The sequence below is a fragment of the Pseudomonas sp. LS2P72 genome (genome assembly GCF_054897865.1).
This window is the reverse complement of record NZ_CM142708.1, coordinates 2619561-2734903: the sequence shown is the minus strand read 5'-3', so window position 1 is coordinate 2734903 and position 115343 is coordinate 2619561. Positions and strand designations below refer to the sequence as shown.

The following is a 115343-nucleotide window of genomic DNA, read 5'->3' as shown; positions in this document are numbered from 1 at the left end:
GACTGGTTGGGCATAGGTCTTACCGATACCGCTGACCGAGAGGACAGCGTTCGGGGCAGAAACTGACATAAAAACTCTCCATGCGCTGGCCCCGAAGGGCAAGCACCATTGTGTCGCCAGAAGGACTACTTGGTGACCAGCTCTACCGGAGTTTCGATCACGCCATTGGTGCCGCTGTCGACTTTCTCACCCTTGATGATCTTCAGCGCAGTCTCGATGCCAAACACGGCTTGCCTGGCTGCAAACTGGTCAGCGGTGGCCAGAACGCGACCATCCTTGAGCATTGGCTTGATGGCGTTGATGTTGTCGTAACCGACCACTTGCACCTTGCCGGCCTTGCCCGCTGCGCGCACGGCGGATACTGCGCCGACGGCCATGCTGTCGTTACCGGCCAACAGGGCTTTGACTTGCGGGTATTCGCTGAGGATCGAGGCAGCAACCTTGTTGCCTTTGTCGATTTCCCAGTCACCGGACTGCAAAGAGACGACCTTGATCTGCGCCGCTTCCATCGCATCCTTGAAGCCTGCGGTTCTTTGCTGTGCGTTGGTGGTGGTTGAAACGCCTTCGATGATGCCGACTTCATCGCCGGCCTTCAGTTGCCTGGCCAGGTACTCGCCCACCAGACGCGCGCCTTTGCGGTTGTCCGGGCCTACGAACGGTACGGTGATGTTTTTGCTTTTGACCACTGCCGGGTCCAGCTGGTTGTCGATGTTGATCACGGTGATACCGGCATCGATGGCTTTCTTGATCACAGGAACCATGGCCTTGGAGTCAGCCGGTGCGATGACCAGCGCATTGACCTTGGCCAGAATCATTTGCTCGACGATGCGTGTCTGGCCAGCCGTGTCGGTTTCGTCTTTGATGCCGTTGGAGATCAGCTCGAAATCGCCGGAGTGGTCTTTCTGATAGGCCTTGGCGCCGTCTTCCATGGTCAGGAAGAATTCATTGGCCAGGGATTTCATGACCAGCGCGACTTTGGGTTTTTCAGTCTCGGCGAAGGCCGAAGAGACGGGTAACGCTACGGATGCGGCAGCCAGCATAGCGACAGCGAGAAGACGTCCAGCGAATGGCAGCTTCATGGGTTCACTCCGATCTTATGATTATTGTGAGCAACGCTTGCGCTGGCGTAGGCTTCATTGCACTCGACGATGGAAACCACCGGGAGCACCGCGCAAACGTTTGCGAGACCGAACTATGCGAACCCTGCCGACATTTGTCAACGACCAGAAAAGCCGTTTTGGGGAAAACCGCAAATGCCGGCATTCATGTTCATGCCGTCGTGTTGACCACCGATCCGGTGATGGAGCCCTTGGCCATTTCCTTGTAAAGGCTGTTGGCCGTTTCCAGTATTGCGGCGGTGGTATCGGCCATTCGCCCCTGAATCGTCATCACCACGGTGGCCTTGGCTTCAGGTGTTGGATAAGACGCCGATTGGGCCGCCGCCAATTGTTGCTGTTGCTCACGCAACTGCTCTTGCAGCTCTTTCAGGCGCTGGAGCAAAATCTTTTGCGCCACCGAGGCGTTGCCGGCGCCACCCGCTTCAGTCGACGCCTCCGCACTTTTATCCAGGCCCACGGCGCCGGTGCTGACTTGCTTGTTGTCGCTTTCCTTCGTACCCAACGCTTGATTCGCGGCATCGACCGTCTGATCGCTCGACGCTTGAATCGTAGCGGCGGACTTGCCGTCGATGGTGACGCCTGCGGCGGTTGGGATACCAATGGATAACGACATGTGAACTCCTGAATAGAAAGATCCTTTAAAGGAACATCGACCGAAGCGCGGGTTTCTTTAGCAGTGATTCGCAATCTCGCAAGGCGGTTTGTTCTACATAGGTCGTAGTACTTTTCGGAGAGCCGAACACAAACACTCAACGCGTTCGGAAATCCGGACAACAGACTGTGTCTCCATTCTGGTCAGTCAAATAAATACTGATATAAATCATAAAGTTAAAAGTTTTTCTCATTCAAAGTACGGCTGGTACAGATCCTGCTCATCTCATTCACCCCAAGCGTTCAGATCCGCCTGGGGCGCATCTAGATGAACCTGCATCAGCACCGTCTCACTACTAGAGAGAAAAATAATGACATCTGCTTTCAAGACCTTCGTTCCGGGCGCTTTGGCCCTCTTGCTGCTCCTGCCTACTGCCCTTCAGGCAAAAGAAGTCGAAACCCAACAGAAACTGGCGAACGTGGTGATCCTGGCCACCGGCGGCACCATTGCCGGCGCGGGTGCCAGCGCTGCTAACAGCGCTACCTATCAAGCGGCAAAAGTCGGCATCGAACAATTGATCGCCGGGGTTCCAGAACTCAGCCAACTGGCTAACGTTCGTGGCGAACAGGTCATGCAAATCGCGTCCGAAAGCATCACCAACGACAACCTGTTGCAACTGGGTCGTCGCGTGGCTGAACTGGCCGACAGCAAAGACGTCGACGGCATCGTCATCACCCACGGCACCGACACCCTGGAAGAAACTGCCTACTTCCTGAACCTGGTGGAAAAAACCGACAAGCCAATCATCGTTGTCGGCTCGATGCGCCCAGGCACCGCGATGTCGGCCGATGGCATGCTGAACCTGTACAACGCAGTGGCCGTGGCCAGCAGCAAAGAGGCACGCGGTAAAGGCGTACTGGTGACCATGAACGATGAAATTCAGTCGGGTCGCGACGTCAGCAAAATGATCAACATCAAGACCGAGGCGTTCAAAAGTGCCTGGGGCCCACTCGGTATGGTGGTCGAAGGCAAATCCTACTGGTTCCGTCTGCCGGCCAAGCGTCACACCATGGACTCGGAATTCGACATCAAAACCATCAAGAGCCTGCCTGACGTCGAAATCGCCTATTCCTACGGCAATGTCAGCGATACCGCGTACAAAGCGTTGGCTCAGTCTGGCGCCAAAGCCATCATTCACGCCGGTACCGGCAATGGCTCAGTCTCGTCCCGCGTAGTCCCATCGCTGCAAGCCCTGCGCAAGGACGGCGTGCAAATCATTCGTTCGTCCCACGTCAACGCCGGCGGTTTCGTACTGCGTAACGCCGAACAGCCAGACGACAAGTACGACTGGGTTGTGGCGAATGACCTGAACCCGCAAAAAGCCCGCATCCTGGCCATGGTCGCACTGACCAAGACCAACGACAGCAAAGAGCTGCAACGGATGTTCTGGGAATACTGATTCGCCCTCGCCCGACCGGTTCCGGTCGGGCACTGCTTTCACCACTCGCCAACCCTGGCGAGTGGCTCACACCCCCTTCCGATATTTCGATAAAAATTTTCCCTTCGTCCTACACCAAACGGAAAAAATTGCTGTCAGAGGATTTTCTTGAATTTTAAGCAGTTGCGAAAATGCTTACAGTTAAATACTGTATGCACGTACAGCTTAATAAGGATAATTCCGTGGCCAACACCTCTGCCTCTCCTGACTCCTATGCACGCATGGGTATGCGCGTTCAAAAAATCATCAATTCCCCCTCCGCCCAAAAAGCCAAAGCAGCCTTGATCTTCCGTCTACCGGACGAACCCGTGGATGAGTGGGAACAATTGCTCGAAGAAATCGACGAGAACGACAACGTCACCCTCGCCTATCGCGACGATGGCGGTGTGCAGATTTTTTGGGTTGTGCCGAAGGAAGATTGAGTCAATGAGTGTCCGCTGGTTTGCTTTGCTGTTTTTGTTTATCACCGTCGGCGCCCAGGCTGGCGCCCCACGCACCTTCAACGAAGCCAAAAAAGTTGCCTGGAAGCTCTACGCACCGCAATCCACAGAGTTCTATTGCGGGTGCAAATACACCGGCAACAAGGTCAACCTCGCAGCCTGCGGTTATGTACCGCGTAAAAATGCCAAGCGCGCTTCCCGCATCGAGTGGGAGCACATTGTTCCGGCCTGGCAGATCGGCCATCAGCGTCAGTGCTGGCAAGAAGGTGGGCGCAAGAACTGCACACGTTACGATCCGGCCTACCAGAAGGCCGAAGCCGACCTGCACAACCTGGTGCCGAGCATTGGTGAAGTGAATGGCGATCGCAGCAACTTCAGTTTCGGCTGGTTGCCGGTGCAATCGGGCCAATATGGCTCGTGCCTGACCCAGGTCGATTTCAAGGCGAAGAAGGTCATGCCCCGCCCGTCCATTCGCGGCATGATCGCCCGAACGTATTTCTATATGAGCAAGCAATATGGTTTGCGACTGTCGAAACAGGATCGACAGCTCTACGAAGCCTGGAACAAAACCTATCCGGTAGAGGCCTGGGAACGACAGCGTAACCAGAGCGTGGGGTGCGTCATGGGACGCGGCAACGAGTTTGTCGGCCCGGTCGACATGAAAGCCTGCGGTTAGGCGCTCGCTGAAAAAACAAAGGCCTCAGGTTAAACACCCGAGGCCTTTGTTCGTTTCTAACCGCGCCAATAGCCCATCAGGTTGAGTCGGTTTCGCCGTGCAACACAGGAGGCCATGGGGGGAACTCCTACTGGGAATCGACAGTGACTAGAAACGAGTCAATGTGGATCCCCTTCAAGGCGCTCCGTCGAAATCCCCCTGGAAAAGAGTGTTAACGGGTCACGGGATGGTCGACAACCAGCAATTCGATATTCTGTTTCTTCGCACGGGTGAGCGCCGCGCGCACTTCTGTCTGTTTGGCCTCGGCCTCGGCTTTCGAACTGAATGGCCCGAGCAGAATCCGGGTCTTTCCATTTTCCTTGACGATATTGGAAACGAAACTGTGCTCAATCAACCAGCCGCTCAAATCGCTGACCGCCTGAGGTGTTTCGCCTCGAACTTCGAGATCCCATTGTGGCGCTGATGCCATCGAAGGTGCAGTCGCAGCTGCCGGTTGCGGCTTTTGCGCGTCGACACTCTTGCCCTCGCCGCATCCTGCCAGCGCCAATACCGCGATTACCAAGACCATTTTGCGCACAACGCTTCCCTCAGAATGCTTAAAGCGGCGATTTTAGCATCCATGAATACTTCCCGAGTGCCGCAAAATGGGCTCAAAACAACGAGAATGATGGTTGCGGCCTCTGTATAGTTACGCCTTGGGAATTAATGCAGCATCTGCGCGTCAGAAAGAGGCACCCAAACCGCGAGACTTCGCACTAATCTATACATACCACCGACCTCTGCACTGTCCGAATCAGGTGCCCTACAAAGCAATCAAGGAGAAGACCATGCTGATACTCACCCGCAAAGTCGGTGAAAGCATAAATATTGGTGATGACATTACGATCACCATTCTGGGCGTTAGCGGCCAGCAAGTCAGAATTGGCATCAATGCCCCGAAAGACGTTGCGGTTCATCGCGAAGAAATCTATCAGCGCATTCAGGCCGGCCTCACCGCTCCAGACAAACCGCAGACTCCCTGAATCCTGTTGCAGTCAGTAGCCAGCCCGTTCGTTACAGCGCAATGGCTGGCTAAAGATTCATGCTCGGCATTTTGCTGAGCGCTCGCCTCCTCCCCCCATTACGTGAAGCCGATGCTACCGGCTTCGGCCACACTGTGGCTGTCAGATTATTCGCTTTAACCCCGACGAATCACGCCGTTATTAGCCGAAGGTCACACCGCGCGCCATGCCGGTGGCCGCAATCACCATCAACATCAACAACAGCGCTTCGATATGGCTGATGCGTGCAAACAGCCTGGCTCGGCCCTGGTCAATCGAAGCCCCCCTGCCCAAGGCGATCCGCCACTTGATCAAGGTGATCATGGGTGCCACTTCAAGCAGCAGAATGATCACGAACAGCGTCATCTTCAGATGGAACAACGGCTGATGAAGGTAATAGTCGGTGCCTTTTTCGTACCCACCGAAAGCCCGCATCAAACCTGTGATCAGCAAAATACCCGCACAGATGCCCCATACGTTATCGGCTACCAGCACGCTGCGAACCTGCGCCGTCCCGGCGACCAGTCGGCTTAACGCCGTCCCTCGGGTGAGCACCGCCCAGAGGCCCAAGGCAACAGCCAAGAGGTGGATCACCGCAAGAAACCAGTTAAACAGCATAGGGATGCTCCTGATAGAGAGAAGGAAATGGGCTTGTCAGTAGTAGTCCAAAACCTGGAAATCTGCCTGCCAGGCACCCACAGGCCGAGAGCCATTTTTTCCAAGCATGGCTGCTCAAGTCGACATGACTGGCGAACAGCCAGCTATCTCCCTATCATGCCGCCCACTGGCCCTTGCGTAAGGAGCCAGAGGATAATCATTTAAAAGGGAATAGACGTGAAAGAGTTCGTAATTGGTGTAAACAACGTAGTTCTGTACGTCGCACTGGCCGTTATCTGGATCGCCGCAGTGGTCATGATCTTCGTTCAGGGCTTCTGGTCCGGGGCAGGCGTTTTCATTACCGGCACCCTGACGTGGTGCATCATTTCCGGCTTCTGGTTTGTACAGTCAGCGACTTATGAAGAACTGAAGAAGTTGAACGCCAGGTAAGATTGGTTTTAGTTGGTTGGACCTGCCACGCAGGTCCAACGTTGTTGAAATGAACCACCCCCGTTGTGATTCATGCTCTTCATGCAACATTTGTAACGAGGGAGCAATCCCCTCGTTACAGTGCCTGGCGACTACCCCGGCTTGTGGTTATCCAGTAGGTGATTGATCGCTCACCCAGGACGGAACACATGAATCGACCAACTCCCACGCTGGTCCTGCTTCCTGGAATGGATGGAACAGGTGAGTTGTTCGCAGCCATTGCATCCATCATGGAGCGCGAATTCGATACGCTAATCATCACCTAGCCCCCCAATATTCCGCTGAGCTACACAGCGCTGGAGTCGCTGGTCCGAGAGTCGCTGCCGACCGACCGCCCAGTCGATCTGCTGAGTGAATCCTTCTCGGGACCGATCGCTATTTCCCTGAGCGCCAGACAACTCCCCCAACAGATGGAACTCGTGCTATGCAGCACATTCGCACGCAATCCAAGACCGATACTCAGTCACTTGAGTTTTTTGCCAAGCGCACTGCCGCTCAGCCTTGCACCAGTCGGATGGATCAGCAAAGTATTGCTCGGCCGGTTTTCCACGAGCGCCTTGCGCACAGCTCTACGCCAGGCCATCACTCAAGTGAGCCCTTCGGTAATGCGTTCACGACTACGTTCGGTTCTTGCCGTTGACGTATCCGCCAAGCTTGCCCAGGTCAGCGTGCCGACTATTTACCTTTGCGCTACGCATGATTCGGTGGCTCCAGGGACTGATGCCGAGATCCAGATGTGAAGAGCCCAGCGCGATGGCTGGGCTCTGATTATTTTCTGTTTTCCATCATCTTGTCGGCGAGAGCTTTGGCCCTTTCAATCAACAGGTTCTGCCTGTCTTCATGAGTAGCCCCTCCTACAACCGGTGCCGTCAAATTGCTTTCCGCAATCAACGCAGCGCAGAAGTATTGATCCCAAACAGCTCTGTCCTCAGATACCTGATTGTTCGTTTGGTCGGCGATCATATGCGGCTCCTTTTGATGAGGTAGCACCGCAATCTTACGCCTGAATCACTGACTCCCGTGACGCTGAAGCTAATCGGCAAACCGATGGCTAGTGCCTTCAGTCGTCTCTATCGTCTCTATCGTCACGATCGTGATAGCGCTCATACCCCTGATCATTGTCACGACGATCGTATCTGCGGTCATACCTTCGATCGCCGTCATAACCTCGGTCGTATCCACGACGGTAATCATGACCTCGATCACGATCTCGACCGTACCTTTCTCCGTCGTCCCAATGAGGCCCGCAGCCTCCCAGTAGGAGAGAGCCAGAAATGGCCATGAACATTAATACTGCACGCTTCATTTGAACGTCCTGAATGCAAAGGTCAGCGATAGGACCGTGAGGCCGCTCAATGATTCATTGGTCAGATGCAGCAGGCGGGGTTTTGCAAAAGTTTTTCAAATCGCAGACAACAAAAAAGGGCCCACCTTTCGGTGAGCCCTTCTAGACCGCCCAGCAGAGCGGATTTTGTTTGGTAGGCGCGATTGGACTCGAACCAACGACCCCCACCATGTCAAGGTGGTGCTCTAACCAACTGAGCTACGTGCCTGCTGTGAGGCGGCATTCTACGGAATTACGGAGGGGTGTCAACACCTTTTTTCGAGCTAAGCCTATGAATATGCAAAATATTTAATTTTGCGGCTGCAAAGAAGATTTGGCGGTGGCTGGCGGGCGTTTTTTATCTCGGGTAGGATCGATGCACTCGTAAAATATATTAAACAGAGGCTGCAGGATGGCGAACACCCCTTACCCGGAATCCTATTACGCCGCATCGGCCAATGCGGTTCCGCCGCGCCCGGCCTTGCAGGACGACGTGGAGACTGATGTCTGTGTGATCGGTGCCGGTTACACCGGCCTGTCCTCTGCCCTGTTTCTGCTGGAAAACGGTTTCCGGGTCACAGTGCTTGAGGCGGCGAAGGTAGGTTTTGGTGCGTCGGGGCGGAACGGTGGCCAGATCGTTAACAGTTATAGCCGCGACATCGATGTGATCGAGCGCAGTGTTGGTCCCAAGCAGGCTCAGTTGCTAGGACAGATGGCGTTCGAAGGCGGGCGGATCATTCGTGAGCGGGTTGCCAAATATAATATCCAGTGCGACTTGAAGGACGGTGGTGTATTCGCCGCCATTACCGCCAAGCAGATGGGCCATCTGGAATCCCAGAAGCGTCTGTGGGAACGTTTCGGTCACACACAGCTTGAACTGATGGATCAACGTCGCATCCGTGAAGTGGTCGCTTGCGATCAGTACATCGGCGGCATGCTCGACATGAGCGGCGGGCACATTCATCCGCTGAACCTGGTGTTGGGCGAAGCGGCAGCTGTCGAGTCGCTGGGCGGCACCATTTATGAGCAATCGCCGGCGGTGCGCATCGAGCGCGGCACGAATCCGGTGGTGCATACGCCACAGGGTAAGGTCAGGACCAAGTTCATCATCGTGGCGGGCAATGCGTATCTCGGTAATCTGGTGCCGGAACTGGCCGCCAAGTCGATGCCCTGCGGGACTCAGGTGATCACCACTGAACCTTTGGGCGAAGCGTTGGCCAAGAGCCTGTTGCCGCAGGATTACTGCGTCGAGGACTGCAACTACCTGCTCGACTATTACCGTTTGACCGGCGACAAGCGCCTGGTTTTCGGCGGTGGCGTGGTGTACGGCGCACGGGATCCGGCGAACATCGAGGCGATTATTCGGCCGAAGATGCTCAAGGCTTTCCCGCAGCTCAAGGACGTGAAGATCGATTACGCCTGGACCGGCAATTTCCTGCTGACCTTGTCGCGACTTCCTCAAGTCGGACGCCTGGGCGACAACATCTACTATTCCCAGGGTTGCAGCGGCCATGGCGTGACGTATACGCACCTGGCGGGCAAGGTGTTGGCCGAAGCGTTGCGTGGCCAAGCCGAGCGTTTCGACGCGTTTGCCGACCTGCCCCACTACCCGTTCCCCGGCGGACAACTATTGCGTACGCCGTTCGCTGCGTTGGGCGCCTGGTATTACGGACTGCGAGACAAATTCGGATTCTGACCGATAGATGCAAAAAAAAGGGGCAACTGCAAAGTTGCCCCTGTTCATTTCAGCTCGGGAAGCCAGCACTTTCACTGATTGTGGGCGCATGACACGGATGAATCAGAAGTCGACGGTCGCCGAAAGGAGGTAAGTGCGTGGGGTCGACAGCGTCAAGCCAGGCTCGCTGTCATCCGAGGCCCCGGCCGAACTCCAGTAGCGCTTGTCCGCCACGTTCTCGACATTGGCTCGCACAGTGACGTTCGTTTCGTCGACCTTGAACGCGTAGCGTGCGCCCACGTCGAAACGCTCCCAAGAGTCGATTTCCTTGTTGTTGGACTGGTCAAGGTACTGCGAGCTGGAATAAATGCCGCGGCTGGTCAGGGTCAGGCCCTGTACGGTCGGCACGTCCCACTCGGCGCCCAGGTTGACGTTGTATTTCGGCGTGGCCGGTGCCCGGTTGCCGTCGAAGGTGCCATTGGTGGTTTTGGTCAATTCGCTGTCGATGTACATGACACCGCCGAGCAGGCGGAAACCATCGAGCGGTTCACCGAACACACTCAGTTCAACACCGGTGTTCTCACGCTTGCCGTTCGGGCCGAAGACGCGTGTCGTGGCGTTGGTCTCGTAGGCTGGCTGCTTGATCCGGAACACGGCGGCGGTGACGGCGAACGCACCGGCGTCATACTTGGCGCCGACCTCGACCTGGCGGCTGATGAACGGCGGGAAGATCTCGTCCTCGTTCACCGAGGTCGACGGTGCGATCTTGCCCTGGCTCAGGCCTTCCATGTAGTTGGCATACAGCGACAGCTTATCGGTAGCCTTGAACAGGATGCCGCCCGACGGCGAAACCTTTTCCTCGTCGTAGCCGGTGTCGCCTCTGACGTTATCGGTCCAGTCGTCAACCTTTACGCGCTGCCAGCGGGCGCCGAGGGTCAGCAGCAACCGATCATCGAAGAAACCCAGGGTGTCGGACAACGCCACACCGGTGGAACGGTTTTCGGTATAGACCTCCGAATCCTGTCGCGTAGGCCTGACCGGCGTTGGTGTTATAACGGGGTTATAAATGTTGCTGTTGGCCGAGGCATAACGGGCGCCGCCATTTTCAAAGTCCATGTAGTAATAGCTGGCGGCCAGGTTGACTTCATGGCTTACCGGGCCGGTATGGAACCAGTTGCGCACACCCGCCGTGGCCGTCCGGACATTTTCGTCACGGGTGAAGTCACGCGGTTGAACGCTGAAATTGCCAGCGTTGTTGATGACCGAAACGGCATGACGGAGGAAGTCATGGTTACTTTTGCGCGCGCCCACGCCGCCGTACAACATGACGGAATCGTTGACATCGAATTCAGCGTTCACCGTGCCGAACGTGTCGTTGGTACTCGCCTTGCTCCAGGGCTGCGCATAGTTGCGGCGCACATCGCTGGCATGCGGAACCTGCGCGTTAGGGCCAACCTGTACGCGCTCCTGCGGTGAGTCGGTATCACGTTCGGTGCGCCCGATGTCCGTCGAGAGTCGCAGGCGTTCACCGCGAAAATCCAAGCCCAGCACGGCCATCTCGCGGTCGACATTCTGGTGATCCCATTCGGTATCGCCGGACTGCTTCACGCCGTTGAAACGAAGACCAAACTTGTTGTCTTCACCAAAGCGCCGGCCGACATCCACGGCACCGCCGACCTGGCTGTCGGAAGCGTAACTGCCGGTGAATGAAGTGATGGGCTTGTCGGTCGCGCGCTTGGGTACCACGTTGATCCCGCCACCCACGCTGCCCCGCGGCGAGATGCCGTTGATGAGCTGGCTCGGGCCTTTGAGGACGTCGACGCGGTCGGCCATCTCCATGTCGATCGTATAGGTCGGCAGGACGCCGTAGAGGCCGTTGTAGGAAACATCACTGTTGAACAGGCTCAACCCGCGAATGGTGAATTGCTCATAGCGCCCGCCCGCCGGGTTGGTGGCGCGAACCGAAGGATCGTTGGCGATCAGATCGCCCAAGGTACGTGCCTGCTGGTTTTTAACCACCTCACTGGTGTAGGTGGTCATGCTGAATGGCGTCTCCATAAAGTCTTTCGAGCCCAGCAGGCCTTGCGACCCGCGGCGCGCGACCTGGCCGCCGACATACGGATCGCCGTGCTCCGAGTCAGTGGCACCGACAATCGAGGTGGCGCCCAGTTGCAGGCTGCTGCCTTCTGGCGCCGGCGTCAGGATGTACGCCTCTTCGCCCACCGGCTGCAGTTGCAGACCGGAACCCTGCAACAGTCGGGCAAAGCCCTCCTCGACCGCGTATTCGCCGGAAAGTCCAGGGCTGGTGCGACTGCCCACCAGTGCCGGGTCCACTGACAGATTGACCCCGGCCAGCCCGGCAAAACGGGTCAGCGCTGCGCTGAGGCTTCCTGCCGGCACCTGATAACTGCGTCGAGGCGCGTCTTCGGCCCAACCGGCAGTGATGAACAACGGACAGGCACTCAGACTCAACATCAGACTCAAGTGCAACAACGGGCGCAGCCTGGAAGAACCCAGACGCGTACTGCAGGGCATCACTACGAGCATTGAGAATCTCTCTGATTTCGCTTCACTTGCCTTGAATGACAAGCGACGCGAAAAAAGGGGACACACCTCAAACACTATTTTTGCGCGGCAGCAACATGACCCAGTAGCGGGTTCGCCTATGCACCTCCAGCGGCAGGCTGGCCGCCAGTAACGTCAGGATGCGATCGGTGTCTTCCAGACGGAAACTGCCGGTGACGCGCAGGGATTCGAGCTCCGGCTCCCAGCGCAACAATCCCGGACGATAGGTGCTGAGTTCGCGCAGAAAATCGCCCAGGGGTTGGTTCTGTGCCACCAACACGCCGTCGCGCCAGCCTGGCGCAAGCACATCGAAAGGTTCGACGCGTCCGGCACCCATCGCCTGAAGTCTGACTTGCTGGGCTGCGCGCAATGAAAAGACCGGCCCGCGCAAAGGCTGCAACTGCACCGCGCCTTTAAGCACTGACACCTTGCAACCCGTCTGCCCCTGACGAATGCACACTTCGCTCTGACTGACGACCACTTGCCCGAAGTGCGTCTGGATCGTCAGTGGCGATGTACCGGGCACATTCAGCGCTATTTCGCCTTCCACGAGTGTCAGTCGCCGATTCTTCAGGTCGATGTCGACGGCACTCGCGGTGTTCAATTGCAGCGAGCTGCCATCCGCCAACTGGACTTTTTTGCCCTCCCCGATCGCGGTTCGCAGGTCAGCGCGCCAGACATCCAGCGGTAGCTGCCGACTGATCAGCCAGCCGGTTGGCACCAGCGCCACCGCCCCGACAGCGCGTTTGAGCACCGTGCGCCGGCTCGTTTGCGGCCGATCCAGGCTGGCCATGGCCAGCGCGGACGGCAGGTCGGCAAAGCGTTGGCGCAAGAGTTGGGCTTTCTGCCAGGCCTGTTCGTGACTGGGATGGCTGTCACGCCAGTGCTGCAGATTGGCACGATCGCACTCATTGGCGGCGCCTGATTCCATGAGTGACAGCCATTGAGCGGCAGCCCGCACGACTTGCCGGTCTTGCGCAGAAGGCGCCGAACCGATCACAAATCCACCAGCAAGCAATGTTCATAGGCTTGCGCCATGTAGCGTTTGATCGTGCGCTCGGAGACTTGCAGGCGTTCAGCAATCTCGTGATAACCCAAACCCTCCAACTGACTCCAGAGAAACGCCCGTCGCACCATGGTCGGCAATCCATCGAGCAATTCATCCAGGGCTTGCAGGGTTTCCAGCAACAACCAACGTTGCTCGGGCGACGGAACGCAGTCCTCAGACAGCAGCGCCAGCGCACTGAGGTAGGCCTGCTCCAGGCTGCGGCGTTTATAGAAATTGGCAAGCAGTCGCTTGCCGACCGTCGCCAGATAGGCGCGGGGTTCTTGCAGGTCAGCGATGCGCTGGGAGCTGGCGAGTAAACGCACGAACGTATCCTGGCTCAAGTCCGCCGCGTCATGGCCATTGCTCATGCGTCGCCTCAACCAGCTTTCGAGCCAGCCACGATGGTCGCGGTACAGGTCGTGGAAGGTTTGCGCCGCCGGCATCGCTGCATCACTCATCTAAAGGAACCCTGCGCGAAGAAATATTTTAAATGCGACTCATTCTAATTAGTGTTGATACTTCAACCCAAGCGCTTTTATGTGTTTCGCTCCCAGGAGAACTTGAATGCGCAAATGAAAGACAGGTGTTTCTGCCACGCAGCCACCGGTTAATCAGAGCTGAGCGTTATTGAGGGAAATCGTCGAGAGAAGTAAGAATTCGATACACGGCCGCATTTGGCTGGCAGATGCGAAACCCATGGTTGCGGGGAGCAGGAGAGAAAAGCCAAATCGCAGACACAAAAAACCCCGGTCTTTCGACCAGGGTCTTTGCTATCGACTCGAAGTAGACACTGGCTTTACCAGTAGCTTTCTTCGTAGCTTCAAGGCGTTCAGTGGGCCTTGAGGCAGATATGGCGCAGCGGACGGGACTCGAACCCGCGACCCCCGGCGTGACAGGCCGGTATTCTAACCGACTGAACTACCGCTGCGTATCGCTTTGGACTTGCGTCCAAGTAACTCGTCTGACTGAAAGCTTCGAGGCTTTCAATCTCGAACCAGAATAAATTCTGACTCGGTAAATATGGCGCAGCGGACGGGACTCGAACCCGCGACCCCCGGCGTGACAGGCCGGTATTCTAACCGACTGAACTACCGCTGCGCGTCGGTGGAGGCTTTTAAAAGCTTCCATCTTGCTTTCGCAAGACTCTCGGAAGTGGTGGGTGATGACGGGATCGAACCGCCGACATTCTGCTTGTAAGGCAGACGCTCTCCCAGCTGAGCTAATCACCCGTTTGCATCTCCGAGGCCGCGAAATTTACGCAGGTACCGATGCTAAGTCAATACCCCGCTTGAAGTTTTTCTGAAAAAGACAAAATCGTGTCAATCCCAACGAGGCCGGCAACCGCCAGACCGCTTTCGCGAGCAGGCTCGCTCCCACAGTGGACCGCGCTTCTTCGGGCAACATGGTTTCTAATGTGGGAGCGAGCCTGCTCGCGATGATGGCGGTACATTCAACATCAATGCCGGCAACCGCGCCCCGTCCTGTCACTCGCTGTAAATCATCTTCTTGGTCATGCCGCCATCGACCACGAACTCCTGGCCCGTGACAAATCCGGCGTTCTTCGACAACAGCCAGGCGACCATCGCCGCCACGTCCTCGACCGTCCCTACCCTGCCCGCCGGATGCTGGGCATGATCAGCATCGGTCAGAGGTTCGGCACGACGCGCGGAGGGATCCCGCGCATCGATCCAACCCGGACTGACCGCATTGACGCGGATTTCCGGCCCGAGGCTGATCGCCAAGGCATGAGTCAGGGCCAACAGGCCACCCTTGCTCGCCGCATAAGCCTCGGTGTCGGGTTCCGACTGCCCGGCGCGGGTCGAGGCCAGGTTGACGATTGCGCCGCTGTGAGCGCGAAGGTACGGCGCACAGTGCTTGGCCAACAGCATCGGCCCACTGAGATTCACTGCCAGCACCCGATTCCAGTACGCCAGATCAAGGCTTTCAAGGGTGATGTTGTGCGGATCGGCAACCGCCGCGTTGCACACCAGCGCATCCAGACGCCCGAACTGCCCCAGCACCTCGGCGACACCCAACGCCACCTGGCCTTCGTTCGAGACGTCCATGGCGATGAACCAGGCATTGTCGCCGAGCACCTTCGCCACTTTCGAACCGCGTACCCAATCAAGATCAGTCAGCACCACCTGCCAGCCTTCGCTGATCAGCCAGGCCGAGATCCCCAGACCAATGCCCCGCGCAGCACCCGTGACCAGCGCAACGCGGCCGTTGGTGCCAGTGCCTGGCGTGGACAACTCGATCACAAGGCAGCCAACCCGCGCGCCAGATCGGCTTGGAGGTCTGCCACGTCTTCCAGACCGACCGCGATGCGGATCAGGCTGTCACGAATGCCCGCTGCTTCACGCTCTTGCGGCGCCAAACGGCCGTGAGAGGTGGTGCTTGGATGCGTAATGGTGGTTTTGCTGTCACCGAGGTTGGCGGTAATGGAAATCAGGCGGGTCGCATCGATAAAGCGCCAGGCGCCCTCTTTGCCGCCCTTGACCTCGAAACTCACGACCGCACCAAAGCCTTTCTGCTGACGCAGGGCCAACTCGTGCTGCGGATGGCTTTTGAGACCGGCGTAATGGACTTTTTCGATACCTTCCTGCTGCTCCAGCCATTCGGCCAGTTGCTGGGCATTGGCACAGTGAGCCTTCATACGCAGGCTCAGGGTTTCCAGGCCCTTGAGGAAGATCCAAGCGTTGAACGGGCTCAGGGTCGGCCCGGCAGTGCGCAGGAAACCGACGACTTCTTTCATCTGCTCGCTACGACCCGCCACAACGCCGCCCATGCAGCGGCCCTGGCCGTCGATGAACTTGGTCGCCGAGTGCACGACGATGTCCGCACCCATCTTCAGCGGCTGCTGCAACGCCGGGGTGCAGAAGCAGTTGTCGACCACCAGCATCGCGCCTTTGGCGTGAGCGATTTTCGACAACTCGGCGATATCCACCAGCTCCGCCAGCGGGTTGGATGGCGATTCGACGAACAGCAATTTAGTGTTGGCCTTGATCGCCGCATCCCAACCGGACAAGTCCGCCAGGGGCACGTAGTCGACTTCGATGCCGAAGCGCTTGAAGTATTTCTCGAACAGGCTGATGGTCGAACCGAACACACTGCGCGACACCAGCACGTGATCGCCGGCGCTGCACAAGCTCATCACCACCGCCATGATCGCGGCCATGCCGGTCGCCGTAGCCACGGCTTGTTCGGCGCTTTCCAGCGCGGCAATGCGCTCTTCGAACGCGCGCACGGTCGGATTGGTGTAGCGCGAGTAAACGTTGCCCGGCACTTCACCGGCAAAGCGTGCCGCCGCATCGGCAGCGGTCCGGAATACGTAGCTGGAAGTGAAGAACATCGGATCACCGTGTTCGCCTTCCGGCGTGCGGTGCTGACCGGCGCGTACGGCCAGGGTGTCGAACGCTACGCCTTCGAGGTCGCTGTCCAGCCGACCGGCATCCCAATCCTGACTCATGCTGTCACTCCTTGCCCTACTCGGTAATGGATACAAAACCGGCCTGTAGGAGCATGGCTTGCCCGCGAAGAGGCCTTTGGGAACGCCAAAAGCTTCGCGGGCAAGCCTCGCTCCTACAGGCCGTTCGTTTACTCAGTTGTTATACAGATCAATGATCGCACTGACTGCCTGCGTCTTGACCTTGGAGGCATCATTACGAGCCTGCTCGATCTTGTTCAGGTAAGCCTCGTCGACGTCGCCGGTGACGTACTGGCCGTCGAACACCGCGCAATCGAACTTCTCGATCTTGATCTTGCCGCCACCGACCGCTTCGATCAAGTCAGGCAAATCCTGATAGATCAACCAGTCGGCGCCGATCAGATCAGCCACGTCCTGGGTCGAACGGTTGTGGGCGATCAACTCGTGAGCGCTCGGCATGTCGATGCCGTAGACGTTCGGGTAGCGAACGGCCGGGGCCGCGGAGCAGAAGTAGACGTTTTTGGCGCCGGCTTCGCGGGCCATCTGGATGATCTGCTTGCAGGTGGTGCCGCGAACGATGGAGTCGTCCACCAGCATCACGTTCTTGCCGCGGAATTCCAGCTCGATGGCGTTGAGCTTCTGGCGTACGGATTTTTTCCGTGCAGCCTGGCCCGGCATGATGAAGGTCCGGCCGATGTAGCGGTTCTTCACGAAGCCTTCGCGAAACTTGACGCCCAAGTGGTTCGCCAACTCCAGGGCCGCGGTGCGGCTGGTGTCCGGAATCGGGATGACCACGTCGATGTCGTGATCCGGACGCTCGCGCAGAATCTTCTCGGCGAGTTTCTCGCCCATGCGCAGGCGTGCTTTATAGACCGAAACGCCGTCGATGATCGAGTCCGGACGCGCCAGGTACACGTGCTCGAAGATGCACGGGGTCAGGGACGGGTTGGTCGCGCACTGACGGGTGTGCAGCTTGCCGTCTTCAGTAATGTAGACCGCTTCGCCCGGTGCCAGATCGCGAATCAGGGTGAAACCGAGTACGTCCAGAGAAACGCTTTCGGAGGCGATCATGTACTCGACGCCTTCGTCGGTGTGACGCTGACCGAAGACGATCGGGCGTATGCCGTGCGGGTCGCGGAAACCGACGATGCCGTAACCGGTCACCATCGCCACGACCGCGTAACCACCAACGCAACGGTTGTGTACGTCAGTAACAGCGGCGAACACGTCTTCTTCGGTTGGCTGCAACTTGCCGCGCTGGGCCAGTTCGTGTGCGAACACGTTAAGCAGCACTTCCGAATCGGAGTTGGTGTTGACGTGGCGCAGGTCAGATTCGTAAATCTCCTTGGCCAGCTGTTCAACGTTGGTCAGGTTACCGTTGTGCGCCAGGGTGATGCCGTAAGGCGAGTTGACGTAAAACGGTTGGGCTTCGGCCGAAGTCGAGCTGCCCGCGGTCGGGTAACGCACATGGCCAATACCCATGTGGCCGACCAGGCGCTGCATGTGACGTTGATGGAACACGTCACGCACCAGGCCATTGTCCTTGCGCAGGAATAACCGGCCATCATGGCTGGTCACGATACCGGCAGCGTCCTGGCCGCGGTGCTGGAGGACGGTTAGCGCGTCATACAGCGCCTGATTGACGTTCGACTTACCGACGATACCGACGATGCCACACATGCGACGCAACCCCTACTTAATGGATCTGAACTGAACACAACTTACTGAGGCGTTTTGGCCATCGGCAAGAGGTGCTCCTTGAACGGTATCTCAGCGGGTACGCTGATACCGCTGGCAAGCCACTGACTGCTCCACCCGAGAATCAGGTTTTTGGACCAATCTGCAACCAATAGAAATTTTGGCACGAGCTGTGACTCTTGCCACCACCCGTCCTGCTGTACCGGCCCCAGGCTCAACAGCCCGACCGCCACGACCACCAGCAACACGCCACGCGCGGCGCCGAAGGCCATGCCGAGGAATCGATCGGTCCCGGACAGCCCGGTGACGCGAACCAACTCGCCGATAAGATAATTGATCATCGCGCCTACGATTAACGTGGCGACAAACATGATGGCACAGCCCGTGATCACACGGGCTGACGGCGTTTGGATGTATCCGGCGAGGTACTCGGACAATGAACCACCGAACATCCAGGCGACGACTCCTGCGATGATCCAGGTCACCAGCGACAATGCTTCTTTGACGAAGCCGCGGCTCAGACTGATCAATGCGGAGATGGCGACGATTGCAACGATCGCCCAGTCAACCCAGGTAAATGGCACAGTGCAGCCTACAGACGGATAAGGCGGCGCATTTTAGCAGAGCGCATGGCTATCGGTAAGCTGCGATTGTCAGTGCATTTCAAATCGGGGCGATAGTTTTAACCCCTATCGAAACTGCGCTCGCCCTTGTAGCAGCTGGCGAAGCCTGCGTCCGGCTGCGCAGCAGCCGTAAAATCAGGCAATTTGGTCTATCCGGTACACGGTAAGCAGGGTTTACGGCCGCTTCGCAGCCGGACGCAGCCTCGCAGGGTCGGCAGCTGCTGGAGCCGGGTATTGGCGCTTCGTTAACCGCGCTCAGGCTGGAAACGCACCACAAAACCCTTGAGGTTCTGCTGGCGACTCAGCAAGTCACGCAGACGATCGGCTTCTGCCCGCTCGATCAGCGGTCCGACAAACACCCGATTCTTGCCATCGGCAGTCCGAATGTAGGCATTGTAGCCTTGGCTACGCAGGGATTTCTGCAGGCTTTCTGCACTTGCACGGCTCGACAGGCTGGCCAGTTGCACCGACCAGCTGACAGACAGGCCATTGGCATCGACGCGGCTTTGAGTCGTGTCCGGCTTGCCCGGTGCAGCCGTGATGGGCTGGCCAGGTGCAACCGTCGGTTTGTTGACCGGCGCAGGCGCTGGCGCCGGAGGTGGCGCGACCGGTTTGGCGGCAGGCGCAGGCGCCACCGGTACACTCGGGGCAATCGCTGTCGACGGTGCTTCTTGCTGAGCGATTTCGTCATCACTCGGCACAGGTTCCTGGGGCAGCGCTTGCGGCTCAGGCACCACCACCGGTTCAACCTGAACTTGCGGCACCGCAGGCGCTTGCGGCGCAGCCGGGGCTTCAACCGTCACTTGACGCTGTTCATCCTGACGGGAAAACAGCATCGGCAGGAAAATCACCGCCAGCGCCACCAGAACCAGGGCGCCAACCATGCGCTGTTTGTATGCCTTATCCAGCAATGCCATTTGCCGCTTCCTCCGTGGAGCGCCGGGCCAGCCATTCGAGGGCCTCGGCGACACAATAAAATGATCCGAACAACAGAATCTCGTCGTCGCTCGTCGCCAGCGCGCACTGCCCATCCAGGGCGGCGGCCACGCTGTCATAGGATGTTACCGAGGCGCCAAGGTTCTGCAATGCTGTGTGCAAATCGGCAACCGGGCGCGCTCGCGGTGAATCCAGCGGCGCGACAGCCCATTGCTGGACACTAGCATTCAATTCACCGACAACACCATCCAGATCCTTGTCTGCCAGCAATCCGAACACCGCCAGACGCTTGCCGGCCGGTGGACGGCTGGCCAGACGGCGAGCCAGATACTCTGCCGCATGCGGGTTATGCCCCACGTCCAGCAACAGGTTCAGGTGCTTGCCCTGCCAGTCAAACTGACGGCGATCGAGGCGACCGACCACCCGAGTGGCTTTCAGCGCAGCAATAATTTGTGCATCCACCCAAGGCAACCCGAGCAACAGGTAAGCCTGCAATGCCAATGCGGCGTTTTCCATCGGCAGATCGAGCAACGGCAAATCGTGCAGCTCGACCACTTGCCCTTGAGCGTCAAGACCGCGCCATTGCCAGTTGTTATCGGTGATGCCGAGGTCGAAATCGCGCCCACGCAGGAAAAACGGGCAATTGAGCTCGCGCGCTTTATCCAGCAGAGGCTGTGGAGGATTCAGATCGCCACACAGCGCAGGCGCGCCCTGGCGGAAGATGCCGGCCTTTTCGAACGCTACGGATTCACGGGTATCGCCCAGATAGTCCGCGTGATCGACGCCGATACTGGTGACCAACGCCATATCGGCATCGACCACATTGACCGTGTCCAGACGCCCGCCCAGCCCGACTTCCAGCACCACAGCATCGAGACTGGCGTGTTGAAACAGCCAGAACGCCGCCAGGGTGCCCATTTCGAAGTACGTCAGCGAAGTGTCGCCACGGCCCGCCTCGACCGCTGCAAAGGCTTCGCACAGCTCGGCATCAGTGGCTTCGACGCCATTGACCTGCACCCGCTCGTTGTAACGCAGCAGGTGCGGAGAATTGTAGACACCGACGCTCAGGCCCTGCGCCCGCAGCAATGAAGCCACGAATGCGCAGGTAGAACCTTTGCCGTTGGTGCCGGTGACCGTGATCACCCGAGGCGCCGGCTTGCCCAGTCCCATGCGGGACGCTACCTGCTGCGAGCGCTCCAGGCCCATGTCGATGGCCGAAGGGTGCAACTGCTCAAGGTAGGCGAGCCACTCGCCAAGGGTACGTTCGATCATATGTTGGCGGGTACCGGTGGAACCACGATTGGCTCGATTGGCGCGGCGACGAATGTCGGCGTCGGCAGGCCCATCATTTGTGCCAGCAGATTGCCCAGACGCGGACGCAGCTCCTGACGATGAATGATCATGTCGATCGCACCGTGTTCCAGCAGGAATTCGCTGCGCTGGAAGCCTTCCGGCAGTTTTTCACGCACGGTTTGCTCGATCACGCGTGGACCGGCGAAGCCGATCAGGGCTTTCGGCTCACCGACAATCACGTCGCCAAGCATCGCCAGACTAGCGGAAACACCGCCGTAGACCGGGTCGGTCAGTACGGAGATGAACGGAATGCCTTCTTCACGCAGACGCGCCAGCACCGCAGAGGTCTTGGCCATTTGCATCAGGGAGATCAGGGCTTCCTGCATCCGCGCACCACCGGAGGCGGCGAAGCAGATCATCGGGCATTTGTTTTCCAGGGCGTAGTTGGCGGCGCGAACAAAGCGCTCACCAACGATGGCGCCCATCGAACCACCCATGAAGGAGAATTCGAACGCCGACACCACCACCGGCATGCCCAGCAGGGTGCCACTCATGGAAATCAGTGCGTCTTTTTCGCCGGTCTGCTTCTGCGCAGCGGTCAGGCGATCCTTGTACTTCTTGCCGTCGCGGAACTTCAGACGGTCAACTGGCTCCAGGTCCGCGCCCAGTTCGGCACGGCCTTCAGCGTCGAGGAAGATGTCGATACGGGCGCGTGCGCCGATACGCATGTGGTGGTTGCACTTGGGGCAAACGTCCAGGGTCTTTTCCAGCTCCGGACGATACAGCACAGCCTCGCAAGACGGGCATTTGTGCCACAGACCTTCAGGCACCGAGCTCTTCTTGACCTCGGAACGCATGATCGAAGGGATCAGTTTGTCTACTAACCAGTTGCTCATGCTTTCTTTCTCCAGTACCGGCGGCCCGAACGCTCTGGTTCGCAGCCCCGCGTATGCCCTTGAGCTAAATTCATGTGTGTGGCGATGATCGATGGGTTGCCGGATCAGCGAAACGTGACCTGCGTACACCCCAAAAACCCTCAGCCATGCCTGTGGACGGCGGCAGTGTGCCAGCCGTCACATCAAGCGCCTACAACCGCTTTAATGAATGCCTGAATCTTTGCGTGATCCTTGATGCCCTTGCTCGCCTCTACCCCACCGCTGACGTCCACGGCATAAGGCCGAACCCTTGCAATCGCCTCGGCGACGTTGTCCGGCGTCAAGCCACCCGCCAGGATGATCGGCTTGCTCAAGCCTTGCGGTATCAGAGACCAGTCAAACGCTTCACCGGTTCCGCCGGGTACGCCTTCAACGTAAGCGTCGAGCAGGATACCGCTGGCACTTGGAAACGCATCGCAAGCGGCCGCGATATCGTCACCGGCCTTGACCCGCAGCGCCTTGATGTACGGACGATTCCATTCTTCGCAGTCGGCTGCGGTCTCGTCGCCATGGAACTGCAACAGGTCCAGCGGCACGGCGTCGAGGATTTCCCCCAACTCGCAGCGGCTGGCGTTGACGAACAACCCTACGGTGGTCACGAACGGCGGCAATGCCTTGATGATCGAGCGCGCCTGCTGAAACGTCACGGCCCGGGGGCTTTTGGCGTAGAACACAAATCCGATCGCATCAGCCCCGGCCTCGACCGCTGCCAACGCGTCTTCTATGCGGGTAATCCCACAAATCTTGCTGCGAACGGCTGACATGTCGATAGAACCTCAGGGCAAATCCGAGAAAGTCCCGGATGGTAACAAAAGCGTTCGAGGGCGTCAGCCGTCAAGTTCCGAGAAACCGGTCAGGAAGTGCGGCCCGATGTAACGCTCGGGCAATTCGAACTCGTCGCGGTACTCGACCTGCACCAGGTACAAGCCGTACGGATGCGCCGTCACCCCGCCGGAACGGCGAATTCGGCTCTCAAGCACCTCTTTCATCCACTCCACCGGGCGCTCGCCGGCACCGATGGTCATCAGCACGCCAGCAATGTTGCGCACCATGTGGTGCAGGAAGGCGCTGGCGCGTATGTCCAGCACAATCATCTTGCCGTGGCGCGTGACGCGCAGGTGATGCAGCTCCTTGATCGGCGACTTGGCCTGACACTGGCCGGCACGGAAAGCGCTGAAATCGTGAGTGCCGACCAGGTACTGCGCCGCCTCGGCCATGCGCTCGACGTCCAGCGGACGGTGGTTCCAGGTGATTTCTTCGTTCAGGTGCGCCGGGCGGATCTGATCGTTGTAGATCACGTAGCGATAGCGCCGGGCAATCGCCTTGAACCGCGCATGAAAATGCGCCGGCATGACTTTGGCCCAGCTGACACTGACGTCGTGGGGCAAATTGATATTGGCGCCCATGACCCAGGCTTTCATCGAACGCTCGACCTGGGTATCGAAATGCACCACCTGACCGCACGCATGAACGCCGGCATCCGTACGCCCGGCGCAGAGCAGCGACACCGGTGAATTGGCGACTTTGGACAAAGCCTTTTCGAGGGTTTCCTGCACCGTCAGTACGCCGGAAGCCTGGCGCTGCCAGCCGCGATAGCGCGAGCCTTTGTATTCAACGCCCAACGCGATCCGGAAAAAGCCGTCGGCCACCATTTCGGCGGCCGGATTATCTATATTTGCCAAGGAGTGACAGCCTGCTGATGTACGCAAAGGCGGGCATTATAAGGCCGCCGGACGGGGATGCCAGTGCAACAGGCGGTACTGCGTTGAATGTGATGCCCTCATCGCGAGCAGGCTCGCTCCCACAGGGATTTGCGCCGCTCACAAAACCTGTGGGAGCGAGCCTGCTCGCGAAGACGGCCCGACAGACACCAACGCACTATCGACAGAAACAAAAACGGCAGCCTCAATGGGCTGCCGTTTTGTTTACGCCTTACCGATCAATCAAGCCAGACGCGAAAGCATTTCCTTGGCTTCGCTCTTCTGACCTGCATCACCTTCGGTCACCACCTCGCTGAGGATGTCCCGGGCGCCGTCGGCGTCGCCCATGTCGATGTAGGCCTGGGCCAGATCGAGTTTGGTCGCGACTTCATCAGTGCCGGAAAGGAAATCAAATTCCGGCTCGTCAGCTGCGGAGGCCATGGCGTCTTCCGCCGTGAAGCTCGGCTCGCCAAGACTCTGGGACAGACGATCCAGTTCGGCGTTGACGTCATCCAGTTCGGCTGCAAACGCGTCCGGAGCGTCTGGCGCGTCCATTTCGTCAGCCAGCGACAGATCGAAATCGGCTGGCAGCTCCAGATTGTCCGGCGCAACCTCAGGAACAGCCGGCGTTTCAGCGGCAGGTAAATCCAGGTCCTTGACGCCGTCATCCAGGCTCAGCAGGAAGTCGTCTTCGGCCAGGATCGCCGGCGAGGCATCCCCACCGAGATCCATGTCCAGGTCGAAGGCCGACAGATCATCGAGGTTTTCCTTGATGTCGGTCTGCTGCTGCAACACCGACTCGAAGCTCAAGTCGTCGTCCAGCGGGAACTCGTCCAGCTCAGCCGCAGACACTGCCTTTGGTGCTGGCTCTGGCGCAACCACTGCCGGAGAGGCAGTCTCCAGATCATCCAGGCTCAAATCGAAGGCACTGTCGAGGTCATCGGACTCCGCCTCTGGCTCTGGTTCTGGTGCAACCACCGCCGGAGAGGCAGCTTCCAGTTCATCCAGGCTCAAATCGAAGGCACTGTCGAAATCATCAGGCGCTGCTTCTGGTTCTGGTGCAACTACCGGAGTGGCAGCTTCCAGATCATCCAGGCTCAAATCGAAGGCACTGTCGAGGTCATCGGGCTCTGCCTCTGCTTCTGGTTCTGGTTCTGGTGCAACCACTGCCGGAGTGGCAGATTCCAGATCTTCCAGGCTCAAATCGAAGGCACTTTCGAAGTCATCGGGCACTGCCAGTGCTGGCTCTTCAGGCTCGTCCAGCAGCAAATCCTTGACGTATTGCGCGTCCAGTTCGGCAGCGATCGCAGCGGCTGCGATTCCACCAGCGGCCGCAATAGCCATGGCCGGGAAGCGGCTCTTGAGTTTTTCGACCTGAGCAAAGTTGTCACCGTTGGCCACCAGTTGGCGTTCCTGGGCAACGAATGCATCGCGGTCGCCTTGCTGACCATAGACTTCCATCAGCTTGAGGCGCAGGTCACTGCGTTGCGGCTCTTGCTTGATCCCGTCTTCCAGCAAGGCAGCCGCCTGATTCAGACGACCGGCAGCGATATGCGACTGTGCCTTGCTCAGTACATCGCCATCACGCTCGCCAGCAGGCGAAACCAATGGCGCAGCGATCGGCGGCGTTACCACAACCGGCACAATTACCGGGGCTGGTGCAGGCGGTGGCGTTGGAGTTGGGGTTGGGGTTGGGGTTGGCGCGGTAGCGAGCTTCACGCTCGGCGGCGGCACTTCCAGGTCGTCGAAGATGCCTTTTGGCAGGTCGAGCTCAGTGGAGAACGCCTGCTCCTCGGCCAAGTCACGGGCCATGCGCAAATGCTTCTCGGCTTCTTGCTGGGCTTTGCGACGACGTGCCAGCAACAGCAGCAGGAACAGCGCCACCACGGCACCACCACCTGCCAGACCCAGTAGCCACGGATTGGTCAGCAGTTCTTTGAATTGCTGATCGTCGGACGCTACCGGCGTCGGCTCGACAGGCTGCTCGACCGGAACCGGAGTGGCCCCAGGCGCAGCAGCCTCAGGTGCAGCCGGAGTCGCGTCCGCAGGCGTTGTTGCCGCTGGGTTGGCCGCCAGTTCGGCCGACATCGCCGGAGCGGTCGCACCTGGTGCCGGCGCACCCGCCGCGCCTTCAGCCTGCAACTTGGCCAGTTGATTGTTCTTCAGTTCGATCAGGCGTTGCAGCTTGTCCAGCTGACTTTGCAGATCGGTCATGCGGTTTTTCAGTTCGGCATTGTCACGACGGGTCGTGTCGAGGCTTTCCTGGGTCACAGCCAGCTTGTTGCTCAAATTCTTGGCATCACCCGCGGCGCCTTTACCACCGGCCTTGCCCGACTCAGCGGAGACCAGGCTCAGCTTGTCTGTCGCCGTTTGCGACGAAGGGCCTTCGCCGCGAGCGCGCTTGGTGGCATCGAGCTGCTGCTGTCCGGTCCCGGGCTTCGCCACGTAACGACGACCCTGACGCCACGCGGTGTTCTGCGCGGAGACTTCGGCAATGGCTTTCGGTTGCGGCAGGCCGGTGCTCTGCGCTTGATCCGGCAGGCGCAGCACCTGACCGGCTTTCAACCGGTTGATGTTGCCGTCGATAAAGGCATCCGGATTCAACGCTTGGATGGCCAGCATGGTTTGCTGGACCGAGCCGCCAGTGCGCGACTTCTCAGCGATTTCCCAAAGGGTATCGCGCGGCGCGGTAGTGTATTGGGTTGGTTGGGTGCCACCGGTCACCGGTGCGGTGACGGTTTGCGTCGGTGCAGGCTGCGCAGCCGCATCAGCGGTTTGCGGCGAGAATTTGGACGGATCGAGCAGCACGCTGTAATCGCGCAGCAGGCGACCGTTGGGCCACATCACCTGAACCAGGAATTTCACCATGGGTTCGGAGAGAGGTTTGCTGGACGTCACACGCAGGATGCTTTTGCCGCTGGCGTTGAGCACCGGGGTAAAGGTCAGGTCATTGAGAAACGCCTGGCGGTCGACACCGGCCTTGGCGAAATCTTCGGGCGAAGCCAGGCTCGGCACCACTTCGGCAGCGGTGAGGTCCTTGACGTCGAGCAACTCGATTTCTGCCACCAGGGGCTGGTTCAGCGTCGACTTCAGGGTCAATTCCCCGAGCCCGAGGGCATGCGCCATACCGGAGGACAGCGCCGAGGCGGCCGCTATTGCTAACACCAGTTTGCGAACTTGAACCATAGCCTCATCCTTTGTTTGAACATTCCTCGGCCAGCGAGAAGGTATTGATAGTCGCTGCCGCAAGGCATTGCGCGCGGCGGCGAAGGTCGTCGCGCGCGATCATTTCATTCATGCCACGCGAAGCCCCGGAGGGAGCCCGCCTTCAGCAGTCCGGCCAAGCATAGCGCCCGGCTGGATTCATTCGCCAAAATTGTTGCCAAGTATCTTTTACAGCAGGTCTTTTATCAACAATTCAGCCACCTGCACAGCATTGAGCGCGGCACCTTTGCGTACGTTATCTGACGTCAGCCACAAATTAAGTTCCGACAGGTCGTCGATCCCGCTGCGAACCCGACCAACGTAGACCACGTCCTGCCCGACTGCATCGCCTACCGGTGTCGGGTAATCGCCGGCTTCCACCAGCTCTATACCGGGCGCGTCTTCCAGGGCGGCGTTGACTTTTGCCAGGTCGATGTCGCTCGATGACTGCAAGGTCACGTTAAAGCTATCGCCAAAAAACACCGGGGCTTGAATGCAAGTGACGGAAATCTTTAATAAAGGCAGCGCCATGACCTGGCGCAACTCGCGTACCAGACGTTTTTCCAGCAGCGTGTGACCCTGCTCATCAGGCTTGCCCACTTGCGCCAGCAGGTTGAAGGCCATCTGCCGATCGAAGAAAGTCGGCTCCAGCGGACGCACATTGAGCAACTCGGCCGTTTGCCGTGCCAACTCGGTGACGGCTTCGCGGCCCTGGGCAGACACGGCCAGGCTGGCGGTCAAATTGATGCGTTGCAGGTCGAGCAAACCGAGCAACGGCGCCAGCACGACCGCCAGTGTGGTGGCCGAAGGGCTTGGGCTGCTGACCTGGAACGGCTTTTTCAAACCGGCCAGCACCTGCGCATTGGCTTCAGGCACGACTTGGGGCGCCTGATCAGCCGGCAAGGCGCCGGACAAATCGATCAGCGAGCAACCGGCGGCCGTGGCACGCGAAGCGAAACTCAGGGTTACCGCAGGGCCAGCAGCGAAGAACACCAGCTGGACTTTACTGAAGTCGAACTCATCGACTTCCCGCACCCGCACGTTTTTGCCGCGAAACGGCACCGAATGCCCGGCCGATTCGCTGCTGGCGAGCAGGTGCAGATTGCCCACCGGGAAGTCGCGCTCTTCGAGAATCTGCACGAGCGTTTCGCCGACAGTACCGGTGGCGCCGATCACGGCGATATCAAAGGACTGGCTCATGGTTCTACCTCTGGCGAAACGGGGGGAGCGGCACTTTACCGGGTGGTTGGCATGCAGGCAATTCTGCCAAGGATTTGTGGTGCCTGCGCCGGCCTCTTCGCGGGCAAGCCTCGCTCCTACAAGGGCAACGAGATTCCATGTAGGAGCGAGGCTTGCCCGCGAAGAGGACCTCACTGGCGACACCCCACCCATAAAAAAACCCGCACCTCTTTCAAGGCACGGGTTCGTTCATTACTTCAATCGATCAACGCTCAAGCAGGATCCGCAGCATGCGACGCAGCGGTTCGGCCGCGCCCCACAGCAGTTGGTCGCCGACGGTGAACGCGCCGACGTACTGCGTACCCATGTTCAGCTTGCGCAGACGGCCGACCGGTACGTTCAGGGTGCCGGTGACTTTCGTCGGGCTCAGTTCCTGAATGCTGGCTTCGCGGCTGTTCGGCACCAGTTTGACCCAAGGGTTGTGCTGGCTGATCAGCCCTTCGATGTCGGCGATCGGCACGTCTTTGTTCAGTTTGATGGTCAGCGCCTGGCTGTGGCAGCGCATGGCGCCGATGCGCACGCAGATGCCATCGACCGGGATCGGGCTCTTGAAGCGACCGAGGATCTTGTTGGTCTCGGCCTGGGCCTTCCACTCTTCGCGGCTCTGACCGTTCGGCAGTTCCTTGTCGATCCACGGGATCAGGCTGCCGGCCAGCGGAACGCCGAAGTTTTCGGTCGGGTACGCGTCGCTGCGCATGGCTTCGGCCACACGACGGTCGATGTCGAGGATCGCGCTGGCCGGGTCAGCCAGTTGATCGGCGACAGCGGCGTGGGTCGCGCCCATTTGCTTGATCAGTTCACGCATGTTCTGCGCGCCGGCACCGGAGGCCGCCTGATAAGTCATGGCGCTCATCCACTCGACCAGACCGGCTTCGAACAGACCGCCCAGGCCCATCAGCATCAGGCTGACGGTGCAGTTGCCGCCGATGTAGTTCTTGGTGCCCGCGTCGAGCTGCTGGTCGATGACCTTGCGGTTCACCGGGTCCAGCACGATCACTGCGTCATCCTGCATGCGCAGGCTGGAAGCGGCGTCGATCCAGTAACCCTGCCAGCCGGCTTCGCGCAGTTTCGGGAAAACTTCGCTGGTGTAGTCGCCACCCTGGCAGGTCAGAATCACGTCGAGGGTTTTCAGCTCATCAATGCTGTAAGCGTCCTTGAGCGGAGCGATGTCCTTGCCCACGGACGGGCCTTGGCCACCGACATTGGAAGTGGTGAAAAACACCGGCTCAATAAGATCGAAATCCTGCTCTTCCAGCATCCGCTGCATGAGCACGGAACCGACCATACCGCGCCAACCGATCAGACCTACACGTTTCATCGCAACTACACCTTCTTTAAAAAGTGGGCCGCTGCTTTCAAGAGTGAAAGTTGCAGCGGGCCCGAGAGATTACAGATTCCGCAGCGCGGCGACTACTGCGTCGCCCATTTCCTGCGTACCGACTTTAGTGCAACCGGCCGACCAGATGTCGCCAGTACGCAGGCCTTGGTCCAATACCAGACTGACGGCCTTCTCGATCGCATCGGCCGCATCCTGCAGATTGAAGCTGTAACGCAGCATCATCGACACCGACAAAATGGTCGCCAACGGGTTGGCAATGCCTTTGCCAGCGATGTCCGGTGCCGAACCGTGGCACGGCTCGTACATGCCTTTGTTATTGGTATCCAGCGACGCCGACGGCAGCATGCCGATGGAACCGGTGAGCATCGACGCTTGGTCGGAAAGAATGTCGCCGAACAGGTTGTCGGTAACGATCACGTCGAATTGCTTCGGTGCACGCACCAACTGCATGGCGGCGTTGTCGACGTACATGTGGCTCAGTTCGACTTCAGGGTAATCCTTGGCCACTTGCTCGACGATTTCACGCCACAGTTGGCTGGAGGCCAGTACGTTGGCCTTGTCCACCGAGCAGAGCTTCTTGCCGCGCACCATGGCCATGTCGAAACCGACACGGGCGATACGGCGGATTTCGCTTTCGCTGTACGGCAGGGTGTCGTAAGCCTGACGCTCGCCGTTTTCCAGGGTACGAGTACCGCGCGGCGTGCCGAAGTAGATGCCGCCGGTCAGTTCGCGGACGATCAGGATGTCCAGGCCCGCCACGATTTCAGGCTTCAGGCTCGAAGCCTCGGCCAGTTGCGGGTACAGGATCGCCGGACGCAGGTTGCCGAACAGGCCCAGTTGCGCACGAATCTTCAGCAGGCCGCGCTCAGGGCGGATGTCACGCTCGATGGTGTCCCATTTCGGGCCGCCCACGGCGCCCAGCAGTACGGCGTCGGCCGCGCGTGCACGGTCCAGCGTTTCGTCAGCCAGCGGCACGCCGTGCTTGTCGATGGCAGCGCCACCGATCACGTCATGGCTCAGCTCGAAGCCCAGGCTGTACTTGGCGTTGGCCAGCTCCAGCACCTTGACCGCTTCGGCCATGATTTCCGGGCCAATACCGTCGCCTGGGAGAATCAGAATCTGCTTGCTCATGCTTTCCTCATGTCATCAGTCGGTGCGCCCGTGGGCGCGCCCGGAAAAATTCTATCGTTCAGCCATCAGCACCAGCACATCGGTACTGAATGAACCATCGGCCTCAATCTCAAAATATTCGCGTACTTCATTGCCCATCGATTGCTGCAACTCGAGGATTGCCGCGCGCATCACCTCTGGCGTGCGCATGCGCTCGACCCAGGAGGTGTATTCCAATCGCAGCCGTTGACGGGTGGTGCTGCGGGTATGCAACCCCGCTTCGCTGACCTGACGCAACCACTCGCCGGCGGAATAATCGCGCACATGGCTGGTGTCGCGCAGCACTTCGACGCTTTGCAGGTAAGTGTCGAACAACGGAATGCCCGGTGACAACACGTCGATGAACACCGCCACGCCGCCCGGTTTCAGCACCCGGCGAACCTCTCGCAGGGCCAGGCCGAGATCGCTCCAATGGTGCGCCGAATAACGACTGAAGACGAAATCGAACTCACCGTCGGCAAACGGCAGACGCTCGGCGGCGCCCAGCACGGTAGACACGTTGTTCAGACCACGATCAACGGCGGCATCGGCCACCACGTCGAGCATCTGCTGCGACAGGTCATAAGCCACCACTTCTTTCACCAGCGAGGCCACGTGAAAACTCACGTGGCCGGCGCCGCAGCCCAGATCCAGCACTCGAGCATCGCCCTGCCCTGTCAGTTCAGCCTGTAGCAGCGCGAACTCGGTGCCCTGAGCGTGTACGGCGCTGCTCAGATAGGCCGAGGCCTGTTCACCGAATTGCTTTTTTACGACTTCGCTGTGCTGGGCGGTGCTGATCATGGGGACGTCCTTTTTCAGGGTTTGGTCATGTGGTGCTTATGCGGGCCTCATCGCGAGCAGGCTCCCACAGGGATGTTGTTTACGCCGCAAATCCACTGTGGGAGCGAGCCTGCTCGCGATGGCGTCATTACGCCTTGTCGCGAAACAACCACGGCTGGCTCGCACGGTGCTTGGCTTCAAACGCCGCAATCGCCTCGTGATCCTGCAAGGTCAGGCCGATGTCGTCCAGGCCGTTGACCAGGCAATGCTTGCGGAACTCGTCAAGTTCGAAGCTGTAGACCTTGCCGTCAGGCCGGGTCACGGTCTGGGCTTGCAGATCAACCGTCAACTCATAGCCAGGATTCGCCTCGACCTGCTGGAACAACTCATCAACCTCAGCGTCGGTCAAGATGATCGGCAGCAAGCCGTTCTTGAAGCTGTTGTTGTAGAAGATGTCGGCGTAGCTCGGCGCAATGATGCTGCGAAAACCGTACTCTTCCAGCGCCCACGGCGCGTGTTCACGGCTGGAACCGCAACCGAAGTTCTCGCGGGCCAGCAACACGCTGGCGCCTTGATAACGTTCGGCGTTGAGCACGAAATCCTTGTTCAGCGGACGTTTGGAGTTGTCCTGGTAGGCGTAACCCACGTCCAGGTAACGCCATTCGTCAAACAGGTTCGGACCAAAACCGGTGCGCTTGATCGACTTCAAGAACTGCTTCGGAATGATCTGGTCGGTGTCGACGTTGGCACGGTCCAATGGCGCGACCAAACCGGTGTGTTGGGTAAAAGCTCTCATGTACGGTTCCTCAGATCAGTTCGCGAACGTCGATGAAACGACCGTGGACGGCAGCCGCCGCGGCCATGGCCGGGCTGACCAGGTGCGTACGGCCACCGGCGCCCTGACGCCCTTCGAAGTTGCGGTTGGAAGTCGAAGCGCAATGCTCGCCCGACTCCAAGCGGTCCGGGTTCATCGCCAGGCACATCGAGCAACCCGGTTCACGCCACTCGAAACCGGCTTCGAGGAAAATCTTGTCCAGGCCTTCGGCCTCGGCTTGCGCCTTCACCAGGCCCGAGCCCGGCACCACGATGGCTTGCTTGATGGTCGAGGCGACTTTACGGCCCTTGGCGATCACCGCCGCAGCGCGCAAGTCTTCGATCCGCGAGTTGGTGCAAGAACCTATGAACACGCGGTCCAGTTGAATGTCGGTGATCGCCTGGTTGGCGCTCAAACCCATGTATTTCAAGGCGCGTTCGATGGAACCGCGTTTGACCAGGTCCATTTCCTTCGCCGGGTCCGGCACGTTCTGATCAACCGCCAGGACCATCTCTGGCGAAGTGCCCCAGCTGACTTGCGGCTTGATCTGAGTGGCGTCGAGTTCGACGACGGTGTCGAACACCGCATCGGCGTCGGACACCAGGTCTTTCCAGGCTTCGACCGCCATGTCCCATTCCGCGCCTTTCGGGGCAAATGGACGACCCTTGACGTAAGCCACGGTTTTTTCGTCGGCAGCCACCAGGCCAACACGCGCGCCGGCTTCAATAGACATGTTGCAGATGGTCATGCGGCCTTCGACGGACAAATCGCGAATGGCGCTGCCGGCGAACTCGATGGCGTGGCCGTTACCGCCGGCGGTGCCGATCTTGCCGATCACCGCGAGCACGATGTCCTTGGCGGTCACGCCGAACGGCAATTTGCCCTCGACCGACACCAGCATGTTTTTCATTTTCTTCGCCACCAGGCACTGCGTGGCGAACACGTGCTCGACCTCGGAAGTCCCGATGCCGTGGGCCAATGCGCCAAACGCGCCGTGAGTCGAGGTGTGCGAGTCGCCGCAGACCACGGTCATGCCCGGCAAGGTGGCACCCTGCTCCGGACCGATCACGTGGACAATGCCCTGGCGCACGTCATTCATTTTGAATTCGGTGATGCCATATTCGTCGCAGTAGTCATCGAGGGTCTGAACCTGCAAACGCGAGACCTGGTCAGTAATCGCTTCGATGCCGCCCTTGCGATCCGGAGTGGTCGGTACGTTGTGGTCTGGGGTGGCAATGATCGAGTCGACGCGCCAAGGCTTGCGCCCGGCCAGACGCAGGCCTTCGAAAGCTTGGGGCGAAGTCACTTCATGGATGATGTGGCGATCTATATAGATCAGCGACGACCCATCGTCGCGCCGTTTCACTTCATGGGAATCCCAAAGCTTGTCGTAAAGCGTTTTGCCGGCCATCAGACGGTCCTCATCAGCGTGTTTCTATGCCGTGGATTTTGAAAAACTCAATAACCCCTTGGCTTGTGAGGTCGATCCTAGGGGGTTACATTAAATAACTCAAATTCATATTTTTCATGCTTTGGATAACCAACTGGAATACCGCAAATGGACCTCGCAAACCTCAATGCTTTTATCGCGATTGCCGAGACTGGAAGCTTCTCCGGCGCTGGCGAACGGCTGCACCTGACACAACCGGCCATCAGCAAGCGTATCGCCGGGCTTGAACAGCAATTGAAGGTGCGCCTGTTCGATCGCCTGGGCCGTGAAGTCAGCCTGACCGAGGCCGGACGCGCCTTGCTGCCGCGGGCCTATCAGATCCTGAATGTGCTGGACGACACTCGCCGCGCCCTGACTAACCTGACCGGTGAAGTGAGCGGTCGCCTGACCCTGGCCACCAGCCACCACATTGGCCTGCACCGCTTACCCCCCTTATTAAGGGAGTTCACCCGACGTTACCCGCAAGTGGCGCTGGATATTCAGTTCCTCGATTCGGAAGTGGCCTACGAAGAAATCCTCCATGGCCGCGCCGAACTGGCGGTCATTACCCTGGCGCCGGAGCCCCACGCACTGGTCAAGGCCACGCCGGTGTGGGACGACCCGCTGGACTTCGTGGTCGCCCCGGAGCACTCGCTGATCAGCCACGGCCCGGTCAGCCTGGCGGACATCGCCCTGCACCCGGCGGTATTCCCCGGCGGCAACACCTTTACTCATCACATCGTCCGGCGCCTGTTCGAAGCTCAAGGCCTGACGCCGAACATCGCCATGAGTACCAATTACCTGGAAACCATCAAGATGATGGTCTCGATTGGCCTGGCCTGGAGCGTGTTGCCGCGCACCATGCTTGATGATCAGGTTGCGAGAATACCTTTACCGGGCATACAACTGACTCGCCAGCTAGGCTATATCCTGCACACAGAGCGGACGCTGTCGAATGCGGCACGGGCCTTCATGGCCTTGCTGGATGCGCAAATCGATCTGCCAGGGACTCTCGGCTAAGTTGTGCTACTCCTATATGAGCCTCGAGTCACTGAACCTGATACCCCACTCAGCCAAGGCTTGCCAATGCCGAAATCTGTTGACCGTATTCCGCCAATGCCGCGTATACAGGCGCTTGACCCAAAACGGTCCGAGCAGAGCTGGGAAAGCGCCCCACAATTGCTGGCCGCCCTCAACGGTGCACGGTTGGGCGCCTGGTACTGGGACATCGAGCGCGGGCAGATCAGTTGGTCGCGGGGTACCCAGGCATTGTTCGGCTTCGATCCCCGGCAACCGCTGCCGGAGGATCTGGAATACCTCGACTTGCTGCCGCCAGAGGATCGGGCGAAAACCATTCGCGCCTTCGACGCCGTGATCGCCGGCGCCCCGCTGGAACAGGCGATGCATCACCGCATCCGCTGGCCCGACGGCAGCCTGCACTGGCTGGAGATCAACGGCAGCCTGCTGCCGGACAAACACGGTCGACCACGGATGATTGGCGTCATCCGTGAAATCACCCACCAGCGCCAGCGCGAACAGGCGTTGAGCAGCTCGGAAAAACGCTTCGCCACGCTGTTTCACCTGTGTCCGAACATGGTGCTGCTGACTCGTCAGGAAGACGGCCTGATCAGCGAAGCCAACCAGTATTTCGAAAGCCTGTTTGGCTGGCCAGTACAGAACGCTATTGGCCGCACCACGCTGGAACTGGGCCTCTGGGTGCATCCGGAGCAACGGGCGCAACTCGTCAAAGCCACCAAGGCCAAGGGCGAACTGATCAACATGGAGGTGCAATTTCGCGCCAGCAACGGCCAGATCCACGACGGCATCCTCAGCGCGCAAAAGGTCGAGCTCGAAGGCCAGCCTTATCTGCTGAGTACGTTCCTTGACACCACCGAACGCAAAGCCGCCGAACATGCCCTGAAAGATAGCCAGGAGCGCCTCGACCTGGCGCTGGATTCCGCGCAACTTGGCACCTGGGACTGGCACATTCCCAGCGGCATGCTGTACGGCTCGGCACGCGCCGCCCAGTTGCACGGACTGGACCCCATACCTTTCCATGAATCCTTCGACGATTTTTTTGAAGGCGTGCCCGGCGAAGAGCGCGATACCATGCGCGACGCCTATCGCAGCCTGCGAGAAGGTCCTGCCGGCAATTATCAACTGACCTACCGCGTGCAAATGCCGGACGGTAGCTCGCGCTTTCTGGAAAGCCGCGCCCGACTCTATCGCGATGAAAACGGTGTCCCGCTGCGCATGGCAGGCACCCTGCTCGACATCACCGATCAGGTGGAGCGTGAGCAGCTGCTGGTAGCGTCCGAAGAGAAGTTCGCCACCCTGTTCCAGGTAAGTCCGGACCCGATTTGCGTGACCCGTCAGGACACCGGCCAATTTATCGAGATCAACTCCAGCTTCACCCAGACCTTTGGCTGGAGCGCCGCCGACGTGATTGGCCGCAGCGCCGACGAAATCGGTCTATGGGACGCATCGGCGCAAAGCCTGCGACGCATTGAGCAGGTCATCCGCGAACAGGGTCTGAACAATGTGGCGATCCTCGTTCAGCACAAAGACGGGCAAGCTCTGACCTGCGTGCTTTCCAGCCGCCAGATCAGCGTCGGCGACCAGCCGTGCATTGTCACCACCCTGCGCGATATCACTCAGCAGCAACGCTCGGAAGCCGCACTCAAGGCCAGCGAAGAGAAGTTCGCCAAGGCCTTCCACTCCAGCCCCGACGCCATCACCATCACCGAGCGCGACACCGGGCGTTATCTGGAGGTTAACGATGGCTTTTGCCGCCTGACCGGTTACCGCGCCGATGAAGTGGTCGGTCGCACGGTGTATCAGGTCGGCATCTGGGCCGAGGAAAAACAACGTTCGGCGCTGCTCGCCGAACTCCAGATCAAGGGTCGGGTACTTCATCAGGAAATGCTCGGACGCAATAAACGTGGCGAGTTGCTGACCGTCGAAGTCTCGGTAGAACCGATCATCCTCAACGAAACCGCCTGCCTGCTGCTGACCGCGCGGGACGTCAGCCTGCTGAAAAACGCCGAAGCGCAGATCCGTCACCTGGCCTACCACGACCCGCTGACCAACCTGCCCAACCGCGCCCTGCTGATGGATCGCCTGAGTCAGCAGATTGCCCTGCTCAAGCGCCACAACCTGCGCGGCGCCCTGATGTTTCTCGACCTTGATCACTTCAAGCACATCAATGATTCGCTCGGTCATCCGGTGGGCGATACCGTGCTGAAAATCATCACTGCGCGCCTCGAAGCCAGCGTGCGCATGGAAGACACTGTCGCGCGCTTGGGCGGTGATGAATTTGTGGTGCTACTCAGCGGGCTCGAAGGCTCGCGCAACGACGTCAGCGAGCAAGTCCTGCAACTGGCGGACACCTTGCGTGAACTGCTGTCGGAGCCGATGTTCCTCGACGGACAACGCCTGCAAGTAACCCCGAGCATCGGCATCGCGCTGATTCCCGATCACGGTTCGACTCCGACCGACCTGCTCAAGCGCGCCGACATCGCCCTCTACCGGGCCAAGGATTCGGGTCGCAACACCACGCAGATGTACCACAACTCCATGCAGAAGGCGGCGAGCGAACGCTTGCGCATGGAAACCGACCTGCGCCTGGCCCTTTCCCGGGGTGAGTTCCGCGTGCATTACCAGCCTCAGGTCGACGCCCGGAACGACCGCATCGTCGGCGCCGAGGCGCTGGTGCGCTGGAACCATCCAGAACTCGGCGCACAATCGCCCACCGAGTTCATCAAGGTGCTGGAAGACAGCGGGCTGATTCTGGAAGTTGGCACATGGATCATCGATGAAGCCTGCGCCGCCTTCAAACAACTGATCGCCAAGGGCCTGGTCGATCCGCTGGACTTTAGCCTGTGCGTCAACATCAGCCCGCGGCAATTTCGCCAAAACGACTTCGTCGAACGCATTGAACACAATCTCGTCAGCCACGGCCTGCCCAGCTCGCTGCTGAAACTGGAAATCACCGAAGGCATCGTGATCCAGAACCTGGAAGACACCATCAACAAAATGCGCAGCCTGAAAAAACTCGGCGTGAGTTTTGCCATGGACGATTTCGGCACCGGTTATTCCTCGCTGACCTATCTCAAGCGTCTGCCTGTCGACACCTTGAAAATCGACCAATCGTTCATCCGCGACGCCACCACTGATCCCAACGACGCCGAGATCATCCGCGCCATCGTTGCCATGGCCCGCAGCCTGGAATTGAAAGTGATTGCCGAAGGGGTAGAGACGCCGGAGCAGCTGGAATTCTTGCAGGGGCTGGGCTGCCATTTTTATCAAGGGTATTTACACAGCCCGCCACTGCCGGTGGAGGACTTTCAAAAGCTCCTCAAGTGACACGGACCTTGTAGCAGCTGCCGAGCAGCGCGAGGCTGCGTTCGGCTGCGAAGCAGTCGTGAAAATCAGGCGATGCGGTGTGTCAGTAGGACCAAGTGCATAGGTTCTACGACTGCTACGCAGCCGAACGCAGCCTCGCAGGCTCGACAGCTGCTACAAACCGGCCCAAAAAAGGGCGCCAGTGGCGCCCTTTTCATTGCTCTGCCTTAGTGCTGCAGCGCTGGCTTTTGCGTCCCGTTGATCGGGATGCGTTTGGCTTTAGCCTCTTCCGGTATCACTCGCAACAGGTCGATGCTCAACAAACCGTTGCTCAGGCCGGCGGCCTTGATTTCGATATGGTCCGCCAGACGGAAGGACAGTTTGAAGGCACGCTGTGCGATGCCTTGGTACAGATAAGTGACGGCTTCGGTCGCGTCGCGCTTGCCGCCGCCACTGATGGTCAGCACACCTTTTTCCACTTGCAGCTCCAGGTCTTCTTCCTGGAAGCCGGCAGCCGCTACGACGATGCGGTATTGGTCGTCGCCGTGTTTTTCCACGTTGTAAGGTGGGTAGGTGCTGCCTGGTTCGTTGCGCAGGGCGGTTTCGAACAGGTCATTGAAACGATCGAAACCCACCGAGGAACGGAACAGTGGTGCCATGGAAAATGCAGTACTCATGATTCAAATCTCCTGAAAACAATCAGCAAGTTTTTTTGTCTCCGCGACCCGATTTCGGCATCGCGTAATCCTTAAATAAGGACCGCTGATTGCTTTTCAAGAGATTGCTTACAGATTTTTTTCAGGCGGCTTCGCACACCTGAAGCCCCAGTAAACGCGAGACCTGATCCAGTTCGGTCTCGCGACGCAGGACGGTGAACAGCTCGATCGCTTCGGGATAATTGCGGGTCAGCATCGCCAGCCACTGCTTCAAGCGACCCGGCGATTGGCGTGGCGTCATCTGCGCCTTGGCTTGCAGCCAGAAGTCCTGAATCAATGGCAGCAGCTCGGCCCAGGTCATCTCGACGACGTCCTCACCGGCCCGCGCCGCCGCGATTTGGCGTGCCAGGTCCGGACGCGACACCAGGCCGCGACCGAGCATGATGTCCTCGACGCCGCTGATTTCGCGGCAACGACGCCAGTCTTCGACGCTCCAGATGTCGCCATTGGCGAACACTGGAACCTTGACCACATCCTGCACCCGGGGGATCCATTCCCAATGGGCTGGCGGCTTGTAGCCGTCAGTTTTGGTCCGCGCGTGAACCACGATGTGCGCCGCGCCACCTTCGGCCAGGGCCGTGGCACACACCAGCGCACCGTCCGGGCTGTCGAAACCGAGGCGCATCTTGGCAGTCACCGGAATGTGCGCCGGAACGGCGCGACGCACGTGTTCGACGATCTGGTTCAGCAGCTCAGGTTCCTTGAGCAACACCGCTCCGCCACGGGACTTGTTCACGGTCTTGGCCGGGCAGCCGAAGTTGAGGTCAATGACCTCCGAACCCAGTTCACAGGCCAGCGCAGCGTTTTCCGCCAGGCATACCGGATCGGAACCGAGCAACTGCACCCGCAGCGGCACGCCGGACGCGGTGCGGGCGCCGTTCAACAGTTCCGGGCCAAACTTGTGGTAATAGGCAGGCGTGAGCAGTTGATCGTTGATCCGAATGAACTCGGTCACGCACCAATCGATACCGCCCACACGGGTCAGCACGTCCCGCAGGATGTTGTCGACCAACCCCTCCATGGGCGCCAAAGCAATTTGCATGAAAAACACACTCAACGAAAAACGTGCGGCAGTTTACTGGATTGCGCGGAAAATCTGCAGAACATCGCAGATTCCCCTGTGGGAGTGAGCCTGCTCGCGATAGCGGTGCATCAGCAGCATCACTGTTGGCTGACACAACGCTATCGCGAGCAGGTCGAATCGTCGCACCGTCGCTCCCACATTAGATTTTGGATGCTTCGAGATTTTTCGACAACAACGCCGGGCCGTAGCCCTCGATGAATTCCGCCGGCATGCGCTTGGGCTTGCCGGTCGACAGTTCGATGCAGACGAAGGTGGTTTGCGCGCGCAGTAACGTGGTGTTGTCGCTGGGGCGCTTCAACTGGAAGTGTCGGGTCATTTTCAGGCGCTGGTCCCAATCGACGATCCACGTCGCCAATTGCAACTCATCGCCTTCATAGGCTGCGGCCAGGTAATCGATCTCGTGCCGCACCACCGCCATCGCCCGATCCAGCCGACGATACTCGACCAAGTCCAGGCCAAGCCGCTGGGAGTGGCGCCAGGCACAGCGTTCGAGCCAGGTCACGTACACCGCGTTGTTCGCGTGCCCCAACCCGTCGATGTCCTCTGCGCCGACTTCCAGATCAATGATAAATGGCGTTGCCCGATCCCAGCCCATGCCCCACTCCCGGTCAGAAAATTTTCACCGGGGCAGTGTAACGGATGCTCAGGCCGATTGGCGCGATTGCAGACTACGACCTGCGAGCAACGAGAGAACGCCTTCGATCACCCGAGGGTCAGCCAGCACCCGTTGATGACCACCCGCTTCCAGGCGCAGTAAACGGCTGTCGAACCAGGCTTCGCTGATCAGCTGCGATTCCTTGACCGGAACGTAGTTATCATCTTCGGCGTGAACGATCAGGCCGGGCATGTCGAGCTGATAGTGCGCGACATCCAGCGCCGCAGCGCGCATGCCGACGTCTCTTTCAACCTGACGAATGAACGCCGAACGGGCTTTCGGTGGCAGACGCACATAGCGCGCGAAACCGCGCAACACGGCGAGAATCCGCGCCGGGGCAGCGATAGTGACCAGGGTTTCGGTACGCAACCCCAACTGAACAGCGAGCATGGCACTGGCGCCGCCCATGGAGTGACCGATGACGGCTTGCAGCGGCGGCAACTCGGCAGCGGCTTCAAGCATGGCCCGGGCGAACAGCACCACATTGGCTTCGCGACCTGGCGAGCGACCGTGGGCCGGACCGTCCAGCGCAACCACGGTGTAACCGGCATCGACCAACGCGGTGATGAGGCTGGCAAACTGCGTCGGCCGGCCTTCCCAACCGTGCATCAGCAACACCGCGGGGCCTTGCCCCCAACGCAGCGCCGAGAGGCCGAAACGCAAGGTGATTCGCTCGGATTTCGCCAGCAACGGCAATTCCCAATCACGCGGCGGCAGTTCCCGCGGTGTCATGAATGCCAGTCGCATTTTGCTCGCAACCAGTTTCGGTGCGAACCAGCCCAAGGTGCCATTAACGCCACGAACCCACTTCAACGTGCTCATCGCTCTCACTCCTCAGGCTAATACCTTTAGGTCACAGCACCGCAGACTTGGCGGCGCGCAGCAATCGATCGGACAATTCTCCTGGCCCCAGCGCGCGAGCCAAAGCCAAACCACCGACCATCAGGGCCATATCGGCCAAGGCTTTGTCGGTGTCTTCCGGGCTGGCCGCCAACTGCGCGACCATCATTTCCACATGCTCATTCAATGCCACGCGAAACGCATCCGGCAGGCGCCCCAGCTCACCGACAGAAGCCGGAATCGGGCAGGCTGACTCAGAGGAATCACGGTGTTTGCGTGACAGATAAAACGCAGCCACCAACGCGCGACGTTCTTCGCCGGTCAATTCGGCATCCATGTCGGCAATCAAGCCACGGCGATGGCCGAGCAGCTGCTTGAACGCTTCCAGCATCATCGCGTCCTTGCTTTCGAAGTGCGCGTAGAAGCCGCCGACGGTCAGGCCGGCCGCGCCCATCACTTCGCCCACGCTCGGTTCGGCCGGGCCGCGCTGAATCAACGCTGTGCTGGCAGCCTTGAGGATGCGTTCGCGGGTTTGAGCTTTTTTATCGTTCATCGTTGCCTCCGAATATTACGACTAGAATATTATTCTCATAATAATTTTACGCAAGTCGTGGATGTGACCGCTGGTCTGAAGAACAGTTTGAAAGAAATAGGGGATTTGGCCAAACGCCAGACAAACAAAAGGGCCATTCAATAATTGAATGACCCTTATAAAATCCCGCAGAGCGGGTAATCGTGGCGTCCCCTAGGGGACTCGAACCCCTGTTACCGCCGTGAAAGGGCGGTGTCCTAGGCCACTAGACGAAGGGGACGCAAAACCTTCTATACAACTGATCAGTGCTGAGAGCTGATCGATTCAAGGCCGGTGTGGCCAGACCTTGAATTGTAAAATTGGTGGAGCTTAGCGGGATCGAACCGCTGACCTCCTGCATGCCATGCAGGCGCTCTCCCAGCTGAGCTAAAGCCCCGGATTTTTCGCCTCGCGGCGGAGCGACATCTTGCAACATCGCTTCTGTAAAACTGGCGTCCCCTAGGGGACTCGAACCCCTGTTACCGCCGTGAAAGGGCGGTGTCCTAGGCCACTAGACGAAGGGGACGCAAACCCTTCTATACAACAGATCAACGCTGAGTGTTGATCGCTTCAAGGCCGGTGTGGCCAGACCTTGAAGTGTAAATTGGTGGAGCTAGACGGGATCGAACCGTCGACCTCTTGCATGCCATGCAAGCGCTCTCCCAGCTGAGCTATAGCCCCTCATCGCTGAGGACGGGGCGAATCTTAATGGCGCATCGGAAGGCTGTCAAACTTATTTTTAAAATATTTCAAAGTTTTTTGCCGACATAACAATCACTTACCGCCCTCCCCCGTAAATCCGGGGGTGTATCCGTTCTTGTAGCAGCTGCCGCAGGCTGCGTTCGAGTGCGTAGCGCTCGCGATTCAGCCACCCTACCCTTTCAGACAGATTGTGCTGCTGCCATAAGGGGCTGCTGCGCAGCCCAACGCAGCCTTCGGCAGCTGCTACAGAGAACAGTGGGAATCAGGCGATGTTGCCCAAGAGTTTTTCCCACTCCTTGTTTTCCTTCTTCGACACGCCGCCCAGCAGGTCGATCGCCTGGCGCAGACGGAAACGGGTCAGGTCCGGGCCAAGGATTTCCATCGCATCGAGCACCGACACCGAACTGGCCTGGCCAGTGATCGCGGCAAACATCAGTGGCATGGCGTCACGCAGCTTCAGCTCCAGGGATTCGACCACTGCCTGAATCGTTGCAGTGATGCTGTCTTTCTCCCACTGACGCAGGCTTTCCAGCTTCCACAGGATTAACTGCATCAACTGACGCACCTGATCGCCCGACAGCTTCTTGGATTCAAACAGCTTGGCGTCCGGGTTCACGCCACCGGCGAAGAAGAAACCGGCCAGCGGCGCAACCTGGCTGAAGGTTTCGACGCGGCCCTGTACGTGCGGCGCGATCTTCATCATGTATTCCGGGTTCAGCGCCCATGTTTGCAGGCGCGAAGCGAACTCTTCCACCGGCAGGTCACGCAGCCATTGGCCGTTGAGCCACGACAGCTTCTCGACGTCGAAAATCGGCCCGCCGAGGGAGACGCGGCTCAGGTCGAAGTTATCGACCATTTCCTGCAGCGAGAACTTCTCGCGCTCGTCCGGCATCGACCAGCCCATGCGACCGAGGTAGTTGAGCATCGCTTCCGGCATGAAGCCCATGCGCTCGTAGAACGTCACCGAGGTCGGGTTCTTGCGCTTGGACAGCTTGCTCTTGTCCGGGTTACGCAGCAGCGGCATGTAGCACAGCTGGGGTTGTTCCCAGCCGAAGTACTCGTACAGCAGAATCAGTTTCGGCGCCGATGGCAGCCACTCTTCGCCGCGCAGAACGTGGGTGATGCCCATCAGATGGTCATCGACGACGTTGGCCAGGAAGTACGTCGGCAGACCATCGGTCTTCATCAGCACTTGCATGTCCATGCGATCCCACGGGATCTCGACGTCGCCACGCAGCATGTCTGGAACGACGCAAACACCTTCGCTCGGGACTTTCATGCGGATCACGTGCGGCTCGCCGGCGGCCAGACGACGATCGACTTCTTCCTTGGGCAGCAACAGCGCACGGCCGTCGTAACGCGGGGTTTCGCCGCGAGCCATTTGCTCGGCGCGCATCTGGTCCAGCTCTTCAGCGGTGCAGAAGCACGGGAAGGCATGACCCATTTCAACCAATTGCTGGCAATGCTTCTGGTAGATATCGCCACGCTCGCTCTGACGGTAAGGACCGTGCGGGCCGCCAACGTCCGGGCCTTCGCTCCAGTCGATACCCAACCAGCGCAGGGCGTCGAAAATCTGTTGTTCGGACTCGCGGGTCGAACGCAATTGGTCGGTGTCTTCGATCCGCAGGATGAACTCACCGCCGTGCTGCTTGGCAAAGCAGTAGTTGAACAAAGCGATGTAAGCGGTACCTACGTGGGGATCCCCGGTAGGCGATGGCGCGATGCGAGTGCGGACGGTGGTCATGGCAAGTCTCGAAATGAAGATAAAACAAAGGGCGAATGGTAACAGGCGTTGCCCGCCCGGCTCCAGTGAGCAGGGCATTTAAGCCAAGGTTGCGTCTACAACGCGCTCTAGACTGGTGAATTGCCGGTTATCAGCCGATGGCATTTACCCATCATTCTGTGTGCAAGATTTGACCATTGATAAATTCCTTACAATTTCTCGACTACCTGTTGCCATGTTGAACCCAGACTTCGCCGGGCCGCAGTTCAATCAGATCCAGATCATCCGCGCGCTGGGCCAGCCGCTGATCATGGCGACCATTTCATTGATCGTCACGGCGTACATTCTGCCGCAGGATGCGGGGTCGGCGTCGAGTCTGTTCAACATCCTGCGCAACTTCGGCGGCGCGATTGGCATCGCCCTCCTCGCCACGTTGCTGGATGCGCGCAGCGGCCCCAAAACCTGACGCCGCGATGTGTCAGAACTAGATCGCTAGCGGGTTTTACGACTGCTGCGCAGCCGAACAGGGGCAAGCCCCCTCGCCACAGGGACCGCGTTTCGCCATCAGACGGTGATCAACCGCTCCCGCAGCTTGCCAATCTCGTCGCGCATCTGCGCTGCTGCTTCGAACTCCAGGTCGCGGGCGAGTTGGTACATTTTCTCTTCCAGCGCCTTGATACGCTTGGCGATCTCGCCCGGTGAGCGCAGTTCCGCTTCGTACTTGGCGTTTTCCTCGGCGGCCTTGGCCATGCCTTTGCGCTTCTTGCTGCGCGAACCCGGCACGGTGGCGCCTTCCATGATGTCGGCAACGTCCTTGAACACGCCCTTGGGCGTGATGCCATTGGCCAGGTTGAACGCGATCTGCTTGTCGCGACGACGCTCGGTTTCGCCGATCGCCCGCTCCATGGAACCGGTGATGCGATCCGCGTAGAGAATCGCCCGACCATTGAGGTTGCGCGCCGCCCGGCCGATGGTCTGGATCAGCGAGCGTTCGGAACGCAGGAAACCTTCCTTGTCTGCATCGAGGATCGCCACCAGCGAGACTTCCGGCATGTCCAGGCCTTCACGCAGCAGGTTGATCCCCACCAGCACATCGAAGGTGCCGAGACGCAGATCGCGGATGATTTCGACCCGCTCCACGGTGTCGATGTCCGAGTGCAGATAACGTACCCGCACGCCGTGGTCGGCCAGGTAATCGGTCAAGTCTTCGGACATGCGCTTGGTCAGCGTGGTGACCAGCACCCGCTCTTCCAGCGCCACGCGCTTGCCGATCTCCGACAGCAAATCGTCGACTTGGGTCAACGCCGGACGGATTTCGATTTGCGGGTCTACAAGGCCTGTCGGGCGGACCAGTTGCTCGACCACGCGACCAGCGTGCTCTGCCTCGTAATTGCCCGGCGTGGCCGAGACAAAAATCGTCTGCGGGCTGATGCTTTCGAACTCGTCGAAGCGCATCGGCCGGTTATCCAGCGCGGACGGCAGACGGAAACCGTATTCCACCAGCGTCTCTTTACGCGAGCGGTCGCCCTTATACATGGCGCCGACCTGCGGCACGCTGACGTGGGATTCGTCGATCACCAGCAAGGCGTCAGCCGGCAGGTAGTCAAACAAAGTCGGCGGCGCCTGGCCGGATTCGCGGCCCGACAGGTAGCGCGAGTAGTTTTCGATACCGTTGCAGTAACCCAGTTCGAGGATCATCTCCAGGTCGAAACGGGTGCGCTGCTCCAGGCGCTGGGCCTCAACGAGTTTATTGTTGGTGCGCAGGTAATCCAGGCGCTCCTGCAACTCGATTTTGATCCCTTCGACGGCGCCCAGCAGGGTTTCTCGAGGGGTCACGTAGTGGCTTTTCGGATAGAACGTGAAACGCGGCAGCTTGCGAATCACTTCGCCGGTCAGCGGATCGAAAGCGGACAGGCTCTCCACTTCGTCATCGAACAGCTCGATGCGGATGGCTTCGAAATCGGATTCCGCCGGATGGATATCGATCACATCGCCGCGAACCCGGAAGGTTGCACGGGCAAACTCCATGTCGTTGCGGGTGTATTGCAGATCCGCCAAGCGACGCAGCAACGCACGCTGATCGAGCTTGTCGCCGCGATCCACATGCAAAACCATCTTCAAATAGGTTTCCGGGCTGCCCAGACCGTAGATGCACGACACCGTGGTGACGATGATTGCGTCCTTGCGCTCCAGCAGTGCCTTGGTCGCCGACAATCGCATCTGCTCGATGTGATCGTTGATCGAGGCGTCTTTCTCGATGAACGTATCCGATGACGGCACGTAGGCTTCGGGCTGGTAGTAGTCGTAGTACGAAACGAAGTATTCGACGGCGTTGTTCGGGAAGAACGCCTTGAACTCACCGTACAACTGCGCGGCCAGGGTCTTGTTCGGCGCCAGCACCAGGGTCGGACGCTGAATCTGGGCGATCACATTGGCGATGCTGAAGGTCTTGCCCGAGCCGGTCACACCGAGCAACGTCTGGTGCGCCAGCCCGGCTTCGATGCCCTCGACCATCAGGCGGATGGCTTCCGGCTGATCGCCGGCGGGCTCGAAGCGGGTGACTAGCTGGAATTCAGACATGAAATACCTCTCGGTTTTCGAAGCAGGAGTCGCGCCTGTCCGGCGAACCGGGCAGCAACGGGAAAGACCGCAAACGACCGATGTCGCCCGAGGAAAAAACTGGATTGTGCTCAATGTGGAGCCGATTGCCCGCGCTTTCAAGGCAAACGTCCTACATCGGGTAAAACCTTTGACGACGCCAATCGACTAACGGTCGATAAATATTCGGAAAAACTTACCGCAAAAGCCGAATCGTCTGTCGCCATCAATCGCAGATGGCCTCTATACTAGCTCCCCGTTTGTGCACCGCTCTAGTGCATTCGGCTGGAGCGCGACACGTCCCTCCACTTTCCATTCAGAGCCGCCGCAAAATGAGCCTGTTCTCCGCTGTCGAAATGGCACCACGCGATCCAATCCTGGGCCTCAACGAAGCATTCAACGCCGATACCCGTACCAACAAGGTCAACCTGGGGGTCGGTGTTTATTGCAACGAGGAGGGGCGAATTCCACTCCTGCGCGCCGTTGTCGAAGCCGAGACGATTCGCGTCGCTCAACACGCTTCCCGTGGCTACTTGCCAATCGACGGCATCGCCGCCTACGACCAGGCTGTGCAGAAACTGCTGTTCGGCAATGACTCGCCGCTAATCGCTGCTGGCCGCGTCATCACCACCCAAGCCGTTGGCGGTACTGGCGCACTGAAAATCGGTGCCGACTTCCTCAAGCAATTGCTGCCGAACGCTGTCGTGGCGATCAGCGACCCGAGCTGGGAAAACCACCGCGCGCTGTTCGAAACGGCCGGTTTCCCGGTGCAGAACTATCGCTACTACGACGCCGCGACCCACGACGTAAACCGTGTTGGCTTGCTGGAAGACTTGAACGCCCTGCCATCCGGCTCCATCGTTGTCCTGCACGCTTGCTGCCATAACCCGACCGGCGTGGACCTGAGCCCGGCGGACTGGAACAACGTACTGGAAGTGGTGAAAGCCAAAGGTCACGTACCGTTCCTCGACATGGCCTACCAGGGCTTTGGCGATGGCATCGACGAAGACGCCGCAGCTGTACGTCTGTTCGCTGAATCGGGCCTGACCTTCTTCGTTTCCAGTTCGTTCTCCAAATCCTTCTCGCTGTACGGCGAGCGCGTGGGCGCCCTGTCGATCGTCAGCGAATCGAAAGAAGAAAGCGCGCGCGTGCTGTCGCAAGTCAAACGCGTGATCCGCACCAACTACTCCAACCCGCCGACTCACGGTGCAAGTATCGTCGCCGCCGTGCTGAACAGCCCGGAACTGCGCGCTCAGTGGGAAGAAGAGCTGGCTGAAATGCGTCTACGGATTCGCGGCATGCGCATCCAGATGGTCGACCTGCTGGCGAAAAACGCCCCGCAGCGCGACTTCAGCTTCGTCGGTCGTCAGCGCGGCATGTTCTCCTACTCCGGCCTGACGGTTGAGCAAGTGACCCGCCTGCGCAGCGAGTTCGGCATCTACGCCCTGGACACCGGCCGCATCTGCGTGGCCGCGTTGAACCAGAGCAACATCAACGTTGTGACTAAGGCCATCGTTGCGGTGATCTGAGTCGTCCGGTGATACGAAAAACGGGAAGCCAAATGGCTTCCCGTTTTTTATGGGTCTGTCTCAGATAAATCTCAAAGCAGCGACTGCGCCCTTTAAACTGCACACAAATCAACTGTGGGAGCGACGGTGCGGCGATCCGACCTGCTCGCGATAGCGGTCGTCCTGCCAGCATCAATGTTGAATGTAATGCCTTCATCGCGAGCAGGCTCGCTCCCACAGGTTATGAGTACACCCGAGAATTCTTACGAGAGCCAACATGAAAAACGATGACCTACGCGCCGACCGCGATGAGCTGGACCACTTCGTGCCTCGCACCCCGGCCAAACGCGGTAACAGCCTGGTGATGCAAGTCGCTGCTGGCGTGTTTCTCGGTGGCCTGGCCTTGTGGCTGGTGCAACTGGCCGCAACGATGTTGTACGCCAAACTGATGCTCGCCACCGTCACTTTCGGCGGTTAGGCCAGTTCGGTTGCGCGCTGGCTGGCAGCGTCGTCATAGGCGACGTAGAGCGATTCGGCGACCTGGCTTTTGATGGCCTTGGCGCTTTCCAGGCCCAATACAAAACCTTCTGCCTTGCCACCGGCACGGTTCAATTCATCAGCGGTGCTGGCCTGAGTGATTGCGTCGAACAGTTTTTCGGCATGAGGGCCGACGCCTTTGGGCAGGCTGATCTGAGCGATGCTCATGCGAACACCCCGTTATGGCGAGGTGTAATGGTTGGGTGATTCATGGCGCGTACCTTTTCGGCGAATGGCCGGCAGCGCGTGTAACCACTTCCGGGCGGCCATGGTAGACCTCTGAGGCGATTATGGTAACCGCCCACGGTCGATAAACCACCGTCCGTCCTCCCGAACCCGCCAAGTTGTTAACAGGTGCTTGACTTCTCTTTTTGAATCAGTAACATACACGTCATTCCGCGATAGCTCAGTTGGTAGAGCAAGTGACTGTTAATCACTGGGTCCCTGGTTCGAGTCCAGGTCGTGGAGCCAGACAAGGTTCCAGAGAAAGCTTCTAAAATCTCTGAAACCACCGAAAAACCCGCCTTCTGGCGGGTTTTTTCGTTTTGGCCCTCCGTCGGATTCCGGTGGGCCAGGGTTCAACGACGCGCGGCAGATAATCCGCCAAACACCGTTCTTCCCTGGAGCCAGTTGGCCGGAGCCTCGAAGGGCGCAGCGGGATCAAACTGTTGAGTAATCTGGGCCAACGAGCTCATATCGATTTTCCTTTTTGAGACGATCCAGGCACGCAGGTATCAAGCAACATGAGTGTTCGCTGCAAGCTCATGCGCGGGCTCAGGCTTGATCTTGAACCAGAGGGCGTACATCGCTGGCAGGAACACCAGGGTCAGCACGGTGCCGGCAAACGTACCGCCAATCAGCGTGTAGGCCAGCGTTCCCCAGAACACCGAATGGGTCAGCGGAATGAACGCCAGCATCGCCGCCAGTGCCGTGAGAATCACTGGCCGTGCACGCTGCACAGTGGCTTCGACCACCGAGTCATAAGGCGACAGACCGGCTTGCTTATTGGAGTGAATCTGGCCAATGAGGATCAGCGTGTTGCGCATCAGAATCCCTGACAAGGCTATCAGTCCCACCAAGGCGTTGATCCCGAACGGCTGCTGGAACAGCAGCAGAATTGGCACCACACCAATCAGGCCCAAAGGCGCGGTGGCGAACACCATCATCATTGCCGACATCGAGCGCACCTGAATGATGATGGTCAGCAACATCAGCGCAATCATGATCGGGAACAACGGTAGCAATGCCTTGTTTGCTTTACCCGACTCCTCGATCGCGCCGGCAAACTCAATGCGGTAGCCCGCCGGCAGTTTTTCGATGATGGGCTGCAACTGCGCTATCAAGGCGTTGGAGACATCGGGGGGCTGAAGACCTTCAGCCACGTCACCGCGCACGGTTATTGTCGGCGTACGATCACGCCGTCGCAGGATGGGCTCTTCCATGCGCACATCCACCGCCCCTACCTGGGACAGCGACACGCGCTGGCCTTGGGCGCCGGTCAGCGTGAAGGCGGCAATTTTCGACGGATCCAGACGGGTTTCCCCCGCCGAACGAGCCACCACCTGAACCGAGCGAATGTCCTCACGCACCTCGGTGACAGGCACCCCCGTGAGCAGGAATTGCAGCTGTTGCGCGACGTCGGTCGAGGTCAAGCCGAATGCTTGCAGGCGATCCTGATCCAGCGTGAGATGAAGCGCCGGTGTGCGCTCGCCCAAGTCAGTGTTGACGGTTCTCATCTGGGCGCTGGCGGTCATGACTGCACGTACCTGCGCGGCGATATCTCGTAGCACCGCGGAGTCGGCGCCCATCACCCGAAAGGCCACCGGATACGGTGAATAAGGACCAAATACCAACTGTGTCACCCGCACCCGAGCTTCAGGCGCCAAGCCATCGGCCGCCGCTTGTCTGAGGCGGAGCTTGAGCGCCTCACGCTCTTGCTGACTCGCGGTCAGGACGACGATTTTTGCGAAGGATGGATCGGGTAGTTCAGGGGCCATCGCCAAGTAGAAGCGCGGCGCGCCCTGGCCAATGTAAGCGGTGACGATCCTGGCCTCCGGCTGCTGAGCCAACCACGCCTCGACCTTGGCCGCCGCCACATCAGTCTGTTCGATAGAGGTGCCATAAGGCATCTGCACCTCAACCAGCACCTCAGGTCGGTCGGACGTTGGGAAGAACTGCTTGTTGACCACGCCCATGCCCAGAATCGCAACAACAAACAAGCCCACGACGGATGTCGCCACCAGGCCTTTGCGGCGGATAACACTGCCCAGCAGGCGCCTGAAACGCTGGTAGTTCGGCGTACCGTAAATCGCCGTATGCCCGCCTTCAGGCACCTCGATCTGCGGCAGCAGTTTGACGCCCAGGTAAGGGGTAAACACCACGGCCACCACCCAGGAAGTGATCAGCGCAATGCCAACGATCCAGAACATGTTCGCGGTGTACTCACCAGCGGTCGACTTGGCAAAACCGTTGGGCATAAAACCGATCGCCGTCACCAACGTCCCCGACAACATCGGCGCGGCCGTGTGGCTCCAGGCATAAGCGGAGGCCTTGATTCGGTCATAGCCCTCCTCCATCTTCACCACCATCATTTCAATGGCAATGATTGCGTCGTCCACCAGCAGCCCCAGCGCCAGAATCAACGAGCCCAGGGTAATTCGATCGAAGTCTTTGCCCGTGGCCGCCATGACAATGAACACGGCCGCCAGGGTCAGCGGCACCGCCGCGGCAACCACAACGCCGACACGCCAGCCCATGCTGAGAAAACACACCAGCAGCACCACGCCCAAGGCAGCAAAAAACTTCACCATGAACTCATTGACGGAGGCGTCAATATTCACCGCCTGATCCGTGACCTTGGTCAGGCTCATGCCCAAAGGCATCTGCCCGTTGATCGCTGTCGCCTCGGCCTCCAGCGACTTCCCCAGATCCAGACCGTTCCAGCCATCGCGCATGACCACGCCGAGCAACAATGCGGGCTCGCCATTGTTGCGCACCAGGAACTTCGCAGGGTCCTCATAACCGCGCTTGACCTCAGCCACATCGGACAACTTGAGGGTTCTGCCCTGCACTGTCAGTGGGGTATTACGAATCTTCTGCAGGTCATCAAACGCGCCATCCAGGCGGATGAAAACCTGCGGGCCCTTCGCTTCAACTGAGCCGGCCGGCGTTATCATGTTCTGCGTGTTCAACGCACTGAAGATGTCTCGTGCGGAAATGCCCAGTGTCGCCAAACGCTCGTAGGACAGCTCGACAAAAATGCGCTCGGCCTGTTCACCGATGATGTTGACCTTCTTCACACCCGCCACATGCAGCAGACGCTGGCGCAAGCTCTCGGCTTCGCGCACCAACAGACGTTGCGGCTCGCCCTTGGCCTTGAGCGCATAGAGCGCGAAGGTGACATCGGAATACTCATCATTGACCATCGGGCCGATCACCCCGGACGGCAACCCCTTCTGCTCATCCAGGATTTTCTTGCGCGCCTGGTAAAACTCCTCCTGGACGGCTGAGGGTGGCGTGCTATCGAGCAGATAAACCGTGGTGAACGCCAAGCCGGGCCGGGTAAAGGTCTCGGTCCGATCGTACCAACGCAGTTCCTGCATGCGTTTTTCCAGCTTTTCTACCACCTGGTCTTGCATCTCCTGGGCCGTCGCCCCAGGCCAGGCGGTGACCACCGTCATTTGTTTAATGGTGAATGCGGGGTCTTCCGCACGCCCCAGTTTGAAGAAGGCGTACAACCCACCCACAGAAATCAGCAGGATCAAAAACAGGGTGATCGAGCGCTCGCGTACGGCCAGCGCCGAAAGATTGAAGCCGCTCATCGACTCACCTCAACCACTGAATTTTGCGGAGCATCGGCGAGTTCAGTCCTGACCTTCTCTCCCTCACTCAGCAAGTGAGCACCCAATGCGATAACACGATCACCCACCTGCAGATCACCCGTCACGCGCACGCTGGCCTCGTTATTCAGGCTGCGAACCTTGACCGGGCGCCATGCCACCTGCTCAGGTTCCCCGCCCACCAGCCAGACACCCGGGCCTTTACCCGCGTCGTAGAGGGCCCCTATAGGCACCTGTAATTCCTTGGCATCAGCAACCTCCGTGTCAGCGATAACCACTGAGATCGTCGAACCCAGGGTGGCATTGGAGAGTTCCCCCTCCAGCACATAACGCGCTTCAAACGTTCGGGTCTGTCGGTCGGCAGAGTCGGACAACTGGCGTAAACGCGCTTTACCTGCAGTCTGGTGCTGGCCGTAAAGCTCAACCGTCGCCGCAGTGCCCAACGCAGGACGGAGCGTCTCGGGCAACTGGATCACCGCCTCGCGCTGCCCTGAATGGGCAACACGCACCACCACCTGACCGGCACCAATCACCTGCCCCGGCTCAGCCAAAGTGTCCACCACAACCCCATCAGCATCCGCCAGCAACGTCGAATAACCGGTCGCGTTTTTCGCCACATCAGCCTGGGCCTGGGCCGCATTGAGTTGGGCTTTCGCCGAGTCGGCAGCCGCTTTGAACCCTGCGTAAGCTGAAGCAGATACCGCTCCGACGGACACCAGGTCACGGTAGCGACGCTCATCATCGGAGGCCTGCCGGGCTCGGGCCATAGCGGCCAGCACCGATTCCTGTTGCGCCTTCGCGGTCAGTGTCAGGTCGTTGGCATCGATGCGCATGATTGGCTGCCCACGCTTGACACTCTGTCCAGAGTCCACCAAGCGCTCCAAGACTTTTCCAGGCACCCGAAAACCGAGATCGCTCTGAACTCGAGCCGCGACGATACCGGTGAATACCCGTGCCGCAGGCGCGGAGGGCTGAACCACGCCGATGCGAACCAAGGGCACTTGAAGGCGAGGATCGGCAGGCGTGGCCTCGTTGCAGGCCGTCAGAGCAAGCGGCAATACGACAATGAAAATGAGTGACATGCGGTGGCGCTGGATCATAAAGACCTCTCGGTAGCGAATGCACCATGCTTATTCAAGTGACCATTTCTGTCAATAGTCACTACCGAGACGAATGAACATCGCCCACTTGATCAGGGCAAAGCAAAGAGGCTTGATATCCAGTTTTTTCAGACGCACACGCTGGTACGGATGCGTAGCGCATCCGTCAGCAGAGGTTTAAGGCATCAGGCTGCGCAGAACAAGATTGGAGATGAGAGAAGGGGCTTCTTCAACAAAATCGAGGTTGTACTGCAATAGCAGAGGATTGATGAAGGGCCGCAGAGCGAGATGAATCGCCTCTACCGTCTCGTCCAGCGGTGTCTTGCGCTCAAACTCGCCGAGCTCTCGCCCCTCACGCACGATTTGCAACACAAAGTTCTTGATCTGAGCGTCATAGACTTGCGAGCTCGGCCAGCGCTCCGACGCGGAGAACGCCGCGATGTCATAGAGTTTACGGTCGTTAAAGAACAGGCTCACACCTGTAGCGATCAGGGTTTTGACCAATCGCCGAAAACGCTCAGTCTGGGAGATGCCGTCTGCATTGATGGCCTGCTCCACAGCTGCAACGATTTCCGTCAGGCAATTGGTACAGATAGCGTTACCAATCGCCTGCTTGGATTCAAAGAACTTGTAGATGTAAGCCTTGGAAAAACCGATGGCCTTGGCGAGGTCAGAAACCGTTGTTTTGCCGTAACCGTACTGACTGAAATGTTCGTTGGCCGCCGCGACAATCTGGTTTCGAATGTCGTGATCGGCTGGGCCACGGGCGCTGGGCGAAGAAACGGATGGCTGATTCATGCGAGCAGCTTACTCATCCCTACGGTGGTTGACAACTTGTGACCAACTTTAAAAAACGTCACAAATCAACCCTTTCGCAGGTATTGCATGCACCTCCTTGGTTTTTTATAAAGTCAAAAGATCGTCCGAGCGCGGCCCTAACCTGCGGCAGCTCCACATGGGAATCGCGCACACCCGTGATTCATCGGGCGAACACAAATTCTGTAGGAGCTGCCGCAGGTTCGGGCCGCGTTCGGACGATCTTTTGATCCTGCGGCTATAAACCGTCAGACATGCTCACTGCTTTTCGCATGGATGGGGTGGTGCTCGTCTGATGCATGAGCCACCTCCACCACCGGAATCTCATTCCCGTCGCAGTCACGCAGTTTGCCTTCGCTGAAATAATCCCCTTCGCGCAACGCTGCCAGATCCTGATAACGCAGGACTCGTTCAGTGCCGGCTGCGAACACCGACTGTTGATCCGAGTTACCGGCAGTGAGGTGGTTGAAGGCCAGGTTCAGCACGATGGCCATTATCGCCGACGAGCTGATGCCCGAGTGGAAGATCGTGGCGAACCAGCTTGGGAAATGGTCGTAGAAGCTCGGCGCAGCGATGGGGATCATGCCGAAACCGATGGAGGTGGCGACGATGATCAGGTTGACGTTGTTGCGGTAGTCGACCTTGGACAGCGTACGAATACCGCTGGCCGCCACGGTGCCGAACAGCACGATACCGGCGCCGCCGAGGACAGAGGTCGGTACAGCGGCGATGACGCGACCCATAAATGGCAGCAACCCGAGGATCACCAGAAACAAACCGCCGGTAGCCACCACGAAGCGACTCTTGATCCCGGTCACCGCCACCAGCCCGACGTTCTGGGCGAACGCGCTCTGGGTGAAGGAGCCGAAGATCGGCGCGAACATGCTCGACAGCATGTCGGCACGCAGGCCGTTGCCCAAGCGTTTGGAGTCGACCTTGGTGCCGATGATTTCACCGACGGCGAGGATGTCGGCCGAGGTTTCCACCAGGGTCACCATGACGACGATGCACATCGACAGGATCGCGGCGAAATGGAAGGTCGGCATGCCAAAGTGGAACGGCGTCGGAAAACCGAACATCGGGCCTTGAGCGACAGACGAGAAGTCCGCCATGCCAAGGAACACCGCGATCACTGTACCGATGACCATGGCCAACAGGATCGATAAACGCGAGATGGTCGCGCTGCCGATCTTGCTCAACAGCAGCACCAGCACCAGCGTCACCGCCGCCAGACCGATGTTCGCCATGCTGCCGAAGTCCGGGGCATGGCTGTTACCGCCCATGGCCCAGCGTGCGGCCACTGGCATTAGCGTCAGGCCGATGGTGGTGATCACAATGCCCGTGACCAGCGGCGGGAAAAACTTGGTGATTCGAGAGAACACCGGCGTGATCAGCAGGCCGATCAACGACGCGGCAATCACTGCCCCGAGAATCGATTGAAATCCGCCCTCCCCGCCACTGCTGACAATCGCCACCATCGTCGCGACACCAGAGAACGACACGCCCTGTACCAGCGGCAATTGGCAACCGAAAAACGGTAAGCCCAGGGTTTGCAGCAATGTCGCCAGCCCCCCTGCAAACAATGAAGCAGCAATCAACAAACCGATGTCCGCTGGCGAGAGCCCGGCCGCCTGGCCGATGATCAAAGGCACCGCCACGATGCCGCCGTACATGGTCAGAACGTGTTGCAGGCCGTAAGCCATATTCGCGCCGACCCCGAGATTTTCATCCTCAGGCCGTTGGTGTGAAACATGGGGCGTTTTCATGGTTTGGGGGGTTCCCTGGTTTTTGTTGTGCGCACACTGTATGCAAGACTCAGGACAAATGTCTATAGAGTTGTATACAACTAATCAGTCAAATTATGGACACATGGCCATTCAACACCTGAGACTTGCGCCGCACCGTCCCTGATAAACTCTCTCGCTCCGCAGCCCTTGCGGACGATTACGGACATGGAAGCCGCCATCTTGAAAGACCGCTCAGCACTCGAACACCTTGCCCAGATTCTGCCCCTGACCTTTGGCGCGTTTTGCACCGTGGTCGCCGTGCAAGCCTTGGTCATTGCCCTGCCCTATGCCATGGACTCCCCTGACCTGGAGGTTGGCCTCTGGGTTGGCGTCGGCGTCTTTGTGTCTTTTCTGGTCGGTGGCGTGTTCTTCGGCATGGTGCCCGTGCTCGTGGGTTTTACGCCGCTGTACGCCTGGCTCAGCGCCAAGGGTTACGCCAACTGGGTAACTGCCGTGTTGGCTGGAATGGCAATCGCCGGGCTGGTCTGTCTTCACCCTGAATGGCGGTTGCTGTGGATGTTCTGGCTGATCGATGGCGCAGCAGTCGGACTGATCACCCACTGGGCGTGGCGTCGAGTCCAGAAGATCCAACGTGACGCAAAATCACGGACGCTCTCACGACCATGAACACCCTTGAGCGATTTGCCCCGTGGCGGGGCAAGCCCCTTGAAGCCAAAACCTCCCGGCAACATGACGCAAGGCAAGACATGCACTACCTTGATAGAGGTACGCTTTCACTGAGACCACGATAGGACATCGACATGAGCAAGGCTGACCAACTCGCCGCGAAACTGAAGCAAACCCAGCAGTCCAGCGCCGACGAGACACTTCGTGCAGATCACCAAATAGACAGCTGGCCTGCGCAGGTTTACGAGCTGTACCACCTCATCGAAACCTGGCTGGCGCCGCTCAGCGAAGCCGGGCTGAACATCCGGCGAGTGCCTACGCACGTCTTCGAAAGTCATCCTGATGGGGCGACCTACGACTACGCCATCGACCAGTTACTGATTGAAGGCAACCACCACAGCATCACCTTCGACCCCATCGCTCGTTTCACTGAGGATGGTGCCGGGCGGGTCGAGATCCGCACTCACGGGAAAACACTCTCGATGCTGCGAACCGTGAGCAGACATGGCGAGACGCAGTGGTGGCTGCAGGCGATCGATCAATCCGGGCAACAACCGGATGCAATCGCCATGACCGAAGACAATCTGCTGTCGGTGGTGCAGGAGGGCCTGCAGCTGTGAGATTCAGGGCTGTTGAATCAGCCCTTCAATAACCCGGCGCAACGCCGCCTCCCGCGGCACCCGAATGTCGAATTCGCTGCGCAACAAACCCAGCAATTCATCCACATCCGTCACTTGCCGCCGTTCAGTCTCACTGCCGATCCGATGAAGCGCAAAACTGCCGTTGTTCAGCGTGCGGCGCCACCCTTCGCCGGTGCGCGCCACCATCAGCTGTCTGGCGAACGACGATTCGGGATGGGTCGAGACATACCAGTTGCCGACGGCGTAATCGATGTCTTCCTGGCGCTGCAAATCGAAAATGTACATCGCCCGCCATTCGCCGCCAACGTTGGCGCGCAGGGTGTAGCCATCCCCGTGCGGCTCGATGAGATAGGGTTCGTGAGGTGTGAACTGTTCAGCCGGGGTATCGAGCAGCAGCGGCGCGGTGGGCACCATGCCGCCGAAGCCGACGTCAGTGATGTAGCGCACGCCGTCCAGGGTGACCAGGCTCAAGCGGTGTGTACGGGCGGTCCACGCGCCTTCGGGCTGGCCCATGATCACTCGGCCGGAGATACCGCGAGCGTCGAAGCCCAGCGCCTGGAGCAAGGCCAGGAACAGGTTGTTGAGTTCGTAGCAATAACCGCCGCGACCGTCGTGCAGAACTTTTTGCTCGATGGACGGCAGGTCGATGAGCACCGGCTGGCCCGACAACGTGCTGAGGTTTTCGAACGCGAAGACGCCGGTGTGGCGCAGTTGAAGTTGGCGCAGGGTTTCCAGGGTCGGCGCCGGAGGCGCGTCGAAGCCCAGGCGTTGCAGGTACAACGCAAGATTGCTCAGGTGTCGCTCGCTCATTGCTCGGTCCTTATGCAGAGGCCGGATTTCTCCGCCGATGGGCGCCATGTATAAGGGAAAAAGCGTTTCGACTGACAATTGATTTAGCCAATCGCCACACACTTCATCTCAACGCCGCTTGCGCGAACTCAAGCGAATCCACGTCGGCGCATGATCACTCGCGTGGGGCTCGTTGCGAACCCAGGCATCGACTCCGGCCTCCTGCAGATAAGGGCTCAGCGCCGGGTTAAGCAACAGATGATCAATGCGCAACCCAGAGTTTTTCTGCCAGTGCTGGCGAAAATAATCCCAGAAGGTATAGAGCCGATCCTCCGGATACAGATGGCGCAAGGAATCGGTCCAGCCCTGGGCCAGCAGGCGCTGATAACACTCGCGGCTTTCGGGTTGCAGCAACGCATCCTTCAGCCAGGATCGCGGGTTGTAGATGTCGAGGTCGGTGGGCACCACGTTGTAGTCACCGGCCAGCACCACGGGATGCTCACTGGCCTGAAGCGTCTTCGCGTAGTGGATCAGTCGCTCGAACCACGCCAGCTTGTAATCAAACTTCGGCCCCGGCTGCGGGTTGCCATTAGGCAGGTACAGGCAGCCCACCAGAATCCCGTGCACGGCGGCCTCCAGATACCGGCTATGGGTGTCGCTATCATCACCCGGCAGGCCTCGACGACTCTCCAGCGGCTGAGCATCCCGCGCCAGAATCGCCACCCCGTTCCACGAAGACTGACCTTGCCAGAGCGCACCGTAACCCACGGCCTCAAGCTCGGCGGCGGGGAATGCACTGTCGATTGACTTGAGCTCTTGCAAACAGGCGATGTCTGGCTGCTCTCGCTCAAGCCAGGCCAACAAGTTCGGCAGTCGGGCGCGCATGCCGTTAACGTTGAATGTCGCGATTTTCAGGTTCTTCATGTGCCAATGCTCGCAACGCAGGGTCGATATCCAGTTGTGACCGAGGGTGCGTCCCGGCAGTTGCCTCTACGAGCGAATCAGGCGACTAAAGGCGCGCCCCTACACGGGAAACTCCTCATGCGATGCCTTGAGCAACGGCAGCAACGCCTGCTTTTCCATAGGCCGACTCAAGTAGAAGCCCTGCACTTCATGGCACTGGTCCGAGACCAGGAAGTCCAGTTGCTCCAGGGTCTCGACGCCCTCTGCCGTCACGGTCAGGCCCATGGCTTTGCCCAGGTTGATAATCGCCTGCACCACGGCGCGGTCATTGCCGCCGCCGCTCATGGACGAGATGAAACGCTTGTCGATCTTGATCCCGTCGAACGGGTACGTGCGCAAGTAACCCAGGGACGAATAGCCGGTGCCGAAGTCGTCCATGTTCAACCGTACGCCCAGTTCCTTGAGCGCATTCATGGTCGCCAACGCGCCCTCCACATCGATGAGCATCACGTTTTCGGTGATTTCCAGCTCCAGGCGACTGGCCGGCAAACGGGTCTGGATCAATGCCTCCCTGACGTCCTCCACCACATCGCTGCGGGCAAATTGCACAGGCGACAAATTGACCGACACCATCAACGCACCGGGCCAGGTCAGCGCCGTTTCACAGGCTTCGCGCAACACCCAGCGCCCCAAGGGCACAATCAGGTCAGTCTGCTCAGCCAAAGGGATAAACTCGTCGGGGCTCAGCAGTCCCTGGACCGGATGCTGCCAGCGCAACAACGCTTCCACTGAGACTACTTGCTTGCCGCCCATGTTGTAGCGCGGCTGGTAATGCATCACGAACTCGTTGTTCTTGATCGCCCGGCGCAGGTCGTTTTCCAGTTGCCGACGGTGCTGGATCTGATCGTTCATGTGCGGCGCAAAGTAGCACCAGGTCTTCTTGCCGTCGGATTTAGCCTGATACAACGCAATGTCGGCACACCGGATCAGCTCATTGGGAATGTGACCCTGACGCCGGCTCAAGGCGATACCGATGCTCGCGCCGATGTGCAGCGTGTGGTGCTCGTAATGAATCGGCTGCTGCAGGCTGTCGAGCAAACGCTCGCAGAACCGGTCGATTTCGGCGTGGCTGTCCATGCCGTTGAGCACCAGCACGAACTCATCACCACCGAGACGGGCGACCAGATCGATGTCCCGCGTGCACTCGCGCAATCGGGTGGCCACTTCCAGCAGCACGGCGTCGCCGGCCGGGTGACCGAGGGAATCGTTGATCGGCTTGAAGTTATCCAGATCGATCATCAACAGCACCAGCGCCGCCGAATGTTCTTTCTGCGCCAGGGCCTCGTCGAGGAAACGCGCCAGTTTGTTGCGATTCGGCAGCCCTGTCAGGGCATCGTGCAACGACAGATGCTGGATCTGGGCATGGGCGGCGACTTCATCGGTGATGTCACTGGCCGTTCCGCGATACCCCAGCACCGCGCCCTTGCGATGGATCGGCCGTGCCGAAACCCGGCAAATTCGCTGTTGCCCCAATTGATCGCGATAGGAGCAGCGCAAATGGCTGACAGGCTGTTCTTCATTGAGCTTATGCAGCCACAGCGACAAGGGCAGCGTATCGCAATTGAGCAGTTGCCCGATGTCCTGCCCTATCCATTGCTGATCGGAAAAACCGGTAACGGTGGCGAAACGTCCGGAAAGATAAGAGATGCAATGCTTGTCGTCGACTTCCCAGATCCAGTCGGAAGCGGCCTCAGCCACGGCGCGAAAACGTTCTTCACTGGCCTCCAGCGCCTGGTTCGATAAATCGAGGCTGGTATAGCTGGCATCCACGTGCCCGGACGTGCGCAAGACATACCGGAAGAAATAAGCCGTTAACAACACCAGTACCAACAGCGCGCCACCCAATGGCGGCAGCAGCGACCAAAGTAACTGGTGACCCGGTTGCTCAAGTCGGGAAACCAGGCTGTAGCCAGTGCCCGCCAACGCCACGGCTGGCCTGCCGGGCGAGATGGCGCCATCAGGCGCCAGGTTTAAATCATGCAAGCCATAATCGGCGCTCAGGGCACTGAGCTTGTCAGGGCTTAATTGATCGACGAACACCAGCACCGAGGTGCTTTGGGGATCGACCGCCGGCCTTTCGTCATTGGGGACGATCGCGGCAGCCGTCAGCAATGCCGGTTTGCCTTCGAACAGCGTGAACTGGCTGACCGGATCAATGAGGCTTTCCTGACGCTGGACTGCCTCTATCAGCGTCGCCATCGATGCCGAAAGCCAGGTGGTCGCCGCCTCCTGCACCTGCAACCCGCGCACTACTGCGTATTTGGTTTGCTGATGATCGACCACGAAGACGCCATCGTAGTGATCGATGCTGAACAGGGTTTTGCCCAGGTTCTGCTCGACGTAGGCCCATTGCACATCGACCTTGCCGTTCAAATGGTCGTAGGCGGTCGTCCAGTTTGCATAACTGGCGATGTAGTTTTTCGAAGCGGTGATGCGGTTTTCCAGCGCACGCTGGGTGTAGAACGTGGTCTTGGCCAGGTCCTGGGCGTCCAGCCGCCCGGCAATGTTGAACAAGGCCAACAAGGCGATCAGCACACCCAGAACAAACAGCAAGCCGACGACCCACACCAGGTTGCGGGTTATCGGCGTATGACGGGGAGCGGCGACAGTGGTAACGGCGGTCATATCCATGCAGTTGATCCTGTCAATCGGTAGCCTGATCGGGATGCGACGCTCGCAATGCTTTTTTACCGGGCACTCGCCGAACGCTTTACTGACCATAGCAGCCCTGCTGGGCGTTGGTGCCTGGATAACGCAAGTCATTGCCGCTAATGAAGAACCGATGACACAACCATTGCCAATCGACGGCTGCTGCCCTGTAATTACACGCATCCCCCGCGTACCTGTTGATGCCGAGAATGCAGCGAACACTTCGCTTGAATACGCCGCCATCGCTTGTTATCGCGCAAGAAAAGGAAGTCATGACATGCCCCTCATCCCCCAGCACTTCATCCTCCATGAAACCGAACACTGGATCATCAACCACCGCCTCGACTCGGCACTGCCAGGTTACGTGATGCTCGGCGCAGGAGCGAATGCCAACGCGCTCCACGAACTGCCCGAAAGCGCCCTCGCCCAGCTCGGCCCGCTGCTGGCGAAAACTCAACGGATTGTCGAAACGTTGTTCAAACCCAAACGGCTGTACATCGGTCGTTACGGACATATGCCCGGCCATCCGATTCACTTTCATGTGATACCGATCTACGACTGGGTCGAGGATTTGTTCTGGCAGGATGAACGCTACAGAGTGCTAGAGACCTTCTCATTCCCCAACCCGGAAAGCATCACCGATGGTGCCGAGCTGACGCTGTTTGTCTGGCGTGAGTTTTGTGAACGGGCTGATCCGCCGACTGCACCGGGAATGACAGTAGAAGCAGCGATCAGCCACCTGCGTGAGGCTTTTGCTTGAAACGTACGCCGACCACTCGTCAACCAATCGGCACCAACCGCCCTGCCCTTCATACCAACATCAGGTAACGACTCATCTTTGGATACGCACCATGATGATCATCAAAATTTCCTCGCTGTTATTGGCTGGAGTGCTGTCCGCCATGGCCGTCGGCACTTTTGCAGCCTCCGGCGATGGTGCTGATGCGACCAGAACCCAGTCAGGATCAACCGGCGGCTCGACCATGGCGCCCAACAATAACCCTGGCGAACACTCGAGCGACCAAAACGCTAACGGCGGCAATAACGGATCAGGCTCGTCGAGTGGCGGAAATGGTGGCAATGCCGGCAACAGCGGTTCTGGTGCGGGGGGTGGCACGGGTGCGGCGGGCGGTGGAACGGGCGGTGCCGGCGGCGGGACGGGCAGTTGGACGCGTAGAGACAGCCGATGATCGTCGGCTGCTGTCAGTTGGGTGCTACACACCGGCATGTGACCGTCGGCAGGTTCCACTTACCGCTGAACACCTCGGGCTTGAACCTATACAAACGCATGGTCAGATTGAACCTACCCTTCGGCCGTTGACCACGCGAGTGAGCGCTGGAACCTTCCACGTCTTCGCTGTCTGCGCGTCCTTGGGCACGGTCTGCAGCGCTGCTTTGATTTCAGGATCCAGTGCGTCCATGTCGAACGATTTTCCGGGTTCGATACCGATGCGCTTCATCTGCGCCAGGATCGGTTGGTCGGTGATGTGCGCCGGGTGCACTTTGAGCAATTCGGCGGCGTAGGCGAAGTAGTCAGTCGCCGACATGGAGTCGACCTGGACCTTGGGCGGGGTCTTCATGTCCACGGTCAAGTCGATTTTCACGCTGACCGGTTCGGGGCTTTTGCCCAGCCGGGACAAGGGCGTCACCGTATAGCCAGCCTGAATTTTGTGCACCGCCGCATAATCCGCCGCGCCGGCGGTCTCGGTGCGGCCAATGACCCAGACAAAGGGTGTGGGCGCCGGCAGATGATTCAGTCCGGCAGGCACGGTCCCGGTCCAGTCCGGTGGCGTCACCAGAAACTGCCCCGCTTGTGTACCCGTGGTGCGCCAGCCCGGTGAGGCGAACACATCAGTCCACATGTCGAGCATCGGCAGCACGTAAAAACGCCCGTCCGTATCGGGCGCTGCGATCACCAGCGGTTCTTGGGTCAAGTCCAGCCAGGCAATGGAATACAAGGTGTCGACGTTCGAGCCCGCCACCCCTTTGAAATCTGCCGGTGGATAGTGCGGCACGCTGACAAAGGTATTCATCGGACCTTTACCGAATTCCTCTACCGGTTCGATGTTGGTGAATGGCTTGCGGGTGATGTCCGCGGTCAACAGCGGGTAAAAATAAAGATAGGCATCCACGCCGATGGCGTGTGCTTCTTCGGCTGTGACTTTCGATTGAGCGTGGCTCGCGAGCGGAAAGATGGCGCAGGCTGCAACGGTTAGAGCAACGGCTGTCAATGCTTGAGCAATCAACATTTTGACGATCATCCGTGCGGTGGGGAGGCCTGCCGGGATCGGCAGCGTTACCGCAACTCTAGACGATCAATTGGAGTGGGTCTGACCGGCAGACAGCCGGCTGGCCGAGGTGTTGCGCGGGTGAAACACCCTCTCGAGACACTTCAACGATCCGAACGCATCAGCGCCTCGACCCCCCCCTCCATCGACAACACCGCCGAACGGTTTCGCCCCGAATGCTTGGCTTGATACAGCGCCGCGTCCGCACGTTCGATGAACACTTCCATATTGTCCCGCCCCGTCGGCACAAACGAATAACAACCCAGACTGACCGTCACGATGCCCGAGGGTGAACCGCTGTGAATGATGTTCTTGTCCATGACGCTGCGCCGGATCTGCTCGGCAATCACCATCGCGCCGTGAATGTCGGTGTCGGGCAGCAATACCGCAAATTCCTCACCGCCGTAGCGCACAGCCAAATCGGCTTTTCGATGGCAGCACCCCTTCACCGCCCGCGCCACTTCAGCCAGGCAATGGTCCCCTGCCACGTGGCCGTAAGCGTCGTTGTAGCGTTTGAAATAATCGATATCGAGCATGATCAGGCTCAGCGAACTCGACTGCCGCGCGCCTCGGCCGAACTCGATGTCCAGCGCCCCCTCGAACAGCCGGCGATTGCCCAGGCCGGTCAGGCTGTCGTGGGTCGCGATCAGCTTCAGCGCTTCCTTTGCCTTGCGCAAATCCGCCTCGACCTGTTCGCCGACACGCACCTGATAAAGGAACATCCAGCCGAACAGCCCCACGCCCAACACCACCAGGGCAACGATGACCGTGGAGCGAAACGCCGTGTCGTTCCAATCCTTGAGAATCGAATCCCTGGACGAGGCAGCAGACACGACCAGCGGATAAGCGTCGAGCTGACGGTAGCCATACAACCGCACAACACCATCGACCAGCGAGCTGAACATCGCGTTACCGGAAGGCGCGTTGGGCAGCAGTTTCTCGAAGATCTCGCTCTTGGCCAGTGATGTGCCGATCAGCGATTCCACAAACGGCCGTCGCGCCAGCAGCGTTCCGTCGGTCAAGCCCAAAAACATCGAACCGTTGTCATCAATGCTGAAGCTTTTGAAGAACTGATCGAAGTACGCCATCTTGATGCCGGCCAGCAAGACGCCCTGGAAATTGCCATTCTTGTCGTTCACCCGTTTGGATATCGGGATGATCCACTCGCCATTTTCCCGACTGCGAATCGCCGGCCCGATGTGCGCCAGGGACGAGATGTTCTGTTGGTGGAACTTGAAATACTCGCGATCCGACACACCCGGGCCGCGTGGTAGATTTTCGAAGGAACTAACGATCCACTGCCCCTTCTGGTCGAACAGAAATATCCCGTGCAATTGATTCAGCGCCTGCACCCGCCGGGCGAACGTTTTCTGCAAGCGTGGCTGTTGGGGCGCACCGAAACCGTCAGCCTGAATCCAGTCGGCCAGACTGGTCAGCACCAGATCGGCTTGCATGAAGGTGTCTTCGGCCTGCTGCGCCATGGCCCGCGTCAGGTTTGAAGACGCCACTTGCGCCAATGCCAGGTCATGCCGGCGCGACTGCTCCAGTTGCAAGTAAAGCAAACCGCACAGGCTCAGGCACACGACCGCGATAAACAGCACTGCTGCTTTGCGCAGAGGTAACCGTTTCAACGTGACGCCGGTGGCGTTGTGCGGATCGTGAAGAGGGATAGGCAAAAGCGCGTCCTGTAAGGGTAAGGCATGGGTAACACCCCAAAACCCTTATTTTTTGTGAGCTTAGTCTACGAGGGGGTATGGGGCAAATGTCCTTTGGCTAGTTGCCGCAACAGATCATGATCACCCAAAAAAATGGGCGCCCCGAAGGCGCCCATTTCAATAAAGCCCGAACAACCTTTAAATCAACTTGTCGATCTCATCCAATGTCACCCGGGGAATGAGTTCACCCGGAATCCTTGAGGAACTGGACAAGTTGTAGACCTGAAAATCTTCACTCACGACGTACTTCGACAAGATCTCGAACGACGGCAGGATTCTCGTATAAAAATGCTGATCGAGCATGCAGGGTGAGGCAAACGCATCACCCCCTTCGTAAAAACGGCTTATAGATTGATTCAAGTCGACGCCGACCAGAAACACCTTGGTAAACCCCACGTGATAGGCAATCTGTAAAGCCAGATAAGCCACCGTACGCGCATCAAAAAAGCCGCGTTTAAGATTCTTGCTGAAACCAAGGGTTCTGTTACGGCCATTTCCGAGTTTGCGACTTCTGACGAGTTCTTTATCGGCCCTGAAAACCAGGTCAGTCCAGGAGAGCTTGGGGGCTCGGCCGAGTAAATACAGTTCGCCTTCGGGCGCTACTGCCGTATGCCAAATGTGCTCTTGCCACAGTGCAACCCGCTGACTGATACGCATGGCCTCTGAAAACAGTTCGGGTTGCTGTCGGGAAAAGCCTTGATCCGTACAGGCATAAAAGAACGGCTTGATACCTGTCCCGGAGAACTTGGAAATGGCGCCGTTCATTGTGATCATCGGAACGTCTGCAAACTTTTCCAGCGGAAAATCTTTAGCGGACGCCCCCGAGGCAATAATAAACACGGCACCTTTTTGGATGTTGCGGCACTCATCGAGGTCATGCACATCAAGCATACCTGTGTTGAGTGACGGTTTTTTTTGCGCAACATCCATCTTCAATTCCCTATCCTTTGTCATCGAGCGGTGGCTGTTTTGCATTGTGATAGTTTTCAACGGGTGAGCCAACCTTTTGGCTTCGCCAACCCCGGAATCTGCGACGGAGCGCAAAGGTTGACGCAGAGCGCTTGCATCGTTGGTGCATTGATGAGCTGCCCGTTACATACGGATAGCAAGTCCCGCGTCCTTCACGGCCATTGCCGGTTTTGCCCCGTCGCGACAGTGGAAGTGCCTGCTCGTCGCACATCCAGAACGGGCAATTCCGAAGGCAGATTCAATCCCCGCAGTACTGCGGAATCGTACCCGTAGACATCGGGTTTAAACATCACGCGACCATCGTTACTCAGGTCCACCGTCCAGTAAGCCAACAGCACCGGCACCTTAACGGGAAGCCTGATGTTTTCGGTCTTGCCGTTCGCCAGTTGAGTTTGTATCCCGGCACTGTTCCAACGAACCGGGTCGTTGAACAGTAGTTCAACCAACTGCAACGGGTTCTCCACTCGTATGCAGCCTGAACTGGTGGCACGGCGCGATTGTGCAAACAACTCGCGATGCGGCGTGTCGTGGAGGTAAATCGAATACTCATTGGGAAACCGAATGACCACCTTCCCCAGCGAATTATCCGGCCCGGCATCCTGACGCAGCGTGATACCGCGCGCGTTATTCCAGTCGACGGTCGACGGATCGAGCACATTCCCCTCTCGATCAAGGGCTTTTATACGGTTGGTGGCAAGGTAGCCAGGATCTCTTTGAATCTTCGGCAGCATGTCTTTGACGAGGATCGTTGGTGGCACAGTCCAGGTGGGGTTGAACGTTACATAAGTAATCTCGGATTGGAACACCGGCGTACTGCGAAACGGCTTACCGACCTGAACCCGGGAACGCCATATCGCTTTACCGTCGCGATAAAGCGCCACTTTGTAACCCGCAATATCAACGATGACAAAAGTGCCCTGAAGTTTGTACAACAACCAACGCGCACGCTCCATGTTCACCCGAACCTGGTCTATCCGCGCCTCTACGGGCACATTCAATGCAGCCAGTGTCGCGGCCCCCGCCACGCCATCTGCCCCCAGGTACTGCTCGGCCTGATACTTTTTCACCGCTGCGGTGACGCTGTCATCGTAATCAGTACGTTTCTTGATGGATGGGGCCAGATAGCCACCCACCACCAAACGTGCCCGCAACTGCGCGACAGAAGCGTCGTCCATGCCTGGCTTGAGCGATTGGCCTTCGGCAATCTTCGGCCAACCACCCGCGTCGCGAACCTTGCGCAGTTGCGCCAGGCCCACGCGCAGACTGCGGTAAACCGCCTCTTGTGGTGGCGCTTCGGCGAAAGCGCGCGCCACGTCATGAGCATCGAGCCCGGCGAACAAGTTATTCATGTCGCCACGCGGATCGGCGCCGACAGGGTCGAAATTCCAATGAATGTCCAGACGCGAAGGGTCAACCTTGCCGCGCCGCAATTGCAGCAGCGCCGTGATAAAGGTCCGGGTGGCCGCGATATCGAACGCCGCCCGTTGCGCCACCGTCGGCTCTGCTGCTTGCATCAATGCTCGGGCGTTCGTCAACTCATCAATATGAAAGTCCGCGGGGTCCAAGCCATCGGCCTGGGTCTCGCTCAGGCTTTTCAATAACTGGATGACATCGCTGTCGTTCGCCCAGGCCGAGCGATAACTCCGATGCATGTAAAAATCCATGACCACGCGACTCGGATCCACCCGTCGATGACCACGGGAAGTGAGTAAAGGTGGAAACGCTGAACTCAATGGCTCAAGTGCCGCCTGAATCGTTTGAGCGACGACATCGTCAGGTGCTGCGCCAGTTCTGCTGATGACGGCAGATACCGTCTCAATCGGCGAAGTTTCTGCAATCGCGGCGCCGCTGATCAGAAAGCCCATAAAAAAGACGCGGCTTATGACGAATAACCTTGTTAACTGCCCCATGGATAATCCTTAATCGCCCCGTATTCAACGGCTAGCATCCTGCACACTGCTAGACTCGAAATATTCATGTGAGACTTACATATGGCGCTAGACCGCTTTGGTTTCCTATTCACGGCCCTGCTGCTGACGTCAGTTTCGGTACCGGCAGCCTACGCCGATTCGCTTGCTGCCGCGCTGCTCAAAGCAGCACCAGGCGCCAACGCCAAAGTTATCGGGCTGGCCGTACGCGCTACCCAATGCAGCTTGGCCCAAGGTAAAGCACCTGTCCAAAGACTTGCTGTCATCGACTACTCACTGCCTTCGACCGAACAACGGTTGTGGGTATTCGATCTGAAGAAACGTAAATTACTGTTCCACGAACTGGTCGCCCATGGTCGCAACAGCGGCGAGAACATGGCGGTCAAGTTCTCCAACCAAAATGAAAGCTTTGCCACCAGCCTCGGTTTGTACCGCACCCAGTCGAGCTATGTCGGCCAGAACGGTTACTCCTTGCGCATGGAAGGTCTGGAGCCGGGTTTCAATGACAACGCATTTGAGCGGGCAATTGTTATCCACGGGGCGCCCTATGTCAGTCCGGTTCTTGCACGAGCGAATGGCCGCATCGGTAGAAGCCTGGGGTGTCCGGCTGTGCGGCCGGCGATTGCGCATAAGTTGATTGATTCGATGAAGGATGGGCAGTTGTTGTTTTCTTACTACCCGGATCAACGCTGGTTGAAGTCGTCCTCGTATATCAATTGCGGTGGCGGCACTGTGGCCGCAGCGTCAACGCCCGATACACGCCAATAAATACGGCACGAACCTGACAAAACTGTAATCCCCACCTCAGCCTGCTGAAAGGCAGCGCCCGTTAGCCTCGTTGTCAAGCTCTCTCCACGCTGGCGGACCGGGAAAACGGCATGCATTCCAACACATCAAGACGCACCTTCGTGAAGGGGCTGGCCGCGGGCGGGCTCCTCGGCGGCCTCGGGTTATGGCGCACGCCTGTCTGGGCGGTCACCAGTCCCGGCGAGCCTCAGGTGCTGGCGGGCACCGATTTCGACCTGTTCATCGGCGAAACCCCGGTCAACATCACCGGCAACCCGCGCACTGCGATGACCATCAACGGCGGTATTCCCGGGCCCCTGCTGCGCTGGCGCGAAGGCGACACGGTGACGCTGCGGGTGAAGAACAAACTCAACGCCGACACCTCCATTCACTGGCACGGCATCTTGCTGCCGGCCAACATGGACGGCGTACCGGGACTGAGCTTTCACGGCATCGAACCGGGTGGAATGTACGTCTATCAATTCAAGGTTCGACAGAACGGCACGTACTGGTACCACAGCCATTCAGGCTTACAGGAACAGTCGGGCGTTTACGGGCCGCTAGTGATCGATGCGAAGGAGCCGGAGCCTTTCCAGTACGACCGCGACTATGTGGTGATGCTGACCGACTGGACCGACGAAGACGCCGTCGACCTGATGAAGACGCTGAAAAAACAGTCCGATTACTACAACTACAACAAGCCCACCGTGGGTGATTTCATCCACGACGTCAGCGAGAAAGGTTGGGGTTCCACGGTCGCCGATCGAAAGATGTGGGCCGAAATGAAGATGAATCCCACGGACCTCGCCGACGTCAGCGGCTCAACTTACACCTACTTGATGAACGGCCAGGCCCCGAACTCGAACTGGACGGGCGTGTTCCGGCCGGGCGAGAAATTGCGCCTGCGCTTCATCAATGGCTCCGCCATGACGTACTTCGACGTACGCATTCCCGGGCTGAAAATGACGGTGGTCGCTGCGGATGGGTTGCACGTCAAACCGGTGAGCGTCGATGAGTTTCGCATTGCGGTGGCGGAGACCTTCGATGTGATTGTCGAGCCGACCGAAGCGGCTTACACCTTGTTCGCCCAGTCGATGGATCGGACTGGCTATGCACGCGGCACACTTGCAGCGAAGGCTGGTTTATCCGCGCCGGTACCGCCGCTGGACCCTCGACCGCTGGTGACCATGGATGACATGGGCATGGGCGGAATGGATCACGGCAGCATGGCGGGCATGGATCACAGCGCCATGGCCATGCCCGGCATGCAGTCCCACCCTGCGACGGAAAACAACAACCCGCTGGTGGACATGCAAGCCATGACCACCGCCCCCAAACTCGATGATCCCGGCCTCGGCCTGCGCAACAACGGCCGCCGCGTCCTGACCTATTCCGACCTGCGCAGCACCTTCGAAGACCCGGACGGCCGCGAGCCGAGCCGTACTATCGAACTGCACCTCACCGGCCACATGGAGAAATTCGCCTGGTCGTTCAACGGTGTGAAGTTCTCCGATGCCGAACCCGTGCGCCTCAAATATGGCGAGCGGGTTCGGGTGGTGCTGGTCAACGACACGATGATGACTCACCCGATCCATCTGCACGGCATGTGGAGCGACCTCGAAGACGAGAACGGCGAGTTCATGGTGCGCAAACACACCATCGATATGCCGCCCGGTTCCCGGCGCAGCTATCGGGTGACCGCCGATGCGCTCGGCCGTTGGGCCTATCACTGCCATCTCCTGTACCACATGGAAATGGGCATGTTCCGTGAAGTTCGCGTGGAAGAATGAGGCGCCTGACCATGACCAGACTCACTCCAATCTCATTGGTACTCGTGACCGCGAGCCTGACACTCTCTTCGGCGATGGCCGCCACTGACGACATGCAGAACATGGATCACAGCCAGATGCAGGGCATGGACCATAGCCAAATGCAAAGCATGGACGACGGCCAGATGCAGCCCGCTGCGCCGACTGAAAGCCGCACGCCGATCCCGGCGTTGACCGATGCCGACCGCGCCGCTGTGTATGCCAGTCCGTCCGGCCACAAGGTGCATGACACAGCGCTCAACCATTACTTCCTCGCCGATAAACTCGAATGGCAGGACGCTGACGACGGCAGCACCCTGGCCTGGGATCTCTCTGGCTGGATTGGCGGCGACATCGATCGCCTGTGGTTGCGCTCCGAAGGCGAACGCACCAACGGCAAAACCGAAGACGCCGAAATCCAGGCCCTGTGGGGGCACGCGATCTCCCCGTGGTGGGACGTGGTGACCGGCGTTCGCCAGGATTTCAAACCCGGCGACCCGCAAACCTGGGCCGCGTTTGGCGTACAAGGCATGGCGCTGTACAACTTCGAAACCGAAGCCACCGCCTTCATCGGCGAAGGCGGCCAAACCGCCGCGCGACTGGAAGGCGACTACGACATCCTGCTGACCAACCGGCTGATCCTGCAACCGACCGCCGAACTCAACTTCTACGGCAAAAACGATCCGCAACGGGGTATCGGTTCAGGGTTATCCAACACCGAAGCCGGCCTGCGACTGCGCTATGAAATCCGCCGGGAAATCGCGCCTTACATCGGCGTGACCTGGAACCGCACCTACGGCAAAACCGCCGACTACGCCAACGATGAAGGTGAGGATCGCAGCGAAGCACGCCTGGTCCTCGGTGTTCGCCTATGGTTCTAAAACGCATTAACTCGACAACCAAAAAAACAACCGCTTAAAGCGGTAAGAGGCCTTGCATGCGCATGATTAAAACTACCGCTGTTGCCCTTGGGCTGCTCATGAGCACGCTCGCTCAGGCACACCCGAAACTGCTCTCCTCCACTCCGGCGGAAGGTGCGGATGGCGCGGCACCGAGCAAGATCGAACTGCACTTTTCCGAAAGCCTCATGACCCAGTTCTCCGGCGCAAAACTGGTCATGACGGAAATGCCCGGCATGGCGCACTCCCCCATGCCCATGAAAGCCAAAGTCTCTGGTGGCAGCGATCCGAAAACCATGGTCATCACACCGCTTTCGCCACTGCCTGCCGGCACCTACAAAGTCGAATGGCGCGCCGTGTCTTCGGACACCCACCCGATCACCGGCAACGTCACGTTCAAAGTGAAGTGATTGATGAACGACTCGCTCAGCATTGCACTGCGCTTTGGGTTGTATGTGGATTTGATGCTGTTGTTTGGGCTGGCGCTGTTTGGGCTGTACAGCCTGAAAGAACAGGAGCGGGTGTCAGGGGTGGCGCTGCCGCTTCGGTCGATGTTGACGGGGGCGGCGTTGCTGGGCGTGCTGCTTTCCGTCGCCAGCATGGTGATGATGACGAGCGCCATGAGCGGTGAAACGGACTTTGCCGAGCTGCGTCCGCATATCGAGATGATGGTGTTGGAGACGGATGTCGGGTTGGCCTGCGTCGTGCGCATCCTCGCGCTGGTTATCGCCAGCCTGGCGGTGATGCTCAATCACCGTGCGTCCGGATTCAGCCTGCTGATCGCGTCTTTTGCCGGCGCTATCGCCCTGGCCAGCCTGGCCTGGAGCGGTCATGGGGCGATGGATGAAGGCAGCCTTCGTTATTGGCATTTCATCACTGACATCTTGCATCTGCTGGCGTCGGGGGCCTGGTTCGGTGCGCTGGTCGCGCTTGCCTTGATGGCAAAGATCAACGATCTGCAAACCGAGGAACGCATCAGATTGCTGGCGCGAGCTGTCAGCCGATTTGAATGGGTGGGTGCAGTGATCGTGGCCGTCATCACGGTCACGGGCGTCGTGAATTACCTGTTCATCGTGGGCCCAACGCTCGACGATGTATTGCTCAGCACCTACGGGATTTTGCTGTCCATCAAAATCGCGCTGTTTGCCGGGATGCTAGTGCTCGCCGCGTTGAACCGGTTTCACTTAGGGCCGTTTTTGGAGCGGTCGTTGCGTGAGGGTTTGTATCGGGTGGCCGCGATTACGTTGCGGCGCAGCGTGGTGGTTGAATTGGCGGCGGCGGTGTTGATTGTGGGGTTGGTGGCTTGGTTGGGGACGTTGAGTCCGGAAATGGAGATGAGCGCGGAGTAACGTAAAGGGGCACCACTTGATATGGATCAATGATGGCCTCTTGCTCGGGACTAAGCTCAAGGTAACCCCTCGGATCGGGTACACACTATGCTCTGGTTCCGCACTCACCTACCGCTGCTGATCCGCCAAGTGCTCGCACTGTGGCCGCCAGTACGCCTGCGCTTCGTTCGCTTCAACGATTTAAACCGTTCTCCGAGCGTCCGGAATACCGGACGTCCCCTTTGGCTTCGCCTCTTTAGCGCGACTCAATAGTTCCTGTACGTCCCTGACTCACTGGAGGTTGCCATGCATACGCACTTCAAAACACTCGTCGCCGCACTGCTCATCAGTAGCCCATTGGTTGCTCTGGCCGTCGAGGAACATCACCCTGACACACCGCCAACCGCACCGGCCACCGCCACCGCTACCGCCACCACGCAAGACAAGGCCATGAGCGAACAGATGCAAAAGATGCAAGCGGCCCACGAAAAAATGATCGCCGCAAAAACCCCGGCCGAACGCCAGGCCGCCATGCAAGAAGGCATGGCCACGATGAAGGACAGCATGGGCATGATGCACAACCATTGCCAAGGCATGGGAATGGGCAAAGGTATGTCCGGCGGCAAGGACCGCTCAGACCAGATGATGGGCGTGATGATGAAAATGATGGATCAGCAGTCGAGCATGATGAAGATGCCGATAAACAACTAACGCCCTTAAAGAAGCGCTTGACCTTGCCATCGTGGCAGGGTCAACGATCGATCCACGTCATCACACCACCTGCCGCTCAGAGTAAAAGAGGCTTACGCAATGAACAGCACTGAACTGCAAGTCGAAGGCATGAACTGCGGGAGCTGCGTCAAACACATCAACGCCGCGTTGCAGCCGCTCGCCGGGGTGGGTGAAGTGACAGTCGATCTGGCGTCCGGTCGGGTCAAGGTAACTGGGGATGCCGAGAGCGATGTTCTGTTATCCGCACTGAAGGAGGCAGGATATCCAGCAAGCGTACTGACAGAAGACCAGCATGAAGGTGTAAAGAAAAAATCTGGCTGCGGCGGTTCAAGTTGCTGCTGTCACTGAGTCCGCCCCGGGCAGGATGATGTTGAGCGGGGCAGCAGAAAGTAAGTATTCTCAGCCCCCACTCCATCATGGAAGCCGGATAACAATGAACAACCTGAAAAGCACACTGATGCTCGGTGGCCTGCTCGCTCTATCGTTTGCCGCTCAGGCAGAGCCATCGCACTTGGACAGCGTCATCCAACAGGGCCAACTGCGCGTGTGCACAACAGGCGACTACAAACCCTATACCGTCAAAGCCGAAGACGGCGAATACTCGGGCATCGACATCGCCATGGCCCGTTCGCTGGCCGACAGCCTGGGCGTCAAAGTCGAGTGGGTGCAAACCACCTGGAAAACCCTGATGCCCGACATGCTCGCGGGCAAATGCGACATCGGCGTCGGCGGCATCTCCGTCACGCTGGAGCGCCAGAAAAAAGCCTTCTTCAGCACCACGCTGGACGTCGACGGCAAAATCCCGCTGGTGCGCTGCGAAGATCAGGCGCTGTACCAGACCATCGAGCAAATCAACCAACCTTCGGTTCGATTGGTCGAACCGGCCGGCGGCACTAACGAAGCCTTTGTTCACGCCTTTCTACCCAAGGCGCAATTGCGCCTTCACGACAACGTGACCATCTTCCAGGAGCTGCTGGACAAGAAGGCTGACGTGATGATCACCGATGCTTCGGAAGCGCTGTATCAGCAGAAACTCAAACCCGGTCTGTGCGCCGTGAACCCGAAGCAATTCATGCAATACGGCGAAAAGGCTTACTTGCTGCCGCGTGATGACATGACTTGGAAGTTGTACGTCGATCAGTGGCTGCACCTGGCCAAAGTCTCAGGCAACTACCAAAAAGTGTTGGGCCAGTGGATAGCAACACCCGAGTCCAAATAACCGCCACCTACACAATCCCGGTAGCAGCTGGCGAAGCCTGCGTCCGACTGCGCAGCAGTCGCCAACCCCAAGCACACGGCACATCAGGCAAAACGCAAAACGGCGGAAACACTTCCGCCGTTAATCGTCGTGCAACAACCCCGAACTGTACTCGCCGAAGCTGTTGCCTAGCGCACTGCCATGGAAATTCATCTTATTGGGGTTGTTGGTAGGCCCCGGACCAAAACCGGCAGACGGCAGGGTGGCTTCCGAATATTCGCTTTGGGTGCTTGCACCCGAACAGGCGCTCAATAGCAATGCGCCGGCGATCAGAGCGACTTTGAAGAGGTTCGAGATCATTTTTCAGTTTCCTGTGGGCTGGAAGCGCGGTGACCTTAGGTAGTCATCCTATGCCGCGAGACCGCCAGGGATTATGAAACTTTGCTGGGCGACAGCGTTGGTTCAGGTACTGATTGCTAGAAGCAAAAAAGGGGGTTCCCCAGACAAACTGTCAAAAGAGTAACGTCCTACACGACTCTGGGAATTGTCCGTACACTTGTCCATTGCTGTGCTTTTGTCACGAGGCCTATAGTCCGGTCCACGCCCAAATGGCGTATCGGGTTTGGCGACTCGATGATAAGGCACAGAAACCTCCGAGCCAGCTCGGAGAGTTTCTAAACGCACTTGGCTACCTTTTTTTTGGTGGCTGTGCGTGGGAGATCTTCGGGTCTGCCGGTTTGTGCCTTGTCCGGTTCGCCAACCCGCGTACAGCTACCACCCTTTGTTTGGCGACAACGAGTGGTAGGTGATCTCACTACACTTCAAGGCAATCACTCATGAAAGAATTTATGGCTTTAACCAGCAACGCAGATGACCTTCCCTCGCTGTATGTGAATACCACGCAACCGCTGCATTCACTGCTTAGCACCGCACGCTACCGAATTGGTGCGGTAACACAGATCCTGGAAAACCTCGCAATGCGCGGCGATACACCACGGATTCGGTGATACTCAGCGACTTCGCAATGCTTTGCTGCATACCCTTGCGCGATGGTTGTGATGTGCTGGATGTCGTTGCGCGACGTATGGATGCTGAACCGTCCTGATGTCACAAAGGGGCGCCCAACCCGGACGCCCCTTCGGATTCATGGAAGATGGCAGCAAAAAGAAGCTCCGTGTACCGCCTTTGCGGTTTGCCCGGATACCATCAATCACATAAGCTGATCAGCATGAATACACATCCTTCGGAGGCTCCGATGGCCACCACTAAAAAAAACCGACAAGCCGCGCAGAAAGGTCATCCATAAAGAACTAACGTTTCTGGATGTTCGGGAAGCAGCGCGTGATGGGCAAAAAGTGTTCGATACGTTTGTGATCACTGGCAAGCTTCCAATTACAAAGTAGGCCTGGATGCCGGCAGTCAAAATTGCTGCAGTATTTCAAAAAGTCAAACACTGGAAAACAAAAAAAACTGGTGATTGGCCGGCTTTTTGCTCCTCGCCGCAGCCAAGCAAACTCGGAAAAATAAATCAGTCCCCTTTTCTGCTAGTCCCCTTTTCTGCTATTGAGTCGTTCCACATGGTTGTCGCTCGCTACATCTTGCTGTTCCTAGGGTCGTCCGCCGGGTTGAGGTAGGTGATCCCCCAAGGCCCCGTGCCGTGGAGTTGGAGCACAGTTTCCTGTTCTCGACTGGCGCCGTACATCGACATGCCGACGGGAATGATCAGGGTGTCCCCCGGGTTATAGGCTTTGGCCCGGGCCGAATCGAATTTGTCTCCGGTGGCGAAGTAGAAGGTGCCCGAGATAACGGTTACGCGCTCGGTCACGGGATGGGTATGCACGCCGATTTTCGTATTTGCCGGCAGCTTCAAGCGCAGGGTGAAGGGCTCGGCGGCTTTCAGGTCACCTTCAATCACTGCAATCATCGCGCCGGGCCCCACCGACGGCGCAGCTGTCCACTTGAGTTCGGATGGGGTGGCGGTAATCAAACCCGATCCCTCGGCCTGGGCGGCAGATGCCAGGAAGGCTGCGCTAAGCAAGGCCAACGAAACAGCGACAGCTTTGTGGGAGCGCATCATGGTTTCCTCGTGTTTGGGGACTGTGGGTGTATCACTGCAGAGGCAAACATAGCTTCAACACACGGTATTAATGATGACGGTAGCCGAATGTTGTAGCGCCGATATAACCAATGTGAACAACCCTATAACGCAATGGTCTGGACTTGCTACTTTTCGGAAAAATGGGGACGGAAAAATGGGGACAGACTTATTTACTTATAGCGATCCAGTCGATTTCCTCCCATGCCGTTGCTCAGATTTCCTGAACAATCACAGTAAGCCTCACCTAAGCCCCGCAACCCCAATCCTGATAAACTCCCCACCTCCCAGCCTCACCCATTTCAGAACCGCCAATGCCCCCAATCACCGCCACACCCGCCCCGCTCTCCCGCCGCTTCTCCGTCGCCCCGATGATGGATTGGACCGATCGCCATTGCCGTTTTTTCCTACGCATCCTCTCCAAACACGCCCTCCTCTACACAGAAATGGTCACCACCGGCGCGCTGCTCAACGGTGATCACGACCGTTTCCTGCGTCACAACGAAGCCGAGCACCCGCTTGCCCTGCAACTCGGCGGCAGTGTGCCGCTGGATCTGGCGATGTGCGCGCGGATGGCGCAGGAGCACGGTTACGACGAGGTGAATCTGAATGTTGGCTGCCCGAGTGATCGGGTGCAGAACAATATGATTGGTGCGTGCCTGATGGGGCATCCGCAGTTGGTGGCCGATTGTGTGAAGGCGATGCGCGATGCGGTGTCGATTCCGGTGACGGTGAAGCACCGCATCGGGATTAATGGGCGGGACAGTTACGAGGAGTTGTGTGATTTCGTCGGCACGGTTCGGGATGCCGGGTGCACGAGTTTTACGGTGCATGCGCGGATTGCGATTCTGGAGGGGTTGTCGCCGAAGGAGAACCGCGACATTCCGCCTCTGCGTTATGACGTAGCGGCGCGGTTGAAGACGGATTTTCCGGAGCTGGAGATTATTCTCAACGGTGGGATCAAGACGCTGGAAGACTGTCACGAGCATTTACAGACATTCGACGGCGTGATGCTGGGTCGTGAGGCCTATCACAATCCTTATGTGATGGCCGAGGTGGATCAGCAGCTATTCGGCAGCACGGCGCCGGTGATTAGCCGAGCCGAGGCGCTGGCGCAATTGCGGCCTTATATAGCGGCGCATATTGATGCGGGCGGCTCGATGCACCACATCACTCGGCATGTGCTGGGTCTGGGCACCGGGTTTCCGGGGGCGCGCAAGTTTCGGCAGTTGTTGTCGGTGGATATTCACAAGGCTAAAGAGCCTTTGGTGTTGCTGGATCAGGCAGCGGAGTTGTTGGAGGGGCGTTGATCAGTTGCGTTGGTCAACTCCTCCAGCCCGTGTTTGTTGTGCCGGGATAATGCGTCTTTACCGAAGCGGCTGGTCTGTTCCAGGATCAGCTTCGTTTTCACCGCCCATCGTTCCCTGTTCCGTTGAGCATTGATTTCCAAAAATCCTTACCCTAATGTAAGGAAAATCTGACTTGACGGAGTATCCACCATGGCAACCGCCACACTGACCTCGAAAGGACAAATCACAATTCCGGCACAGGTTCGGGCTTCTCTTGGCCTCGACACGGGGGATCGCATTGAATTTGTAGCCATAGGCGATGGTAAATTCGCCATTATGGCCGCGACTCATTCGGCTCGCGACCTCAAAGGACTCATACGCAAGCCCGCTAAAGCTGTAAGCATCGAGGACATGAACCAGGCCATCGCGGTACGAGGATCCAAAGCCATATGATAGGTCTGGATACCAACGTACTGGTCAGGTATGTCGCTCAGGATGATCCAAAGCAGTCAGCTAAAGCCTCCGAACTGATTGAGTCGCTGACAATAGCTTCTCCTGGGTTCATCACGATGGTTTCGATAGTCGAGTTGGTCTGGGTACTTCAATCCTGCTACGAGAGCGCAAAAAGCGAGATCATTACTGTCCTCGAAACGCTTTTGCGGACTCGTGAATTGACGGTGGAAAACTCCGAAATTGTTTGGCAGGCGCTGCGTAGATACTCACAGGCCAACGCAGACTTCGCAGATTGCTTGATTGAGCGCAGCGCCAACGCGGCAGGCTGCGAGTACATCGTCACCTTCGACAGCAAGGCCGCCAAGACGGCAGGCATGCGTCGCTTGGCGTGACTTGGCACGCTCAGATCAACCGCTTTGCATTCGTAGCGCGACACGCCCAAGAGAGAAATGGAATACCACCGAGCTCGCCTTCAGTATCAATTCAATAAACTCCAACCTATCCGCGATGGCATCTTTCCGGCCTACGGTGGGAACATCGAGTTTGAGTTATTTAGCTTCTTTGAGGTCTGTTATCACCTCAAAGACTGGGTAAAACACTCCCCTAGCTACGCCTCGCTCAGCAACGTGGAAGACTACATAAGCCAAAGCCCTGCACTGAGAATATGCGCCGACGTCTATAACAAGCTTAAGCACAGGAAGCTTGATAGGAAGTTGCGAAGCGGGTCAGAACCTGGAGTCTTCATGATCACATCTACGATGACTGTCGGTCCAATTGGGACTACCTCGATCGTGAGCATCGACGAGGCAAGAATTGAGACTGAACGTGGCGATGAATGCTGTTTTGAGCTCGCTCAGGAATGCATGGAGGCGTGGAAGACGTATTTCATCTTGAACAATGTCACTTAGCCTCAGCTCCATCGGCATTAAGCCGCGTTAGCCGTCAGACCGGTTGAACCTGTGGTCTGATTTGGCATCGTATTTATCGACACCGCGCCCCGCCATTCAAACAGCCGTTTTCAGGTTGTTGCCGCTGGGGCCCTCGATACGTACACGCACCCTTGAGTGGCCGTCAGCGCTCGGGTAATGTCATTAGACCCATAGGACAGAGCACGCCCATGACTTCCAAGCTGGAACAACTCAAACAAATGACCACCGTGGTTGCCGACACCGGCGACTTCGAAGCTATCGCTCGCGTTAAACCCGTGGACGCTACTACCAACCCTTCGCTGCTGCTGAAAGCGGCGGCGATTCCCGGTTATGCCGAGTTGCTGAATACCTGCATTCACGACTGCAAGGGCGATGTGGGCCTGGCCAGCGACCGTTTTGGCGTCGCGGTCGGGCAAGAAATTCTGAAAGTGATCCCTGGCCGTATTTCCACCGAAGTGGATGCGCGCCTGTCGTTCGACACTGACGCCGTATTGAAGCGTGCGCACCGTCTGGTCGAGCTGTATGACAAGGCCGGCATTGGCCGTGACCGCGTGCTGATCAAGATCGCTTCCACCTGGGAAGGCATCCGCGCTGCCGAGAAGCTGGAAAAGGAAGGCATTCAGACCAACCTGACGTTGCTGTTCTCGTTCGCTCAGGCTGCGGCGTGTGCTGATGCAGGTGTGTTCCTGATTTCGCCGTTCGTGGGTCGCATCTACGACTGGTACAAAAAGGCCAACGGCAACGACTACACCGGCGCGGATGATCCGGGCGTGCAGTCGGTGACGCGTATCTACAACTACTACAAGGCCAATGACTACAAGACTGTGGTCATGGGTGCGAGCTTCCGTAACCTGAATCAGATCGAGCAGTTGGCCGGTTGCGACCGCCTGACCATCAGCCCGGATTTGATCGATAAGCTGGCGGCGGACACTGGCAAGCTGGAACGCAAATTGGCGCCGGGGCAGGCTGGTGAAGCTCGTTTGAGCTTGAATGAAGCGCAGTTCCGTTGGTTGTCCAACGAGGACGCGATGGCGACCGAGAAACTGGCTGAAGGCATTCGTCAGTTCGCTCGCGACCAGGAAAAGCTTGAGGCGTTGCTGCAAGCCAAGCTCTGATCCAATAAGAGCAAACGCAAAAAGGGCGAACCCTCACAGGTTCGCCCTTTTTTATGCGTTGATGGCAGGGACTGAGTTGGCTTCGCACTGGGTGATTTGGCGGCCGTCAGGACGCCATCGCGAGCAAGCTCAGCTCCTACGAGGGATGTGTGTTGAATCAGTGTGAGAGCCGGGCTTGCCCGCGATGGGGCCAGACCGATCCACACTCATTAGAAGATCAGTGACGCTCGAGCGCGTTCACCAGATCATGGAATGCTTCACGATTGGAGTCGTTCAGGCCCATGAGGATCTTGTGTGCTTCGAGCACTTTGATCCGCACCACTTCTTCGGACTGATCCTGGTCTGGCAGGTCGGTCAGGCACTCAGGGCACGGGATCGGGCGGTCAACGATGTTGAACACTTGCTCGAAGCCCATGGACTGCAGCAGACGGGTGATGTCTTCGTGGGTGGTGACGACGGTCGGCAGCAGGCCGACTTTTTGCCGCGACAGGATCGACAGTTTGGCCAAAAGGCCAAGGGTGGTGCTGTCGATGCTGCGGGTTTCGGTCAGGTCGATCACGATCGCATTGAAATTCAACGCCGTGAAGATCCGCTCAATAGTCGCATCCAACGCCGAACACAGGGTCAGGCGAACTTCACCGACGAATTTCAGGACGAAGGTGCCATCCTGCTCGGCGAACTGGATTCTACCGGTACTCATTAAAGATTCCTGCTCAACACCAACAGGGCGATATCATCCGGCATCTCCCCTAGCGTGGCCAATCCAAAAACCTGCCGCAGACCATCCAGGCTGCCGCCCGCTGCCTTGACCCGTTGGGGCAAAGCCGCTTCTTTTTCTTTGAGTGTAGGTTCTGGCAAAAGGTCCAGAATGCCATCGGACATCAGCGTCAGGCTGAACGTCGGCGGCAGATCCAGTACGTGGTCTTCGTAGGTGGCTTCGTTGAAGAGGCCCACCGGCAGACCACGCCCTTCCAGATAACGAACACTGTCTGGCGTGTACAACACAGGCAACGGCAAATGACCACCGATGCTATAGGTCAACAAACCTGTCTCCTCGTCGATGACTCCACCGACCATTGTGACGTGTTTACCCAGCTTACAACTGATCAGGCCTCGGTTGATATGACCAAGGACCTCTGAAGGCTTGAATTCCGGCAATGTACCGCTGCGCTTGGACTCGAACAGCAAGCGCGTGGTCATGAACTTCAGCAGCACGGTAACGAAGGCTGAAGAGGCGCCATGACCGGAAACGTCCGCCAGGTAGAAGGCTACCCGACGCTCGTCGACCCGAAAGTAGTCGACGAAATCACCCGACAGGTACAGCGACGGGATGATCTGGTGAGCAAACTGGAACTCGTCGATGGTCCAGGGGCTGACCGGCAGCATGTTCATCTGCACCTGGCGACCGGCGTTCTGGTCTTCCTGGAGCAGGTTCAGGCTGGCGGCGAGCTCGCGGTTGGCCTTTTCCAGCTTCTCGCGGTAGCGCTGGTTTTCCAGCAGCAGGCGCGCACGATCCAGGGCCCGGCGCACAGAGTGCTCGAGCACAGCCAGATCTTCGAGAGGCTTGATCAGGTAGTCCGCCGCGCCCAGGCGCAGGGCCTCGACCGCGTCGTTCATCACGCCGGCGCCCGAAACCACGATCACCGGGGTTTGTGGCGACAGCTCGGTGACCTGGCGAATGAGTTCGAGTCCGCCCATCTGTGGCATGCGCAGATCGCAGATGACCAAGTCGGGCTTGTCTTGCTCGAATACCTGAAGACCCTGCTGGCCATTGCTGGCCTGCAAGACGCTGAAACCACTGTCTTCCAAATAGGCGGCGAGGCTCGCGCGCACTACTTCGTCATCATCGATTATCAGCAGCGTGGCACTGGTTTTTGGCATGTGGGCAAACGGCGCCAGAATTAGGTTGGCGTAGCAGGCAGGGGCTTTGTCCCGGCTCACACTACTGGATTCGCTTTCTAGCCTCTCTACTGCACTGTTTTCGAGCGTTTGCCCTACACACAGGTACACCAGAGGTGCCCTTCTAAGGCGCAGACGGTACTCCCATCCGCGGGGCGTTTCAAGCTCACGCCGATGGTCGCTTGACGACTTTCGATTTCAAATCACCGGGAGTTATAAGAACAGGCAAAACCGTAACGTAATGGAAGGTTCAAACCCACGAGCCAAACCGGTCCTGGAAGCCAAACGAAAGAAGGCGGCCCACTGGCCGCCTTCTTCGTTTTACCGGTCGAGATCAAAAATCGTCTTCGACCTGGCCGTCTTTGACTTTGAATTCGCGGTTCTGCAAGTACGCATTGCGGATGAAGATGTACTTGTCGCCGCTGATCAGCTTCTCGCTCGACAGCAGACTGGCGCGGGTGTCGACGATGTTCAGGCCGAAGATCGAGTTACGCACAGGCACGTCGTGGATGTACCGGTACGGACCGGTGTAGCCGTCGACATACTTGGACGGCGCGTCACGCAAGGTGCTTGGGCCCAGAAGCGGCAGCATCACGTACGGGCCGCTGCCTACGCCCCAGTAACCGAGCGTCTGACCGAAGTCTTCGTCATTGCGTTGCAGGCCCATCTTGGTGCCCACATCGAAGAAGCCCAGCAGGCCGAAGGTAGTGTTGAAGATCAAGCGTGCGGTGTCGACGCCAGCAGCGGCCGGTTTGGCCTGCAAGATGTCGTTGGCGAGGTTGGTGACATCACCGACGTTGCGGAACATGTTGTGGATGCCGTCTTCAAGGAACTGCGGCGTCACGAACTGATAGCCCTGGGCCAAAGGCTTCAGCGCATAGGTGTCGAGCACATCGTTGAATTTGTAGATCGGGCGGTTGATGCTTTCCCAAGGGTCGTCTTCCGAGGCTGCCTGGGCAACGAACGGAACCAGCAATACGCTGGCAAACACACAAAGCTGAGCTAGATGATTGCTCCAGCGCATAGAAAACTCCTTGGATTGTACTGACGCGGGCGCTTGGCCCAAGCGTAAAGCGGGCTAGTATAAGACGGAAAAGCCGCTTTAGGCAGCACCGTGCGAGGCAGCCTACGGATGATTCGTGATGATTGTGAGCGAATCACATCAGTGTCACTCAACTGTCACCGTCGCCCCCTAGCCTTGAGGCTATTTCAGGGACGTTGATATGCCGCACGCCGAAACCTTGCCCCACATTGCGCCCAGCCTGACCGCCGTCCTGTTCGGCCTCAGTGGTTGCCTGGTGGACTTCGGTGCCCGAACACGCGCGCACGGCATCCCCTCTGCCCTACACACCGAGGCCACGCCCGGCGCGTTGGACAGTCTGCGCAGCTTGCAGCAACAGCAGATTCCCTGTGCCTGGATCGATGAACTCCCCCCTGCCCTCAGCCATTCCCTGGCCGCTGCATTGCCTTCATGGATCAAATCCTCGCAACACCTGGAAACAAACAATCCGTGGCCGGCACCGCACGCCTGCTGGCAAGCCTTGATGACGTTGAATGTCGAACGACTGGAGGGTTGCGTGCTGGTCAGCGGCGAGCCGCGATTGTTGCAAGCAGGGCTCAATGCCGGATTGTGGACGATTGGACTGGCGTCCTGCGGCTCACTCTGCGGTCTGGCGCCTAACGAATGGCAGGCGCTGACTCAGCAGGAACGAGAATTCAAACGCGGCAAGGCAACGGTGCAACTGTTCGGCCTGGGCGTGCATTCGGTGATCGATCATCTCGGTGAACTCGACACCTGTCTGGCCGACATCAGCCTGCGCCGGCTCAAGGGCGAAAAGCCCTGATCGAGATCATGCAGGTTGCGCGCGAGTGGATTAATCTAAAGGTCAAGCCATAGACCTTTGGCGTGCTGCTGCGGTCTATGCCAGTGCCTATCGATAAAAGGAAGAACGCCATGCCTGCCCGCGAACTGCAACATCAACTCAATACTCTGCGCGAGCAATTGGAACAGAATCCACCGCTGACCGAAGCCGAGCGCGAAGACCTGCGCGCGCTGATGCAACAGATCGAACTGGAACTGGAGATAGAAACCAAAACCCAGGATTCGAGCCTCGCCGACAATGTGAACTTGGCCGTCGAGCGCTTCGAAATCGAACACCCGACCCTTGCCGGCACCTTGCGCAATATCGTGCAAGCCCTGGCCAATATGGGGATCTGAACCCGCCGAATACAAAAAAGCCCCGCTATCAATAGAGGGGCTTTTTAATGTCTGCGACCTGAAATGCAATCCCTTGTGGGAGTGAGCCTGCTCGCGATGGCGGAGTGTCAGTCACCATTGATGTTGAATGTGCTGACCTCTTCGCGAGCAGGCTCGCTCCCACAATGGTTCTTTATTGGCGAACCAGGCGGTGGTTTGGCAGTTGAACGGTTTCGGTGCTGCGATACGGGTTGATGTCCAATCCACCGCGCCGCACATACCGCGCATACACCGTCAATTTCTCAGGTTTCAACAAATGTTGCAGGTCGAGAAAGATCCGCTCCACGCACTGTTCGTGGAAGTCGGAATGCTGACGGAAGCTCACGATGTACTCCAGCAAACTCGCGTGATCCAGCGCCGCGCCACGGTATTCCACCGCCACGCTGCCCCAGTCCGGCTGACTGGTGACCGGGCAGTTGGATTTGAGCAAATGACTGTGCACGCTCTCCTCCACGATGCGTGATTCATCGCAACGCAGCAGTTCCGGACGCGGATGCTCATAGTTGCTGACGCTGATATCCAGATCATCAATACACACGCCAGGCAACGCCACGACGCCTTCGGCCTCGACGTCCTTCAGGTTGCGAACCCGCACGCCGACCGGTTTACCGGCAGCGGCCGACAGGTCTTTGGCCAGCGTCGCTTCAAGGCTCGCGGTGTCGGCAAACGGTGTCTGGTTCAAGGAGTTGAGGTACAGCTTGAACGACTTCGATTCGATGATATTCGGCGAATCCGCCGGGATAGTGAACTCGCCAATTGCCACCACTGGCTTGCCGGACGGCAGCAGCCACGACAGCTCGAAGCAGTTCCAGAAATCCACGCCCTTGTATGGCAGGGTTTCAGCCGTCAGGCCCAGCTCGGCCCATTTCGCGGTGCGCGGGATCGGGAACAGCAGAGACGGCGTATAGGTGGCGATGTATTCGCTGGATTTGCCCAGCGGCGAGTGTTCGGCTGCGGGATGCATGGCGGAAACCTGACTGAAGAATCAGCGGATTCTACCAGCCTTTGCTCCCGCCTTTGAGTGCTTACTGACTGACAGTCATCTTGCCGACCATGCCGGCCTGGTAATGACCGGGGATGTTGCAGGCAAATTCCAGGTTGGTGGCCTTGGTGAAGGTCCAGGTCAGCTCGGTGGTTTTGCCCGGCTCGACGAGCACGCTATTGGGGTCGTCGTGTTTCATCCCATGCCCCATACCGGCCATTGCGCCGTGGTCCATTTCCTTCATGCCTGTAGGCATCAGCATGCCGCTCTGCTGCATCTTCATCATTTCCTGCTGATGCTTGGCATGCATTGCCGCGTCACCGAGGTTGAATTCGTGCAACAACAGGCCTTTATTCACCAACACAAAACGAACCGTCTCACCGGCCTGGATATCAATCGCCTTGGGCGTGAACGACATGTCGCCCATGACGAATTCAACACTGCGAGTCGCCTTGGCCGCCGGGGCCGGCTGGCCAAAGTCGTAGGTATGCGCCGGGGAAGCCCACGCCGGCGAGCTCAGCACCAGCAAACACGCGACGCGCAGCAGTGATTTGCGCAAAAACATAGTCGTACTCCAACAAGATAGGGTTCAGCCTGTGGAAAACTCTAAACTGCTGCTACTGCCCGCAACCTGACGACCAGATTACAACTTTGTCAGGTTGACCTGTATTAACGCCGCCCACGGTATAAAGCGTTCGTTCCATTTACCTCGAGTCGCCCATGAAGCTGCTGATCGTCGAAGACCAACCGAAAACCGGCCACTACTTGCGCCAAGGCCTGACCGAAGCCGGTTTCAATACTGAACTGGTGGCGGACGGCAGCACCGGCCAACAACTGGCGCTGACCGGCGATTACTCGCTGTTGATCCTTGATGTGATGCTGCCCGGTCGAAATGGCTGGCAGATTCTGCAAGCGGTGCGCGGTGCCGGCCTCGACACGCCGGTACTGTTTCTGACAGCGCGAGACGCAGTGGAGGACAGGGTCCACGGCCTCGAACTGGGCGCCGACGATTACCTAGTCAAACCGTTCGCCTTCTCCGAACTGCTGGCCCGGGTCCGCAGCCTGTTGCGCCGTGGTAACGCCACACCTCAGGAAACCAGCCTGCAACTGGCGGACTTGCGTCTGGACCTGATCCGTCGCCGGGTAGAACGCAGCGGTCAGCGCATCGACCTGACGGCCAAGGAATTCGCCCTGCTGGAAATGCTCCTGCGCAGGCAGGGCGAAGTCCTGCCCAAGTCGTTGATCGCTTCCCAGGTCTGGGACATGAATTTCGACAGTGATACCAACGTCATCGAAGTGGCGATCCGTCGTTTGCGCCTGAAGATTGACGATGAATTCCCGAACAAGTTGATTCACACCGTGCGCGGCATGGGTTACGTCCTTGAAGAGCGTCCCGCCTGATGCGCCGACTTTCGTTAAGCAGTCGCCTGGCGCTGCTGTTTGCGGCGTGCACCGCCGTGGTGTCGCTGTTTGCCGGGGTGTTGTTCAGCCGGGCCAGTGAAGCGCATTTCGTTGAACTCGATCAGCAGTTGCTGGACGGCAAATTGATTGGTTTGCGTCGGGCACTGCATGACATTCAGTCGAGTGAAAGCGAAGTCAAACTGGCCGATGAATTGAGCCGACAGGTTGATCTGTCGCTGCGAATCACCGGCAGCGATGGTAAGCGCTGGTTTGACAGTTCGGAGCGCCTACCCCAGGCATTGCCGACTCAACCGGGTTTGTCCACGGTGAGCAGCGAAGGTACCGACTACCGCGTCCTCAACGCTCCGTTGTACCTCGACAAACCTGACTCACCGCAGTTGACCTTGCTGCTGGACATCACCCACCACCAGCACTTTCTACAACGCATGCAGCACCTGATCTGGCTGACAGTCGGTTTGTCGGCGCTGGCCACCGCTTTGCTCGGTGCCTGGGCTGCGCGCAGCGGGGTGCGGCCGTTGCGACGCATGAGTGCGGTTGCCAGCGGCGTTTCAGCGCAGTCGCTCAATGCACGGCTGCCCGAAGAAAACATGCCGCCAGAACTCGCGGAAATGGCCCACAACTTCAACGCCATGCTCGGACGCCTCGACGACTCTTTTCAGCGGCTCTCGGCCTTCTCCGCCGACATCGCCCATGAATTGCGCACGCCGTTGTCGAACCTGCTGACCCACACCCAGGTCACCCTCACCCGCCCACGGCCCATCGAGGATTATCGCGAAGCACTGCACAGCAATCTCGAAGAACTGCAATGGATGGCGCAACTGGTCAACGACATGTTGTACCTGGCCAAGGCCGACCACGGGTTATTGATGCCCAAGCGCGAACCGCTGGAACTGGCGGAAGAAGTGGATCTGTTGCTGGAATTTTTTGCGCCTTTGGCGGAGGACGCTCAGGTCAGGTTGAGTCGTCAAGGCAGTGCGCGCATGGAGGGCGATCGCAGCATGTTGCGGCGGGCGCTCTCCAACTTGCTGGACAACGCGTTGCAGTTTACGCCGGTCAAAGGCGAGGTTCGGGTGCGGATTGTTGATCAGCCTAAGGGGTTGAGCTTGACGGTGGAGAACAGCGGCGACGGAATTGACCGGGCGTTGCTGCCGCGTTTATTTGATCGCTTTTACCGGGCTGATCCGGCGCGGCAGGAAGGCAGTAGTGAACATGCGGGATTGGGATTGGCGATCACTCAGTCCATCATCCGCGCCCATGGCGGGCAGATTCGTTGCGAATCGGATAACGGGTGGACGCGGTTTGTGATTGAGTTGCCGAAGGGAGATTGAGGCCAGCAGGACTGGCCCCTTCGCGAGCAGGCTCGCTCCCACATCAGATCTGAGTCGCTCACAAATGTGTGATTCAACTCGGTCACCTGTGGGAGCGAGCCTGCTCGCGAAGGCGATGTAACGGCTTACGAATACCGCAACGCGGTAGCCGGCTCGACTTTCGCCGCACGCCACGCAGGGTAAACGGTGGCGAGGAAGCTCAGAATAAACCCGGCGGAGCAGATCAACACCACATCCGCCCCCTGCAGTTCGGACGGCAGGTTACTGACGAAGTACACGTCTGAACTGAAGATGTGCTGCCCGCTGATCCGCTCCATCCAGCCCACTAGTTCACTGACGTTCAGCGCCGCAATCACGCCAAGCACACCACCAATCAACGTACCGACAACCCCGATCACGGTGCCCTGCACCATGAAGATCGCCATGATCTGCCGCGGCGTGGCGCCGATGGTCCGCAGGATCGCGATGTCCGCACCTTTGTCGTTCACCACCATGATCAGGGTTGCGATGATGTTGAACGCCGCCACCGCGACGATCATCAGCAACAGTAAGCCGATCATGGTTTTTTCCATCTTCATCGCACTGAATAGACTGCCCTGTGTGTGAGTCCAGTCATCAGCCTTGTAAGCGCTACCTAGGCCGCCAGCAATATCGCTGGAAACCTGTGGCGCCGCGTACAAATCCTTCACAGCCAGACGCACGCTTTGCACTTGATTCGGCGCCCAGTGTTGCATCTGCGCGGCATCGGCCACGTGGATCAGCGCCATGGAACCGTCCAGTTCGGCGCCGACCTTGAACACGCCGACCACGTTCAACCGCTGCATGCGCGGGGTGATGCCGCCCGGTGCAGTACTGACTTCCGGCACGATCAGGGTGATCTTGTCGCCGACGTTCAAGCGGAAGCGACGTGCCGTGATCTCGCCGATCACCACCCCGAACTCACCCGGCTTCAAGGCATCGAGACGGCCCTGAACAATGTGCTGGGCAACGATCGACACCTTGCCTTCGAGCGCCGGATCGACGCCGCTGACCTGGATCGGCTGCATCGTCCCCTTGTACGACAGCATGCCTTCCATCTCGGTGAACGGCACGGCGGCTGTCACTTCAGGATTCTTCATGGCGGCAGCTGCGACGGGCTGCCAATCGTCGATCGGATTGACGCCGACGATCGTCGCGTGAGGCACCATGCCGAGGATGCGCGAGCTCATTTCGCGCTGGAAGCCGTTCATGACCGACAGCACCACGATCATCGCCAGCACGCCCAGGGCGAGGCCGATCATCGAGGTCATCGAGATGAAGGAAACAAAGCGATTGCGGCGCTTGGCGCGGGTATAGCGCGCGCCGATAAAGATCGATAACGGTCTGAACATTCGCTGGGCACCGTATAAAAATAAAAGACCCGACGCACTGTTCAGTACGTCGGGTTTCGGTCAATCAGATGGGCGTCAAGTAACCTTCCTGCAGATGCAGGACGCGATCCATCTGGCGAGCCAGGTTCATGTCGTGAGTCACCACCAGGAACGCCGTGCGCATCGAGGTGCTGAGTTCCAGCATCAAATCCTGAATGCCCTGGGCGGTGTGGGAGTCCAGGTTGCCGGTCGGCTCGTCGAGCATCACCAGGCCTGGCTTGTTCACCAGGGCGCGGGCGATGGCCACACGCTGACGCTCACCACCGGACAATTCGGCCGGTTTGTGTTCCAGGCGATGACCCAGCCCTACCCGCTCCAGCAATGCCGTTGCACGCTGACGCGCTTCCGGGATAGCCGTCTTGCCGATCAGCAGCGGCATGCAGACGTTTTCCAGCGCGGTGAACTCAGGCAGCAAGTGGTGGAACTGGTAAACGAAACCCAGCGACCGATTGCGCAGCAAACCGCGAGCCTTTTCGTTCAGCGCCGACAGCTCTTCCCCGGCCAGCCAGACGCTGCCCTTGGTCGGCGTATCGAGGCCGCCCAGCAGATTGAGCAAGGTACTTTTGCCCGAGCCCGACGTACCGACAATCGCCACGCGCTCACCCGGATGCAGCTCCAGTTGCAGGCCGGCCAGAACCTCTACCGACTCCGGGCCTTCCTCGTAGGATTTGCCCAGGTCGCGGCAGCTCAAGATTGCTTTATCACTCATGCCCAACTCACTCATAACGTAGCGCCTCCGCAGGCTGGGTGCGCGCGGCACGCCAGGCTGGATACAGGGTGGCGAGGAAACTCAGGACCAACGCGGCGGCGCAGACCATCAACACATCCTGGCTCTGCACTTGCGACGGCAGGTAATCGATGAAGTACACGTCAGCGTTGAGGAATTTGTGCCCGATCAGACCTTCGAGGGCCGAGATCGCGGCGCTGACGTTCAGCGCGGCGAAGATCCCGACCACGGCGCCGATCAGCGTCCCGACCACACCAATGACGGTGCCCTGCACCATGAAGATCGCCATGATCGAACCCGGCGTGGCGCCAAGGGTGCGCAGAATCGCGATGTCGCCCTTCTTGTCATTCACCACCATCACCAGCGTGGAAATGATATTGAACGCGGCAACAGCGACGATCAGCAGCAACAGCAGACCGATCATGGCTTTTTCCATGCGGATCGCCTGATACAGATTGCCGTGGGTGCGCGTCCAGTCACGGGCATAGAAATGGTCTTCACCGAGTTGCTGGGCGATGGTCCACGCGACGCGTGGCGCCTGGAACAGGTCGTCGAACTTCAGGCGGATGCCCTGGACCTGATCCGGTTTCCAGCGATGCAGCTTGGCCAGATCCTGCAGATTGGTGATGCCCAGATAGCCGTCCAGCTCACCGGCGCCGACATGGAAGATGCCAACCACGGTAAAGCGTTTCATGCGCGGGAACATCCCGGCCGGGGTCACGGTGACTTCCGGCGCCACAAACGTCAGCTTGTCGCCGATCGCCGCACCCAACTTGGCCGCGGCCTTGTCACCGATGACGATGCCGAAACTGCCCGGCGCCAGGTCATCGAGTTTGCCCTGCTGCATGAAGTTATCAATGATCGAGACCTGCCGTTCCAGCGCAGGGTCGATGGCATTGAGCAGGACTTTGGACACCTTGCCGTTGTTGGTCAGCAACCCCTGCATCTGGGTAAACGGCGCCACGGCCGTCACCTGCGGGTTCTGCTTGACCCTGGCGGCCAGGCTTTTCCAGTCGTTGATCGGTTCACCAGACTCGATGGTCGCGTGGGGCACCATGCCCAGCACGCGGGTGCGCATCTCATGATCGAAGCCGTTCATGACCGACAGCACCACGATCATCACGACCACGCCAAGGGCGAGTCCGATCATCGAGGTCAGGGAAATGAATGACACAAAATGATTGCGACGCTTTGCACGGGTATAACGCGTGCCAATAAATACGAAGAGAGGTCTGAACATGTCGGGGCTTGTTCGGAGGGAAAAGGAACGTCCTTGTGGCGGGGGTCGATAACCAGCTTTACACTCAGACCACCGCCGCTACCATGGGTTCGCCATGTCGACATTAGATGAAGAAGATCGCCGCGAATACTACCGTATCGAGGACACGATCGCACTGGAAATTCGGCCCCTGTCCGCTCCCGAAGCCGCAGGCCAGGAAGTGTTGCAGGATGCTTCCCCTCTATTCAACTTGCTCAGCGAACTGCACCTGAGCGAATTCGAGTCACAGCACCTGCTGCGCCAGATCAGTGAGCGCGACCGCAACCTCGCGGCGTTCCTGAAATCCCAGAATAAACGCATCGATTTGCTCAGCCAGGTGATCGCAATCACCGTGCTCGGGCAGATCGGCGAGCCGCAGCCGGTGATCATTTCCGAAGGCGGGATCGAATTTCAGCATCCGACGCCCTTTGCCGAGGGCGCGCACCTGTCGGTCAAACTGGTGCTGATGCCGCAAGCCCTCGGCCTGTTGCTGCGAGCCAGGGTTACCCATTGCGATCGCAAAGGCGACGGCTACGACGTCGGCACCGAGTTCGAGTACCCGACCGATGCCCAGCGCCAATTGCTGGCCCGCTACATTTTGCAGAAGCAGGCCCAGGAACGACGCCTGGCCCGCGAACAAAACGAATCCGGCATTTAATTTAAGGAAGAACCGTGACTCTCATCTACGGCCATCGCGGCGCCAAGGGCGAAGCACCGGAAAATACGCTGACCAGTTTTCAGCAATGCCTCAAGCACGGCGTGCGCCGCTGCGAACTGGACCTGCACCTGTCCATGGACGGAGAGTTGATGGTCATCCACGACCCGACGCTCAAGCGCACCACCGACCGTCGCGGCAAAGTCGTCGAGCACACGGCGGCCGAACTGGTGACCTACGACGCGCGCACTGGCGGCCCGGGCTGGATCAAACCGTGCCCGATTCCAACACTGGAAGAGCTGTTCGAGAAGTGCGATTTCGAGCACTGGCAGCTGGAAGTCAAAAGCGCTTCGCGCACCCGCGCTGCGACTACCGTGCTGGCGATTCGCGAAATGGCTCAGCGTTTCGGCCTGCTCGACAAGGTCACGATCACCTCGAGTTCGCGGGAAGTATTGAAAGCTGCCCTGGACTTCGTGCCGGACGTGTCTCGCGGATTGGTGGCCGAGTACGCCTGGCTCGACCCGTTGAAGGTCGCGCAAAGCTATGGCTGTGAGATTCTGGCGCTGAACTGGACCCTGTGTACGCCGGAACGCCTGCAGAAGGCGCAGCGTCAGGGGCTGCATGTGTCGGTATGGACAGTCAACGAGCCCGCGCTAATGCGCAGACTCGCCGACTTCGGCGTTGACAGCCTGATTACAGACTTTCCCGGTTTGGCCAGCGCCACGCTCGAGAATTGCTGAAATCGGTCTCCCCGGCCGGCTCAGGCCACCGGCCGGAGCCGCTCAAAAAAGCCGGTTGAGGCCATCATACGCCGCTACCCGATAGGCCTCGGCCATGGTCGGGTAGTTGAACGTCGTGTTGACGAAGTACTTCAGCGTGTTCAGTTCGCCCGGCTGGTTCATGATCGCCTGACCGATGTGAACGATCTCCGACGCCTGATAACCGAAGCAGTGAACGCCGAGCACTTCCAGGGTTTCGCGGTGGAACAGAATCTTCAGCATGCCCTGAGGCTCGCCGGCGATCTGTGCTCGCGCCATGCCCTTGAAGAACGCCTTGCCCACTTCGTACGGCACCTTGGCCTGAGTCAGCTCTTGCTCGTTCTTGCCGATCGAGCTGATCTCCGGAATGGTGTAGATGCCGGTCGGCACGTCGTTGACGAAGCGCCAGCTATGGTTGTCAACGATACTGCCAGCGGCCGAACGACCCTGGTCGTGAGCAGCGCTGGCCAGGCTCGGCCAACCTATCACGTCACCGGCGCCGTAAATGTTCGGCTTGCAGGTACGGTAAGCCTCGTCGACTTCGATCTGGCCACGGCTGTTGACCTTCACGCCGACGTTTTCCAGGCCCAACTGATCGGTGTTGCCGGTACGACCGTTGCACCAGAGCAAGGCGTCGGCCTTGATCTTCTTGCCGGATTTGAGGTGCAGGATCACGCCGTTGTCCACGCCTTCGACGCGGTCGTAGTCTTCGTTGTGGCGAACCGTGATGTTGTTGTTGCTGAAGTGATAGCTCAGGGCCTGGGAAATTTCCGAGTCGAGGAAGCTCAGCAACTGACCGCGGTTATCCACCAGCTCAACCAATACCCCCAGACCACTGAAGATCGAAGCGTACTCACAGCCGATCACGCCAGCGCCGTAAACGATGAGTTTGCGCGGGGTGTGGCCGAGGCTGAGGATGGTGTCGCTATCGTAGATACGCGGGTGGTGGAAATCGATGTCCGCCGGACGATACGGGCGTGAACCGGTGGCGATGATGATGTGCTTGGCCACCAGTTTTTCGACCACGCCGTTGGCGCAGACCACTTCAATGGTTTGCTCGTCGGCGAAGCTGCCGGTACCGAAGAACACGTCGACGCGGTTACGGGCGTAGTAGCCGGTGCGCGATGCGACTTGTTTGGAAATGACTTTTTCAGCGCTTTTCAACACATCCGGGAACGAGAACCAGCGTGGCTCACCAATGGCCCGGAACATCGGGTTGGTGTTGAACTGCATGATCTGCCGGACCGAGTGACGCAAGGCCTTGGACGGGATGGTGCCCAGGTGGGTGCAGTTGCCGCCGACCTGGCGACGGCTATCGACCATCGCCACCTTGCGCCCTGCTTTGGCGGCGTTCATTGCCGCGCCTTCTCCCGCCGGGCCGGAACCCAGCACCACCACGTCGTAGTTGTAGACAGCCATGCATACTCCTCAGAACAGGCCGCGGCGCCCTCGGCACCTGCGGCTAAATCACGCCGATCTGCGGCGTGAAGGAACAATTTGGGGCCAGTGCAGAACCCGGACACAGTCTATATAAGCGTCAACGCCGCGCACATTAACCCTTGGTCGCGTCGTAGGCTAGTTTTGCCTGCACTACAACGCCAGTCTTTACTGCTTGAATCGCAGCGATCACTCGGTTTTTCCGCTACTCAGGCGCTCAAAAGCCTGCGTGGTTCGTGTGACGAATCCTGTATCAGCACGAATCACAAAGAATGCACCGATGTCATGCGTTTCGGCATAGTCCAAACCCCTTTCGGGACCCAGAATCAGCAACAGCGTCGATAGTCCATCGGCCATCAACGCTGAAGGATGAATCACCGTGACTGACGCCAGGGTGTGCAAGACCGGCGCCCCGGTGCGGGCATCGAAGGTGTGGGAATAACGCCGACCGTCCTGCTCGAAATAGTTGCGGTAGTCGCCGGAAGTGGAAACACCGTAACCGTCGACGGCGATAATGCGCTCGGCCACTTGCTGGCCGTCTCGGGGCTCTTCCAGGGCAACACGCCACGGTGAACCGTCGAGTTTTTTGCCGGCGGCCTTGAGTTCACCGGTGGCTTCGGCGAGGTAGTTTTGGATGCCCATTGCTTCGAGTTTTGCGGCAATCGTGTCGACTGCGTAACCGGCAGCGATGCTGTTGAAGTCGACCTCGACCGCGGCGTCCTTGCACAGCTGATCGCCGTCAATACGCAGGTGCTGGTAACCGACTCGCTGCCGCACTGCGGCCAACGCCTGGGCCGCAGGAATTTTTTCTTTGCGAGCCTGCGGGCCGAAACCCCAGAGGTTAAGCAGCGGCTCCACCGTCAGGTCGAAGGAACCTTCGCTTTGTTCCGACAGACGCTCACCGATGCGCACCAGTTTGAGGATCGGCGCGGGCATTGTCTGACAGCGGTTGGCGGGTAGATTGTTGAAGCGTTCGATGTCGGAGTCGCTGCGGTAAGTCGACATTTGTTGATCGACTTCAGCAAGGATCTTTTCGACCTGAACACGGACCTCGGTCGGGTCGGGAAGCCCGGCGTGGCGCAGGTACTTGATCGAATACGTGCTGCCCATGGTCGGGCCGCCAAAGCTTTCCATGGAATCGCCGTTGCCGCAGCCTGAAAGGACGCCGAACAGAAAAATCAAAACGCCTTGCCACCTATTCAACAACCCCCATCCTCCCTCAGGCATTCCCTGACTAAACGCCAAGGCCAACCATTATGCTCCCACAGGCAAGAAAGATCGTTCCTACGCTCTGCGTGGGAACGATCACCGCAATCGGCATAGGGGGCGGCCTTCATGGGCTCTCCCCTGCCACACCACCCGGCATGCGGGTCCGCACCGGGCGGTTCAAGAGATTGAGGTATGAGAGTCGCACCAGACCCAGCCTGTCGAACCACGCCACATCCAGCACTCGATTGAGCTCAAAGCGGCTGTTACGCCACCAACTATATGAGTTGGCCGCCACTTTCCGTGCCGATTGGCTGCTGGCTCCTAGCGCTCTCAGCTCGCGGTAAATCGTCGGGCCGCGCCTCCATTGTTTAAGCTGGATCGCTCGTAATCGGTGTCGCATCCACTCGTCCAGCCCTCGCCAGATTTTCGGCGTTTGTGACAACCCAAAGTAAGTTTTCCAGCCCAAAAGATAAGGGCGTAGGTTCTCGACAACTTGTCGCAGGCTGCGACCGCCTGAGCGACGGGTGAGTTCGCGTATCCGGTGCTTGAACTGCTTGCGCGCTTTGACCGCTACTGTTCTTTTGATGCCTTGTGGAGATGCCCAGAAAGCGTATCCCAGAAACTTGCGGCCAAACGCGCTCGCCACCGCACTCTTGCTCTCGTTGACGCTCAAGTGCAGCTTTCCATACAGACGCTTCAGCAAGGCCATCACCCGTTGCCCCGCCTTATGACTGCGAACATGCACATTCGCATCGTCGGCATATCGCACGAAACAGTGGCCTCGACGTTCAAGCTCCCGATCCACTTCGTCCAGCAGCACATTCGCCAGCAACGGCGACAGCGGCCGCCTTGCGGCGCCCCGCAGCGGCTTTTCTCGACCACACCATTGATCAGCGTTCCCGCATCCAGATACGCCCGAATCAGCCGGATAACCGCCCGATCCGCAATCCGCTTGCGTAAACGATCAATCAAAATATCGTGGTCGACCCGGTCGAAGAACTTCTCCAGATCAACATCCACCACCACTCTGCGCCCTGAAGACACATGGCGCTGGGCCGCCAAAACGGCGTCCTGCGCGCAGCGTCCCGGACGAAAGCCGTAGCTGTGTTCACTGAAAGTCGGATCGAGTAATGGCTGCAATACTTGCAGCAACGCTTGTTGGATCAAGCGGTCGGTGACCGTCGGAATTCCCAACTCGCGCTCACCGCCGTCAGGTTTGGGAATGACCACACGCCGTACCGGACTGGGCCGGTAGACACCCGAAAGAAGCTGTTCACGAATCGCCGCCCATTGGCTCAGCAGATGTTCGGCCGTCTGTTCAATATCCAGACCGTCGACTCCCGCTGCACCTTTGTTGGCCTTGACCCGTTTCCACGCCCGCTTCAGGTTTTCTCTCGCAAAGGCTCGTTCCAGCAGCCCTTGCCCTGCGTTATCGGGTTCATCTTGCGGGCGATTGACCTCGTCGCTGGCGGGACTTCTCACGGATTCACCGCTCGCTATCTCCGTCCGCCCCGCGTTTGGCAGGCATCTGACTTCCGGTCTTTCGCATCAACATGGCCTATAACACTTTCTCTCGTTCGGCCCTTCGTCAAAAAAAAGACTACTACGGCCTCTGCTGACTTCTCGCTCCGGCTTGCACCGTCGCCCTTTCAGGCACGAGGCGAGATCTCCCCAGGTAAGAACGCAATCCTTCCCCGCACAACCGCCGGATTTACGCAGCCTGATCTTTGACCACAAGAGCTTCGCGATTTTTGGCTCGCTCGCCCTGATCGGCTCCGCCTTTTATCCGGTTCTTGTCCATCGGCTCGCGGTTTCGATTCACGCTTCCTCCCCACACTCGGTCGCCCTCATGCAGTTGCGCTTCACTTCGTTCGCTGTGGTCAGCTTACGGCGGAACTTTCACCCACAAGATTGCGCCCATGCTGGGCGCACCAAACAAAAACGCCCCGACCAGAGTCGGGGCGTTTTCATGTGCAGCTAACGCTTAGCGCGGGAATGCAGGCGGGTTTACACCGGCCATGTCTTCCATCACGCGAACCACCTGGCAGCTGTAACCGAATTCGTTGTCGTACCAAACGTACAGAACAACGCGGTTGTCTTGGCTGATGGTTGCTTCAGCATCCACCACGCCTGCGTGGCGCGAGCCAACGAAGTCGGTGGAAACCACTTCCTGCGAATTGACGTAGTCGATTTGCTTATGCAGATCGGAGTGCAGCGCCATGTAGCGCAGGTACTCGTTCATCTCTTCACGGGTGGCTGCTTTCTCAAGGTTCAGGTTGAGAATCGCCATCGACACGTTCGGCGTAGGAACACGGATTGCGTTACCGGTCAGCTTGCCGGCCAGCTCAGGCAGCGCCTTGGCAGCAGCGGTGGCAGCACCGGTCTCGGTGATTACCATGTTCAGCGCGGCGCTACGGCCACGGCGATCGCCCTTGTGGAAGTTGTCGATCAGGTTCTGGTCGTTGGTGTACGAGTGAACCGTTTCAACGTGACCATTGATGATGCCGAACTTGTCGTTGACGGCTTTGAGCACCGGCACGATGGCGTTGGTGGTGCAGGAAGCCGCGGAAACGATCTTGTCATCAGCGGTGATTTCACCGTGGTTGATGCCATGAACGATGTTCTTCAGCTTGCCTTTGCCAGGCGCGGTCAGAACAACGCGATCGATACCCGGGCAAGCCAAGTGCTGGCCCAGACCTTCAGCGTCACGCCACACACCGGTGTTGTCCACCAGCAGCGCGTCTTTGATGCCGTACTGGGTGTAGTCCACTTCAGTCGGGTTTTTCGCGTAGATAACCTGGATCAGGTTGCCGTTGGCAGTGATGGTGTTGCTGGCTTCATCAATGGTGATGGTGCCATTGAACGAACCGTGCACCGAGTCGCGACGCAGCAGGCTGGCACGTTTGACCAGATCGTTCTCGGCGCCCTTGCGGACAACGATGGCGCGCAGACGCAGGCCGTCGCCACCACCGGTTTTCTCGATCAGGATGCGCGCCAGCAGACGACCGATACGACCGAAGCCATACAGGACAACGTCGGTGCCGGTACGGCCGGAACCATTCTGCTTGCCGACCACATCGGCGAGTTCGTCACGGACGAACGCTTCGGCGGTACGGCCGTTGCCTTCGGCCTTGAACTTGATTGCAAGCTTGCCCAGGTCTACCGAAGCAGCGCCGAGCTTGAGCTCGCTCATTGCCTTGAGCAGCGGGAATGTTTCGTGGACGGACAATTCGCTGTCATCGGACTGGCGATGGCGAGCAAAGCGGTGAGCTTTGAGAATCGCGATGACAGACTGGTTGATCAGACTGCGGCCATAGATCGAGCTCACCACGTTGTTATTGCGGTAGAGCTGACCGATAAGCGGAATCATCGCTTCTGCGAGTGCTTCACGGTCGATCCATTCACCAAGACACTGGTCGGGCTTCTGAGTCACGGGAACCTTCCACATGTAGGGGCAGAAAAAAGGGGCTACATTATGCCGCCGAGTGCCTCCCGTAGCAATGCGCGCTTGTCGCGTGGCCAGTAACAAAATCCGCTTCAAAAAAATGACGCACGGCTCAAGCCCAATAAAACCGTGGCCTGCAGCGCAGTCATTTTTTGGGAGACACCGCTGACTTGTCTGTAACCCTCCGTAACACTCGACCGTTTTGCCACTACATATTCAGTCTTTTTTACTAAAAAACGGGCCGATTTTGTCTTTACCACTACATTTCGCCCAACCTGCGTAATAGACACATCTGCAACTGACAGGCGGCACCCGGGACCGCTACAATTACCGACTTTGTCGCAACGCTTGGAGCTCAACCTTCCGTGCCCGTTCTGCGTCTACCGCTTCTCCCTGCCGCGGCAGGTAAACAGCACTGGGGCAACCTGCCCGGTGCCGCCCTGAGCCTGGCCATTGCCGAGGCCGCCAGCGCTGCCAAGCGCTTTACCCTGCTGCTGACTGCCGACAGCCAAAGTGCCGAACGGCTGGAACAGGAGCTGAGTTTCTTCGCCCCGGATTTGCCAGTGCTGCATTTCCCGGACTGGGAAACCCTGCCCTACGACCTGTTTTCGCCGCACCAGGACATCATTTCCCAGCGAATTTCCGCGTTGTATCGATTGCCGGAGCTGAGTCATGGCGTTTTGGTGGTGCCTATCACGACGGCCCTGCATCGCCTGGCGCCGACCAAATTCCTGCTCGGCAGCAGCCTGGTGCTGGACATCGGCCAGAAGCTCGATGTCGAGCAAATGCGCACCCGGCTGGAGGCCAGTGGCTACCGCTACGTCGACACCGTGTATGAGCACGGCGAATTTACCGTGCGCGGCTCGTTGATCGACCTGTTCCCGATGGGCAGCAAATTGCCTTTCCGAATTGACCTGTTCGACGACGAAATCGAGACCCTTCGTACCTTCGATCCAGAAAACCAGCGCTCCATCGACAAGGTTGAAACGGTTCGCCTCCTGCCAGCGAGAGAGTTTCCGCTGCAAAAGGATGCGGTCACCCGCTTCAAGGCGCGCTTCCGCGAGCGTTTCGATGTCGACTTCCGTCGCTGCCCGATCTTCCAGGACTTGAGCAGCGGGATTACCCCGGCCGGTATCGAGTACTACCTGCCGCTGTTCTTCGACGAAACCTCCACGCTGTTCGATTACCTGCCGCAGGACACGCAAGTGTTTTCCCTGCCCGGCATCGAGCAGGCGGCGGAAAACTTCTGGAACGACGTACGCAATCGCTATGAAGAGCGTCGCGTCGATCCGGCCCGCCCTTTATTGCCGCCGGCCGAGTTGTTCCTGCCGGTGGAAGATTGCTTCGCTCGGCTGAAGAACTGGCCGCGCGTGGTTGCCAGTCAACAGGACATGGAAACCGGCGTCGGTCGCGAACGCTTCCCCGCTCGTGAGCTGCCGAACCTGGCCATCGAAGCCAAGGCCACCCAGCCGTTGGCGGCACTGGCGGGTTTCCTCGACGAGTTTCCCGGTCGCGTGCTGTTTACCGCCGAGTCCGCGGGCCGTCGCGAAGTGTTGCTGGAATTGCTGGAACGCCTGAAGCTGCGACCGAAAACCGTCGACAGCTGGCCGGACTTTGTCGCAAGCAAAGAGCGTCTGGCGATCACCATCGCGCCGCTCGACGAAGGATTGGTGCTTGACGACCCGGCCCTGGCCCTGGTCGCCGAAAGCCCGTTGTTCGGTCAGCGCGTGATGCAGCGCCGTCGCCGCGAGAAACGCGCCGATGCCAACAACGATGCAGTGATCAAAAACCTCACTGAGCTGCGCGAAGGTGCGCCGGTGGTGCACATCGATCACGGCGTCGGTCGCTATCTCGGGCTGACGATCCTGGAAATCGATAGTCAGGCCGCCGAGTTCCTGACCCTCGAATACGCCGAAAACGCCAAGCTTTACGTGCCTGTGGCCAATCTGCACCTGATCGCGCGCTATACAGGCAGCGACGATGCCCTGGCCCCGCTGCATCGTCTCGGCTCCGAGACCTGGCAGAAAGCCAAGCGCAAAGCCGCCGAACAGGTGCGTGATGTGGCGGCCGAATTGCTCGACATCTATGCCCGCCGCGCCGCTCGCGAAGGTTATGCGTTCGCCGACCCGAAAGCCGATTACGCGACCTTCAGCGCCGGCTTCCCGTTCGAAGAAACCCCGGACCAACAAACCACCATCGAAGCCGTGCGCACCGACATGCTCGCGCCGAAACCGATGGATCGTCTGGTCTGCGGCGACGTCGGTTTCGGCAAGACCGAAGTGGCGATGCGTGCAGCGTTCATCGCGGTACACGGTGGTCGTCAGGTAGCAATTCTGGTGCCGACTACCCTGCTCGCCCAGCAACACTACAACAGCTTCCGCGACCGCTTCGCCGATTGGCCGGTGAGCGTGGAAGTGATGAGCCGATTCAAGTCGACCAAGGAAGTCAACGCCGCGGTCGCGGACCTGGCCGAAGGCAAGATCGACATCGTCATCGGCACGCACAAGCTGCTGCAGGACGACGTAAAAATCAAAAACCTCGGGCTGGTGATCATCGACGAAGAACACCGTTTCGGTGTCCGTCAGAAGGAACAGCTCAAGGCCCTGCGCAGTGAAGTCGACATCCTCACCCTGACCGCCACGCCGATTCCGCGCACGCTGAACATGGCGGTGTCGGGCATGCGCGACCTGTCGATCATCGCCACGCCGCCGGCCCGTCGCCTGTCGGTACGGACGTTCGTCATGGAGCAGAACAAGAGCACGGTCAAAGAGGCCCTGCTTCGTGAGCTGTTGCGTGGCGGCCAGGTCTATTACCTGCACAACGACGTGAAGACCATCGAGAAATGCGCCGCCGACCTCGCCGAACTGGTGCCGGAAGCACGGATCGGCATCGGCCACGGGCAGATGCGTGAACGCGATCTCGAACAAGTGATGAGCGACTTCTACCACAAGCGCTTCAACGTGCTGATCGCCTCGACCATCATCGAGACCGGCATCGACGTGCCGAGCGCCAACACCATCATTATCGAGCGTGCCGACAAGTTCGGCCTGGCGCAGCTGCACCAGTTGCGCGGCCGGGTCGGTCGCAGTCACCACCAGGCTTACGCTTATTTGCTGACGCCGCCGCGCCAGCAAATCACGCCTGACGCAGAAAAACGTCTGGAAGCGATCGCCAATACACAGGACCTCGGCGCGGGCTTCGTGCTCGCCACCAACGACCTGGAAATCCGTGGCGCCGGCGAATTGCTCGGCGACGGGCAGAGCGGACAAATCCAGGCCGTCGGTTTCACGCTGTACATGGAAATGCTCGAGCGCGCGGTGAAGTCGATCCGCAAGGGCGGACAACCGAACCTCGACCAGCCGCTGGGCGGTGGTCCGGAAGTCAATCTGCGAGTACCGGCGTTGATTCCCGAGGACTATCTGCCGGACGTGCATGCCCGACTGATTCTCTACAAACGCATCGCCTCGGCCACCGACGAGGAAGGCCTCAAGGACTTGCAGGTGGAGATGATCGATCGTTTCGGCCTGTTGCCGGAACCGACCAAGAACCTGATGCGCATTACCGCTCTGAAATTGCAGGCCGAGCTTCTGGGCATCAAGAAAGTCGACGGCGGCCCGCAAGGTGGCCGAATCGAATTCGCGGCGCAAACCCCGGTCGACCCGCTGACGCTGATCAAACTGATCCAGAGCCAGCCCAAACGCTACAAATTCGAAGGCGCCACGATGTTTAAATTCCAGGTGCCGATGGAGCGCCCGGAAGAGCGCTTTAATACCGTAGAGGCGCTGTTTGAGCACCTCATTCCGAAAACTGCTTGAAGGACGCCGCATGCGCCTGTTTCGCTCACTGATCCTGTTGATGACCCTGGTTGCGCCAACGACGTTTGCCGATGACCTGTATCAGATAGAAATGATTCTGGTCCGCCAAAACGCCGTGCCCGCCATCGTCAGCCGCGCCGCACCCGAAGACTGGGCGGCCGGAGCTCAGCCCATCAGCCCCGACAGCCTGCGCACACCGAGCCTCAATGCTGAAGTGGAAAAACTCACTGCCAGCAATGAATACACGGTGTTGCTGCACAAGGCCTGGCAACAGAACCTTGGCGAAGAAGCCAGCAAAGTTGCGATCAGCGAGGGCAAAGAACAGTTTGGTCAGTTCCCGATCGAGGGCACGCTGAGCATGAAACTGGGACGGTTCACCGACGTCGACGCCGACTTCTGGGTCAACCAGATCGACGCCAACGGCATGGTGACCGCCAGCGAACGCATGAAGCAGGAAAGCCACACCAAGAACGGCCAGTTGAACTTCCTCGACAACGGCCATCTCGGCCTGTTGATCAAGATCACCTCGCTGACTTCCCCTGCGCCCCGGCCAGTCCCCGATGAAATTCCGGACTGATTGAAGTCCTTATGTCAGCGACCCTGAGCAAACCCCTGGCACCTTCCTGGGTCAGCCGATTCAAGGAACAGAGCCTGGAGCGTGGCCGCCGCTACGCTTTGGAGAACCGCGTCAGGATCGTCGAGGCTGGCGACGCCACGATCATTGCCGCCTGCGAAGGCTCTGGCGGTAACGTTTACCGTCAGACCATTCGCCTGCGCGAGTCAGCCAAAGCCACGTTGCTGATGATCGATGCCACTTGCACCTGCCCGGTACACAGCAACTGCAAGCACTGCGCGGCAGTGCTACTGAAAGTGCAGGAAACCCTGGCCTACCCAGCCGCCGCGCAAGACGCCGAACTGCTCGAGAAACTTCAAGCCGTACTGGAAAACCGCAGCCCGAAGGCGCCACCACAAGTGCTGGTGGATAACGTGCAACCGGTGCCTCGCCTGTGGCTGGCGAGCATCGAGTTCAGCGCTTTCGAACCGCGCAACGGCAAGATGCAGCGTTATATTCAGCATCGCGCGGCGCTGTCTTTCAGCTATCTGGATGAATACGTTTCCGGGCAGAAGAACGCTGACATCCTGATCCGTCAGGAAACCCAAACGCTTCGGATAAAACGTCACCCGGAAGTCGAACAGACCTATAGGGAGCAGCTACGAATCCTCGGATTCAAGATCGCCACCCGGCAAAGCAAGGCCTTGCCGGAAAGCGCCGGCGAACTGTTCGAGATGGTCAACGACAGCGCCTGGCTGACCTTCACCCTCAATGAACTGCCAAAGCTGCGTACCCAGGGTTGGGAGTTGCAGATCGACGAAGACTTCGGTTTCGACCTGACTGCCGTGGACGATTGGTACGCCACCGTCGAACAGGCACCGGAGCGCGACTGGTTCGATCTGGAGCTGGGAATCATCGTCAACGGCGAGCGGCTGAGTCTGCTGCCGATCCTGCTCAACCTGATGCGCTCCCACACCGAGATCCTCAATCCGGAACGCCTCGCCCGACGTCGCGACGACGAGTTGATCCTGGTGAACATTCCCAATCGCCCGAACTCCGAGTACGGCCCGCTGCAAGTCGCCCTGCCCTTCGGCCGATTGAAACCGGTACTGGCGACCCTCGGCGAGTTCTACCTGCAAGGGCCCGGCGAAACGACGCTGCGCCTGAGCAAGGCCGATGCCACGCGCCTGAATCCGCTGGAAGACCTGCCGTTGCTTTGGGAGGGCGGCGAGCAAATTCGCACCTTTGCCCAACGGCTGCGGGACATCAAGGACTTCACCACTTCCGCACCGGAAGGTCTGAACGCGACCTTGCGCCCCTATCAGCTGGAAGGCTTGAGCTGGATGCAGTCGTTGCGACAACTGGAAGTCGGCGGGATTCTCGCGGACGACATGGGGCTGGGCAAAACCCTACAGACCCTGGCGCACATTCTCAGCGAGAAGAACGCCGGGCGCCTCGATCGGCCGTGCATGGTGGTGATGCCCACCAGCCTGATCCCCAACTGGCTGGATGAAGCGGCGCACTTTACGCCGCAACTCAACGTGCTGGCGCTGTACGGCGCCAGTCGCAAAAAACATTTCGACACGCTGGCCGATTACGACCTGATCCTGACCACCTATGCGCTGCTGCCCAAGGACGTCGAACGTCTCGCCGCGCAGCCTTTGCACGTGTTGGTTCTGGACGAGGCGCAATACATCAAGAACCCCAACAGCAAGGCCGCCCACGCTGCCCGCGAGTTGAATGCCCGTCAACGTCTGTGCCTGAGCGGCACGCCGCTGGAAAATCACCTGGGTGAACTGTGGTCGCTGTTTCACTTCCTGTTGCCCGGCTGGCTGGGTGACGTGAAAAGCTTCAACCGTGATTACCGCGTGCCGATCGAAAAGCGCACCAGCGAAGTACGACTTCAGCACCTCAACGGTCGGATAAAACCGTTCCTGTTGCGTCGAACCAAGGAACAAGTGGCGACCGAGTTGCCGCCGAAAACCGAAATCATCCATTGGGTCGAACTCAACGAAGCCCAGCGCGACGTGTACGAAACAATGCGCCTGGCGATGGACAAGAAAGTCCGCGACGAGATCACCCGCAAGGGCGTGGCGCGCAGCCAGATCATCATCCTTGAGGCGCTGCTGAAGCTGCGTCAGGTCTGCTGCGATTTGCGGCTGGTCAACGATGCCACCCTGCCCACTCGTGGCAGCACGTCAGGCAAGCTCGACAGCCTGATGGAAATGCTCGAGGAATTGTTCGATGAAGGTCGGCGGATTCTGCTGTTCTCGCAGTTCACTTCAATGCTGTCGTTGATTGAAGACGAGCTGAAAAAACGCGGCGTCGATTATGCGCTGCTGACCGGACAAACCCGCGACCGGCGCGCCCCGGTCAAAGACTTCCAGAGTGGCAAGCATCAGATCTTTCTGATCAGTCTGAAGGCAGGTGGCGTCGGCCTGAACCTGACCGAAGCCGACACAGTGATTCACTACGATCCGTGGTGGAACCCGGCGACGGAAAATCAGGCGACAGACCGGGCGTATCGCATTGGCCAGGAGAAGCCGGTGTTCGTCTACAAGATGATTGCCAGGGGCACAGTGGAAGAGAAGATTCAGCATCTGCAGAAGGAAAAATCCGACTTGGCGGCGGGCGTGCTGGATGGACGCAAGACCGGGGACTGGAAGTTGCAGAGTGATGATATTGAAGCGTTGTTTGCGCCGTTGCCGGACAAACTCGAAAAGTAGCGCGATTGTAAGATCGCTATCGCGGGCAAGCCTTGCTCCTACGAGATTTGAGTCGATCGCAATATTGTTGGTCAACCTTAAACCTGTAGGAGCAAGGCTTGCCCGCGATGGAGTCACCTTGGATTTCTTGAAAAGACCGGATATCAGGACTTGGAATCAGGCAACGGCGCAAACAGCGCTTCAATGTCGCTCTGCTCAAGCTTCCATCCTCCAGTCGTCCCACCTTCAAGCACAGCCCCGGCCAGCGCCGCCTTCTCCTGTTGCAGTGCTTGTATTTTCTCCTCCACCGTGCCCCGGGCAATCATCTTGTAGACGAAGACTGGTTTGTCCTGACCGATCCTGTAAGCACGATCGGTGGCCTGGTTTTCAACAGCAGGGTTCCACCACGGATCGAAGTGAATCACCGTGTCGGCCGCTGTCAGATTAAGCCCCGTGCCACCCGCCTTCAGACTGATCAGGAACAACGGCACCTTGCCGCTCTGGAAGTCTTTGACTGGCGTGCGCCGATCAGTCGTTTCGCCAGTCAATAACGCATAGCCCACACCACGATGCAGCAATTCTTCCTCAATCAATGCAAGCATCGAAGTGAACTGCGAAAACAGCAAAATCTTGCGTCCTTCACTGAGCAACTCCTCCAGCATCTCCATCAAGCCGATCAACTTGCCGCTGCCCGCACGAAGCGCTTTCGCCGTCAGGGACATTTTGACCAGGCGCAGATCGCAGCACACCTGACGCAACTTCAGCAAAGCATCGAGGATGATGATCTGACTACGCGCAACGCCGCTGCGGGCAATTTCGTCACGCACTTTCTTGTCCATCGCCACGCGCACGGTTTCATAAACATCACGCTGCCCATCGCTGAGTTCGATCCAATGCACGATCTCGGTTTTTGGCGGCAACTCGGTGGCGACCTGTTCTTTCTTGCGGCGTAGCAGAAAGGGCTTTATCCGGGCTGTCAGGTGCTGCATCCGTTCGCTATTGCCATGTTTCTCGATCGGGGTGCGGTAGTCGCGATTGAAGGTTTTACTGTCGCCAAGCCAGCCGGGCAACAGGAAGTGAAACAGTGACCATAGCTCGCCGAGATGATTTTCCAACGGCGTGCCGGACAGGCACAAACGCTGCCGGGCCTCAAGACCACGGGCAGCCTGAGCGGCTTTGCTGAGCGGGTTTTTGATGTTCTGCGCTTCATCGAGAATCAGCACGCTCCAGACCTGAGGCTGCAAAACCTCAAGATCACGCGGCAACAACGCATAGGTGGTCAGCACCAAATCGTACTCGGCAAGGTTGACGAAGTCCTTTTGCCGAGTGGCGCCATGCAGCGCCAAGACTTTCAGCTGCGGGGCGAAGCGTGCCGCTTCGTCGAGCCAGTTGGGAATGAGGCTGGTCGGCATCACCGCAAGTGCCGGAAGATCGAGTCGACCTGCCTGCTTCTCCACCAGTAAATGAGCCAGTGTTTGCAAGGTCTTGCCCAGGCCCATGTCGTCGCCAAGGATACCGCCGACCTCAAGCTCACGAAGGGTCTGCATCCAGTTCAGACCTTCATGCTGATAAGGCCGCAATGTGGCGTTGAGGCCTTCCGGAACAGCAACGTGCCTATGAGTCGACTCACGCAAGCGTTTCGCGAAACTGCGCAAACGCTCGCCGCCCTGCCAGACCAGCGGCAGCCCCTCCAGCTCACTCAATCGCGCTGCATCCGGGGCGCTCAAGCGCAACGAGGCACTGCTGCTCACTCCCAAGTACAACTCGCCGAGCGTTGCCATTAATGGCTTGACCCGCCCCAGGGACAGCGCAATTTTTATGCCTGGCTTGGCACCCAACTGCCCACTGTTGAGATCGATCAGCACCTGATCGTCATCGTCACGCATGGCCAGCGCTGCCGGGTTCAGCAGCTGCGGCTGTCTACGCAACAGTTGCAACAGGATAGGCAGCAAACTGTGGCGCTCGCCATTGACTACGATACCCAACTGCAGATCGAACCACTCGCGCCCCGGAGATTCCTCGACATCGGCATACCATTCTTCTATAGGCTGCAAATTGAAATGAAAGCCCTCGTTGATACGGATCTGCCAATTTGCCTCTCTGAGTGCCGGGACGCCGGATTGCACAAAAGCCAGCCAAGCCGAGTCGTCCGGCAAATCGAACATTTCGCCTTCACTATCGGGTAGCGCATCACTTTTACGGGTGGCCTTTTTGAAGCCCTGTTTCTGCAAGGCTTGGCGCAAGGCTTTTTCAGCCACGGGTTTGCGTTGAATGCGCTGGGTTTCGGTGCCGGCCAGGATCAGTACTTCCGAGGATTTTTTGTCCGCCGTCATGTGGCCGTTGTAGGTAAACGCCAATGCCGCGCGATGCTCGGGTTCGTACTTCCAGTTCCTGTAACGGTTGGTGCTTGCAAGCGTCAGGAAGGCTTGGGGTTCGACGTCGTCGACGACCCGCTCGGTCAACGCATGCGGTGGTGGCACAACTCGAGTCACAGCATTCATCCGATGACTGAACTGCATCGCCTGACGTGCGGGAATGTCAGGGACCAATGACAGATGGCAGGCCAGCTTTTCGTCCAGCTCGCTTAGCAGCGGCCCAACCTCCCTCCGTTCGCGGTCCAGGTAGTACAAAGGTTCCAGCGCCAGAAACGTTTCTTCAGGTGCTTCCTCACTACGCCATTGAGGACGGAAGCTGCCGCTTGCTTGCTCGGTCCAGACAAACTGCGCAGCCCTGCTTTTTCCAGCTATCAGCGGCTGCAATTGTTCGAAGTCGAGATACAGGCGTGAGGTTTTCAATGCCAATTGAAGAACTTCGGCACCACTACTGCCTTGTAGGGGATAACCACTGTAAAACGAATGTTGGGAGTGAACGGCGACCAGCAATCTTGCCATTCGCAGATCAAGCTCGGACAGATAGCCAGGCTCTCGCATCAGTGCGTCTGACAGCGAGTACACCGATTTGATGTCTTGCAGGCGGCCATCCTTGAGCTGACGAGCCTTGTAGACTTCCAGCAACCACTTGCCTGTAGTGGGCGTTGCTTTGAGTTTGTAGACCCAGCACGTGCCGGCGCCCTGCGCAGCTCCATCGCGATCAGGGACGTCGCGAGGTATGTCATTGAGCCAGCGCTCCAACTCGCGATTCATTTGGACTGAGGCAGTGCTTTTGAACGAATCCACGGGGAGTTCTTGCAGGTTAAAAAGCACGGTTGCGCAGTGCTTGCAATTGATCACCACTGGACACGAACAGGAGCAAACCAGCTCAAAATCACCATTGGGGTCTTCAATGAGTTCAATGGCTTGTTCGTAGATATTCCCTTGGGAACCTTTGCAGATGGCGAGAACGAACGCGTCCTCGATTTCGCGGATTTGTACCCGGTTTTCTAACGCGTATCTGCGAGCCTTATCCAGAGCGCGATGACTGAACTCTTCCGCCCACGGTAGCTCATGAAGTTGCTCAATAATTGCCGGCATAAATTCAACGCTTCTGAAAGTGACTGTAGTTCGCAGGTATCAAGACTCAGCCTGCAAGCACCCGAGCCAACGTCGACTTCACGTTGCCCATCCCGTCATGCAACGCTTGCTCGATCTCGGCCATGGTGATCACTGCCGTCGACTTGCCTGCTGCCGGGTTTACTACCAGCGCCAGACAGGCGTAATCCAGTTCCAGCTCGCGAGCCAATGCCGCTTCCGGCATTCCGGTCATGCCGACGATGTCGCATCCGTCGCGCTCCAGCCTGGCGATTTCAGCGACGGTTTCCAGTCGTGGCCCTTGAGTGCAGGCGTACACGCCATGACTGCTGTAGCCAACGCCTTCGGCCGCCAGTGCCGCGATCAACTGCTGACGCAGTGGCTCGCTGTAGGGATAGCTGAAATCGATGTGGGTAACTTGTTCGAGATCATCGGCGAAATAGGTGTGTTCGCGACCACTGCTGTAATCGATCAACTGATGCGGCACGCAGAAATGTCCGGTCCCCATCGCGGAATGAATCCCACCCACCGCGTTGACCGCGAGAATCGCTTCGGCGCCAGCTTGCTTCAGCGCCCAGAGGTTGGCGCGGTAGTTCACCTGATGCGGCGGAAAACGGTGAGGATGACCGTGGCGCGCAAGAAACAGCACTTCCTTGCCGGCGTACTCGCCGATCTGCACTTCAGCCGAGGGCACGCCGTACGGCGTGTCCACCGCCAGTGACTGACGAATGCTCAGGCCTTCGAGCTGAGTCAGGCCGGTGCCGCCGATAATCGCGTAAACCGTCATGACGAAAAGTCCTCAATCAATCAGTTGAGCATCTTTGAGCGCGCCCACGGCTGTCAGCCAGCGCGGGTCTTGACGGTATTCAGTGCTGGCGTACGACTGGCCACGCATCCGCGCGATGCGCTCGGACGGTTTGACCTTCAGACGCTGGGCGGCGCTCAGGGCCAATTCAGCGGCCGCGCGATCGTTGCACACCAGGCCCATGTCGCAACCGGCAGTGAGCGCCGCTTCGATACGGCTGGCAGCATCGCCGACCACATGGGCGCCGGCCATGGACAAGTCATCGCTGAAGATCACGCCGTCAAATTGCAGCTCGCCACGCAGGATGTCCTGCAACCAGCGGCGGGAGAAGCCGGCAGGCTGGGAATCGACTTGTGGATAGATCACGTGGGCCGGCATGACCGCAGCCAATTGCTTGCTCAGTCGGGCGAACGGCACCAGGTCATTGGTGCGGATTTCGTCGAGACTGCGCTCATCGACAGGGATCGCAACGTGGGAATCGGCCTCGGCCCAGCCGTGACCGGGAAAGTGCTTGCCGGTGGCGGCCATGCCGGCGCTGTTCATGCCGCGAATGAAGGCTCCCGCCAGCAACGCTGCACGCTCAGGATCACCTTCAAATGAACGGGTACCGACCACGACGCTGCGCTGGAAGTCGAGGTCCAGCACCGGAGCGAAACTCAGGTCGAGGCCGACGGCCAGCACTTCAGTCGCCATGAGCCAGCCGCACTGTTCGGCCAGGTATTCGGCATTCGGGTTGTCGGCGATGGCGCGCATGGCTGGCAGTCGCACGAAGCCCTGACGCAAACGCTGAACCCGGCCGCCCTCCTGATCGACTGCCAGCAGCAGATCGGGGCGAATGGCGCGGATTGAGGCGCTCAACTCGCGCACCTGGCGGGGGTGTTCGATATTGCGGGCGAAAATGATCAGGCCGCCCACTTCGGGTTGGCGCAACAACTGGCGATCTTCAGCCGTCAGCCAGGTACCGGCGACGTCCACCATCAACGAGCCTTGCAGGCCAGCAGTCATAGAGATTCCTTGATAACGATAAACCCGGCTCGCACGCAATCGCCGCCATGGGAAATGCCCGGCAGGTCGGCGATACAAATGGGGAACGGGTTCAGAACGAGAGTCGGCATGGGCGGCTAGCTTAGCGGATGTCAGCTGCCGCGCCCACCCGTGTGCGGGTTAAACCTTGGCGGCAACCGGGGTTGATTTGCTGCGCGGACGCAACTGCGCGGTGGCCATGGCTACATCGGTCACACCGGTTTCGGCGCGCATGCCTGCTGCCAGGAACGGCACCATCAGACGCATGACTTGCTCAATGGAGGTGTTGACGCCGAAGTCGGTCTCGGCAATTGCGCGCAGGGCTTTGATACCGGACATGCTGAACGCGGCGGCGCCGAGCATGAAGTGCACGCGCCAGAACAGCTCAATCGGCGGAATACGCGGCGCAGCTTCGTTGACCAACATCATGTAGCGGCGGAACACCTTGCCGTACATGTCTTCCAGATAACGCCGCAAGTGCCCTTGGCTCTGACTGAAAGCCAGACCCAGCAAACGCATGAAAATCGACAGATCGTTGCCGCTGCGTGGTTGCACCACCAGGGCTTGCTCGACGAGGATTTCCAGCAGCTCTTCAAGCGTCGGCTTGTTCTCCGGCTTGGCCTGACGCCGCTCCAGTTCTTTGTCAAGGCTTAAGCAGAACGGCCCGAGAAAGCGCGAGAAAACTGCCTGGATCAGCGCCTTCTTCGAACCGAAATGATAGTTCACCGCCGCCAGATTGACACCGGCCTTGCTGGTGATCAGACGCAATGAGGTTTCAGCAAAACCTTTTTCCGCGAACAATTGCTCGGCAGCATCAAGAATGCGTTCAACGGTTTCCGACTGGGCCATGGCTACTCCGCCTGACAAACACTTGTTTGAAACATACGTTTCAGCCCAGGCCTTGTCAAGCCTGACGGTTCGTTTTGGGAATGGTCGGTCAGCTATTTAACCATACAACTCGCAAGCGTGAATCAGCAGGCTCATCGACCGTCTGGCGGCCGGCAAAAAAAGGGGCATTGCCAAGACAGTTCCACTGTATATAATCCCAGTCACTGTATAAAAAGACAGAGCGATCAATATGCTAAAGCTGACGCCACGCCAAGCAGAGATTCTGGCCTTCATCAAACGTTGCCTCGAAGACAACGGCTACCCACCCACCCGCGCGGAAATCGCTCAGGAACTGGGTTTCAAGTCGCCCAATGCGGCGGAAGAACACCTTAAGGCGCTGGCCCGCAAGGGTGCGATCGAGATGACGCCTGGCGCTTCCCGCGGCATTCGCATTCCCGGCTTCGAAGCCAAGGCCGACGAATCCACCCTGCCGATCATTGGCCGAGTGGCTGCCGGTGCTCCGATCCTCGCCCAGCAGCACATCGAAGAGTCCTGCAACATTAACCCGTCATTCTTCCATCCTCGGGCCGACTATCTACTTCGGGTTCATGGCATGAGCATGAAGGACGTGGGCATTTTCGACGGTGACCTGCTGGCAGTGCACACCACCCGCGAGGCCCGCAACGGCCAGATCGTAGTAGCGCGGATCGGCGATGAAGTGACCGTCAAGCGCTTCAAGCGAGATGGCAGCAAGGTCTGGTTGATTGCCGAAAACCCTGAATTCGCCCCTATCGAAGTGAACCTGAAAGATCAGGAACTGGTGATCGAAGGCTTGAGTGTCGGCGTCATTCGCCGCTAAAGGAGGCTTTATGCAGTTCCCACACACATCACAGCAAGCCCAACTGCCGTTGTTCGAGGCTTTCATGGTGCAGCCCTTGGCGCCGATCCTGAAAGAAGTGGTCGAGTTACCCTGGAGCGCCGAGCCCGAAGTCTTCAGCGAGCTGTCGCTGCGTGGTGCAGCCGGGAACTGCCTGAACCTGCTTGCGCCGATTCTCAGGGAACTGAGTCAGGAACAGGACGCGCGGTGGCTGACGCTGATCGCTCCGCCCGCCAGCCTGACCCAGGCCTGGTTGCGGGACGCCGGCCTTAACCGCGAACGCATCCTGCTGCTGCAACCGCGCGGTACTCAGAGCGCTCAGCAGTTGACCTGCGAGGCCTTGCGCCTGGGCCGCAGTCACACGGTGGTCAGCTGGCTCAACCCATTGAGCTCAACTTCACGGCAACAGTTGATCAGCGCCGCCCGGACCGGGGACGCACAAAGCCTGAATATTCGATTGGGTAACTGACAAACAAAGCGCGCGCTGAGCAGCGCGGGGCTTCTCCAAGGATAGAGAAGCCAACCTATAGCGATATCAGCAAAAAACCGACGGATGGGATCAATGAAGAACCCGCGACCCCTCGTCCGTATTGAAATCGCCTTCAACCAAGCGTCCGGCCATCTGAACGCCGACGCTCAACATCGCCTTGGCGACTTCCACGTGCTGGCCCTGCAAGAACGCTTTGGCATCCTCGGAGAAATCCAAAGTAACCAGAGAACCCTCGTCCTCAGCCCTGCGCAGCTCGATGCGGCCGTCTGGTAACTCGACAATTTCTAGAAAGGACGTTGGCATAAAGGTCTGTTCTCCACGAAAGGCGGGGATTATATAGGCATC

Annotated in this window: 99 protein-coding genes, 9 tRNA genes and 4 pseudogenes (1 of these 112 only partly in view); 40 read left to right on the top strand and 72 right to left on the bottom strand. The window is 58.6% G+C overall.

The features are described from left to right. From ACYZUA_RS12625 to ACYZUA_RS12615, 3 genes are all read right to left on the bottom strand, one after another. A protein-coding gene (locus ACYZUA_RS12625; RefSeq protein ID WP_461963346.1) for a sugar ABC transporter ATP-binding protein crosses the window boundary here: on the bottom strand, positions 1-69 show its 5' portion. 1485 nt of this gene lie to the left of the window's left edge; 69 of the gene's 1554 nt are visible here — the first part of the coding sequence; the start codon lies at positions 67-69; the stop codon falls past the left edge of the window. Between the two features lie 56 nt (positions 70-125). Next, entirely contained in the window at positions 126-1079 is a 954-nt protein-coding gene (locus tag ACYZUA_RS12620; protein ID WP_461963345.1) for a substrate-binding domain-containing protein, read from the bottom strand. Between the two features lie 190 nt (positions 1080-1269). Then, the gene (locus ACYZUA_RS12615; protein ID WP_461963344.1) at positions 1270-1731 is read right to left on the bottom strand and encodes a hypothetical protein; all 462 of its coding nucleotides are present in this window, start codon (positions 1729-1731) and stop codon (positions 1270-1272) included. Between the two features lie 349 nt (positions 1732-2080). Here ACYZUA_RS12615 and ACYZUA_RS12610 point away from each other — a divergent pair, with 349 nt between their 5' ends. The 3 genes from ACYZUA_RS12610 (at position 2081) to ACYZUA_RS12600 (ending at position 4324) form a co-directional block, all read left to right on the top strand. Further along, positions 2081-3169 carry an asparaginase gene (locus ACYZUA_RS12610; RefSeq protein WP_415770074.1) on the top strand — a complete coding sequence of 363 codons (1089 nt, stop codon included), beginning with the start codon at positions 2081-2083 and terminating at the stop codon, positions 3167-3169. Between the two features lie 170 nt (positions 3170-3339). Beyond that, on the top strand, positions 3340-3630 hold the full coding sequence (locus ACYZUA_RS12605) for a DUF1654 domain-containing protein (RefSeq protein WP_074875292.1): 291 nt from the start codon (positions 3340-3342) through the stop codon (positions 3628-3630). Positions 3631-3634: 4 nt separating this feature from the next. Then, entirely contained in the window at positions 3635-4324 is a 690-nt protein-coding gene (locus tag ACYZUA_RS12600) for an endonuclease (protein ID WP_076030441.1), read from the top strand. A 211-nt stretch (positions 4325-4535) separates the two neighbouring features. Here ACYZUA_RS12600 and ACYZUA_RS12595 read toward each other — a convergent pair whose 3' ends face one another. Continuing rightward, on the bottom strand, positions 4536-4901 hold the full coding sequence (locus tag ACYZUA_RS12595) for an SPOR domain-containing protein (protein ID WP_461963342.1): 366 nt from the start codon (positions 4899-4901) through the stop codon (positions 4536-4538). 250 nt (positions 4902-5151) lie between these two features. Between ACYZUA_RS12595 and csrA the strand changes: the two genes are divergently transcribed. Beyond that, positions 5152-5346, top strand: a complete 195-nt coding sequence (csrA, locus tag ACYZUA_RS12590; RefSeq protein WP_007938114.1) for a carbon storage regulator CsrA — start codon at positions 5152-5154, stop codon at positions 5344-5346. Positions 5347-5526: 180 nt separating this feature from the next. Here csrA and ACYZUA_RS12585 read toward each other — a convergent pair whose 3' ends face one another. After that, positions 5527-5982: a DUF2214 family protein gene (locus ACYZUA_RS12585; protein WP_461963341.1), complete on the bottom strand. Its 456-nt coding sequence runs from the start codon at positions 5980-5982 to the stop codon at positions 5527-5529. Between the two features lie 216 nt (positions 5983-6198). On the opposite strand from ACYZUA_RS12585, the gene ACYZUA_RS12580 reads away from it, so the two are divergent. Next, a complete protein-coding gene (locus tag ACYZUA_RS12580) occupies positions 6199-6411 on the top strand; it encodes a hypothetical protein (RefSeq protein ID WP_033061943.1) in 213 nt (70 codons plus the stop codon). An 807-nt stretch (positions 6412-7218) separates the two neighbouring features. Here ACYZUA_RS12580 and ACYZUA_RS12575 read toward each other — a convergent pair. The 3 genes from ACYZUA_RS12575 to ACYZUA_RS12565 form a co-directional block, all read right to left on the bottom strand. Next, entirely contained in the window at positions 7219-7413 is a 195-nt protein-coding gene (locus ACYZUA_RS12575; protein ID WP_461963340.1) for a hypothetical protein, read from the bottom strand. Positions 7414-7510: 97 nt separating this feature from the next. Continuing rightward, positions 7511-7756 carry a hypothetical protein gene (locus ACYZUA_RS12570; RefSeq protein WP_461963339.1) on the bottom strand — a complete coding sequence of 82 codons (246 nt, stop codon included), beginning with the start codon at positions 7754-7756 and terminating at the stop codon, positions 7511-7513. 170 nt (positions 7757-7926) lie between these two features. Beyond that, positions 7927-8003 (bottom strand) — tRNA-Val (locus ACYZUA_RS12565). Between the two features lie 183 nt (positions 8004-8186). Here ACYZUA_RS12565 and ACYZUA_RS12560 point away from each other — a divergent pair. Further along, positions 8187-9470 carry an NAD(P)/FAD-dependent oxidoreductase gene (locus tag ACYZUA_RS12560; RefSeq protein WP_461963338.1) on the top strand — a complete coding sequence of 428 codons (1284 nt, stop codon included), beginning with the start codon at positions 8187-8189 and terminating at the stop codon, positions 9468-9470. 102 nt (positions 9471-9572) lie between these two features. Here the strand turns inward: ACYZUA_RS12560 and ACYZUA_RS12555 are convergent, their stop codons facing one another. The 22 genes from ACYZUA_RS12555 to leuC form a co-directional block, all read right to left on the bottom strand. Beyond that, complete coding sequence (locus ACYZUA_RS12555) at positions 9573-11996, bottom strand: TonB-dependent siderophore receptor (RefSeq protein ID WP_461963337.1); 2424 nt, start codon at positions 11994-11996, stop codon at positions 9573-9575. A 67-nt stretch (positions 11997-12063) separates the two neighbouring features. Beyond that, complete coding sequence (locus tag ACYZUA_RS12550; RefSeq protein ID WP_461963336.1) at positions 12064-13014, bottom strand: FecR domain-containing protein; 951 nt, start codon at positions 13012-13014, stop codon at positions 12064-12066. Further along, positions 13011-13520, bottom strand: coding sequence for a sigma-70 family RNA polymerase sigma factor (locus ACYZUA_RS12545; RefSeq protein WP_461963335.1), 510 nt, complete (start codon positions 13518-13520; stop codon positions 13011-13013). Before ACYZUA_RS12545 ends, ACYZUA_RS12550 begins: the two co-directional genes overlap by 4 nt. A 393-nt stretch (positions 13521-13913) precedes the next feature. Further along, positions 13914-13990, bottom strand: a tRNA-Asp gene (locus tag ACYZUA_RS12540). A 93-nt stretch (positions 13991-14083) separates the two neighbouring features. Beyond that, positions 14084-14160, bottom strand: a tRNA-Asp gene (locus ACYZUA_RS12535). A gap of 55 nt (positions 14161-14215) precedes the next feature. Beyond that, positions 14216-14291, bottom strand: a tRNA-Val gene (locus tag ACYZUA_RS12530). A 255-nt stretch (positions 14292-14546) separates the two neighbouring features. Further along, the gene (locus tag ACYZUA_RS12525; protein WP_461963334.1) at positions 14547-15323 is read right to left on the bottom strand and encodes an SDR family oxidoreductase; all 777 of its coding nucleotides are present in this window, start codon (positions 15321-15323) and stop codon (positions 14547-14549) included. Then, entirely contained in the window at positions 15320-16531 is a 1212-nt protein-coding gene (locus tag ACYZUA_RS12520; RefSeq protein ID WP_046047729.1) for an O-succinylhomoserine sulfhydrylase, read from the bottom strand. Before ACYZUA_RS12520 ends, ACYZUA_RS12525 begins: the two co-directional genes overlap by 4 nt. 132 nt (positions 16532-16663) lie before the next feature. Then, positions 16664-18169 carry an amidophosphoribosyltransferase gene (gene purF, locus ACYZUA_RS12515; protein WP_007905939.1) on the bottom strand — a complete coding sequence of 502 codons (1506 nt, stop codon included), beginning with the start codon at positions 18167-18169 and terminating at the stop codon, positions 16664-16666. A gap of 41 nt (positions 18170-18210) precedes the next feature. After that, positions 18211-18771 (bottom strand): CvpA family protein, encoded by a 561-nt coding sequence (locus tag ACYZUA_RS12510; RefSeq protein ID WP_074875247.1) that lies wholly within the window; start codon positions 18769-18771, stop codon positions 18211-18213. 284 nt (positions 18772-19055) lie between these two features. Beyond that, positions 19056-19727 (bottom strand): SPOR domain-containing protein, encoded by a 672-nt coding sequence (locus ACYZUA_RS12505; RefSeq protein WP_461963333.1) that lies wholly within the window; start codon positions 19725-19727, stop codon positions 19056-19058. Further along, complete coding sequence (gene folC / locus ACYZUA_RS12500; protein WP_461963332.1) at positions 19711-21018, bottom strand: bifunctional tetrahydrofolate synthase/dihydrofolate synthase; 1308 nt, start codon at positions 21016-21018, stop codon at positions 19711-19713. The genes ACYZUA_RS12505 and folC overlap by 17 nt, the downstream gene beginning before the upstream one ends. Continuing rightward, positions 21015-21935 carry an acetyl-CoA carboxylase, carboxyltransferase subunit beta gene (accD, locus tag ACYZUA_RS12495; RefSeq protein ID WP_461963331.1) on the bottom strand — a complete coding sequence of 307 codons (921 nt, stop codon included), beginning with the start codon at positions 21933-21935 and terminating at the stop codon, positions 21015-21017. The genes folC and accD overlap by 4 nt, the downstream gene beginning before the upstream one ends. Positions 21936-22117: 182 nt before the next feature. Further along, entirely contained in the window at positions 22118-22738 is a 621-nt protein-coding gene (locus ACYZUA_RS12490) for a phosphoribosylanthranilate isomerase (RefSeq protein ID WP_461963330.1), read from the bottom strand. Positions 22739-22801: 63 nt separating this feature from the next. Beyond that, positions 22802-23626, bottom strand: coding sequence for a tRNA pseudouridine(38-40) synthase TruA (gene truA, locus ACYZUA_RS12485; RefSeq protein ID WP_461963963.1), 825 nt, complete (start codon positions 23624-23626; stop codon positions 22802-22804). A 291-nt stretch (positions 23627-23917) separates the two neighbouring features. Next, on the bottom strand, positions 23918-26860 hold the full coding sequence (locus tag ACYZUA_RS12480) for a FimV/HubP family polar landmark protein (protein ID WP_461963329.1): 2943 nt from the start codon (positions 26858-26860) through the stop codon (positions 23918-23920). A gap of 207 nt (positions 26861-27067) precedes the next feature. Continuing rightward, positions 27068-28078 (bottom strand): aspartate-semialdehyde dehydrogenase, encoded by a 1011-nt coding sequence (locus ACYZUA_RS12475; RefSeq protein ID WP_033061851.1) that lies wholly within the window; start codon positions 28076-28078, stop codon positions 27068-27070. A 244-nt stretch (positions 28079-28322) separates the two neighbouring features. After that, entirely contained in the window at positions 28323-29435 is a 1113-nt protein-coding gene (asd, locus tag ACYZUA_RS12470; RefSeq protein ID WP_033061853.1) for an aspartate-semialdehyde dehydrogenase, read from the bottom strand. A gap of 69 nt (positions 29436-29504) precedes the next feature. Continuing rightward, positions 29505-30587: a 3-isopropylmalate dehydrogenase gene (leuB, locus tag ACYZUA_RS12465; protein ID WP_461963328.1), complete on the bottom strand. Its 1083-nt coding sequence runs from the start codon at positions 30585-30587 to the stop codon at positions 29505-29507. 51 nt (positions 30588-30638) lie between these two features. After that, positions 30639-31406 (bottom strand): class I SAM-dependent methyltransferase, encoded by a 768-nt coding sequence (locus tag ACYZUA_RS12460; protein WP_461963327.1) that lies wholly within the window; start codon positions 31404-31406, stop codon positions 30639-30641. A gap of 127 nt (positions 31407-31533) precedes the next feature. Next, positions 31534-32181, bottom strand: a complete 648-nt coding sequence (leuD, locus tag ACYZUA_RS12455; RefSeq protein ID WP_461963326.1) for a 3-isopropylmalate dehydratase small subunit — start codon at positions 32179-32181, stop codon at positions 31534-31536. A gap of 10 nt (positions 32182-32191) precedes the next feature. Further along, a complete protein-coding gene (leuC, locus tag ACYZUA_RS12450) occupies positions 32192-33610 on the bottom strand; it encodes a 3-isopropylmalate dehydratase large subunit (protein ID WP_008151269.1) in 1419 nt (472 codons plus the stop codon). Between the two features lie 147 nt (positions 33611-33757). On the opposite strand from leuC, the gene ACYZUA_RS12445 reads away from it, so the two are divergent. After that, a complete protein-coding gene (locus ACYZUA_RS12445) occupies positions 33758-34648 on the top strand; it encodes a LysR family transcriptional regulator (protein WP_111450539.1) in 891 nt (296 codons plus the stop codon). 66 nt (positions 34649-34714) lie between these two features. Continuing rightward, positions 34715-37993 (top strand): EAL domain-containing protein, encoded by a 3279-nt coding sequence (locus ACYZUA_RS12440; protein WP_461963325.1) that lies wholly within the window; start codon positions 34715-34717, stop codon positions 37991-37993. A 206-nt stretch (positions 37994-38199) separates the two neighbouring features. Here ACYZUA_RS12440 and ACYZUA_RS12435 read toward each other — a convergent pair whose 3' ends face one another. From ACYZUA_RS12435 to gltX, 10 genes are all read right to left on the bottom strand, one after another. Further along, complete coding sequence (locus tag ACYZUA_RS12435; RefSeq protein ID WP_033061859.1) at positions 38200-38649, bottom strand: Hsp20 family protein; 450 nt, start codon at positions 38647-38649, stop codon at positions 38200-38202. Positions 38650-38770: 121 nt separating this feature from the next. Then, positions 38771-39730 carry a tRNA dihydrouridine synthase gene (locus ACYZUA_RS12430; RefSeq protein WP_461963324.1) on the bottom strand — a complete coding sequence of 320 codons (960 nt, stop codon included), beginning with the start codon at positions 39728-39730 and terminating at the stop codon, positions 38771-38773. Between the two features lie 181 nt (positions 39731-39911). Next, a complete protein-coding gene (locus ACYZUA_RS12425; protein WP_461963323.1) occupies positions 39912-40367 on the bottom strand; it encodes an acyl-CoA thioesterase in 456 nt (151 codons plus the stop codon). A 48-nt stretch (positions 40368-40415) separates the two neighbouring features. After that, positions 40416-41249 (bottom strand): alpha/beta fold hydrolase, encoded by an 834-nt coding sequence (locus ACYZUA_RS12420; RefSeq protein ID WP_461963322.1) that lies wholly within the window; start codon positions 41247-41249, stop codon positions 40416-40418. Between the two features lie 31 nt (positions 41250-41280). Further along, positions 41281-41820, bottom strand: coding sequence for a TetR/AcrR family transcriptional regulator (locus tag ACYZUA_RS12415; RefSeq protein WP_461963321.1), 540 nt, complete (start codon positions 41818-41820; stop codon positions 41281-41283). Positions 41821-42003: 183 nt separating this feature from the next. Next, a tRNA-Glu gene (locus ACYZUA_RS12410) sits at positions 42004-42079 on the bottom strand. An 80-nt stretch (positions 42080-42159) separates the two neighbouring features. After that, positions 42160-42235, bottom strand: a tRNA-Ala gene (locus ACYZUA_RS12405). 53 nt (positions 42236-42288) lie between these two features. Next, a tRNA-Glu gene (locus ACYZUA_RS12400) sits at positions 42289-42364 on the bottom strand. Between the two features lie 79 nt (positions 42365-42443). Next, positions 42444-42519: transfer RNA gene (locus ACYZUA_RS12395), tRNA-Ala, on the bottom strand. A gap of 283 nt (positions 42520-42802) precedes the next feature. After that, a complete protein-coding gene (gene gltX, locus ACYZUA_RS12390) occupies positions 42803-44284 on the bottom strand; it encodes a glutamate--tRNA ligase (RefSeq protein ID WP_461963320.1) in 1482 nt (493 codons plus the stop codon). A gap of 217 nt (positions 44285-44501) precedes the next feature. Here gltX and ACYZUA_RS12385 point away from each other — a divergent pair. Further along, positions 44502-44714 (top strand): annotated as a pseudogene (locus ACYZUA_RS12385) (EmrB/QacA family drug resistance transporter); the annotation flags it as partial. A gap of 113 nt (positions 44715-44827) precedes the next feature. Here ACYZUA_RS12385 and uvrB read toward each other — a convergent pair. Next, positions 44828-46843, bottom strand: a complete 2016-nt coding sequence (uvrB, locus tag ACYZUA_RS12380) for an excinuclease ABC subunit UvrB (RefSeq protein ID WP_461963319.1) — start codon at positions 46841-46843, stop codon at positions 44828-44830. 350 nt (positions 46844-47193) lie between these two features. On the opposite strand from uvrB, the gene ACYZUA_RS12375 reads away from it, so the two are divergent. Further along, positions 47194-48390, top strand: coding sequence for an amino acid aminotransferase (locus ACYZUA_RS12375; RefSeq protein WP_461963318.1), 1197 nt, complete (start codon positions 47194-47196; stop codon positions 48388-48390). A gap of 256 nt (positions 48391-48646) precedes the next feature. Further along, positions 48647-48847, top strand: coding sequence for a hypothetical protein (locus ACYZUA_RS12370; protein ID WP_461963317.1), 201 nt, complete (start codon positions 48647-48649; stop codon positions 48845-48847). On the opposite strand, the gene ACYZUA_RS12365 is transcribed toward ACYZUA_RS12370, so the two are convergent. Further along, positions 48844-49074: a hypothetical protein gene (locus ACYZUA_RS12365; protein ID WP_033061947.1), complete on the bottom strand. Its 231-nt coding sequence runs from the start codon at positions 49072-49074 to the stop codon at positions 48844-48846. The genes ACYZUA_RS12370 and ACYZUA_RS12365 overlap by 4 nt on opposite strands. A gap of 227 nt (positions 49075-49301) precedes the next feature. Here ACYZUA_RS12365 and ACYZUA_RS12360 point away from each other — a divergent pair. Next, positions 49302-49377, top strand: a tRNA-Asn gene (locus ACYZUA_RS12360). Positions 49378-49640: 263 nt separating this feature from the next. On the opposite strand, the gene ACYZUA_RS12355 is transcribed toward ACYZUA_RS12360, so the two are convergent. The 4 genes from ACYZUA_RS12355 to ACYZUA_RS12340 all read right to left on the bottom strand — a co-directional run bounded on the left by ACYZUA_RS12355 (position 49641) and on the right by ACYZUA_RS12340 (position 56427). Next, a complete protein-coding gene (locus ACYZUA_RS12355; RefSeq protein WP_461963316.1) occupies positions 49641-52727 on the bottom strand; it encodes an efflux RND transporter permease subunit in 3087 nt (1028 codons plus the stop codon). After that, complete coding sequence (locus ACYZUA_RS12350) at positions 52724-53845, bottom strand: efflux RND transporter periplasmic adaptor subunit (RefSeq protein ID WP_461963315.1); 1122 nt, start codon at positions 53843-53845, stop codon at positions 52724-52726. Before ACYZUA_RS12350 ends, ACYZUA_RS12355 begins: the two co-directional genes overlap by 4 nt. 177 nt (positions 53846-54022) lie before the next feature. After that, entirely contained in the window at positions 54023-54643 is a 621-nt protein-coding gene (locus ACYZUA_RS12345) for a TetR/AcrR family transcriptional regulator (protein WP_461963314.1), read from the bottom strand. A gap of 266 nt (positions 54644-54909) precedes the next feature. After that, positions 54910-56427, bottom strand: a complete 1518-nt coding sequence (locus ACYZUA_RS12340; protein WP_461963313.1) for a nucleobase:cation symporter-2 family protein — start codon at positions 56425-56427, stop codon at positions 54910-54912. A 186-nt stretch (positions 56428-56613) separates the two neighbouring features. On the opposite strand from ACYZUA_RS12340, the gene ACYZUA_RS12335 reads away from it, so the two are divergent. Both ACYZUA_RS12335 and ACYZUA_RS12330 read left to right on the top strand, forming a co-directional pair. Next, positions 56614-57075 (top strand): hypothetical protein, encoded by a 462-nt coding sequence (locus ACYZUA_RS12335; protein WP_461963312.1) that lies wholly within the window; start codon positions 56614-56616, stop codon positions 57073-57075. Positions 57076-57209: 134 nt separating this feature from the next. Then, positions 57210-57695, top strand: coding sequence for a hypothetical protein (locus ACYZUA_RS12330; protein WP_461963310.1), 486 nt, complete (start codon positions 57210-57212; stop codon positions 57693-57695). Positions 57696-57698: 3 nt separating this feature from the next. Here the strand turns inward: ACYZUA_RS12330 and ACYZUA_RS12325 are convergent, their stop codons facing one another. The 3 genes from ACYZUA_RS12325 to ACYZUA_RS12315 form a co-directional block, all read right to left on the bottom strand. Further along, complete coding sequence (locus tag ACYZUA_RS12325; RefSeq protein ID WP_461963309.1) at positions 57699-58526, bottom strand: arylamine N-acetyltransferase family protein; 828 nt, start codon at positions 58524-58526, stop codon at positions 57699-57701. Between the two features lie 108 nt (positions 58527-58634). After that, positions 58635-59429 (bottom strand): exodeoxyribonuclease III, encoded by a 795-nt coding sequence (locus ACYZUA_RS12320; protein WP_461963308.1) that lies wholly within the window; start codon positions 59427-59429, stop codon positions 58635-58637. A gap of 99 nt (positions 59430-59528) precedes the next feature. Beyond that, on the bottom strand, positions 59529-62099 hold the full coding sequence (locus ACYZUA_RS12315) for a bifunctional diguanylate cyclase/phosphodiesterase (RefSeq protein ID WP_461963306.1): 2571 nt from the start codon (positions 62097-62099) through the stop codon (positions 59529-59531). Between the two features lie 295 nt (positions 62100-62394). On the opposite strand from ACYZUA_RS12315, the gene ACYZUA_RS12310 reads away from it, so the two are divergent. After that, positions 62395-62877 (top strand): HIT family protein, encoded by a 483-nt coding sequence (locus tag ACYZUA_RS12310; protein ID WP_461963961.1) that lies wholly within the window; start codon positions 62395-62397, stop codon positions 62875-62877. Between the two features lie 91 nt (positions 62878-62968). Continuing rightward, positions 62969-63307, top strand: coding sequence for a hypothetical protein (locus ACYZUA_RS12305; protein ID WP_461963305.1), 339 nt, complete (start codon positions 62969-62971; stop codon positions 63305-63307). A 123-nt stretch (positions 63308-63430) separates the two neighbouring features. Here the strand turns inward: ACYZUA_RS12305 and ACYZUA_RS12300 are convergent. The 4 genes and pseudogenes from ACYZUA_RS12300 to ACYZUA_RS12285 all read right to left on the bottom strand — a co-directional run. Further along, positions 63431-64366, bottom strand: a pseudogene (locus ACYZUA_RS12300) (DUF1254 domain-containing protein); the annotation flags it as partial. A 143-nt stretch (positions 64367-64509) separates the two neighbouring features. Next, the gene (locus ACYZUA_RS12295; RefSeq protein WP_461963304.1) at positions 64510-66081 is read right to left on the bottom strand and encodes a sensor domain-containing diguanylate cyclase; all 1572 of its coding nucleotides are present in this window, start codon (positions 66079-66081) and stop codon (positions 64510-64512) included. 177 nt (positions 66082-66258) lie between these two features. Then, complete coding sequence (locus tag ACYZUA_RS12290; protein WP_461963303.1) at positions 66259-67050, bottom strand: lipopolysaccharide biosynthesis protein; 792 nt, start codon at positions 67048-67050, stop codon at positions 66259-66261. Positions 67051-67241: 191 nt separating this feature from the next. Beyond that, the gene (locus ACYZUA_RS12285) at positions 67242-68999 is read right to left on the bottom strand and encodes a L,D-transpeptidase family protein (RefSeq protein WP_461963301.1); all 1758 of its coding nucleotides are present in this window, start codon (positions 68997-68999) and stop codon (positions 67242-67244) included. 81 nt (positions 69000-69080) lie between these two features. On the opposite strand from ACYZUA_RS12285, the gene ACYZUA_RS12280 reads away from it, so the two are divergent. From ACYZUA_RS12280 to ACYZUA_RS12245, 8 genes are all read left to right on the top strand, one after another. Next, on the top strand, positions 69081-69785 hold the full coding sequence (locus ACYZUA_RS12280) for a murein L,D-transpeptidase catalytic domain family protein (protein WP_461963300.1): 705 nt from the start codon (positions 69081-69083) through the stop codon (positions 69783-69785). 110 nt (positions 69786-69895) lie between these two features. Further along, positions 69896-71593, top strand: a complete 1698-nt coding sequence (locus tag ACYZUA_RS12275) for a copper resistance system multicopper oxidase (RefSeq protein ID WP_461963298.1) — start codon at positions 69896-69898, stop codon at positions 71591-71593. 11 nt (positions 71594-71604) lie between these two features. Further along, on the top strand, positions 71605-72492 hold the full coding sequence (locus ACYZUA_RS12270; RefSeq protein ID WP_461963297.1) for a copper resistance protein B: 888 nt from the start codon (positions 71605-71607) through the stop codon (positions 72490-72492). A gap of 56 nt (positions 72493-72548) precedes the next feature. Then, complete coding sequence (gene copC / locus ACYZUA_RS12265) at positions 72549-72920, top strand: copper homeostasis periplasmic binding protein CopC (RefSeq protein WP_461963296.1); 372 nt, start codon at positions 72549-72551, stop codon at positions 72918-72920. Between the two features lie 3 nt (positions 72921-72923). Further along, entirely contained in the window at positions 72924-73859 is a 936-nt protein-coding gene (gene copD, locus ACYZUA_RS12260; RefSeq protein ID WP_461963295.1) for a copper homeostasis membrane protein CopD, read from the top strand. A gap of 285 nt (positions 73860-74144) precedes the next feature. Next, positions 74145-74549 carry a hypothetical protein gene (locus ACYZUA_RS12255; RefSeq protein ID WP_461963294.1) on the top strand — a complete coding sequence of 135 codons (405 nt, stop codon included), beginning with the start codon at positions 74145-74147 and terminating at the stop codon, positions 74547-74549. Between the two features lie 99 nt (positions 74550-74648). After that, positions 74649-74918, top strand: a complete 270-nt coding sequence (locus ACYZUA_RS12250) for a heavy-metal-associated domain-containing protein (protein ID WP_461963293.1) — start codon at positions 74649-74651, stop codon at positions 74916-74918. Between the two features lie 85 nt (positions 74919-75003). Next, positions 75004-75789, top strand: a complete 786-nt coding sequence (locus ACYZUA_RS12245; protein ID WP_461963292.1) for a transporter substrate-binding domain-containing protein — start codon at positions 75004-75006, stop codon at positions 75787-75789. A gap of 120 nt (positions 75790-75909) precedes the next feature. On the opposite strand, the gene ACYZUA_RS12240 is transcribed toward ACYZUA_RS12245, so the two are convergent. Then, entirely contained in the window at positions 75910-76128 is a 219-nt protein-coding gene (locus ACYZUA_RS12240) for a hypothetical protein (protein ID WP_461963291.1), read from the bottom strand. A 476-nt stretch (positions 76129-76604) separates the two neighbouring features. Between ACYZUA_RS12240 and ACYZUA_RS12235 the strand changes: the two are divergent. After that, positions 76605-76873 (top strand): annotated as a pseudogene (locus ACYZUA_RS12235) (short-chain dehydrogenase). A 486-nt stretch (positions 76874-77359) separates the two neighbouring features. On the opposite strand, the gene ACYZUA_RS12230 reads toward ACYZUA_RS12235, so the two are convergent. After that, positions 77360-77842 (bottom strand): cupin domain-containing protein, encoded by a 483-nt coding sequence (locus ACYZUA_RS12230; protein ID WP_461963959.1) that lies wholly within the window; start codon positions 77840-77842, stop codon positions 77360-77362. Positions 77843-78177: 335 nt separating this feature from the next. On the opposite strand from ACYZUA_RS12230, the gene dusA reads away from it, so the two are divergent. The 4 genes from dusA (at position 78178) to tal (ending at position 81649) form a co-directional block, all read left to right on the top strand. Beyond that, positions 78178-79173, top strand: coding sequence for a tRNA dihydrouridine(20/20a) synthase DusA (gene dusA, locus ACYZUA_RS12225; protein WP_461963290.1), 996 nt, complete (start codon positions 78178-78180; stop codon positions 79171-79173). Positions 79174-79362: 189 nt separating this feature from the next. Then, on the top strand, positions 79363-79605 hold the full coding sequence (locus ACYZUA_RS12220) for an AbrB/MazE/SpoVT family DNA-binding domain-containing protein (RefSeq protein ID WP_461963289.1): 243 nt from the start codon (positions 79363-79365) through the stop codon (positions 79603-79605). Further along, positions 79602-79997, top strand: coding sequence for a PIN domain-containing protein (locus ACYZUA_RS12215; RefSeq protein ID WP_461963288.1), 396 nt, complete (start codon positions 79602-79604; stop codon positions 79995-79997). Before ACYZUA_RS12220 ends, ACYZUA_RS12215 begins: the two co-directional genes overlap by 4 nt. A gap of 725 nt (positions 79998-80722) precedes the next feature. Further along, on the top strand, positions 80723-81649 hold the full coding sequence (gene tal, locus ACYZUA_RS12210; protein WP_461963287.1) for a transaldolase: 927 nt from the start codon (positions 80723-80725) through the stop codon (positions 81647-81649). Between the two features lie 217 nt (positions 81650-81866). Here the strand turns inward: tal and rssC are convergent, their stop codons facing one another. From rssC to ACYZUA_RS12195, 3 genes are all read right to left on the bottom strand, one after another. After that, positions 81867-82349 carry an anti-sigma factor antagonist RssC gene (rssC, locus tag ACYZUA_RS12205; protein ID WP_007935262.1) on the bottom strand — a complete coding sequence of 161 codons (483 nt, stop codon included), beginning with the start codon at positions 82347-82349 and terminating at the stop codon, positions 81867-81869. Continuing rightward, positions 82349-83530, bottom strand: a complete 1182-nt coding sequence (gene rssB, locus ACYZUA_RS12200; protein WP_461963286.1) for a two-component system response regulator RssB — start codon at positions 83528-83530, stop codon at positions 82349-82351. Before rssB ends, rssC begins: the two co-directional genes overlap by 1 nt. Before the next feature lie 352 nt (positions 83531-83882). Then, the gene (locus tag ACYZUA_RS12195) at positions 83883-84572 is read right to left on the bottom strand and encodes an MlaA family lipoprotein (RefSeq protein WP_461963284.1); all 690 of its coding nucleotides are present in this window, start codon (positions 84570-84572) and stop codon (positions 83883-83885) included. A 199-nt stretch (positions 84573-84771) separates the two neighbouring features. Between ACYZUA_RS12195 and ACYZUA_RS12190 the strand changes: the two genes are divergently transcribed. Continuing rightward, the gene (locus tag ACYZUA_RS12190) at positions 84772-85392 is read left to right on the top strand and encodes an HAD family phosphatase (RefSeq protein WP_461963282.1); all 621 of its coding nucleotides are present in this window, start codon (positions 84772-84774) and stop codon (positions 85390-85392) included. A gap of 110 nt (positions 85393-85502) precedes the next feature. Beyond that, complete coding sequence (locus ACYZUA_RS12185; protein WP_461963281.1) at positions 85503-85766, top strand: DUF4404 family protein; 264 nt, start codon at positions 85503-85505, stop codon at positions 85764-85766. 172 nt (positions 85767-85938) lie between these two features. Here ACYZUA_RS12185 and queF read toward each other — a convergent pair whose 3' ends face one another. Continuing rightward, positions 85939-86769 carry an NADPH-dependent 7-cyano-7-deazaguanine reductase QueF gene (gene queF, locus ACYZUA_RS12180; RefSeq protein ID WP_461963279.1) on the bottom strand — a complete coding sequence of 277 codons (831 nt, stop codon included), beginning with the start codon at positions 86767-86769 and terminating at the stop codon, positions 85939-85941. A 61-nt stretch (positions 86770-86830) separates the two neighbouring features. Then, complete coding sequence (gene copI / locus ACYZUA_RS12175) at positions 86831-87352, bottom strand: copper-resistant cuproprotein CopI (RefSeq protein WP_461963278.1); 522 nt, start codon at positions 87350-87352, stop codon at positions 86831-86833. A gap of 155 nt (positions 87353-87507) precedes the next feature. On the opposite strand from copI, the gene ACYZUA_RS12170 reads away from it, so the two are divergent. After that, the gene (locus ACYZUA_RS12170) at positions 87508-88188 is read left to right on the top strand and encodes a heavy metal response regulator transcription factor (protein WP_461963277.1); all 681 of its coding nucleotides are present in this window, start codon (positions 87508-87510) and stop codon (positions 88186-88188) included. Then, a complete protein-coding gene (locus ACYZUA_RS12165) occupies positions 88188-89537 on the top strand; it encodes a heavy metal sensor histidine kinase (protein WP_461963276.1) in 1350 nt (449 codons plus the stop codon). Before ACYZUA_RS12170 ends, ACYZUA_RS12165 begins: the two co-directional genes overlap by 1 nt. A 125-nt stretch (positions 89538-89662) precedes the next feature. On the opposite strand, the gene ACYZUA_RS12160 is transcribed toward ACYZUA_RS12165, so the two are convergent. The 3 genes from ACYZUA_RS12160 to ACYZUA_RS12150 all read right to left on the bottom strand — a co-directional run bounded on the left by ACYZUA_RS12160 (position 89663) and on the right by ACYZUA_RS12150 (position 92913). Further along, a complete protein-coding gene (locus tag ACYZUA_RS12160) occupies positions 89663-90907 on the bottom strand; it encodes a lipoprotein-releasing ABC transporter permease subunit (protein ID WP_461963275.1) in 1245 nt (414 codons plus the stop codon). A 64-nt stretch (positions 90908-90971) separates the two neighbouring features. Further along, positions 90972-91655, bottom strand: a complete 684-nt coding sequence (gene lolD, locus ACYZUA_RS12155; protein WP_176471549.1) for a lipoprotein-releasing ABC transporter ATP-binding protein LolD — start codon at positions 91653-91655, stop codon at positions 90972-90974. A 7-nt stretch (positions 91656-91662) separates the two neighbouring features. Then, the gene (locus tag ACYZUA_RS12150) at positions 91663-92913 is read right to left on the bottom strand and encodes a lipoprotein-releasing ABC transporter permease subunit (protein ID WP_461963274.1); all 1251 of its coding nucleotides are present in this window, start codon (positions 92911-92913) and stop codon (positions 91663-91665) included. Between the two features lie 94 nt (positions 92914-93007). Between ACYZUA_RS12150 and ACYZUA_RS12145 the strand changes: the two genes are divergently transcribed. Together ACYZUA_RS12145 and ACYZUA_RS12140 are read left to right on the top strand one after the other, a co-directional pair. Then, positions 93008-93589, top strand: a complete 582-nt coding sequence (locus tag ACYZUA_RS12145) for a PilZ domain-containing protein (protein ID WP_461963273.1) — start codon at positions 93008-93010, stop codon at positions 93587-93589. Between the two features lie 14 nt (positions 93590-93603). After that, positions 93604-94326: a glycerophosphodiester phosphodiesterase gene (locus tag ACYZUA_RS12140; RefSeq protein WP_056744312.1), complete on the top strand. Its 723-nt coding sequence runs from the start codon at positions 93604-93606 to the stop codon at positions 94324-94326. A gap of 42 nt (positions 94327-94368) precedes the next feature. Here ACYZUA_RS12140 and sthA read toward each other — a convergent pair whose 3' ends face one another. The 4 genes and pseudogenes from sthA to ACYZUA_RS12120 all read right to left on the bottom strand — a co-directional run bounded on the left by sthA (position 94369) and on the right by ACYZUA_RS12120 (position 100438). Further along, positions 94369-95763 (bottom strand): Si-specific NAD(P)(+) transhydrogenase, encoded by a 1395-nt coding sequence (gene sthA / locus ACYZUA_RS12135; RefSeq protein WP_283183797.1) that lies wholly within the window; start codon positions 95761-95763, stop codon positions 94369-94371. A gap of 207 nt (positions 95764-95970) precedes the next feature. Then, positions 95971-97008: an FAD:protein FMN transferase gene (locus tag ACYZUA_RS12130; protein ID WP_461963271.1), complete on the bottom strand. Its 1038-nt coding sequence runs from the start codon at positions 97006-97008 to the stop codon at positions 95971-95973. Between the two features lie 175 nt (positions 97009-97183). Further along, positions 97184-98545 (bottom strand): annotated as a pseudogene (gene ltrA, locus ACYZUA_RS12125) (group II intron reverse transcriptase/maturase); the annotation flags it as partial. A 429-nt stretch (positions 98546-98974) separates the two neighbouring features. Then, positions 98975-100438, bottom strand: a complete 1464-nt coding sequence (locus tag ACYZUA_RS12120; RefSeq protein ID WP_461963270.1) for a glyceraldehyde-3-phosphate dehydrogenase — start codon at positions 100436-100438, stop codon at positions 98975-98977. Between the two features lie 362 nt (positions 100439-100800). Between ACYZUA_RS12120 and mfd the strand changes: the two genes are divergently transcribed. From mfd to ACYZUA_RS12105, 3 genes are read left to right on the top strand one after another with little or no spacing between them, the layout of a single operon-like run. Continuing rightward, positions 100801-104250, top strand: a complete 3450-nt coding sequence (mfd, locus tag ACYZUA_RS12115; RefSeq protein WP_461963269.1) for a transcription-repair coupling factor — start codon at positions 100801-100803, stop codon at positions 104248-104250. A gap of 10 nt (positions 104251-104260) precedes the next feature. Next, a complete protein-coding gene (locus ACYZUA_RS12110; RefSeq protein WP_461963268.1) occupies positions 104261-104827 on the top strand; it encodes a CsiV family protein in 567 nt (188 codons plus the stop codon). Between the two features lie 11 nt (positions 104828-104838). Continuing rightward, positions 104839-107529, top strand: coding sequence for a DEAD/DEAH box helicase (locus ACYZUA_RS12105; RefSeq protein WP_461963267.1), 2691 nt, complete (start codon positions 104839-104841; stop codon positions 107527-107529). A 143-nt stretch (positions 107530-107672) separates the two neighbouring features. Here the strand turns inward: ACYZUA_RS12105 and ACYZUA_RS12100 are convergent, their stop codons facing one another. From ACYZUA_RS12100 to ACYZUA_RS12085, 4 genes are all read right to left on the bottom strand, one after another. Then, a complete protein-coding gene (locus ACYZUA_RS12100) occupies positions 107673-110978 on the bottom strand; it encodes a DEAD/DEAH box helicase (RefSeq protein WP_461963266.1) in 3306 nt (1101 codons plus the stop codon). Between the two features lie 46 nt (positions 110979-111024). Then, on the bottom strand, positions 111025-111762 hold the full coding sequence (locus ACYZUA_RS12095; protein ID WP_461963265.1) for an S-methyl-5'-thioinosine phosphorylase: 738 nt from the start codon (positions 111760-111762) through the stop codon (positions 111025-111027). Positions 111763-111774: 12 nt separating this feature from the next. After that, positions 111775-112773 (bottom strand): beta-N-acetylhexosaminidase, encoded by a 999-nt coding sequence (gene nagZ, locus ACYZUA_RS12090; protein ID WP_461963957.1) that lies wholly within the window; start codon positions 112771-112773, stop codon positions 111775-111777. Between the two features lie 171 nt (positions 112774-112944). Beyond that, entirely contained in the window at positions 112945-113652 is a 708-nt protein-coding gene (locus ACYZUA_RS12085; protein WP_283190374.1) for a TetR/AcrR family transcriptional regulator, read from the bottom strand. A 229-nt stretch (positions 113653-113881) separates the two neighbouring features. Between ACYZUA_RS12085 and lexA the strand changes: the two genes are divergently transcribed. Together lexA and sulA are read left to right on the top strand one after the other, a co-directional pair. Then, on the top strand, positions 113882-114490 hold the full coding sequence (gene lexA / locus ACYZUA_RS12080; protein ID WP_007933171.1) for a transcriptional repressor LexA: 609 nt from the start codon (positions 113882-113884) through the stop codon (positions 114488-114490). A 10-nt stretch (positions 114491-114500) separates the two neighbouring features. Further along, positions 114501-114977: an SOS-induced cell division inhibitor SulA gene (gene sulA, locus ACYZUA_RS12075; protein ID WP_283190373.1), complete on the top strand. Its 477-nt coding sequence runs from the start codon at positions 114501-114503 to the stop codon at positions 114975-114977. A 90-nt stretch (positions 114978-115067) separates the two neighbouring features. Here sulA and ACYZUA_RS12070 read toward each other — a convergent pair whose 3' ends face one another. Further along, entirely contained in the window at positions 115068-115301 is a 234-nt protein-coding gene (locus ACYZUA_RS12070) for a hypothetical protein (RefSeq protein ID WP_046048057.1), read from the bottom strand. Positions 115302-115343: the final 42 nt, after the last annotated feature.

Bases quoted from the DNA above. Each gene is read 5' to 3' on its own strand.
- ACYZUA_RS12620 (WP_461963345.1), bottom strand. From the start codon at position 1,079: ATGAAGCTGCCATTCGCTGGACGTCTTCTCGCTGTCGCTATGCTGGCT.
- ACYZUA_RS12615 (WP_461963344.1), bottom strand. From the start codon at position 1,731: ATGTCGTTATCCATTGGTATCCCAACCGCCGCAGGCGTCACCATCGAC.
- ACYZUA_RS12610 (WP_415770074.1), top strand. From the start codon at position 2,081: ATGACATCTGCTTTCAAGACCTTCGTTCCGGGCGCTTTGGCCCTCTTG.
- ACYZUA_RS12605 (WP_074875292.1), top strand. From the start codon at position 3,340: ATGCTTACAGTTAAATACTGTATGCACGTACAGCTTAATAAGGATAAT.
- ACYZUA_RS12600 (WP_076030441.1), top strand. From the start codon at position 3,635: ATGAGTGTCCGCTGGTTTGCTTTGCTGTTTTTGTTTATCACCGTCGGC.
- csrA (WP_007938114.1), top strand. From the start codon at position 5,152: ATGCTGATACTCACCCGCAAAGTCGGTGAAAGCATAAATATTGGTGAT.
- ACYZUA_RS12585 (WP_461963341.1), bottom strand. From the start codon at position 5,982: ATGCTGTTTAACTGGTTTCTTGCGGTGATCCACCTCTTGGCTGTTGCC.
- ACYZUA_RS12575 (WP_461963340.1), bottom strand. From the start codon at position 7,413: ATGATCGCCGACCAAACGAACAATCAGGTATCTGAGGACAGAGCTGTT.
- ACYZUA_RS12570 (WP_461963339.1), bottom strand. From the start codon at position 7,756: ATGAAGCGTGCAGTATTAATGTTCATGGCCATTTCTGGCTCTCTCCTA.
- ACYZUA_RS12560 (WP_461963338.1), top strand. From the start codon at position 8,187: ATGGCGAACACCCCTTACCCGGAATCCTATTACGCCGCATCGGCCAAT.
- ACYZUA_RS12555 (WP_461963337.1), bottom strand. From the start codon at position 11,996: ATGCTCGTAGTGATGCCCTGCAGTACGCGTCTGGGTTCTTCCAGGCTG.
- ACYZUA_RS12545 (WP_461963335.1), bottom strand. From the start codon at position 13,520: ATGAGTGATGCAGCGATGCCGGCGGCGCAAACCTTCCACGACCTGTAC.
- ACYZUA_RS12520 (WP_046047729.1), bottom strand. From the start codon at position 16,531: ATGAGTCAGGATTGGGATGCCGGTCGGCTGGACAGCGACCTCGAAGGC.
- purF (WP_007905939.1), bottom strand. From the start codon at position 18,169: ATGTGTGGCATCGTCGGTATCGTCGGTAAGTCGAACGTCAATCAGGCG.
- ACYZUA_RS12505 (WP_461963333.1), bottom strand. From the start codon at position 19,727: ATGGCATTGCTGGATAAGGCATACAAACAGCGCATGGTTGGCGCCCTG.
- folC (WP_461963332.1), bottom strand. From the start codon at position 21,018: ATGATCGAACGTACCCTTGGCGAGTGGCTCGCCTACCTTGAGCAGTTG.
- accD (WP_461963331.1), bottom strand. From the start codon at position 21,935: ATGAGCAACTGGTTAGTAGACAAACTGATCCCTTCGATCATGCGTTCC.
- ACYZUA_RS12490 (WP_461963330.1), bottom strand. From the start codon at position 22,738: ATGTCAGCCGTTCGCAGCAAGATTTGTGGGATTACCCGCATAGAAGAC.
- truA (WP_461963963.1), bottom strand. From the start codon at position 23,626: ATGGTGGCCGACGGCTTTTTCCGGATCGCGTTGGGCGTTGAATACAAA.
- ACYZUA_RS12480 (WP_461963329.1), bottom strand. From the start codon at position 26,860: ATGGTTCAAGTTCGCAAACTGGTGTTAGCAATAGCGGCCGCCTCGGCG.
- ACYZUA_RS12475 (WP_033061851.1), bottom strand. From the start codon at position 28,078: ATGAGCCAGTCCTTTGATATCGCCGTGATCGGCGCCACCGGTACTGTC.
- asd (WP_033061853.1), bottom strand. From the start codon at position 29,435: ATGAAACGTGTAGGTCTGATCGGTTGGCGCGGTATGGTCGGTTCCGTG.
- leuB (WP_461963328.1), bottom strand. From the start codon at position 30,587: ATGAGCAAGCAGATTCTGATTCTCCCAGGCGACGGTATTGGCCCGGAA.
- ACYZUA_RS12460 (WP_461963327.1), bottom strand. From the start codon at position 31,406: ATGATCAGCACCGCCCAGCACAGCGAAGTCGTAAAAAAGCAATTCGGT.
- leuD (WP_461963326.1), bottom strand. From the start codon at position 32,181: ATGAGAGCTTTTACCCAACACACCGGTTTGGTCGCGCCATTGGACCGT.
- leuC (WP_008151269.1), bottom strand. From the start codon at position 33,610: ATGGCCGGCAAAACGCTTTACGACAAGCTTTGGGATTCCCATGAAGTG.
- ACYZUA_RS12445 (WP_111450539.1), top strand. From the start codon at position 33,758: ATGGACCTCGCAAACCTCAATGCTTTTATCGCGATTGCCGAGACTGGA.
- ACYZUA_RS12440 (WP_461963325.1), top strand. From the start codon at position 34,715: ATGCCGAAATCTGTTGACCGTATTCCGCCAATGCCGCGTATACAGGCG.
- ACYZUA_RS12435 (WP_033061859.1), bottom strand. From the start codon at position 38,649: ATGAGTACTGCATTTTCCATGGCACCACTGTTCCGTTCCTCGGTGGGT.
- ACYZUA_RS12430 (WP_461963324.1), bottom strand. From the start codon at position 39,730: ATGCAAATTGCTTTGGCGCCCATGGAGGGGTTGGTCGACAACATCCTG.
- ACYZUA_RS12425 (WP_461963323.1), bottom strand. From the start codon at position 40,367: ATGGGCTGGGATCGGGCAACGCCATTTATCATTGATCTGGAAGTCGGC.
- ACYZUA_RS12420 (WP_461963322.1), bottom strand. From the start codon at position 41,249: ATGAGCACGTTGAAGTGGGTTCGTGGCGTTAATGGCACCTTGGGCTGG.
- ACYZUA_RS12415 (WP_461963321.1), bottom strand. From the start codon at position 41,820: ATGAACGATAAAAAAGCTCAAACCCGCGAACGCATCCTCAAGGCTGCC.
- gltX (WP_461963320.1), bottom strand. From the start codon at position 44,284: ATGACCACCGTCCGCACTCGCATCGCGCCATCGCCTACCGGGGATCCC.
- uvrB (WP_461963319.1), bottom strand. From the start codon at position 46,843: ATGTCTGAATTCCAGCTAGTCACCCGCTTCGAGCCCGCCGGCGATCAG.
- ACYZUA_RS12375 (WP_461963318.1), top strand. From the start codon at position 47,194: ATGAGCCTGTTCTCCGCTGTCGAAATGGCACCACGCGATCCAATCCTG.
- ACYZUA_RS12370 (WP_461963317.1), top strand. From the start codon at position 48,647: ATGAAAAACGATGACCTACGCGCCGACCGCGATGAGCTGGACCACTTC.
- ACYZUA_RS12365 (WP_033061947.1), bottom strand. From the start codon at position 49,074: ATGAGCATCGCTCAGATCAGCCTGCCCAAAGGCGTCGGCCCTCATGCC.
- ACYZUA_RS12355 (WP_461963316.1), bottom strand. From the start codon at position 52,727: ATGAGCGGCTTCAATCTTTCGGCGCTGGCCGTACGCGAGCGCTCGATC.
- ACYZUA_RS12350 (WP_461963315.1), bottom strand. From the start codon at position 53,845: ATGATCCAGCGCCACCGCATGTCACTCATTTTCATTGTCGTATTGCCG.
- ACYZUA_RS12345 (WP_461963314.1), bottom strand. From the start codon at position 54,643: ATGAATCAGCCATCCGTTTCTTCGCCCAGCGCCCGTGGCCCAGCCGAT.
- ACYZUA_RS12340 (WP_461963313.1), bottom strand. From the start codon at position 56,427: ATGAAAACGCCCCATGTTTCACACCAACGGCCTGAGGATGAAAATCTC.
- ACYZUA_RS12335 (WP_461963312.1), top strand. From the start codon at position 56,614: ATGGAAGCCGCCATCTTGAAAGACCGCTCAGCACTCGAACACCTTGCC.
- ACYZUA_RS12330 (WP_461963310.1), top strand. From the start codon at position 57,210: ATGAGCAAGGCTGACCAACTCGCCGCGAAACTGAAGCAAACCCAGCAG.
- ACYZUA_RS12325 (WP_461963309.1), bottom strand. From the start codon at position 58,526: ATGAGCGAGCGACACCTGAGCAATCTTGCGTTGTACCTGCAACGCCTG.
- ACYZUA_RS12320 (WP_461963308.1), bottom strand. From the start codon at position 59,429: ATGAAGAACCTGAAAATCGCGACATTCAACGTTAACGGCATGCGCGCC.
- ACYZUA_RS12315 (WP_461963306.1), bottom strand. From the start codon at position 62,099: ATGGATATGACCGCCGTTACCACTGTCGCCGCTCCCCGTCATACGCCG.
- ACYZUA_RS12310 (WP_461963961.1), top strand. From the start codon at position 62,395: ATGCCCCTCATCCCCCAGCACTTCATCCTCCATGAAACCGAACACTGG.
- ACYZUA_RS12305 (WP_461963305.1), top strand. From the start codon at position 62,969: ATGATGATCATCAAAATTTCCTCGCTGTTATTGGCTGGAGTGCTGTCC.
- ACYZUA_RS12290 (WP_461963303.1), bottom strand. From the start codon at position 67,050: ATGGATGTTGCGCAAAAAAAACCGTCACTCAACACAGGTATGCTTGAT.
- ACYZUA_RS12285 (WP_461963301.1), bottom strand. From the start codon at position 68,999: ATGGGGCAGTTAACAAGGTTATTCGTCATAAGCCGCGTCTTTTTTATG.
- ACYZUA_RS12280 (WP_461963300.1), top strand. From the start codon at position 69,081: ATGGCGCTAGACCGCTTTGGTTTCCTATTCACGGCCCTGCTGCTGACG.
- ACYZUA_RS12275 (WP_461963298.1), top strand. From the start codon at position 69,896: ATGCATTCCAACACATCAAGACGCACCTTCGTGAAGGGGCTGGCCGCG.
- ACYZUA_RS12270 (WP_461963297.1), top strand. From the start codon at position 71,605: ATGACCAGACTCACTCCAATCTCATTGGTACTCGTGACCGCGAGCCTG.
- copC (WP_461963296.1), top strand. From the start codon at position 72,549: ATGCGCATGATTAAAACTACCGCTGTTGCCCTTGGGCTGCTCATGAGC.
- copD (WP_461963295.1), top strand. From the start codon at position 72,924: ATGAACGACTCGCTCAGCATTGCACTGCGCTTTGGGTTGTATGTGGAT.
- ACYZUA_RS12255 (WP_461963294.1), top strand. From the start codon at position 74,145: ATGCATACGCACTTCAAAACACTCGTCGCCGCACTGCTCATCAGTAGC.
- ACYZUA_RS12250 (WP_461963293.1), top strand. From the start codon at position 74,649: ATGAACAGCACTGAACTGCAAGTCGAAGGCATGAACTGCGGGAGCTGC.
- ACYZUA_RS12245 (WP_461963292.1), top strand. From the start codon at position 75,004: ATGAACAACCTGAAAAGCACACTGATGCTCGGTGGCCTGCTCGCTCTA.
- ACYZUA_RS12240 (WP_461963291.1), bottom strand. From the start codon at position 76,128: ATGATCTCGAACCTCTTCAAAGTCGCTCTGATCGCCGGCGCATTGCTA.
- ACYZUA_RS12230 (WP_461963959.1), bottom strand. From the start codon at position 77,842: ATGCGCTCCCACAAAGCTGTCGCTGTTTCGTTGGCCTTGCTTAGCGCA.
- dusA (WP_461963290.1), top strand. From the start codon at position 78,178: ATGCCCCCAATCACCGCCACACCCGCCCCGCTCTCCCGCCGCTTCTCC.
- ACYZUA_RS12220 (WP_461963289.1), top strand. From the start codon at position 79,363: ATGGCAACCGCCACACTGACCTCGAAAGGACAAATCACAATTCCGGCA.
- ACYZUA_RS12215 (WP_461963288.1), top strand. From the start codon at position 79,602: ATGATAGGTCTGGATACCAACGTACTGGTCAGGTATGTCGCTCAGGAT.
- tal (WP_461963287.1), top strand. From the start codon at position 80,723: ATGACTTCCAAGCTGGAACAACTCAAACAAATGACCACCGTGGTTGCC.
- rssC (WP_007935262.1), bottom strand. From the start codon at position 82,349: ATGAGTACCGGTAGAATCCAGTTCGCCGAGCAGGATGGCACCTTCGTC.
- rssB (WP_461963286.1), bottom strand. From the start codon at position 83,530: ATGCCAAAAACCAGTGCCACGCTGCTGATAATCGATGATGACGAAGTA.
- ACYZUA_RS12195 (WP_461963284.1), bottom strand. From the start codon at position 84,572: ATGCGCTGGAGCAATCATCTAGCTCAGCTTTGTGTGTTTGCCAGCGTA.
- ACYZUA_RS12190 (WP_461963282.1), top strand. From the start codon at position 84,772: ATGCCGCACGCCGAAACCTTGCCCCACATTGCGCCCAGCCTGACCGCC.
- ACYZUA_RS12185 (WP_461963281.1), top strand. From the start codon at position 85,503: ATGCCTGCCCGCGAACTGCAACATCAACTCAATACTCTGCGCGAGCAA.
- queF (WP_461963279.1), bottom strand. From the start codon at position 86,769: ATGCATCCCGCAGCCGAACACTCGCCGCTGGGCAAATCCAGCGAATAC.
- copI (WP_461963278.1), bottom strand. From the start codon at position 87,352: ATGTTTTTGCGCAAATCACTGCTGCGCGTCGCGTGTTTGCTGGTGCTG.
- ACYZUA_RS12170 (WP_461963277.1), top strand. From the start codon at position 87,508: ATGAAGCTGCTGATCGTCGAAGACCAACCGAAAACCGGCCACTACTTG.
- ACYZUA_RS12165 (WP_461963276.1), top strand. From the start codon at position 88,188: ATGCGCCGACTTTCGTTAAGCAGTCGCCTGGCGCTGCTGTTTGCGGCG.
- ACYZUA_RS12160 (WP_461963275.1), bottom strand. From the start codon at position 90,907: ATGTTCAGACCGTTATCGATCTTTATCGGCGCGCGCTATACCCGCGCC.
- lolD (WP_176471549.1), bottom strand. From the start codon at position 91,655: ATGAGTGATAAAGCAATCTTGAGCTGCCGCGACCTGGGCAAATCCTAC.
- ACYZUA_RS12150 (WP_461963274.1), bottom strand. From the start codon at position 92,913: ATGTTCAGACCTCTCTTCGTATTTATTGGCACGCGTTATACCCGTGCA.
- ACYZUA_RS12145 (WP_461963273.1), top strand. From the start codon at position 93,008: ATGTCGACATTAGATGAAGAAGATCGCCGCGAATACTACCGTATCGAG.
- sthA (WP_283183797.1), bottom strand. From the start codon at position 95,763: ATGGCTGTCTACAACTACGACGTGGTGGTGCTGGGTTCCGGCCCGGCG.
- ACYZUA_RS12130 (WP_461963271.1), bottom strand. From the start codon at position 97,008: ATGCCTGAGGGAGGATGGGGGTTGTTGAATAGGTGGCAAGGCGTTTTG.
- ACYZUA_RS12120 (WP_461963270.1), bottom strand. From the start codon at position 100,438: ATGTGGAAGGTTCCCGTGACTCAGAAGCCCGACCAGTGTCTTGGTGAA.
- ACYZUA_RS12110 (WP_461963268.1), top strand. From the start codon at position 104,261: ATGCGCCTGTTTCGCTCACTGATCCTGTTGATGACCCTGGTTGCGCCA.
- ACYZUA_RS12105 (WP_461963267.1), top strand. From the start codon at position 104,839: ATGTCAGCGACCCTGAGCAAACCCCTGGCACCTTCCTGGGTCAGCCGA.
- ACYZUA_RS12100 (WP_461963266.1), bottom strand. From the start codon at position 110,978: ATGCCGGCAATTATTGAGCAACTTCATGAGCTACCGTGGGCGGAAGAG.
- ACYZUA_RS12095 (WP_461963265.1), bottom strand. From the start codon at position 111,762: ATGACGGTTTACGCGATTATCGGCGGCACCGGCCTGACTCAGCTCGAA.
- ACYZUA_RS12085 (WP_283190374.1), bottom strand. From the start codon at position 113,652: ATGGCCCAGTCGGAAACCGTTGAACGCATTCTTGATGCTGCCGAGCAA.
- lexA (WP_007933171.1), top strand. From the start codon at position 113,882: ATGCTAAAGCTGACGCCACGCCAAGCAGAGATTCTGGCCTTCATCAAA.
- sulA (WP_283190373.1), top strand. From the start codon at position 114,501: ATGCAGTTCCCACACACATCACAGCAAGCCCAACTGCCGTTGTTCGAG.
- ACYZUA_RS12070 (WP_046048057.1), bottom strand. From the start codon at position 115,301: ATGCCAACGTCCTTTCTAGAAATTGTCGAGTTACCAGACGGCCGCATC.